This window comes from Saccharopolyspora antiqui (assembly GCF_052246905.1).
Taxonomy (GTDB): domain Bacteria; phylum Actinomycetota; class Actinomycetes; order Mycobacteriales; family Pseudonocardiaceae; genus Saccharopolyspora.
The window spans coordinates 1-115,343 of sequence record NZ_JBQQBO010000011.1 but is presented as its reverse complement, the minus strand read 5'-3'; the positions used below and the strand labels follow the sequence as shown (position 1 = coordinate 115,343).

General features: G+C 69.4%; 104 protein-coding genes, 3 tRNA genes and 2 pseudogenes (1 of these 109 running past the window's edge). 82 read left to right on the top strand and 27 right to left on the bottom strand.

Annotation, left to right across the window (positions count from 1 at the left end; genetic code table 11):
- A protein-coding gene (locus ACTWQN_RS19000) for an FAD-dependent oxidoreductase (protein ID WP_443204838.1) crosses the window boundary here: on the bottom strand, positions 1-881 show its 5' portion. 349 nt of this gene lie to the left of the window's left edge; 881 of the gene's 1,230 nt are visible here — the first part of the coding sequence; it begins with the start codon at positions 879-881; its stop codon lies off the left edge, out of view.
- Between the two features lie 103 nt (positions 882-984).
- Between ACTWQN_RS19000 and gltX the strand changes: the two genes are divergently transcribed.
- The 5 genes from gltX to ACTWQN_RS18975 all read left to right on the top strand — a co-directional run bounded on the left by gltX (position 985) and on the right by ACTWQN_RS18975 (position 4,210).
- The gene (gltX, locus tag ACTWQN_RS18995; RefSeq protein WP_443204837.1) at positions 985-2,475 is read left to right on the top strand and encodes a glutamate--tRNA ligase; all 1,491 of its coding nucleotides are present in this window, start codon (positions 985-987) and stop codon (positions 2,473-2,475) included.
- Positions 2,476-2,597: 122 nt separating this feature from the next.
- On the top strand, positions 2,598-3,374 hold the full coding sequence (locus tag ACTWQN_RS18990; RefSeq protein WP_443204836.1) for an HAD family hydrolase: 777 nt from the start codon (positions 2,598-2,600) through the stop codon (positions 3,372-3,374).
- A gap of 176 nt (positions 3,375-3,550) precedes the next feature.
- A tRNA-Gln gene (locus ACTWQN_RS18985) sits at positions 3,551-3,622 on the top strand.
- 52 nt (positions 3,623-3,674) lie between these two features.
- Positions 3,675-3,747: transfer RNA gene (locus ACTWQN_RS18980), tRNA-Glu, on the top strand.
- 387 nt (positions 3,748-4,134) lie between these two features.
- Positions 4,135-4,210: transfer RNA gene (locus ACTWQN_RS18975), tRNA-Glu, on the top strand.
- Between the two features lie 256 nt (positions 4,211-4,466).
- On the opposite strand, the gene ACTWQN_RS18970 is transcribed toward ACTWQN_RS18975, so the two are convergent.
- Positions 4,467-5,168, bottom strand: coding sequence for an IclR family transcriptional regulator (locus ACTWQN_RS18970; protein WP_443204835.1), 702 nt, complete (start codon positions 5,166-5,168; stop codon positions 4,467-4,469).
- Between the two features lie 89 nt (positions 5,169-5,257).
- On the opposite strand from ACTWQN_RS18970, the gene leuC reads away from it, so the two are divergent.
- The 3 genes from leuC (at position 5,258) to ACTWQN_RS18955 (ending at position 8,217) form a co-directional block, all read left to right on the top strand.
- The gene (gene leuC / locus ACTWQN_RS18965) at positions 5,258-6,661 is read left to right on the top strand and encodes a 3-isopropylmalate dehydratase large subunit (RefSeq protein WP_443204834.1); all 1,404 of its coding nucleotides are present in this window, start codon (positions 5,258-5,260) and stop codon (positions 6,659-6,661) included.
- Positions 6,662-6,761: 100 nt separating this feature from the next.
- Positions 6,762-7,364 (top strand): 3-isopropylmalate dehydratase small subunit, encoded by a 603-nt coding sequence (leuD, locus tag ACTWQN_RS18960; protein WP_443204833.1) that lies wholly within the window; start codon positions 6,762-6,764, stop codon positions 7,362-7,364.
- Between the two features lie 232 nt (positions 7,365-7,596).
- Positions 7,597-8,217: an HU family DNA-binding protein gene (locus ACTWQN_RS18955; protein WP_443204937.1), complete on the top strand. Its 621-nt coding sequence runs from the start codon at positions 7,597-7,599 to the stop codon at positions 8,215-8,217.
- A gap of 617 nt (positions 8,218-8,834) precedes the next feature.
- Here ACTWQN_RS18955 and ACTWQN_RS18950 read toward each other — a convergent pair.
- The 3 genes from ACTWQN_RS18950 to cofC all read right to left on the bottom strand — a co-directional run bounded on the left by ACTWQN_RS18950 (position 8,835) and on the right by cofC (position 12,848).
- Positions 8,835-9,821 carry an NUDIX hydrolase gene (locus tag ACTWQN_RS18950; RefSeq protein ID WP_443204832.1) on the bottom strand — a complete coding sequence of 329 codons (987 nt, stop codon included), beginning with the start codon at positions 9,819-9,821 and terminating at the stop codon, positions 8,835-8,837.
- Positions 9,822-9,826: 5 nt separating this feature from the next.
- Positions 9,827-11,950: an RNA degradosome polyphosphate kinase gene (locus ACTWQN_RS18945; RefSeq protein WP_443204936.1), complete on the bottom strand. Its 2,124-nt coding sequence runs from the start codon at positions 11,948-11,950 to the stop codon at positions 9,827-9,829.
- Positions 11,951-12,179: 229 nt separating this feature from the next.
- Complete coding sequence (gene cofC, locus ACTWQN_RS18940) at positions 12,180-12,848, bottom strand: 2-phospho-L-lactate guanylyltransferase (protein ID WP_443204831.1); 669 nt, start codon at positions 12,846-12,848, stop codon at positions 12,180-12,182.
- Between the two features lie 138 nt (positions 12,849-12,986).
- Between cofC and ACTWQN_RS18935 the strand changes: the two genes are divergently transcribed.
- The 4 genes from ACTWQN_RS18935 to ACTWQN_RS18920 all read left to right on the top strand — a co-directional run bounded on the left by ACTWQN_RS18935 (position 12,987) and on the right by ACTWQN_RS18920 (position 16,625).
- Positions 12,987-13,766 (top strand): lysophospholipid acyltransferase family protein, encoded by a 780-nt coding sequence (locus ACTWQN_RS18935; protein WP_443204830.1) that lies wholly within the window; start codon positions 12,987-12,989, stop codon positions 13,764-13,766.
- Complete coding sequence (locus ACTWQN_RS18930) at positions 13,753-14,760, top strand: NAD(P)H-dependent glycerol-3-phosphate dehydrogenase (RefSeq protein WP_443204829.1); 1,008 nt, start codon at positions 13,753-13,755, stop codon at positions 14,758-14,760. Before ACTWQN_RS18935 ends, ACTWQN_RS18930 begins: the two co-directional genes overlap by 14 nt.
- A gap of 35 nt (positions 14,761-14,795) precedes the next feature.
- Positions 14,796-15,902 carry a cystathionine gamma-lyase gene (locus tag ACTWQN_RS18925; protein WP_443204828.1) on the top strand — a complete coding sequence of 369 codons (1,107 nt, stop codon included), beginning with the start codon at positions 14,796-14,798 and terminating at the stop codon, positions 15,900-15,902.
- A gap of 243 nt (positions 15,903-16,145) precedes the next feature.
- The gene (locus ACTWQN_RS18920; protein ID WP_443204827.1) at positions 16,146-16,625 is read left to right on the top strand and encodes a cysteine dioxygenase; all 480 of its coding nucleotides are present in this window, start codon (positions 16,146-16,148) and stop codon (positions 16,623-16,625) included.
- 30 nt (positions 16,626-16,655) lie between these two features.
- On the opposite strand, the gene ACTWQN_RS18915 is transcribed toward ACTWQN_RS18920, so the two are convergent.
- Both ACTWQN_RS18915 and ACTWQN_RS18910 read right to left on the bottom strand, forming a co-directional pair.
- Positions 16,656-17,291: an FMN-binding negative transcriptional regulator gene (locus tag ACTWQN_RS18915; RefSeq protein ID WP_443204826.1), complete on the bottom strand. Its 636-nt coding sequence runs from the start codon at positions 17,289-17,291 to the stop codon at positions 16,656-16,658.
- Positions 17,292-17,464: 173 nt separating this feature from the next.
- Positions 17,465-18,127, bottom strand: coding sequence for a pyridoxamine 5'-phosphate oxidase family protein (locus tag ACTWQN_RS18910; protein ID WP_443204825.1), 663 nt, complete (start codon positions 18,125-18,127; stop codon positions 17,465-17,467).
- A gap of 60 nt (positions 18,128-18,187) precedes the next feature.
- Here ACTWQN_RS18910 and pdxR point away from each other — a divergent pair, with 60 nt between their 5' ends.
- Positions 18,188-19,600, top strand: coding sequence for a MocR-like pyridoxine biosynthesis transcription factor PdxR (gene pdxR / locus ACTWQN_RS18905; RefSeq protein ID WP_443204824.1), 1,413 nt, complete (start codon positions 18,188-18,190; stop codon positions 19,598-19,600).
- A 223-nt stretch (positions 19,601-19,823) separates the two neighbouring features.
- A complete protein-coding gene (locus tag ACTWQN_RS18900) occupies positions 19,824-20,915 on the top strand; it encodes a D-alanine--D-alanine ligase family protein (protein WP_443204823.1) in 1,092 nt (363 codons plus the stop codon).
- A 27-nt stretch (positions 20,916-20,942) separates the two neighbouring features.
- Here ACTWQN_RS18900 and ACTWQN_RS18895 read toward each other — a convergent pair whose 3' ends face one another.
- Both ACTWQN_RS18895 and ACTWQN_RS18890 read right to left on the bottom strand, forming a co-directional pair.
- Positions 20,943-21,464 (bottom strand): DUF3515 domain-containing protein, encoded by a 522-nt coding sequence (locus ACTWQN_RS18895; RefSeq protein WP_443204822.1) that lies wholly within the window; start codon positions 21,462-21,464, stop codon positions 20,943-20,945.
- Between the two features lie 202 nt (positions 21,465-21,666).
- Positions 21,667-21,900 carry an Lrp/AsnC ligand binding domain-containing protein gene (locus ACTWQN_RS18890; RefSeq protein ID WP_443204821.1) on the bottom strand — a complete coding sequence of 78 codons (234 nt, stop codon included), beginning with the start codon at positions 21,898-21,900 and terminating at the stop codon, positions 21,667-21,669.
- A gap of 98 nt (positions 21,901-21,998) precedes the next feature.
- On the opposite strand from ACTWQN_RS18890, the gene ACTWQN_RS18885 reads away from it, so the two are divergent.
- Positions 21,999-22,964, top strand: a complete 966-nt coding sequence (locus ACTWQN_RS18885) for a thiamine-phosphate kinase (RefSeq protein WP_443204820.1) — start codon at positions 21,999-22,001, stop codon at positions 22,962-22,964.
- A gap of 57 nt (positions 22,965-23,021) precedes the next feature.
- Here the strand turns inward: ACTWQN_RS18885 and ACTWQN_RS18880 are convergent, their stop codons facing one another.
- Positions 23,022-24,362 carry an MFS transporter gene (locus ACTWQN_RS18880; RefSeq protein WP_443204819.1) on the bottom strand — a complete coding sequence of 447 codons (1,341 nt, stop codon included), beginning with the start codon at positions 24,360-24,362 and terminating at the stop codon, positions 23,022-23,024.
- 461 nt (positions 24,363-24,823) lie between these two features.
- Between ACTWQN_RS18880 and ACTWQN_RS18875 the strand changes: the two genes are divergently transcribed.
- Complete coding sequence (locus ACTWQN_RS18875; RefSeq protein ID WP_443204818.1) at positions 24,824-25,498, top strand: uracil-DNA glycosylase; 675 nt, start codon at positions 24,824-24,826, stop codon at positions 25,496-25,498.
- Between the two features lie 98 nt (positions 25,499-25,596).
- Positions 25,597-26,181 (top strand): Rv1733c family protein, encoded by a 585-nt coding sequence (locus tag ACTWQN_RS18870; RefSeq protein ID WP_443204817.1) that lies wholly within the window; start codon positions 25,597-25,599, stop codon positions 26,179-26,181.
- A 99-nt stretch (positions 26,182-26,280) separates the two neighbouring features.
- On the opposite strand, the gene rpmB is transcribed toward ACTWQN_RS18870, so the two are convergent.
- Entirely contained in the window at positions 26,281-26,472 is a 192-nt protein-coding gene (gene rpmB, locus ACTWQN_RS18865) for a 50S ribosomal protein L28 (RefSeq protein WP_443204816.1), read from the bottom strand.
- A 273-nt stretch (positions 26,473-26,745) separates the two neighbouring features.
- On the opposite strand from rpmB, the gene ACTWQN_RS18860 reads away from it, so the two are divergent.
- The 6 genes from ACTWQN_RS18860 to recG all read left to right on the top strand — a co-directional run bounded on the left by ACTWQN_RS18860 (position 26,746) and on the right by recG (position 33,844).
- Complete coding sequence (locus ACTWQN_RS18860) at positions 26,746-28,299, top strand: DAK2 domain-containing protein (protein WP_443204815.1); 1,554 nt, start codon at positions 26,746-26,748, stop codon at positions 28,297-28,299.
- Between the two features lie 389 nt (positions 28,300-28,688).
- Positions 28,689-29,024, top strand: coding sequence for a GntR family transcriptional regulator (locus ACTWQN_RS18855; protein WP_443204814.1), 336 nt, complete (start codon positions 28,689-28,691; stop codon positions 29,022-29,024).
- Positions 29,025-29,136: 112 nt separating this feature from the next.
- The gene (locus tag ACTWQN_RS18850; protein ID WP_443204813.1) at positions 29,137-30,087 is read left to right on the top strand and encodes a DUF1648 domain-containing protein; all 951 of its coding nucleotides are present in this window, start codon (positions 29,137-29,139) and stop codon (positions 30,085-30,087) included.
- Positions 30,088-30,098: 11 nt separating this feature from the next.
- Entirely contained in the window at positions 30,099-30,992 is an 894-nt protein-coding gene (locus ACTWQN_RS18845; protein ID WP_443204812.1) for a CPBP family intramembrane glutamic endopeptidase, read from the top strand.
- A 70-nt stretch (positions 30,993-31,062) separates the two neighbouring features.
- A complete protein-coding gene (locus ACTWQN_RS18840; RefSeq protein WP_443204811.1) occupies positions 31,063-31,530 on the top strand; it encodes a hypothetical protein in 468 nt (155 codons plus the stop codon).
- A 76-nt stretch (positions 31,531-31,606) separates the two neighbouring features.
- Positions 31,607-33,844 carry an ATP-dependent DNA helicase RecG gene (recG, locus tag ACTWQN_RS18835; protein ID WP_443204810.1) on the top strand — a complete coding sequence of 746 codons (2,238 nt, stop codon included), beginning with the start codon at positions 31,607-31,609 and terminating at the stop codon, positions 33,842-33,844.
- A 291-nt stretch (positions 33,845-34,135) separates the two neighbouring features.
- Here recG and ACTWQN_RS18830 read toward each other — a convergent pair whose 3' ends face one another.
- Positions 34,136-34,594 carry a nuclear transport factor 2 family protein gene (locus ACTWQN_RS18830; protein WP_443204809.1) on the bottom strand — a complete coding sequence of 153 codons (459 nt, stop codon included), beginning with the start codon at positions 34,592-34,594 and terminating at the stop codon, positions 34,136-34,138.
- A gap of 395 nt (positions 34,595-34,989) precedes the next feature.
- Between ACTWQN_RS18830 and ACTWQN_RS18825 the strand changes: the two genes are divergently transcribed.
- Entirely contained in the window at positions 34,990-38,367 is a 3,378-nt protein-coding gene (locus ACTWQN_RS18825; protein ID WP_443204808.1) for a pyruvate carboxylase, read from the top strand.
- A gap of 278 nt (positions 38,368-38,645) precedes the next feature.
- On the opposite strand, the gene ACTWQN_RS18820 is transcribed toward ACTWQN_RS18825, so the two are convergent.
- Together ACTWQN_RS18820 and ACTWQN_RS18815 are read right to left on the bottom strand one after the other, a co-directional pair.
- Positions 38,646-38,906 (bottom strand): PIN domain-containing protein, encoded by a 261-nt coding sequence (locus ACTWQN_RS18820; protein ID WP_443204807.1) that lies wholly within the window; start codon positions 38,904-38,906, stop codon positions 38,646-38,648.
- Entirely contained in the window at positions 38,903-39,136 is a 234-nt protein-coding gene (locus ACTWQN_RS18815; RefSeq protein ID WP_443204806.1) for a DUF6364 family protein, read from the bottom strand. The genes ACTWQN_RS18820 and ACTWQN_RS18815 overlap by 4 nt, the downstream gene beginning before the upstream one ends.
- Before the next feature lie 148 nt (positions 39,137-39,284).
- Here ACTWQN_RS18815 and ACTWQN_RS18810 point away from each other — a divergent pair, with 148 nt between their 5' ends.
- Positions 39,285-39,818 carry a hypothetical protein gene (locus ACTWQN_RS18810; RefSeq protein ID WP_443204805.1) on the top strand — a complete coding sequence of 178 codons (534 nt, stop codon included), beginning with the start codon at positions 39,285-39,287 and terminating at the stop codon, positions 39,816-39,818.
- Positions 39,819-39,942: 124 nt separating this feature from the next.
- On the opposite strand, the pseudogene ACTWQN_RS18805 reads toward ACTWQN_RS18810, so the two are convergent.
- Positions 39,943-40,626: pseudogene (locus tag ACTWQN_RS18805) on the bottom strand (integrase core domain-containing protein); the annotation flags it as partial.
- Positions 40,627-40,737: 111 nt separating this feature from the next.
- Between ACTWQN_RS18805 and ACTWQN_RS18800 the strand changes: the two are divergent.
- The gene (locus ACTWQN_RS18800; protein ID WP_443204935.1) at positions 40,738-40,866 is read left to right on the top strand and encodes a CGNR zinc finger domain-containing protein; all 129 of its coding nucleotides are present in this window, start codon (positions 40,738-40,740) and stop codon (positions 40,864-40,866) included.
- A gap of 50 nt (positions 40,867-40,916) precedes the next feature.
- Here the strand turns inward: ACTWQN_RS18800 and ACTWQN_RS18795 are convergent, their stop codons facing one another.
- Positions 40,917-41,822: a dihydrodipicolinate synthase family protein gene (locus tag ACTWQN_RS18795; RefSeq protein ID WP_443204804.1), complete on the bottom strand. Its 906-nt coding sequence runs from the start codon at positions 41,820-41,822 to the stop codon at positions 40,917-40,919.
- A 237-nt stretch (positions 41,823-42,059) separates the two neighbouring features.
- On the bottom strand, positions 42,060-43,790 hold the full coding sequence (araD, locus tag ACTWQN_RS18790; RefSeq protein WP_443204803.1) for an L-arabinonate dehydratase: 1,731 nt from the start codon (positions 43,788-43,790) through the stop codon (positions 42,060-42,062).
- A gap of 133 nt (positions 43,791-43,923) precedes the next feature.
- On the opposite strand from araD, the gene ACTWQN_RS18785 reads away from it, so the two are divergent.
- Together ACTWQN_RS18785 and ACTWQN_RS18780 are read left to right on the top strand one after the other, a co-directional pair.
- Complete coding sequence (locus tag ACTWQN_RS18785) at positions 43,924-44,649, top strand: ribonuclease activity regulator RraA (RefSeq protein ID WP_443204802.1); 726 nt, start codon at positions 43,924-43,926, stop codon at positions 44,647-44,649.
- 103 nt (positions 44,650-44,752) lie between these two features.
- Positions 44,753-45,841, top strand: a complete 1,089-nt coding sequence (locus tag ACTWQN_RS18780; protein ID WP_443204801.1) for an Ldh family oxidoreductase — start codon at positions 44,753-44,755, stop codon at positions 45,839-45,841.
- A gap of 105 nt (positions 45,842-45,946) precedes the next feature.
- Here ACTWQN_RS18780 and ACTWQN_RS18775 read toward each other — a convergent pair whose 3' ends face one another.
- The gene (locus ACTWQN_RS18775; protein WP_443204800.1) at positions 45,947-47,515 is read right to left on the bottom strand and encodes a thiamine pyrophosphate-dependent enzyme; all 1,569 of its coding nucleotides are present in this window, start codon (positions 47,513-47,515) and stop codon (positions 45,947-45,949) included.
- A gap of 114 nt (positions 47,516-47,629) precedes the next feature.
- Between ACTWQN_RS18775 and ACTWQN_RS18770 the strand changes: the two genes are divergently transcribed.
- Positions 47,630-48,328: a GntR family transcriptional regulator gene (locus tag ACTWQN_RS18770; protein ID WP_443204799.1), complete on the top strand. Its 699-nt coding sequence runs from the start codon at positions 47,630-47,632 to the stop codon at positions 48,326-48,328.
- Between the two features lie 149 nt (positions 48,329-48,477).
- On the opposite strand, the gene ACTWQN_RS18765 is transcribed toward ACTWQN_RS18770, so the two are convergent.
- Positions 48,478-49,827: an MFS transporter gene (locus ACTWQN_RS18765; protein ID WP_443204798.1), complete on the bottom strand. Its 1,350-nt coding sequence runs from the start codon at positions 49,825-49,827 to the stop codon at positions 48,478-48,480.
- Between the two features lie 187 nt (positions 49,828-50,014).
- Between ACTWQN_RS18765 and ACTWQN_RS18760 the strand changes: the two genes are divergently transcribed.
- On the top strand, positions 50,015-50,464 hold the full coding sequence (locus tag ACTWQN_RS18760) for a L,D-transpeptidase (protein WP_443204797.1): 450 nt from the start codon (positions 50,015-50,017) through the stop codon (positions 50,462-50,464).
- A 152-nt stretch (positions 50,465-50,616) separates the two neighbouring features.
- On the opposite strand, the gene ACTWQN_RS18755 is transcribed toward ACTWQN_RS18760, so the two are convergent.
- Positions 50,617-52,662: a HelD family protein gene (locus ACTWQN_RS18755; protein WP_443204796.1), complete on the bottom strand. Its 2,046-nt coding sequence runs from the start codon at positions 52,660-52,662 to the stop codon at positions 50,617-50,619.
- A 182-nt stretch (positions 52,663-52,844) separates the two neighbouring features.
- On the opposite strand from ACTWQN_RS18755, the gene rsmD reads away from it, so the two are divergent.
- The 8 genes from rsmD to mutM all read left to right on the top strand — a co-directional run bounded on the left by rsmD (position 52,845) and on the right by mutM (position 58,240).
- Positions 52,845-53,402, top strand: coding sequence for a 16S rRNA (guanine(966)-N(2))-methyltransferase RsmD (gene rsmD / locus ACTWQN_RS18750; protein WP_443204795.1), 558 nt, complete (start codon positions 52,845-52,847; stop codon positions 53,400-53,402).
- 53 nt (positions 53,403-53,455) lie between these two features.
- The gene (gene coaD / locus ACTWQN_RS18745; RefSeq protein WP_443204794.1) at positions 53,456-53,938 is read left to right on the top strand and encodes a pantetheine-phosphate adenylyltransferase; all 483 of its coding nucleotides are present in this window, start codon (positions 53,456-53,458) and stop codon (positions 53,936-53,938) included.
- Positions 53,939-54,047: 109 nt separating this feature from the next.
- Positions 54,048-54,476, top strand: coding sequence for a guanyl-specific ribonuclease (locus tag ACTWQN_RS18740; protein WP_443204793.1), 429 nt, complete (start codon positions 54,048-54,050; stop codon positions 54,474-54,476).
- Between the two features lie 231 nt (positions 54,477-54,707).
- Positions 54,708-55,442, top strand: a complete 735-nt coding sequence (locus ACTWQN_RS18735) for a DivIVA domain-containing protein (protein WP_443204792.1) — start codon at positions 54,708-54,710, stop codon at positions 55,440-55,442.
- A gap of 207 nt (positions 55,443-55,649) precedes the next feature.
- On the top strand, positions 55,650-56,222 hold the full coding sequence (locus tag ACTWQN_RS18730) for a YceD family protein (RefSeq protein ID WP_443204791.1): 573 nt from the start codon (positions 55,650-55,652) through the stop codon (positions 56,220-56,222).
- Positions 56,223-56,224: 2 nt separating this feature from the next.
- Positions 56,225-56,407: a 50S ribosomal protein L32 gene (rpmF, locus tag ACTWQN_RS18725; protein ID WP_443204790.1), complete on the top strand. Its 183-nt coding sequence runs from the start codon at positions 56,225-56,227 to the stop codon at positions 56,405-56,407.
- A 14-nt stretch (positions 56,408-56,421) separates the two neighbouring features.
- A complete protein-coding gene (gene rnc / locus ACTWQN_RS18720; protein ID WP_443204789.1) occupies positions 56,422-57,159 on the top strand; it encodes a ribonuclease III in 738 nt (245 codons plus the stop codon).
- 184 nt (positions 57,160-57,343) lie between these two features.
- Positions 57,344-58,240, top strand: coding sequence for a bifunctional DNA-formamidopyrimidine glycosylase/DNA-(apurinic or apyrimidinic site) lyase (gene mutM / locus ACTWQN_RS18715; RefSeq protein ID WP_443204788.1), 897 nt, complete (start codon positions 57,344-57,346; stop codon positions 58,238-58,240).
- 49 nt (positions 58,241-58,289) lie between these two features.
- Here the strand turns inward: mutM and ACTWQN_RS18710 are convergent, their stop codons facing one another.
- Positions 58,290-60,320: an ArnT family glycosyltransferase gene (locus tag ACTWQN_RS18710; RefSeq protein WP_443204787.1), complete on the bottom strand. Its 2,031-nt coding sequence runs from the start codon at positions 60,318-60,320 to the stop codon at positions 58,290-58,292.
- 244 nt (positions 60,321-60,564) lie between these two features.
- Between ACTWQN_RS18710 and ACTWQN_RS18705 the strand changes: the two genes are divergently transcribed.
- The 4 genes from ACTWQN_RS18705 (at position 60,565) to ACTWQN_RS18690 (ending at position 66,272) form a co-directional block, all read left to right on the top strand.
- Complete coding sequence (locus tag ACTWQN_RS18705; RefSeq protein ID WP_443204786.1) at positions 60,565-61,818, top strand: bifunctional glycosyltransferase family 2/GtrA family protein; 1,254 nt, start codon at positions 60,565-60,567, stop codon at positions 61,816-61,818.
- A complete protein-coding gene (locus ACTWQN_RS18700; RefSeq protein WP_443204785.1) occupies positions 61,818-63,941 on the top strand; it encodes an ArnT family glycosyltransferase in 2,124 nt (707 codons plus the stop codon). The genes ACTWQN_RS18705 and ACTWQN_RS18700 overlap by 1 nt, the downstream gene beginning before the upstream one ends.
- A 163-nt stretch (positions 63,942-64,104) precedes the next feature.
- Positions 64,105-64,821: a response regulator transcription factor gene (locus ACTWQN_RS18695; RefSeq protein WP_443204784.1), complete on the top strand. Its 717-nt coding sequence runs from the start codon at positions 64,105-64,107 to the stop codon at positions 64,819-64,821.
- A complete protein-coding gene (locus ACTWQN_RS18690; RefSeq protein ID WP_443204783.1) occupies positions 64,818-66,272 on the top strand; it encodes a sensor histidine kinase in 1,455 nt (484 codons plus the stop codon). Before ACTWQN_RS18695 ends, ACTWQN_RS18690 begins: the two co-directional genes overlap by 4 nt.
- A 119-nt stretch (positions 66,273-66,391) precedes the next feature.
- Here ACTWQN_RS18690 and asnB read toward each other — a convergent pair whose 3' ends face one another.
- On the bottom strand, positions 66,392-68,230 hold the full coding sequence (asnB, locus tag ACTWQN_RS18685) for an asparagine synthase (glutamine-hydrolyzing) (protein ID WP_443204782.1): 1,839 nt from the start codon (positions 68,228-68,230) through the stop codon (positions 66,392-66,394).
- A gap of 431 nt (positions 68,231-68,661) precedes the next feature.
- Here asnB and kdpF point away from each other — a divergent pair, with 431 nt between their 5' ends.
- The 13 genes and pseudogenes from kdpF to ACTWQN_RS18620 all read left to right on the top strand — a co-directional run bounded on the left by kdpF (position 68,662) and on the right by ACTWQN_RS18620 (position 80,942).
- On the top strand, positions 68,662-68,757 hold the full coding sequence (gene kdpF, locus ACTWQN_RS18680; RefSeq protein WP_010305839.1) for a K(+)-transporting ATPase subunit F: 96 nt from the start codon (positions 68,662-68,664) through the stop codon (positions 68,755-68,757).
- Positions 68,757-70,418 carry a potassium-transporting ATPase subunit KdpA gene (kdpA, locus tag ACTWQN_RS18675; RefSeq protein WP_443204781.1) on the top strand — a complete coding sequence of 554 codons (1,662 nt, stop codon included), beginning with the start codon at positions 68,757-68,759 and terminating at the stop codon, positions 70,416-70,418. Before kdpF ends, kdpA begins: the two co-directional genes overlap by 1 nt.
- Entirely contained in the window at positions 70,415-72,484 is a 2,070-nt protein-coding gene (gene kdpB, locus ACTWQN_RS18670) for a potassium-transporting ATPase subunit KdpB (protein WP_443204780.1), read from the top strand. Before kdpA ends, kdpB begins: the two co-directional genes overlap by 4 nt.
- Before the next feature lie 78 nt (positions 72,485-72,562).
- Positions 72,563-73,168: a potassium-transporting ATPase subunit C gene (locus ACTWQN_RS18665; protein ID WP_443204779.1), complete on the top strand. Its 606-nt coding sequence runs from the start codon at positions 72,563-72,565 to the stop codon at positions 73,166-73,168.
- A gap of 206 nt (positions 73,169-73,374) precedes the next feature.
- Positions 73,375-75,924 (top strand): DUF4118 domain-containing protein, encoded by a 2,550-nt coding sequence (locus ACTWQN_RS18660; protein ID WP_443204778.1) that lies wholly within the window; start codon positions 73,375-73,377, stop codon positions 75,922-75,924.
- Entirely contained in the window at positions 75,921-76,601 is a 681-nt protein-coding gene (locus ACTWQN_RS18655) for a response regulator (protein ID WP_443204777.1), read from the top strand. Before ACTWQN_RS18660 ends, ACTWQN_RS18655 begins: the two co-directional genes overlap by 4 nt.
- A 75-nt stretch (positions 76,602-76,676) precedes the next feature.
- Positions 76,677-76,838 (top strand): annotated as a pseudogene (locus tag ACTWQN_RS18650) (Scr1 family TA system antitoxin-like transcriptional regulator); the annotation flags it as partial.
- Positions 76,813-76,938, top strand: a complete 126-nt coding sequence (locus ACTWQN_RS18645; RefSeq protein WP_443204776.1) for a DUF397 domain-containing protein — start codon at positions 76,813-76,815, stop codon at positions 76,936-76,938. The pseudogene ACTWQN_RS18650 and the gene ACTWQN_RS18645, both read left to right, overlap by 26 nt.
- A gap of 77 nt (positions 76,939-77,015) precedes the next feature.
- A complete protein-coding gene (locus ACTWQN_RS18640) occupies positions 77,016-77,423 on the top strand; it encodes a hypothetical protein (RefSeq protein WP_443204775.1) in 408 nt (135 codons plus the stop codon).
- Positions 77,424-77,434: 11 nt separating this feature from the next.
- A complete protein-coding gene (locus ACTWQN_RS18635; protein WP_443204774.1) occupies positions 77,435-78,025 on the top strand; it encodes a DUF3558 family protein in 591 nt (196 codons plus the stop codon).
- Positions 78,026-78,035: 10 nt separating this feature from the next.
- The gene (locus tag ACTWQN_RS18630) at positions 78,036-79,289 is read left to right on the top strand and encodes a hypothetical protein (RefSeq protein ID WP_443204773.1); all 1,254 of its coding nucleotides are present in this window, start codon (positions 78,036-78,038) and stop codon (positions 79,287-79,289) included.
- A 1-nt stretch (position 79,290) separates the two neighbouring features.
- Positions 79,291-80,094, top strand: a complete 804-nt coding sequence (locus ACTWQN_RS18625) for an ESX secretion-associated protein EspG (protein ID WP_443204772.1) — start codon at positions 79,291-79,293, stop codon at positions 80,092-80,094.
- A gap of 224 nt (positions 80,095-80,318) precedes the next feature.
- Positions 80,319-80,942, top strand: a complete 624-nt coding sequence (locus tag ACTWQN_RS18620; RefSeq protein WP_443204771.1) for a nucleoside/nucleotide kinase family protein — start codon at positions 80,319-80,321, stop codon at positions 80,940-80,942.
- A gap of 104 nt (positions 80,943-81,046) precedes the next feature.
- Here the strand turns inward: ACTWQN_RS18620 and ACTWQN_RS18615 are convergent, their stop codons facing one another.
- Entirely contained in the window at positions 81,047-81,517 is a 471-nt protein-coding gene (locus tag ACTWQN_RS18615; protein ID WP_443204770.1) for a hypothetical protein, read from the bottom strand.
- A gap of 159 nt (positions 81,518-81,676) precedes the next feature.
- Here ACTWQN_RS18615 and ACTWQN_RS18610 point away from each other — a divergent pair, with 159 nt between their 5' ends.
- Together ACTWQN_RS18610 and smc are read left to right on the top strand one after the other, a co-directional pair.
- Complete coding sequence (locus ACTWQN_RS18610) at positions 81,677-81,970, top strand: acylphosphatase (RefSeq protein WP_443204769.1); 294 nt, start codon at positions 81,677-81,679, stop codon at positions 81,968-81,970.
- 322 nt (positions 81,971-82,292) lie between these two features.
- The gene (gene smc / locus ACTWQN_RS18605) at positions 82,293-86,060 is read left to right on the top strand and encodes a chromosome segregation protein SMC (protein WP_443204768.1); all 3,768 of its coding nucleotides are present in this window, start codon (positions 82,293-82,295) and stop codon (positions 86,058-86,060) included.
- A gap of 55 nt (positions 86,061-86,115) precedes the next feature.
- Here the strand turns inward: smc and ACTWQN_RS18600 are convergent, their stop codons facing one another.
- Positions 86,116-86,436, bottom strand: coding sequence for an anti-sigma factor (locus ACTWQN_RS18600; protein ID WP_443204767.1), 321 nt, complete (start codon positions 86,434-86,436; stop codon positions 86,116-86,118).
- Positions 86,437-86,678: 242 nt separating this feature from the next.
- Here ACTWQN_RS18600 and ACTWQN_RS18595 point away from each other — a divergent pair, with 242 nt between their 5' ends.
- Complete coding sequence (locus ACTWQN_RS18595) at positions 86,679-87,326, top strand: DUF2057 domain-containing protein (protein ID WP_443204766.1); 648 nt, start codon at positions 86,679-86,681, stop codon at positions 87,324-87,326.
- Positions 87,327-87,434: 108 nt separating this feature from the next.
- Here the strand turns inward: ACTWQN_RS18595 and ACTWQN_RS18590 are convergent, their stop codons facing one another.
- Complete coding sequence (locus tag ACTWQN_RS18590) at positions 87,435-88,949, bottom strand: sodium:solute symporter (protein WP_443204765.1); 1,515 nt, start codon at positions 88,947-88,949, stop codon at positions 87,435-87,437.
- Positions 88,950-88,957: 8 nt separating this feature from the next.
- Positions 88,958-90,139: an anhydro-N-acetylmuramic acid kinase gene (locus ACTWQN_RS18585; RefSeq protein ID WP_443204764.1), complete on the bottom strand. Its 1,182-nt coding sequence runs from the start codon at positions 90,137-90,139 to the stop codon at positions 88,958-88,960.
- A gap of 135 nt (positions 90,140-90,274) precedes the next feature.
- Here ACTWQN_RS18585 and ftsY point away from each other — a divergent pair, with 135 nt between their 5' ends.
- From ftsY to whiG, 24 genes are all read left to right on the top strand, one after another.
- Positions 90,275-91,654 carry a signal recognition particle-docking protein FtsY gene (gene ftsY / locus ACTWQN_RS18580; protein ID WP_443204763.1) on the top strand — a complete coding sequence of 460 codons (1,380 nt, stop codon included), beginning with the start codon at positions 90,275-90,277 and terminating at the stop codon, positions 91,652-91,654.
- 327 nt (positions 91,655-91,981) lie between these two features.
- Positions 91,982-92,671: a FadR/GntR family transcriptional regulator gene (locus ACTWQN_RS18575; protein WP_443204762.1), complete on the top strand. Its 690-nt coding sequence runs from the start codon at positions 91,982-91,984 to the stop codon at positions 92,669-92,671.
- Positions 92,668-93,888, top strand: a complete 1,221-nt coding sequence (locus tag ACTWQN_RS18570; protein WP_443204761.1) for a CynX/NimT family MFS transporter — start codon at positions 92,668-92,670, stop codon at positions 93,886-93,888. Before ACTWQN_RS18575 ends, ACTWQN_RS18570 begins: the two co-directional genes overlap by 4 nt.
- 122 nt (positions 93,889-94,010) lie before the next feature.
- On the top strand, positions 94,011-95,330 hold the full coding sequence (locus ACTWQN_RS18565) for an ammonium transporter (RefSeq protein ID WP_443204760.1): 1,320 nt from the start codon (positions 94,011-94,013) through the stop codon (positions 95,328-95,330).
- Positions 95,327-95,665: a P-II family nitrogen regulator gene (locus ACTWQN_RS18560; RefSeq protein ID WP_443204759.1), complete on the top strand. Its 339-nt coding sequence runs from the start codon at positions 95,327-95,329 to the stop codon at positions 95,663-95,665. The genes ACTWQN_RS18565 and ACTWQN_RS18560 overlap by 4 nt, the downstream gene beginning before the upstream one ends.
- Positions 95,666-96,149: 484 nt before the next feature.
- Entirely contained in the window at positions 96,150-96,686 is a 537-nt protein-coding gene (locus ACTWQN_RS18555; protein WP_443204758.1) for an AAA family ATPase, read from the top strand.
- A 302-nt stretch (positions 96,687-96,988) separates the two neighbouring features.
- A complete protein-coding gene (locus tag ACTWQN_RS18550) occupies positions 96,989-98,722 on the top strand; it encodes a DEAD/DEAH box helicase (protein ID WP_443204757.1) in 1,734 nt (577 codons plus the stop codon).
- Positions 98,723-98,848: 126 nt separating this feature from the next.
- Entirely contained in the window at positions 98,849-100,405 is a 1,557-nt protein-coding gene (gene ffh, locus ACTWQN_RS18545) for a signal recognition particle protein (protein WP_443204756.1), read from the top strand.
- A complete protein-coding gene (locus ACTWQN_RS18540; protein WP_443204755.1) occupies positions 100,402-101,475 on the top strand; it encodes a metal-dependent hydrolase family protein in 1,074 nt (357 codons plus the stop codon). Before ffh ends, ACTWQN_RS18540 begins: the two co-directional genes overlap by 4 nt.
- Before the next feature lie 135 nt (positions 101,476-101,610).
- The gene (locus ACTWQN_RS18535; protein ID WP_443204754.1) at positions 101,611-102,471 is read left to right on the top strand and encodes a CPBP family intramembrane glutamic endopeptidase; all 861 of its coding nucleotides are present in this window, start codon (positions 101,611-101,613) and stop codon (positions 102,469-102,471) included.
- Positions 102,472-102,595: 124 nt separating this feature from the next.
- Positions 102,596-103,381: a CPBP family intramembrane glutamic endopeptidase gene (locus ACTWQN_RS18530; protein WP_443204753.1), complete on the top strand. Its 786-nt coding sequence runs from the start codon at positions 102,596-102,598 to the stop codon at positions 103,379-103,381.
- Between the two features lie 176 nt (positions 103,382-103,557).
- The gene (gene rpsP / locus ACTWQN_RS18525) at positions 103,558-104,001 is read left to right on the top strand and encodes a 30S ribosomal protein S16 (RefSeq protein ID WP_443204752.1); all 444 of its coding nucleotides are present in this window, start codon (positions 103,558-103,560) and stop codon (positions 103,999-104,001) included.
- Entirely contained in the window at positions 103,998-104,237 is a 240-nt protein-coding gene (locus tag ACTWQN_RS18520) for an RNA-binding protein (RefSeq protein WP_443204751.1), read from the top strand. Before rpsP ends, ACTWQN_RS18520 begins: the two co-directional genes overlap by 4 nt.
- An 8-nt stretch (positions 104,238-104,245) precedes the next feature.
- Positions 104,246-104,779: a ribosome maturation factor RimM gene (rimM, locus tag ACTWQN_RS18515; RefSeq protein ID WP_443204750.1), complete on the top strand. Its 534-nt coding sequence runs from the start codon at positions 104,246-104,248 to the stop codon at positions 104,777-104,779.
- Between the two features lie 114 nt (positions 104,780-104,893).
- A complete protein-coding gene (gene trmD, locus ACTWQN_RS18510; RefSeq protein ID WP_443204749.1) occupies positions 104,894-105,688 on the top strand; it encodes a tRNA (guanosine(37)-N1)-methyltransferase TrmD in 795 nt (264 codons plus the stop codon).
- A 192-nt stretch (positions 105,689-105,880) separates the two neighbouring features.
- Positions 105,881-106,240: a 50S ribosomal protein L19 gene (gene rplS, locus ACTWQN_RS18505; RefSeq protein WP_443204748.1), complete on the top strand. Its 360-nt coding sequence runs from the start codon at positions 105,881-105,883 to the stop codon at positions 106,238-106,240.
- 290 nt (positions 106,241-106,530) lie between these two features.
- A complete protein-coding gene (lepB, locus tag ACTWQN_RS18500; RefSeq protein WP_443204747.1) occupies positions 106,531-107,445 on the top strand; it encodes a signal peptidase I in 915 nt (304 codons plus the stop codon).
- Positions 107,446-107,452: 7 nt separating this feature from the next.
- Entirely contained in the window at positions 107,453-108,205 is a 753-nt protein-coding gene (locus ACTWQN_RS18495; RefSeq protein ID WP_443204746.1) for a ribonuclease HII, read from the top strand.
- A gap of 33 nt (positions 108,206-108,238) precedes the next feature.
- On the top strand, positions 108,239-108,562 hold the full coding sequence (locus ACTWQN_RS18490) for a DUF2469 domain-containing protein (protein WP_010305976.1): 324 nt from the start codon (positions 108,239-108,241) through the stop codon (positions 108,560-108,562).
- A 373-nt stretch (positions 108,563-108,935) separates the two neighbouring features.
- Complete coding sequence (locus ACTWQN_RS18485; RefSeq protein WP_443204745.1) at positions 108,936-109,337, top strand: YraN family protein; 402 nt, start codon at positions 108,936-108,938, stop codon at positions 109,335-109,337.
- Positions 109,338-110,855 (top strand): YifB family Mg chelatase-like AAA ATPase, encoded by a 1,518-nt coding sequence (locus tag ACTWQN_RS18480; RefSeq protein WP_443204744.1) that lies wholly within the window; start codon positions 109,338-109,340, stop codon positions 110,853-110,855.
- A complete protein-coding gene (dprA, locus tag ACTWQN_RS18475; protein WP_443204743.1) occupies positions 110,855-112,012 on the top strand; it encodes a DNA-processing protein DprA in 1,158 nt (385 codons plus the stop codon). The genes ACTWQN_RS18480 and dprA overlap by 1 nt, the downstream gene beginning before the upstream one ends.
- 358 nt (positions 112,013-112,370) lie before the next feature.
- Positions 112,371-113,345, top strand: coding sequence for a tyrosine recombinase XerC (locus ACTWQN_RS18470; RefSeq protein WP_443204742.1), 975 nt, complete (start codon positions 112,371-112,373; stop codon positions 113,343-113,345).
- The gene (gene whiG / locus ACTWQN_RS18465) at positions 113,320-114,273 is read left to right on the top strand and encodes an RNA polymerase sigma factor WhiG (RefSeq protein WP_443204741.1); all 954 of its coding nucleotides are present in this window, start codon (positions 113,320-113,322) and stop codon (positions 114,271-114,273) included. Before ACTWQN_RS18470 ends, whiG begins: the two co-directional genes overlap by 26 nt.
- 124 nt (positions 114,274-114,397) lie before the next feature.
- Here the strand turns inward: whiG and ACTWQN_RS18460 are convergent, their stop codons facing one another.
- Entirely contained in the window at positions 114,398-114,949 is a 552-nt protein-coding gene (locus tag ACTWQN_RS18460) for a M23 family metallopeptidase (protein ID WP_443204740.1), read from the bottom strand.
- Positions 114,950-115,343 lie beyond the last annotated feature (394 nt).

Sequence of the window (115,343 nt, the reverse complement as noted above, 5' to 3'; positions counted from 1 at the left end):
GCGTGCGCCGCGTCGCCGATGCACAGCAGGCCGGGGACGTGCCACTTGCGCAGCCGGTCCAGCACCACGTGCAGCACCTTCACGTCGTCCCAGCTGCGCACCAGCTCACGTCCGGCCATCCAGGGGAAGTAGCGCACCAGAGCCGCGTTGAACTCCTCGATGGGCCGGTTGCGGCCCTGCGGATCGGTGCCCTTGCCGATGATCGACGCCACCTGGAAGTAGTCGCCCCGGTCCAGCATGACGGTGAAGGCGTGTTCGCGGATCAGGCCGATCCCGCCCGCCGGATCGCCCGCCTGGCGCGGGACCCGGAACCACCGCACGTCCATCGGCGTCGGGAAGTCGCGCAGCCCGAGCTCCGGCATGGTGCGCACGAAGGACTTCCGGCCGTCGCAGGCCACCGTGATGGTGGCTCGCAGTTCGCCGGTCTGGCCGTCGGCGGTGCGGTAGCGCACGCCGTTGACCCGACCGCCTTCCCGGATCAGCTCCGTCGCCTCGGTGTTCATCCGCAGCGTGAACGTGGGTTCCTGCTTGCCCGCGTCGGCCAGCATGTCGAGGAAGTCCCACTGCGGGACCATCGCGATGTAGTTGTACTTGACGTTCAGCGACGCGAAGTCGCTGAAGGTGAACAGTTCCCCGGCGGGGCCGATGGGCAGCTGCAACCTGTTCAGGTGCCGCTGCGGCAGTTCGGCGAACTGCTCGGCCAGGCCGAGGTCGTCGAGCAGTCGCAGGGTGGTCGGGTGCACGGTGTCGCCGCGGAAGTCGCGCAGGAAGTCGTTGTGCTTCTCCAGCACGGTCACCTCGACGCCGGACCGGGCCAGCAGCAGCCCCAGCACCATCCCCGCCGGTCCGCCGCCGACGATGCAGCAGGTCGTTCGCTCCATCGCGATCGCCTCCAGTTTTTCAACGACTGTTGAATAACGTTAGGATGCCTTCTCCGGACGCGCTCGTCAACCGCTGACAGCGGGTGGCTAGGCTGAATGTGTTATGAGCACGCCAGAAGCCACCGCCGCCGCCAAGCCCGTTCGAGCCCGGTTCTCCCCCTCGCCGACCGGCATCCCGCACGTCGGCCTGATCCGAACCGCCCTCTACAACTGGGCCTTCGCCCGGCACAACAAGGGCACCCTGGTGTTCCGCATCGAGGACACCGACGCAAGCCGGGACAGCGAAGAGTCCTACCAGGCGCTGCTCGACGCGCTGCGCTGGCTCGGCCTCGACTGGGACGAAGGCCCCGAAGTAGGCGGCCCCTACGGTCCCTACCGGCAGAGCGAACGGCGCGACACCTACGCCGACATCGCCAGTCGACTGCTGGCCGCAGGCGAGCTCTACGAGTCCTACTCCAGCCCGGAAGAAGTCGAAGCCCGGCACAAAGCCGCCGGCCGCGACCCCAAGCTCGGCTACGACAACCACGACCGCGAGCTCACCGACGAGCAGGTGGCCGCCTACCGCGCCGAAGGCCGCAACGCCGTGCTGCGGCTGCGGATGCCCGACCGCGACATCACCTTCACCGACCTGGTGCGCGGCGAGATCACCTTCCCCACCGGCAGCATCCCCGACCCGGTCCTGGTGCGCGGCAACGGCGACCCGCTCTACACCCTGACCAACCCGGTCGACGACGCGCTCATGCGCATCAGCCACGTGCTGCGCGGCGAAGACCTGCTGTCCTCCACACCACGCCAGATCGCCCTCTACGAGGCGCTGCAACGCATCGGCGTCACCGACTTCACCCCCGAATTCGGCCACCTGCCGTTCGTGATGGGGGAGGGCAACAAGAAGCTCTCCAAGCGCGACCCGCAATCCAACCTGTTCCACCATCGCGACCGGGGTTTCCTGCCCGAAGGACTTCTGAACTACCTGGCGCTGCTCGGCTGGTCCATCTCCGAAGACCGCGACGTGTTCAGCCTCGACGAGATGGTCGAAGCCTTCGAAATCAGCCGGGTCAGCTCCAACCCGGCGCGCTTCGACCAGAAGAAAGCCGACGCCATCAACTCCGCGCACCTGCGCGCCCTCGCACCCGACGACTTCGTCGACCGAGTCGTGCCCTACCTCGTCGCGGGCGGCGCGCTCCCGGCCGAACCGACCGAAGCGCAGCTCGCCATCGTGCGCGCCGCCGCACCGCTGGTGCAGGAACGGCTGATCGTGCTCTCCGACGCGGTCGGCATGATGCGCTTCCTGTTCGTCAGCGGCGACTTCGAGCCCGAACCCGACGCCGCGCAGAAAGCCCTCGGGGACGACGCCAAACCAGTCCTCGAAGCCGCCATCAACGCCCTCGACGCACTGCCCGACTGGACCGCGGCGGGCATCGAGCAGGCCCTCAAGGACTCCGTCGTCGACGGCCTCGGCATCAAACCCCGCAAAGCCTTCGCGCCGGTGCGGGTCGCGGTCACCGGCCGCACCGTGTCGCCGCCGCTGTACGAGTCGATGGAACTCCTCGGCCGCGCCGTCTCGCTGCGGCGCCTGCGCAACGCACTCGGCTGAGCCCCGCGTTCGAGAGCGCCGAAGCACCTTGGAGCCCGCTTCCGCGCTCACGACCGATCAGGTCGCCAGGATCACCGTCTTGGCCGAGTCGGACGCGATGGGTGAGCGCCTAGCCTCGCGGAGTGACATCGGCGCCTGAAGCATCAACCACCCACGAACTCGGACAGATCAAGGCCGTCTGCCTCGACATCGACGACACCTTGCTCGACGGCGGCAGAGCGTCGCGACACGCCCTTCGCGAACTCGTCGGCAGCGACCGGGCCTGGCCAGTGTGGCAGCGCACCACAGACCAGCACTACGCGCGGTACGTCACCAACGAGATCGACTTCGACGTCATGTGCGTCGAACGCACCCGCGCGTTCTTCGCCGCCTTCGGCGAAGAAATCGACCACGTCGAAGCCGCCCGCCGCGAAACCCTGCGGATGGCCGCCATGCAACGCGCCTGGGGACTGTACGACGACGCCCGGCCATGCCTGGACTGGCTGCGCGCCAGCGGCCTGCGGCTCGCCGTCATCACCAACGCGCCAAGCGCCTACCAACGCAAGAAGATCGCCGCCGTCGGACTCGCCGACGCCTTCGACGCGATGATCATCTCCGCCGAGATCGGCGTCGCCAAACCAGACCCGCGCATCTTCCACACCGCCTGCCACGCACTCGGCCTGCGACCGGACGAAGTCGTGCACGTCGGCGACAAACTCGACGTCGACGCACACGGCGCCACCCAAGCCGGGCTGCACGGCGTCTGGCTCAACCGCACCGGGACCGAACCCCCAGCCGCAGGCGTGCCCACCATCACAAACCTCTTCGAACTGCCCGAACTGCTCGTCACCGACCTGCCCGCCATACCCGCCCGCGCCCCGGCCACCAGCCAACCCCGCATCGCCGAACTCGTCCGCTGAAAAACCGGCTTCCGGGCCCGCAGCCGCCGCCACCTGCGACGATCCCCCACCAAGGGGGGCGAATTTCCAGCCCCCGACGGATGGTCTAATATTCTCAGCGACGCGGCGGACAGCAGCCCCGAAGCCGGACTTCTCACTGAGGAGATCGGAAAACGGCAGCTGGCCGTCCAACACCATGGGGTATGGTGTAATTGGCAGCACGACTGATTCTGGTTCAGTTAGTCTAGGTTCGAGTCCTGGTACCCCAGCGAGCAGATCACCGAGAAGAAGTCGAACACTCAAGTGATCGCTCAACAACGAGGTCCCGTCGTCTAGTGGCCTAGGACGCCGCCCTCTCAAGGCGGTAGCGCGGGTTCAAATCCCGTCGGGACTACAAGAGTGGGAGAGCCCTATCTACGGAATGCGTAGATAGGGCTCTTTTCGTCATTTCATTGGGGGGCCGAGCCCCCCAAGCCCCCCACGGTGCGGTGGTCGCCCCCGGATTTGCTCCTTGCGTTTCGGGCGTTCCCGGCCTGGTTCTGGACTAGCGCTTCTGCGACGGAACTGGTTTCTCGACCGTTCCCACTGGTTTCTCGACCGTTCCCATGGTGGCGGGTGGTGGCGCACGGTCTTGGTTGGTGTGGGTGGTGGTTGGACCTTTGGCTTTGGGGGTGTGGTTGGTCGGCGCTTCGCGCCGGGTGGGGGTTGGTTTGGTCTTTGGTTGGTGTGGGGTGGTGTGTTTGGTGGTTGTGGGGGTGTTGTAGGGTTGTCGCTGTTGCTCGGTCCCGTCGTCTAGTGGCCTAGGACGCCGCCCTCTCAAGGCGGTAGCGCGGGTTCAAATCCCGTCGGGACTACCAGCAGAGCCCTCCTCGCACTGGTTGCGGGGAGGGCTCTTTTTGTTGTCTTGCCGTCGGCGCTGCGCGCCGTGGGGTTGTGCGGGTGCTGGTGGGTTGTGGCGCTGTGCGCCTGTGGGGGTTTGGTGGCGCTTCGCGCCTGTGGTTGGTGGTTGTGTTGGGGGTGGGTGTTTGGGGTTGGTCGGCGCTTTGCGCCGTGTTTTGGGGTGTTGTTCTGGTTTGGTTGTTGGGTTTGGTTGTTGGTTGGGTTGTTTTGGGGTTATAGGCGGTTTTGTAGGGCTTCTGCTGCTGCTAGTAGGTCTGCTGCCCAGCGGGCTCCTGGGCGGCGGCCCATTCGGTCTATGGGGCCTGAGACTGATATTGCTGCTACTACGTTGCCTTGGGTGTCTTTGACTGGGGCTGAGACGCTGGCTACGCCGGATTCCCTTTCGGCTACGCTTTGGGCCCAGCCTCTTCTTTGGACTTCTATTAGGGTTCTTTCGCCGAAGACTGCTTCGGCTAGGACTGCTCTTTGGGTTGCTGGGTCTGACCAGGCTGCTAGGACTTTGGCGCCGGAGCCTGCTGTCATGGAGAGGGCGGTGCCTACTGGGACTGTGTCGCGCAGGCCGCTTGGGGGTTCTGCGGTTGCTATGCACAGGCGTTGCATTCCGTCCCTTCGGTAGAGTTGGACGCTTTCGCCTGTGATGTCCCGGAGTTTGGGCAGTACCGTTGCTGCTGCTTCCAGGAGGGGGTCTACTGCTCCGCCGGCCAGTTCTGCCAGGGCTGCGCCTGGGCGCCAGCGTCCGTCCGAGCCCCTTCGCAGGAGGCGGTGGACTTCCAGGCCTACTGCCAGGCGGTGCGCCGTTGCTCTTGGCAGGCCTGTTCGGCTGCACAACTCTGCGAGGCCGCAAGGCTCGATGGCGACGGCCTGCAGGACGGCCACCGCCTTGTCCAGTACTCCGATGCCGCTATGCTGTCCCACGTACCGATACTAACTTCCCGGCATCTGGGAAGTCCACTCTGTGGGAGAGGCCCGGTCTCGGGTCTCGGCAGGCTCGACTGGGAGCAGCGATGGGAAAAACACTCGCGGAGAAGGTTTGGGACGCGCACATCGTGCGCCGTGGTGAGGGGCACGAGCCCGACCTGCTCTACATCGATCTCCACCTGGTGCACGAGGTCACCAGTCCGCAGGCCTTCGAAGGGTTGCGGCTGGCCGGTCGACCGGTGCGCCGCCCCGATCTGACGTTGGCCACCGAGGACCACAACGTGCCCACCACCGGGATCGATCTGCCGATCGCCGACCCGGTGTCGCGGACCCAGGTCGACACCTTGCGGAAGAACTGCGAGGAATTCGGCATCCGGTTGCACCCGATGGGCGACACCGAGCAGGGCATCGTGCACGTGGTCGGGCCGCAGCTCGGGCTGACGCAGCCGGGCACCACCGTGGTGTGCGGGGACAGCCATACGTCGACGCACGGTGCGTTCGGCGCGTTGGCCTTCGGCATCGGCACTTCCGAGGTCGAGCACGTGCTGGCCACCCAGACGTTGCCGCTGAAGCCGTTCAAGACCATGGCCATCAACATCGAGGGTCGGCTGCGGCCGGGAGTGACCAGCAAAGACGTGATCTTGGCCGTGATCGCCAAGATCGGTACCGGCGGCGGGCAGGGCTACGTGCTGGAGTACCGCGGCGAAGCGGTCCGCGAACTGTCCGTGGAAGCCCGCATGACGATCTGCAACATGTCGATCGAGGCGGGTGCGCGGGCTGGCATGATCGCCCCGGACGAAACGACTTTCGCCTACCTGAAGGGGCGGCCGCACGCTCCCGAGGGTGCGGACTGGGACGCCGCCGTCGAGTACTGGCAGACGCTGCGCACCGACGACGACGCCACTTTCGACGCAACAGTCACGCTGAACGCCGACGAACTGACCCCGTTCGTCACCTGGGGCACCAACCCCGGGCAGGGCCTGCCGCTGGGCGAGCGGATTCCGGACCCGGAGCGGATCGTCGACGAGGGCGAGCGGATCGCCGCCGAGAAGGCGTTGGCGTACATGGGCTTGACACCCGGCACGCCGCTGCGCGAGGTGCCCGTGGACACCGTGTTCCTCGGCTCCTGCACCAACGGCCGGATCGAGGATCTGCGCGCCGCCGCCGAGGTCCTCAAGGGGCACAAGGTCGCCGCGGACGTGCGGATGCTGGTGGTGCCCGGGTCGATGAAGGTCCGCGCTCAGGCGGAGTCCGAGGGGCTGCACGACGTTTTCACCGCCGCTGGCGCGGAATGGCGTTCGGCCGGTTGTTCGATGTGCCTGGGCATGAACCCGGATCAGCTCGCGCCGGGCGAGCGCAGCGCGTCGACCTCCAACCGCAACTTCGAGGGCAGGCAAGGCAAGGGCGGCCGAACCCACCTGGTTTCGCCGCTGGTGGCCGCCGCCACCGCGGTGCGCGGCACCCTGTCCTCGCCCGACGACCTCGACTGACCCGACGGCTCGGCCCGTCGTGCGCGGCGGTGCGGGCGGGAGCCGCCCGGACGCCGCGAGGCGGGCCACCAGTCCGAACAAGCTACTTGGAGCAGTGACGATGGAACCGTTCAAGACGCACACCGGGGTCGGCGTCCCGCTGCGCCGGTCCAACGTGGACACCGACCAGATCATCCCGGCGGTCTACCTCAAGCGGGTCTCCCGGACCGGTTTCGAGGACGCCCTGTTCGCCGCCTGGCGCGGGGATGAGAACTTCATCCTGAACCACGAGGTCTTCCGCAACGGCAGCGTGCTGGTCGCCGGACCCGATTTCGGCACCGGGTCCTCGCGCGAGCACGCCGTGTGGGCGCTGAAGGACTACGGCTTCCGGGTGGTCATCTCGGCCCGTTTCGCCGACATCTTCCGCGGCAATGCGGGCAAGCAGGGACTGCTGGCCGCCCAGTGCGAGCAGTCCGATGTGGAGCTGCTGTGGAAGCTGCTGGAGAACGAGCCGGGTACCGCCGTAACGGTCGATCTTCAGCGACGGACCGTGCATGCCAAGGACCTCACGGTGCCCTTCAGCATCGACGACTACACCCGCTGGCGGTTGCTGGAAGGGCTCGACGACATCGGTCTGACGCTGCGCCACGCCGAGACGATCGACACTTTTGAGCAAGCCCGGCCGAGCTTCAAACCGGTCACCCTGCCCGCCCGCACACCCTGATTCCGACCCTTCACGGGGGCGAGTTTTTCCCGGCGTACAAGGAAAAACTCCCCCGCTGAGGGACAACTGAACAGTTGCTCCAGGACCCCAGCGGACCCCATGCCTGGACTCGATTCCCCACGCCCCAAACGAAAAAATGAGGCGTGGCGAATGGCATTTGTTTGTCCGGGGCTTTACCGTTGACATTGAGTCGGCCCAACGGGGCCGTTGTTGTGTCCTGGGAGGGACTGAAGTGAACAAGGCCCAACTCATCGAGGCTCTGGCAGAACGCCTCGGAGACAAGAAGACCGCCAGCCAGGCCGTGGAAAGCGTTGTGGACATCATCGTTCGCAACGTCAACAAAGGCGAGAAGGTCAACATCACCGGCTTCGGCGTTTTCGAGAAGCGGGCCCGTGCCGCACGCACCGCCCGCAACCCGCGCACCGGTGAGAGCGTGAAGGTCAAGAAGACCAACGTTCCCGCCTTCCGCGCTGGCACCCAGTTCAAGGAAGTTGTGGGCGGACAGCGGAAACTGCCGCGCGTCTCCGCGGCCAAGGCGGCCACCACCCGTGGTGCGACCACCAAGACCGCGACCGCCACCAAGGCCGCTGCCGGTACTCGCGCCAAGGCCACCGCCACGCGGGCGGCTGCGGCGAAGCCCGCCGGCCGCGCGACGGCGAAGGCCGCGGCCGCCACCAAGGCGGCCCCGAAGCGGACCACCAAGGCGGCGACCACCGCCAAGGCGACCACGACGAAGCGCGCGGCCACCGCCAAGGCCGCGCCGAAGGCCGCTGCGGCCAAGACCGCGGCAGCCAAGACCACCCGTCCGGCAACCAGGAAGGCGACGACCACGCGCAAGTCCACGAAGAAGTGAGTGCTCGCCTCGGCAGCGAGCACTGGTGGACCGAGCGGGCGGCGAACTAGCCCCGAACCCGGGGTAGTAGCCGCCCGCTCACGGCGACAAGATCCTGTTGTCGGGCGCGATTCGCGTAGCCGGGCGCCCGGCGGGATCCCCGATTCAGGTGTCCGGACGCAGTATCGGGGTTCCTAACGCGAGAGAGTGTCTGAAAAGCCACGCATCGTCGATCCCACGCCCGGTCGATCCTCGGGTGGTCGCTCTCCCCGTGTAGTTGCGCCGGGGCGTCGGTCGCGTCGATCCGCGCAAAGCGCCACAGGCTCTGAGAAGGCCGTGGCCGCCGGATGTTCCGCAGGTCATGAAGAGCGCCAGTGGGCGGTGCGCAACGCCCACACGGCGCGATCAGGGCCAGGAATCGGCCGCGCAGCGGCCTGTCATTCGTCGGAGTCGGGGCGTCGGGCGATGGGTTCGCCGACGCATCCGTCCCTTGTGTCCTCGCCGCTGTGTCCTCGCCGCGGTTTTGACGGAACCTTCCGACACCGCCCCAGCTGCGGACCTCCGGTGCGCGTCGCGCCCGTGGATGGCCGGTCCGGGGCGCGGAAAGTCCGGTCGGCGGCGTAGCGGCCCGCGCCTGCTCAGGCGAGCGGGTCCGCCAAGTAGTCGGCCGCGGCGAGCCGCAGTGCCGGACCGCTGCCGTTGCCGGAATACCGGTCCCGGCTGAACGTCAGCGTCCAGACGCTGCTCTTCCGGCTGGCCACCTCGCCCAGCGGCAGCCCCGCCGAATCCGCCAGCCGGGTCACCAGATCCGGGATGACGCCGCCCTGGCTGCACACCAGCGCGGTGCCGGTACCGGCACCGACGCGCAGCATCCGGTCGACGGCCGCGTCCGGGTCGCTCAGGTAGTGCTCTTCGGAGAACAGCGGCTCGATGGCAATCTCGATTCCCAGGTCGGCGGCAATCGGCGCCACCGTTTGTTCGCAGCGCAGCCGTGGCGCGGAATAGATCCGGGTCGGGCCGAACAATGGCAACAGCGAATGCAATGCGTCGCGCTGCCGGCGACCCGCTTCGCTGAGCGGGCGCCAAACGTCATCCCCAGCCCATTCGGACCGTTTGCCCGCTTTCGCGTGCCGCACCAGCAGCACGGTCGCCGAATCGACCGGCAACCGATCGAAAGCGTCGAGCACGTCCACGTCCTGCGAATAGCTGAGCCACCCGCGCGCCTGGTCGATGCCCAGCCAACGCAGTTCGTCCACTTCGCTGTTCGGGGCGAAAGCCCCCTCGCGGACCGAAGCGGTGAAGTAGTCGACCACTTTCGCCGCGCGGTGGCCGTCGGATTCCGGCACCGAGTAGTTCACCTGGGTCAGGAATCGGGACAGCACGCAGGAAAACCCGGTCTCCTCGGCGACCTCGCGGACGGCGGCGTGCGCGGGCAGCTCACCGGCGTCGAGTTTGCCCTTGGGCAGCGACCAGTCGTCGTAGCGGAGCCGGTGCACGAGCGCCACCTCGGTGCCGTCCGGACCCGGGCGCCACAGCACGGCCCCAGCCGCCCGGATCGGTTCGCCAGCCGCGTCGGTCCGTTCGTCGATTTCGCCGGACACCGGCTGGTTCTCGGTCACGCTCATCTTCCTCAACGAACCTTCGCGCCGTGCAGGCGCAGCATTTCCACCTGGTGATCGCGAACCTGCTCCCCGCTGCGCGGGGACGCCTCCCAATCCCCCTTCGCGTTGAGCACCCAGCAGCGCGTCGACGGGTGCAGCGTCGAGTCGAGCATCGCGTCGAGCTGCGCGGTGAGCTTGGCGTCGGTGACCCGCACCTGCGTTTCGATGCGGCGGTCGAGGTTGCGGTGCATCATGTCGGCGCTGCCGATCCAGTGCTCGTCGATGCCGACGAAGTGGAACACCCGGGAATGTTCGAGGAACCGGCCCAGGATCGAGCGGACCTCGATGTTCTCGCTGAGCCCGTCCACCCCCGCCTTGAGCGCGCAGATCCCGCGCACCACCACCTGCACCGGTACGCCGCCCTCCGAGGCCCGGTAGAGGGCGTCGATGATCTGCTCGTCGACCAGCGAGTTCACCTTCATCCTGATGCCGCACGGCAGACCCTGCCTGGCCCGTTCGGTCTCGGCCTCCACGCGCTGCACGATGCCGTTGCGGATGCCCTGCGGGGACACCAGGATCCGGCGGTACTGGCCGTGCCGGGCATATCCGGTCAGCACGTTGAACAGGTCGGTGAGGTCGGCGCCGATCTCCGGCGAAGCGGTCAGCAGGCCCAGATCCTCGTAAATCCGGGCGGTCTTCGGGTTGTAGTTGCCGGTGCCCAGGTGGCAGTAGCGGCGGATCGTCGAGCCTTCCTGGCGCACCACCAGCGCGGTCTTGCAGTGCGTCTTCAACCCGACCAGGCCGTAGACGACGTGCACCCCGGAACGCTCCAGGGTCCGCGCCCACTGGATGTTGGCCTGCTCGTCGAACCGCGCCTTCAACTCCACCAGCGCCACCACCTGCTTGCCCGCCTCGGCCGCGTCGATGAGGGCGTTGACGATCGGTGAGTCACCGGAAGTGCGGTACAGGGTTTGCTTGATGGCCAGCACGTGTGGATCGGCCGCGGCCTGCTCGATGAACCGCTGCACCGAGGTGGAGAACGAGTCGTAGGGGTGGTGCACCAGCACGTCGCCCTCGCGAAGCGTGGAGAAGATGCTCTTCGGCGTCTGCCCCTCGGCGAACGCGGGATGCGTCGCGGGCACGAACGGCGCTTCCTTGAGATCCGTGCGGTGCAACCGGTCGAGCTGGAACAGGCAGGACAGGTCCAGCAGGCCCTTGACCTCCACCACGTCGTGCTGGTCCACCTCCAGTTCGCGCAGCAGCAGTTCGAGCATGTTCTCGCTCATCGTGTCGGTCACTTCCAGCCGCACCGGCGGCCCGAAGCGGCGTCGCGCGAGTTCCCGCTCCATGGCCTGCAGCAGGTCTTCGTCGCGGTCCTCCTCGACTTCCAGGTCGGCGTTGCGGGTGACCCGGAAGATGTGGTGCTCGGCGACCCGCATGCCGGGGAACAGCTTTCCCAGGTGTGCGGCGATGAGCTCTTCCAGCGGCAGGAACGTGGCGTGCTCGTTCTCCCGGTCGGCTTCCACGCGGATCAACCGCGGCACGTTGTCCGGCACCTTCACCCGCGCGAAGCGCCGCAGCCCGGCGTCCGGATCGGCGACGGTCACCGCGAGGTTCAGCGACAGCCCGGAGATGTAGGGGAACGGGTGCGCCGGGTCGACCGCCAGCGGGGTGAGCACCGGGAAGATGTGGTCCTCGAAGTAGCGGCTCAGCTTGACCTGGTCGGCGGTCTCCAACTCGGCCCAGTTGAGGATCCGGATGCCGTGCGCCTCCAGTTCGGGCAGCAGTTCGTCGAGGAAGACCCGGCTCAGCTTCTCCATCAGGTCCTGGTTGCGGGCGGAGATCCGGGCCAGCTGCTCGTGCGGGGTCAGCCCGTCGGCGCTGCGCACCGAAAGGCCGGTTTCCTCGCGGCGCTTCAACCCGGCGACCCGCACCATGTAGAACTCGTCCAGGTTGGACGCGAAGATCGCGAGGAACTTGGTGCGCTCCAGCACCGGCTGCGACTTGTCCTCGGCGATCGCCAGCACCCGCGCGTTGAAATCCAGCCAGGACAGTTCGCGGTTGAGGTAGCGGTCCTCGGGCAGGTCGGTGGTGGCTGCCGCGCGGGTCACCGCGGGCGGTGCCGATGGCACCCGGGCGCCGTCGGGGTTCACGGCTGCTGTCGGTGCGTCGACAGCGACCGGATTTCCGGCGCGGCGCGATGGGCGAGGCGTACGGCCGGTGGTCCGTCCGCTGGAGGTTCGCTTGGCGGGCTGCTTCGGCGCCCGATCGCTGCTGTCGGTGCTCACAGCCCCCATTGTCACCCATCAGACGGGTGTAGCTCGATGACTTGGCGGGTGTGCGACGTCATGGTTGCCAGTGCGTGAGCGGGTTGGAAACCGCTCACGCACTCCCGACCCGACTGGTGGTGCGTGGGCCGACACCGAGCGTGATCGCGGCGGCGAGATCGGCTTCGGTGTCCACGTCGCACCGCAGCGAGTCCCACGGGCCGAGCAGGGTTTTCGCTCCGGTCTCGGCGTGCGCCTCGGCCGAGTCGGGACCGAACCGGGGATCCAGCGGCCGACCGGGCTCGGCTAGCAGCAGCGTGGTGCCGGTGCCGTGCCGGTCCGGGCAGCACGATCGATCGTCCCCGGCGGCGCTGATCGCGGCCCCGAGCTCCGCGGGCCGCAGCGCGGGAAGATCGGCTTGCAGCGCCCCGATCCGCGACACCGATCCGCGCTGCCGCAACTGGGCGCCGCCGTGCCGCAACGCGGCGTTGAGCCCACCGGTCGGCAGGTCCGCGAGCACCTCGACGCCTTCGGCGGCGAAGGCCGCGGTGAGCATCGGGTCGGAGGTCACCACGACGACGTCGGCGACGCCGGGCGCCCGGCGCGCGGCGCCGACGGTGTCCAATGCCATGGCGGCGACGAGGTCGGCGTGCTTGGCCGGCGGCCGCGTGCCGACCAGCCGCGATTTCGCCAGGTGCAGCGGCTTGATCGGCACGATGAGGTGCACCGCGGTGCAGACCGGCTTCGGGAACCGGTCCAAGGACTGATCGTTATCGGCGGTCACAGGTCCATCTTCCCCGTACTGGCACAATGCGCCCTCGCCCCACCGCTCGGGGACTTCGGTGGTGCGGCTGGTTGACGGTGTGGTGGGGTGCGGCAGGTAACTTGGCTGGCGCTTGCGACTGGAAAGGGATGTTGCATCGTGGCGGAACCGAAGAGCCTCCGGCGCCTGCGGAGGCAGACCAACGAAGCGGCGCGGGGCATGGGCAAGTTCTGGCTCGGCCTGGCCCGCGCGGTCTGCTACCCGCTGACCGCGGCGCTGGCCCGCGTCCGGGTGACCGGCCTGCACCACGTCCCGGCCGAAGGTCCGGCGCTGCTGGTGTTCAACCACGTCTCGCACCTGGACCCGATCTTCGACGCGGTCACGGTGCACCGCGCGGGGCGGGTGCCGAGGTTCCTGGCGAAGAACACGTTGTGGAAAGTGCCGGTGCTCAAGAGCGTGCTGGTCGGGGTCGAGCAGATCCCGGTCTACCGCGGCACCTCGGACGCGCAGAAGAGCCTGCAGGACGCGCACGCCGCGCTGGAGCGCGGCAAGGCCATCGTGATCTATCCGGACGGCACCATCACCAAGGACCCGGACGGCTGGCCGATGACGCCGAAGGTCGGGGTGGCGCGGTTGGCGCTGGCCCACGACATCCCGGTGATCCCGGCCGCCAGGTGGGGCACCCGGCAGATCTACGACCACTACCAGAAGCGGTTCCGGCCCTTCCCGCGCAAGACGGTCACCATCGCCTTCGGCGAGCCGCTGGACCTGTCGGCCTATCGCGGCATGGAGCACGACACGCACGCCCTGCGGGAGGTATCGCACCTGGCGATGGCCCGCGTGCGGGAACTGCTCGGCGAGGCCCGCGGCGAACAACCGCCGACCGAGTTCTACAGCTCCGCCCGCAAACCCGGTCGGGACACCGATGGCGCGGCCTGAGCGGATCGCGGTCCTGGGCGCTGGTTCCTGGGGCACCACGTTCGCGAAGGTGCTCGCCGACGCGGGCAACGACGTGGTCCTGTGGGCGCGGCGCGCCGAGATCGCCGCGGCGATCAACGAAACCCGCCGCAACGTCGGATATCTGCCGAACGTCCAACTGCCGTCGGCGTTATGCGCCACCGATGACGCGGTCGAGGCGGTGCACGGCGCCGGGGCCGTCGTGCTCGCGGTGCCCAGCCAAACACTGCGTGAGAACCTGACCGGGTGGCAGCCGCTGCTGCCGCCCGAGGCGACGTTGGTGAGCCTGGCCAAGGGCGTGGAGCTGAGCACCTTGAAGCGGATGAGCGAGGTGATCGGTGAGGTCGCCGACGTGCCGATGGAGCACGTCGCGGTCGTCTCCGGTCCCAACCTCGCCAAGGAGATCGCCGTCGAGCAGCCGACCGCGACCGTGGTGGCGTGCCGGGACCACGAGCGCGCCGTCGCGCTGCAGCACGCTTGCTCGACGCCGTACTTCCGGCCCTACACCAACACCGACCTGGTCGGCATCGAGATCGCCGGTGCGTGCAAGAACGTGATCGCGTTGGCGTGCGGAATGGCCGCCGGTCTGGGCTTCGGGCACAACACGATGTCCTCGTTGATCACCCGGGGGCTGGCCGAGACGACGCGGCTGGGCGTCGCGCTGGGCGCCGATCCGATGACCTTCGCCGGGCTGGCCGGGCTGGGCGATCTGGTCGCCACGGCGATGTCGCCGCTGTCGCGCAACCGGACTTTCGGCGAACGGCTGGGCCGCGGCGAAACCCTGGCGCAGGCGCAAGCCGCCGCGCACGGGCAGGTTTCCGAGGGCGTCAAGTCGTGCTCGTCGATCCGGCAGCTGGCCGCGCGGCACGGCGTGGAGATGCCGATCACGGATGTGGTGCACCGGGTCTGCCACGAAGGACTCGCACCCGCACCGGCGGCCGCCGAACTGCTGGGGCGCGAACGCAAGCCGGAATGAGCTCGGGTGAGCGCATCCGATCGAGTAGGAGAGTCGTGACCACATCGGATCTTGGCGACGGCACGCGGTGCGTGCGCGGCGGACACCCGGAACCGGCCAGCGGGACACCGCTGTTGCCCGGCCCGGTGTTCGCGGCGCCGTTCCACCTGGGCGAGGACTTCCAGGGCGGCGACTTCTACGGGCGGGCGGGCAATCCCACCTGGCGCGCGCTGGAGTCGGCGATCGGCGACCTCGACGGCGGGCACTGCGTCCTGCTGCCGTCGGGCATGGCCGCGATCAGCACCCTGCTGCGCGCGGTGCTGCGCACCGGTGACGCCCTGATCCTGCCCAGCGACGGCTACTACGCGACGCGCCAACTGGTGCACGACGAGCTGACCGAGCTGAAGCTGGACGTCCGGGAGATCGCCACGCCCGGTCCGTGGCACGACGACGTTTTCGCCGGGGTTCGCCTGGTGCTGCTGGAAACCCCGTCGAACCCCGGTCTCGACGTGTGCGACATCGCCGAGCTCGCCGAACGCGCGCACGCGGCGGGTGCGCTGCTCGCGGTGGACAACACCACGGCGACACCGCTCGGGCAGCGCCCGCTGGAACTGGGCGCGGACATCGTGGTCGCCAGCGACACCAAGGCGTTGTCCGGGCACAGCGATCTGCTGCTCGGGCACGTGTCGGTCCGCGACGCGGAGTTGGCGCAGCGGTTGGTGCGGGCCCGGACCCTGTCCGGCTCGATCCCCGGCCCGTTCGAGACCTGGCTGGTGCACCGCAGCATGGGCACGCTCGACCTGCGCCTGGCGCGGCAGGCCGAGAACGCCGCCGCGCTCGTCGAAGCGCTGCGCGATCACCCGGCGGTTTCCGGGCTGCGTTGGCCCGGCGCCCCGGGCGATCCGTCGCACGATCTCGCACGGCGCCAGATGCGCCGCTGGGGTGGGGTGTTCCGGTTCGAGCTGGCCGATGCCGCGGCCGTCGAGGAATTCGTCCGGCGCAGCCGCTTGGTCGTCGCGGCCACCAGCTTCGGCGGTCTGCACAGCACCGTCGACCGCCGGGCCCAGTGGGGGGACCCGGTCCCGGACGGTTTCGTCCGCTTCTCCGCGGGCTGCGAGGACTCGGCCGACCTCGTCGCCGACGTCCTCCAGGCCCTGGGATGACCAGGCGAAATCGCACTGTGGTGTGAGATGTCGCGGCTCGGGTTGACGTGGGCCGGGTTGGCTGGTTCAGTCTCCGTCGTGTTGTTGCGCGCTATGACTGATCGACGGGGTCACATCGACCTGCGCCGCGTCGCAAGCGCGCTCTGTCTGTGTTCTTCGTGTTGATCGATTCCCGCAAGTTCCGGTTAGCCGCGGTGTGTTTCCGCGTGCCCCGGCTCGTCACGATCACGAAGGACATCTCCCGTGTTCGCCGTTCCACCGAATACCGTTGCCGCATCTGCCGATCTCAGCATCGCGCACCCGGTCCGCATCGCCCGTGAACTCGCCGCCGACCGCGGCTCGTGGACGCACCTGCTGCGCTACGACCCGGATGAGCGCTGGGTGGGTCTGCTCGCGCGCACCGAGAGCTACGAGGCGTGGTTGCTGAGCTGGCTGCCGGGCCAGCACACCGACCTGCACGACCACGGCGGCGCCACCGGCGCCTTCACCGTGATCGCCGGGACCTTGACCGAGCGCGTCATCCACCGCGCGTCCACCGAGGTGCTGCATCCCCTGGTCGCCGGGCAGTCCAGGGTCTTCGGCCCCAACTACGTCCACCAGGTCCACAACAACGCCTCCGACCCGGCGGTCAGCATCCACGTCTACCGCCCAACCCGACCCCCGATGACCCGCTACACCCACGACCCAATCACCGGATCGGTTAGGAGTGAAGGGCACCTTTGACCTAGTAAGCCGGTCAAAGGTGCCCTTCACTCAGCTTGTTCTGCGGTGCAGGCGGCGGAGTTGTTGGGTTGCGGTGGCTTGGTCGCGGGGACCGTCCCTTTTGATCAGTTCGTTGGCGACGGACTCCTGCAGGGCGGGGGGCTTGTTGTCGCCGTACTTGAACTTCGCCGTCGCCGATTCGACGTGCACGATCACGCCGCGAATGCCCGCCAGCAGCCGGTGGAACGGGCCGTCGTGCGCGGTGACCTCGGCCGTCCCGCCTGCGGGTTGGAAGTGCTCGATCTGGCGTTGCAGCAAAGCGGCCTTGGCATCCGGGTCGTCCACCAGCTCCGCGGTGCCCGAGAGCTGCACGCTCGCGTAGTGGCTCGTCGGCACGCCAGAGGTGGGCGGGGCATCGGCCTCGGTCCGCCACGGGCCGGGGATGAAGGCGTAGTCGTCCACAATCGACAGCAGGCAGCGCGGATCGTGCTCCAGCGCGCGCCAGATCGGGTTGGGCCGCGCCAGGTGCAGCAGGACGCGGTCGTCGTCGAACACGAAGTGCACCGGCTGCACGATCGGGCGGCGGTCCGGATCCACGGCGACGAGCTGGCCGAAGTCGTGCCCATCGGTCAGCCACTGCTGCCATTCCTGATCGTCGAGCGCCGAATCCCAGGGGTGGACCAGCATTCATGCCTCCGGAGTGCGTTTCGCGAAGTGCGGCGCCGAGATCACGCATCCGGCAACAACGGCAACATTGCCATTTCCGACGCGATCATTCCCGCCTCCGATGCGCGGAAATCGGTCGGTGCGGGCCGCTGTTCGCCACACCGGATGAGCGAGCTCTGCCGACTCGATGACGGTCAAGCCGGGTACTTCCGCTCGCTGACGTGCGGCGGAACTTCGAACTCCGCCGACAGGTCCGCCGCGGGTTCCGGCGCACCCCACCGCGTTCGCAGCGGGAGCACGCCCGCCCAAGCCGTGCCCGCCGCGACGTCCTCGACGTCGTCCTGCGGGCCGCCTGTGCGGATCTTCACCGCGGCCTCGGCGAGGTCCACGGCGATGACCGCGGTGGCGGCCAGCTCCCGCTTGTTCGGCTGCCGCGAGTGCTGCCACGAGCCGGGGGCGAGTTGATCGGTGATCACCCGCAACGCCAGCCACTTCTCGTCGGCGTCGACGACGTCCCGCGCCCGCCCGTGGATCATGGCGGAGCGGAAGTTCGCCGAGTGGTGGAACAGCGAGCGCGCGTAGACGATGCCGTCGAGGTGGGTCACCGTGACGCAGACCTCGACGCTTTCGGCGGCCTCGCGCAGACTCCGCGCACCGGTCGAACCGTGGACGTAGAGCGTGTCGCCGCTTCGGCCGTAGCCGGTGGGCAGCACCCTGGGCGAGCCGTCGACGAGCAGCCCGAGGTGGCAGATCAGCCCCGCGTCCAGGGTCGCGTACAGGTCGCTGCGCTCGGTGCGCGCCTTCGCGCTGCCGCGGCGGATGGTGGTCCGGTCGGTGGTGGAGAGCTGTCGGGTCACGTCGAACAGGATCTTCCAACAAGTGGCATTATCGAAGTGCCAATCGGGGAGAATTTCGAAATGCCACATTCCGTGCCCGCGGCCAGCTCACCACTGCTGGAGCTCGCCATCGAGCTGCACCGCGACGATCCGCGTCCGCTGGCCGTGCAACTCGCCGACGCCTTGCGCCACGCGGCGACGATCGGCCAGTTGCGCGGCGGTGACCGGCTGCCGTCCACGCGTGCGCTCGCCCGCCACCTGGTGGTGAGCCGCACGGTCACCGCTGCGGCCTACGAACAGCTGCACGCCGAGGGCTGGATCGCGGGTCGGCACGGCTCGGGAACCTACGTCACCACCAGCCCACCGGGCTCGCGGTCCAGCACGACCGTCGGTGCCAAGCGCGGCGAGCGGGCGCCGGACGAACCGATGGTGGTGTTGACACCCGGTGTGCCGTGGGCGGAAGGCGTCGACCGGGCGGCGTGGCGCCGCGCCTGGCGCGCGGCCGCCGACACGGAGCCGGACTGGCAGCCGCACCGCGCGGGTCTGATCGAGTACCGCGAAGCCGTCGTCGAGCACTTGCTGCGGCACCGCGGCCTGGTCGTCGGCGGCCTGACCGTCGACAACGTGCTGGCGACCGGCGGCACCACCTCGGCCGTCGTGGAGCTGTCGTCGGCGGTGCTGGCGCGCGGTGCGCGCGTCGCGGTGGAGGAACCCGGCTACCAGCGCGCGGTCGGTGCGCTGCGCTCGACAGGCGTGCGCGTGGTACCGGCACCGGTCGATCACGCGGGCATCGTGGTCGACGCCATCCCGCGCGGGGTGCAGGCCGTCTACTGCTCGCCCGCCCACCAGTACCCGATCGGCGGGCGGCTGCCCGCGGAACGCCGGATCGCCCTGGTGGAGCGGGCGCGCGCCGAGAACTGGCTGATCGTCGAGGACGACTACGACGGGGAGCTGCGCTACGACGTGGCGCCGCTGCCGGTGCTCGCGTCGATGGCCCCGGACGTCGTCGTGCACCTCGGCACGACCAGCAAGATCCTCACCCCGACCCTGGGGGTGGGCTGGATGCTGGCTCCCGATGCGGTCGCCGCCGCCGTGCTGGAGCAGCGGGATCGCACCGGCACCGGCCCGGCGCCCGCCGGTCAACGGGTGCTGGTGGAGCTCGCCCGGCACGGCGACCTTGGGCGGCACCTGCGGCGGTTGCGGCGCGAACTCTCCCAGCGGCGCGCCGTCGTGGTGGACGGGCTCGCCGCCGAGGGCGTCGAGGTGTTCGGCGACCGCGCCGGGGCGCACGTGGTGCTGCCGCTGCCGGACGCCGAAACCGAGCAGCGGGTGGTGGCGCTGGCCGAGCAGCACGGACTGGTGCTGGACGGACTGCGGCGACACCACTGCGGTCCGCAGCAGTGGTTCGGGCTCGCGCTCGGCTACGCCGCGTGCACGCGCGGCGAACTGGAGCGGGCGCTGCCGGTCTTGGCCAGGTTGTGCGGCGGGAGGTGAACCATCTCTCGCTTCGAAGTGGCGCCAGCGCCCAACCGGCGCCGCCGCGGGACTCGGCTCCTGCGGGCGATTTCGCGCGAAATCGCCAAATCCGCGACCTCCGGCGGCGCGCGGAACGGGATCGCGGAACGAGGTCGAGGATGGGCTTTGAGTTCCGTCGACCCGCGCCGTCGAGGCGGCCTTTGTGACACGGTCGGTTGGCACGCCGGGTATGGTCCGGCGCATGACACAGCGCAAGATCCGGGTGGCGGTCGTCTTCGGCGGGCGCAGCACCGAACACGGCATTTCCTGCGTGTCCGCCGGTAGCGTGCTATCGCACCTGGACCGGGACCGCTTCGAGATCGTGCCGGTCGGCATCACCCGCGAAGGCGCGTGGGTGCTCGGCACCGACGACCCGAAGCAGCTGGAGATCCGGGACCGCAAGGCGCCCGAGGTGGTGGCCGGCACCGCCATCGCGCTGCCCGGCGACCCCACCCGCCGCGAACTGGTGCTGCTGGAGCCGGGGCGGGGTGGCGAGGTGCTGTCGTCGGTTGACGTGGTGTTCCCGGTGCTGCACGGGGCCTTCGGCGAGGACGGCACCATCCAGGGGTTGCTGGAGATGGCCGACGTGCCCTACGTCGGGCCGGGCGTGCTGTCCAGCGCCGTGTCGATGGACAAGGAGTACACCAAGAAGCTGCTCGCCGCGGCGGGCCTGGCGGTTGGTCGCTACGAGGTGCTGCGCCGCAATCAGTCCACACTGGACGATCTCCAGCGCGACCGGCTCGGGCTGCCGGTGTTCGTCAAGCCCGCGCGGGCCGGGTCGTCGCTTGGCATCACGAAGGTCACCGACTGGGCCCAGCTGGACGGCGCGATCGCCGAGGCGCGGCGCACCGACCCGAAGGTGATCATCGAGTCGGCGGTGGTCGGCCGCGAGATCGAGTGCGGTGTGCTGGAGTTCCCGGACGGCCGGGTCGAGGCATCGCAGCCCGCCGAGCTGCGGGTGACCGGTGAGTCCGACTGGTACGACTACGAGTCCAAGTACCTCGACGACGTCACCGAGTTCGACATCCCGGCGAAGATCGGTGACGACGCGATCGAGCAGCTGCGCGCCACCGCGGTGCGCGCCTTCGAGGCGCTGGAGTGCCAGGGATTGGCGCGGGTCGACTTCTTCCTCGCCGAGGACGGCGAGCTGATCGTCAACGAGGTCAACACGATGCCGGGCTTCACCGCGATCTCGCTGTACCCGCGGATGTGGGCGCACACCGGCATCGACTACCCGACCCTGCTGAGCACTCTGGTCGACACGGCCATCACCAGGGGCACCGGCCTGCGCTGACCCGCCGGGCCCGAAACGCCGAGCCGGTCAGGGGAAGACCGGTTGCTTCGGCAGGGTGTTGCGGAGGATCGCGGAGAGGTCTTGGAGCGGGCCGGTGCCGGTGTCCTGGGCAGCGCTCAGGGCGACGTAGACCGGGCGGTCGACGGCCAGCCACGAGGTGTCGCCGCCCTGGTTGATCTCCAGCCAGCTGACCCCGGAGACGTCCACCAGCGGCGCCGTCGGCGTCAGTTCCGCTGGCGCGTCGATACCGCAGCGCACCGTCACCGGGTCGTGCTCCGCATCTCCCCACGCGACGGACGACGCCGGTGCGGGCTGCGCCAGTGCTCGGCGCGGAACGTGCTCGCCGTCCACGACCAGCTCGTTGGGCAGTGCCGCGAGCAGCGTCGCGCACTCCGGCGCGGTCGCCTTCGGCGCCGGGACCGGCGCGAGCGCCAGCGGTCCGGTCCGCCGGGCGTCCTCGGCCCGCTGCGCCTGGTGTTCGCCATACCAGCTGTAGGCGCCGATCCCGGCGACCGCCAGGGCGAGCAGTGCACCGAGTGCGATCGCCACGATCAACACCGGTCGGGGCACTCCGGGCGCTGATTGGTGAGCCACGTCGTCCACTACAGCACGGCTGCCGCTGGCTGTTGGAAGCGGGCCGCGCACGTCGGGGTGAAGGGCATCAGCGGCCGTGCGCGTTTCGACGCCGACAGCGTCGACACCCTTGCGAACAACCACAGCCCATCAGGTCCCGCACCCCGGAAACTTCGAATCAGAGGTGCACCACGGGGCAGGTGAGGGTCCGGGTGATGCCTTCTACGTTCTGGATCCTCGCGACGACCATCTTGCCGAGCTGGTCGACATTCTCGGCCTCCGCGCGCACGATCACGTCATACGGACCGGTGACGTCCTCCGCGCTGAGGACGCCCGGCGAACCGGCGATCTCGGCGGCTACCGCCGCCGCCTTGCCGACTTCGGTCTGGATGAGGATGTATGCCTGAACCACGGCGTGCCCCTATCGTCTTGCCGATGTGCTCGGGGTAGGAAACTGGCAGAAAGCTACCCCATCTGACCGAGCGGATGCTCAAGGAAGGAAGGTCCCAGTTGGGTCCTGATTCGTCGCAGGACGCACAGACCGTTTCCCAGTTGGGTGAGTTCGGTCTCATCGATCGAGTAACGGCCGGGCGCGCACAGTCACCAGGCACGTTATTGGGGCCCGGCGACGACGCCGCGGTCCTGGCGGCGCCGGACGGCCGGGTCGTGGCCACCACCGATGTGCTGGTGGAACAGGTGCACTTCCGTTTCGACTGGTCGACGCCGCATCAGGTGGGCCGCAAAGCGGTGGCGGTGAACCTCTCCGACATCGCCGCGATGGGCGCGGTCCCCACCGGTCTGCTGGTCGGGTTGGGGTGCTCGCCGGAACTGCCCACGAATGTGGTCGACGAGCTCGTCGCGGGCATGTGGGAAGAAGCACAGCTGGTCGGCATCGGCATCATCGGTGGCGACATGGTGTCAGCCACCACACTGACGATCTCCATCACAGCGCTTGGCGACCTGCAGGGCCGGGCCCCGGTGACCCGCGCCGGCGCGCGCCCCGGTGACGTCGTCGCGGTGGCCGGTCGGCTCGGTTGGTCGGCGGCCGGGTTGGCCGTGCTGGGGCGGGGTTTCCGCTCCCCGGTCGCGGTGGTCGGCGCGCATCGCGTCCCGGAGCCGCCGTACGCGGCCGGGCCGCAGGCGGCGGTCGCCGGGGCGACGTCCATGGTGGACACCTCGGACGGGCTGCTGGCCGATCTCGGGCACATCGCCACCGCTTCGCAGGTGGCCATCGACATCAACACCGAGCAGGTGGCGGTGCCGCAGCGGCTGACCGAGGTGGCCTCCGCGCTGGGCGCCGACGCCCGGCACTGGGTGCTCACCGGCGGTGAGGACCAGGCGCTCGCCGCGACGTTCCCGCCCGGCCGCCCGCTCCCGGAGGGCTGGCACGCCATCGGCGTGGTCGCCGAAGGCTCCGGTGTCACGGTCGACGGCGGCGAGTACGAGGGATCCTCGGGCTGGCAGCACTGGCGCTGACGTGAAGAACCCCGATGCGCCGCAGCACATCGGGGCTCTTCGCGTTTCGGCCGGTACTCAAGTCGCCGGAGTTGTCGCTGTGGTGGACGGGGCGTCCTGCATCAGCGGTTTCTTCGCCGTCTCCTTCATCAGCAGGATCGGCCCGAGGGCCACCAGAGCGGCTGCCATCAGGTAGAACGCCGGGAAGAAGTCGTTCCCGGTCGACTTGACCACCGCGTCGTTGACCAGCGGAGCGGTTCCGCCGAAGGCCGCCGTCGAGATGTTGTAGCCGATGCAGAAGGCCGCGTAGCGGACCTTGGTCGGGAACATCGCCGGTAGCGTCGCCGCCAGCGGTCCGATCAGCTGCACGTGCCCGATCGACAGCAGCGCCAGGCCGAACACCGTGGTCAACACGGTGCCCTGCGAGATCAGCAGGAACGCCGGGATCGGCAGCACGATGAAGCAGATCGCCGCGGACAGGAACAGCGGCTTGCGGCCGACCCGGTCCGACAACGCACCCACCGGGGTGATGATCACCAGCATGAACACCACGGTGAGCAGCAGCGGGATCAGCACCTGGTACTCCTGGCCGTCCGGCACGTGGAGCGTGTCCTTCAGGTACGTCTCCATGTAGGTCAGGATGGTGTAGTTGGCGACGTTGATCAGCACCACGATGCCCATCAGGATCAGCAGCTGCCGCCACCATTGGCTGATCAGGTCCCTCAGCGGCGACTTGGCCACCTGGTGGGTCGCTTCCAGGTTCTTGAACGCCGGGGTGTCTTCCAGCTTGCTCCGCAGGTAAAGCCCGACTGCGCCGAGCGGACCGGCGATCAGGAACGGAATGCGCCAGCCCCAGGTTTCCATCGAGGCGCTGTCCAGATTGAGGATCAGGATGGTCGGCACCAGCGCGCCGAATCCGAATCCGACCAGGGTGCCGAATTCCAACCAGCTGCCCCAGAAGCCGCGTCGGCGGTCGGGCGCGAACTCGGCGATGTAGGTGGCCGCGCCGCCGTATTCGCCGCCGGTGGAGAAGCCCTGCAGCAGTCGGCACAGCAGCAACAGCATCGGCGCGAAGAGGCCGATTGCGCTGTAGGTGGGCAGCAGCCCGATGACGAACGTCGACCCCGACATCAGCAGGATCGTCACCGCCAGCACCTTCTGCCTGCCGATTCGGTCGCCCAGCGGACCGAAGAAGAGGCTGCCCAGTGGGCGGAACAGGAAGGAGATGGCGAAGACGCCGAAGGCCGAGACCGTCTCCCATGGACCGGGGAAGAACTGGTGGCCGACATATGCGGCCACATAGGCATATACGCCGAAGTCGTACCACTCCGTGCAGTTACCGATTGCCGCCGCGCCGACCGCGCGGCGCAGCAGAGCTCGCTGCTCAGCGGGTGTTTCGGCTGTTTCCTGCGAAGTCATGAGTTTGTGGCCCACCTCCGGGTCATGCCATCCACGGCCGTGGTGATTCGGAACCCCGCAGAACCTAGCCGAGCGACCAGTGGGAGGCCACCAAAAGGCCTGGATTGTGCATTCCGATGTTATTTCCTTTATGCAAAAGGTCACTGGTCGAGCGGTCTGTCCGTTGCCTCCTGGGGTCACTCATTTGACAGTCGAATTAGCTGGATGACGGGCGGAAATGAGGCTTTCGTGCGGTGCCCGGATACGGGCTGCGCCATATCGCCCGCGATGTTACCTCGAACGAGTGTGAGTTGCGACACGTTGACGCACTGCTGGTTGGATGTCGGGGCGGTCGGAGGTTGATCTCGACGGCCTGCCGGGGGAGATGCATGATGCCGGGGCCCCGGCGCGAGAGGCTGTCCGAGGTTCCGCTACCCGCACCGCCACGCCAGCCCAATCCGCGCACCCCTTAAGGTGCTGCCATGGCCGCACGTCCGTTGCACGAGCTCGTGGAGGCCGGGTGGGCGCAGGCCCTGGAACCGGTCGCCGATCAGATCAGGACGATGGGCGAGTTCCTGCGTGCCGAGGTTGCCGCGGGCCGCACCTACCTGCCGGATCCGAAGTACGTCCTGCGCGCCTTCGAGCAGCCGTTCCACGACGTGCGGGTGCTGATCGTCGGCCAGGACCCGTACCCGACGCCCGGACATCCGGTCGGGCTGAGCTTCTCCGTGGCGCCCGGCGTCGCGCCACCGCGCAGCCTGGTCAACATCTTCCAGGAGTACGCCGAGGACCTCGGCCACCCGAAGCCGACCAGCGGTGACCTCACGCCGTGGACCGAGCGCGGCGTGCTGCTGCTCAACCGGTCGTTGACGGTCCGGCCCGGCAAGCCCGGCTCGCACCGCGGCAAGGGTTGGGAGGAAGTCACCGCGCAGGCCATCCGCGCGCTGGCCGCCCGCGACGAGCCGCTGGTGGCGATCTTGTGGGGGCGCGACGCCCGTGACCTGCGCCCGCTGATGCCCGGTGTGGAATGCGTCGAATCGCCGCATCCCAGCCCGATGTCGGCGGACCGCGGCTTCTTCGGTTCCCGCCCGTTCAGCCGGGTCAACGACATCCTGGCGCGCAAGGGCGTCGAGTCCATCGACTGGAAGCTGCCCTGATCGGCGTTTTGCCTGGTCGCGGTGTATGGATTTCGGTCCCGCCCGGTCGTACATTGGCCCTTGCCGGAAGATGCGCTCGGGGCGGAAGAAGGCTCGTCATGCCAGCCCGCCGGAACAGCAGCGACCTGCGGCGACTGGCCCGCAGGATATTTCCGGGCGCGAATCCGCTGCGGCGGCGCACCGACTATTTCGAACTGATCGCGCTGCTGGCCGTCGTGCTGATCGCCGTGATCGCCGTGGCGCTGGCCATTTCGACGGCACAGGCGGAACTGCGCGGTCGGCTCATCGAGGTGGACCGGGAGCAGGCCGGTAAGCACCAGGTCGTGGCGACCGTCCTCGCCGAGGTCGACAGCGCGAGCACGACGCACCGGACGGTCGCGGTGCGCTGGGGCCAGCCGCCGGACGAGCACTTCGCGGTCGTCAACCTGCCGCCGCGCGCCCCGGCCACCAACACCGTCCCGGTGTGGCTGGACCAGCAGGGCCAGCTGACCGCTCCGCCGCTGACCCGCGGCGAGGCCACGCAGGCCGCCGGACTCGCCGGTGCGGGCGTGCTGATCGGGGCCGTGCTGGTCACGGTCGTGGGCCTGACCGGCGCCCGGCTGTGGGTCGCCCGACGCCGACTCGCCGCCTGGGCCGCCGAATGGGAGCGGGTCGGTCCGCAGTGGCGCAACCACGCGTCCTAGCGGGGCAACTCACGAGCGGGACGAGTTCGACGGCAGGGCTGCTGGGCACGCAAAAACCCCGAGGTGGTTGGCCTCGGGGTTTCGTTGCGCGCAGTCGCGTCAGCCGCGGGTGACCTTCCCCGCCTTCAAGCACGAGGTGCACACGTTCATGCGCTTGCGCTGCGAAAGACCGATCTTGGCGTGCACGGTCTGAATGTTCGGGTTCCACCGGCGCCTGGTCTTCCGGTGGGAGTGCGAGACCGAGTTGCCGAAGCCTGGTCCCTTACCGCAGACGTCGCAGACGGCAGCCACGTCAGACACCCCTTACTTTGCTTGACGGTTACAGCGATGAGAGTCACGCAAGCGCGCGACCCGAGTGAGGGCACTCGCGTGAGAGCTTGCTGTCCACCGCCGAAGACGGCGGCCTGAGCCGGATAACCCGGTTGCCCGGGGTCATCGCCACCCTGGGACCGGATCAGTGTAGCCCACCGCCGACGGCGCCTTCGGTGGTGGGGCCGAGCCCCGAGGTGCCCAGCGACTAGTCTCGGACAATCCGATCGTAGGTGACTGCGTGGGAGGTCCCGGGTGTTGCGGACGCTGAACGCGGCGGCTGCCCGCCGGTGGGCGGACCTGGCCTTGGCCGCGCTGGTCGCCGAGCGAGATGCCATCGACCGGATCAACGTCTACCCGGTCGCCGACGGCGATACCGGCACCAACCTGCTGCACACGATGCGCGCGGCGGTCGAAACGCTCGATGCGACCGAGCCGGACACCCTCGGCGGGGTGCTCGCCGCGCTGTCCAAGGGCGCGCTCGGCGGGGCGTGCGGGAACTCCGGGGTGCTGTTGTCGCAGGCCTTGCGCGGCGTCGCCGAGCAGTTGCGCGACATTCCGGAGGCGGATGGTCGCGCACTTCGCGCGGCGCTGGTCCGTGCTGATGAGCTGGCCAGGCAGGCCGTTGCCGAACCCGTTGAGGGCACGGTTCTCTCGGTGCTGCACGCCGCTTCTTGTGCGGCGGCGGGTTCGGATCAGCTCGATGTGGTCGTGCACAGCGCGACGCGAGCCGCCGTCCGGGCGCTCGCCGCGACGCCGACCCAGCTTCCGGTGCTCGCCGACGCCGGAGTCGTCGACGCTGGTGGGCGCGGCCTGGTGGTCGTGCTCGATGCCCTGCACGCCGTGGTGCGCGACGGCGAGCGGCTCGCACCGAAGGCGCCGGTGCTGGGCGAGGCGGCGGTGTTGGAGCACGAGTCGCAGTACGAGTACGAGGTCATGTACCTGCTCGCCGACACGGATCAAGATCGCGCGTCGGCGTTGCGGGACGTGCTGTGCGGACTCGGCGACTGCGTGTCCGTGGTCGGCGACGGCGTCGCCTCGTGGGCGGTGCACGTGCACTGCGACGACATCGGGGCGGCGATCGAGTCGGGCATCGAGACCGGGCGGGTGCACAAGATCAAGGTCACCAGGTTCGCCGACCAGCAGGCCGCTTTCGCGCGGGATGTCGCGGTGCTCGCCTGCGTTCCCGACGATGCGCTGGGGGAGCTGTTCGCCGCCGAGGGAGCCGATGTGCTGGTCGTCGGCGCGGAGTTGACGGCGGACGAGCTGCGTGCGGCCTTCGAATCGACCGGCGCCGCACATGTGGTGGTGCTGCCCAACGATGCCGCCACGGCGGCGGTCGTGGAAGAGGTCGGGTTGCTCGGCGAAGGGCAGGACGTGGTCGTGGTGCGGACCGCGTCTCCGGTGCAGGGGCTGGCCGCGCTGGCGGTGCACGACCCGAGCCGGCGGCGGGCCGACGATCATGTGGCGATGGCCGAGGCGGCCGCCGCGACCCGTCGCGGTGAGCTGCGCATCGCCGATGCCGAGGCGCTGACCTGGGTCGGCCGGTGCCGACCCGGCGATGTGCTCGGGCTGATCGACGGCGAGGTGGTGCTCATCGGCGCCGACGTGCTGGCCGCCGCCCGAGACCTCGCCACCCGACTGCTCACCACCGGGGGCGAGCTGGTGACCGCGCTGGTCCACGCCGACGCCCCGGCGGACCTGTCGGACGCGCTGGCCGAACACCTGCGCCGCGCACACCCCGAGGTCGAGTTCGCCTGCTACCCCGGCGGCGACCTCGCCGCACTGGTGCTGATCGGCGTCGAGTAGCGGCCGGTCAGGTGGTTTTGAAGCGGGTGCGGGGTCACTCCTCGATCGCCTGGACGGCGTGCCGATCGGGCTCGGCAGCACGTGTTGGTGAGTGGAAATTCAGATCAATCGCTCACGGCGTCATGGGGCTTGGGTGACAGGAAGGTTCCCTTCCTCACGTCAGACACTCTGCCGTCGGTCGGGTGGTGACAGGAAGGTTCCCTTCCTCGCGGATCGGGCATGCGGGTGCGCGCCCCGGTGAAGCGCCAGCCGGTTCGCACACCCCGAGCTTGGCCGCGGGTGCCCATCCGCCATCTCGGCTGGCAGGCGAGTTCGACAGCCTTCGGAACGCATTCGCTGGAACTTGAGAAGTGAATGGTGCTAGCGTCATTAGCACTATGTTGCTTTCGTTGGATCTGCAAGATGAGCGGCCGTTGCACGAGCAGGCCGCCGATGCCATTCGGCGGGCCATCGCCGCGGGCGAAGTGGAACCCGGCGATCGGTTGCCGCCTGCGCGGGACCTCGCGGTTGCGCTGGAGATCAACGCGAACACCGTGCTCCGGGCGCTGCGGGAGCTGCGGGCGGAGGGCTTGTTGGAGTTCCGCCGGGGACGCGGAGTCACCGTCCTGCGCCGTCCGGATCCGAAAGCCGGGCTGCAGCAGAGGCTCCGGGAGTTGCTCGCTGAGGCGGAACGCCACGGTTATCGGCCGGACGAAGTCATCGAGTGGATCAAGGAGGCGGAATGAGCGAGCTCGCAGTTCCGCTCGTCCCCGACCCCCGGGTGCGGGCGGCTCGCAAAACCGGGATGCGACGCCGCGCGGGCTGCGCGCGGATGTCTCACAGAGCGCAGGAGGCGCGATGAGTTATCGGACTCGATTCCTCGGTATCGCCGGTCTGTGGGTGGTGGCCGGTGCGGCGGCCTTGCTGGTGGAGGTGCTCGCCTTCCGCGACCGGCTGCCCGATCCGATCGCCTCGCACTGGGGATTCTCCGGCGCCCCCAACGACTCGCTGTCGGTTGGCGCCTTCCTGATCGTCTTGCTCCTGGTCTGGTTGGTGATCTCCACCGGAGCCCTGTTGCCCGTTGCGCGCGACGGGCAGCGGCGGCGCGTCCGGGCCGCTGCGGGTGCCGCACTGGCCGCGGGTGGGGTGTTCGTCTGCGGGCTGGCGGCGCTGACCGTGTCGGCGAATCTCGATGCCGTCGCTTGGCGGCAGGCCGGATCGTTGAACTGGCAGGTGATTCCGGCGCTCGTTCTCGCCGGGCTCGCGGGCTGGGTTGGCTGGTTCGCGGGCAACCGGGGGCCGGACCAACCCGCGCAGTACCTCGAATCGGGCGCCGAGCTGACCTTGAAACCGGACGAACGCGCGGTCTGGGTGTCGTCGGTGTCCAGCCCGCTGCTGCGGACCCTCGGCGGACTCGCGGTGCTCGGCGGCGCGGCGACCCTCGTCCTGAACTCGTGGCAGCTCGCGCTGGCCCCGCTGCTCGCCGGTCTGGCGTGCCTGGCCTTGTCATCAGCGCGGGTGCAGGCCGACGAACGCGGCGTGCGCGCGGCGTTCGGGCCGCAACGCTGGCCGGTGCGACGAATCGGACTGGCACGCATCGAAAGCGCGCGCGTGGATACCCGCCACGCGCTGGAGGTCGGCGGGTGGGGCTACCGGTCGCGTCCCCACACCACCGCGATCATGCTGCGCGGCGGCGAATGCCTTGTCCTGCGGCTGACATCCGGCCGCGACTTCATCATCAGCGTCGATCAACCGGACCGCGGCGCGGAACTGGTCAACGCGCTCATCACCGAACGCTCAGTGCTGTGAAAGGGGACGGCATGCGTGGGGATTTGTGGGTCTACCTGCTGGTCGCGCTGGGGGGTGCTTGGCTGGTGGCGCTGCCGATGTGGATCGCTGGGGGTTTGAGCAGCGGTTTCTTGTGGCTTGCCAGCATCATGATGTTCACCCCGACGCTCGGGGTGCTCGCGGTGCGACTGCTGGACCACCGCGCACCGGCCAGCGAGTGGGCCCGTGCCACCGGCCTGGGGTTGGGGCCGCGCAAGGGGCGCACCGTCGTGCTGATGTTGGCCGCCTGGTTCGGCATCGTGCTGTTCAGCGCCGTGGCCGTGGCCGTGAGCGCGGCGCTCGGCCTGCTCGCAGTGGATCTCGACGGGTTCAGCCTGGTTCGGCAGGGGCTGGCCGGTCAGAGCCTGCCGATCAGCGCGGAGATCCTGGTGCTCCTCCAGGTGATCGTGGTGGTCTTCGTGGCACCGCTGATCAATTCGGTGCTGGCCTTCGGCGAGGAGTGGGGCTGGCGCGGCTGGCTGGTGCCCCGGCTGACCGAGTTCGGGACCTGGCGTGCGCTGTGGCTGTCCGGGCTGATCTGGGGCGTCTGGCACGCACCGCTGACCCTGCTCGGCTACAACTACCCGCAGCTGGGCCCCTGGGCGGCGCCGATGTTCACCGGTTTCTGCGTGATCTTCGGGGTCGTGATGGGTTGGCTTCGACTGCATTCGGGCAGCGTGTGGCCGCCGGTGCTCGCCCACGGGGCGTTCAACGCCGTCGGGGGGCTGCCGCTGCTGCTGGGTTCGGCGGCCGAACCGCCGAACCCGGTCATCGCCGGAAGTTTCGGCCTGGTGGGATGGGTGCTGATGGCCCTGGTCGCGGCGCTCCTGCTGCGGCGGTGGCCGGTCGGTCCGCAGCCTCGGCCGGAGTCCGTCGCGACCGCTTGACCAGCCGACCGGCTCCGGTGCCGTGGCGCTACTGTCGTTGTTGGTCGTCGAGTGACCGGGGGAGCGCCCAGTGAGTTTCCGAAACCGATATCTGTGGTTCGTCGCTGGCTGGACCGTGCTCGTCGCGCTGCTGATGATCGCCATCCCGCTGGCGCTGCGCCCTCGGTTGCCCGAGCCGATCGCGGTCGAGTGGGCGTCGTCCGGGTCACCCGAGAGTTCCAGTTCGCTGCGCGATTTCCTGTTCGGCAAGATCGTCTGGTGGCTGGTGGTCGCCGCGGTCTGGAGCGTGTTCGGGTTCCGCGGGGTGCTGCGGCGACGCGGGCTGGCGTGGGCCGGTGCGGCGTTGGGCGTCTTCGGTTCGCTGATGCTCGGCACCGTCGTGCTGACCACGGTCGCCAACCTGGACGCCCCGGACTTCCGGGACGCCGCCGAGCTCACCGGCCAGGGCTGGCTGCTGCTGGCCGGGCCGCTCGCGGGTTGGCTGGGTTGGCGGTTGGGCAGCCAGGGCGTGCGGGAGCGGGTGGCGGCCACCGACTGATCGACGGCGTCGGTGCTGTCCGATAATTTGCGGTGTGCCTGTCCGGCTGGACGACCGGTGACGCGGAGGACAAGCGGTGACCACATTGGACGCGAAGCTAGACCGGGTGCTCGGTGCCAAGACCGGCAAAGCGCTCGATTCGGCACTCGGCCTGGCCACCGTGGGCGATTTGCTGCGGCACTACCCGCGCCGCTATGCCGAACGCGGCGAGCTGACCGCGATCGCAGGACTGGAGATCGGTGAGCACGCCACCGTGCTCGCGCAGGTGGAGCGGGTCAGCAAGCGCACCATGAAGTCCCGCCGCGGCACGATCGTGGAAGCCCGCATCACCGACGGGCACCGCTCGCTGAGCTGCACGTTCTTCAACCAGGCGTGGCGGGAGCGCGAGCTGCTGCCCGGTCGGCGCGGGATGTTCGCGGGCAAGGTCACCGCCTACCGCAACCAGCTGCAACTGGCGCACCCGGAGTACCAGCTGTTCGACTCCGAAAGCACGGATCTCGGTTCGGCCGCCGAGGAGTTCGCCGCCGCGCTGATCCCGGTCTACCCGGCGGCGCAGGGCTTGCCGTCGTGGTCGATCGGGCAGTGCGTGCGCCAGGTGCTGGACGTCTGGGGCGGCACCGACGACCCGCTGCCGGTGGAGCTGCGCGACCGGATGGGACTTGCCGACCTGGAGTCGGCGCTGCGCAAGATCCACCACCCGCAGAGCTTCGCCGAAGTGGCGGCCGCGCAGGACCGGTTGAAGTGGGACGAGGCGCTGGCGGTGCAGCTGGTGCTGGCCCAGCTGCGCGGCGCGGCGAAGTCGCACCCGGCGCCGGTGTGCCAGCGGCGCGACGACGGGGTGCTGGCCGAGTTCGACCAGCGGATGCCGTTCGAGCTGACCAACGGCCAGCGGGAGATCGGCGAGCAGATCGCCGTCGACCTGACCACCGAGCATCCGATGAACCGCCTGGTGCAGGGCGAGGTCGGCAGCGGCAAGACCGTGGTGGCGCTGCGCGCGATGCTGCAGGTGGTGGATGCCGGTCGGCAGGCGGCGATGCTCGCGCCGACCGAGGTGCTCGCCGCGCAGCACGCCCGCTCGCTGCGCGAACTGCTCGGCGAGCTGGCGATGGCCGGTGAGCTCGGCGGCGCCGACAACGCCACCCGCGTCACGCTGCTGACCGGCTCGCTGACCGCGGCGCAGCGCAAGAAGGCCCTGCTGGAGGCGGCTTCCGGGGAAGCCGGGATCGTCGTCGGCACCCATGCGCTGATCCAGGACCGGGTTTCGTTCGCGGATCTCGGCCTGGTGGTGGTCGACGAACAGCACCGGTTCGGCGTTGAGCAGCGCGACGCGCTGCGGGCGCGCGGCGGGGACGACGTTTCGCCGCACGTGCTGGTGATGACCGCGACGCCGATCCCGCGCACCGTGGCGATGACGGTCTACGGCGACCTGGAAACCTCGGCGCTGCGGGAACTTCCGCGCGGCCGCTCACCGATCAGCACGAGCGTCGTTCCGGTGGCGGAGAAACCCGGCTGGCTGGATCGGGCCTGGGCGCGCATCCACGAGGAGGTCGCGGCCGGGCACCAGGTGTACGTGGTGTGCCCGCGGATCGGCGACGACGAGGAGAACTCGGGCAAGGGCAAGAAGAAACCCGCGAAGTCCGCTGTGGACGACAGCGACGGGGGCGGCGAGGAGCCGCCGCCGGAGGACGGCGAGCAGCGGCGGCCACCGCTGGCGGTGCTCGACGTCGCCGAGCAGTTGGGCGCCGGGCCGTTGGCGGGACTGCGGTTGGGCATCCTGCACGGTCGGCTGCCCGCCGACGACAAGGACGCGGCGATGCGCGCCTTCGCCGCCGGGGAGCTCGACGTGCTGGTCGCCACCACCGTCATCGAGGTCGGCGTCAACGTCCCGAACGCCACCGTCATGGTGATCATGGATGCCGACCGGTTCGGCGTCAGCCAACTGCACCAGCTGCGCGGCCGGGTCGGCCGGGGCAGCGCGCCGGGCCTGTGCCTGCTGGTCACCGAGGCGATGGGGGGCACCACCACGCGGGAGCGGCTGGACGCGGTCGCGTCCACCACCGACGGCTTCGAGCTCGCTCGCCTCGACCTGGAGCTGCGCCGCGAAGGCGACATCCTCGGCGCGGCGCAGTCGGGCCGGAAGTCGGGCCTGAAGATGCTGTCGCTGCTGCGCGACGAGGACGTGATCGCCCGGGCCCGCGAGGAGGCCGATCGGTTCGTCGGCGAAGACCCCCAGCTCCGCGACCAGCCCGGCCTGGCCCGGATGGTCGCCGAGGTCGTCGACGCCGACCGCGCCGAGTACCTGGAGAAGAGCTGATCGGCGCCTGGTCCGCAGTGCAGCGGTGCTGCCACTGAGCAGGTTCAGGAGTGCCTTTCGCCCGGCAGGGGCAGCTGCGACAGCACGAACTACGGCCCGGTTCGGGTTGCTGGGGACTGACCCCAGCTGACGCCGCAGCCTGCGGGCCAACGGCGCCCCGAAAGCCCGTAATCCCCACCAGCAAGAGCAGAGCCTCCGTAGCCAGTGTCTACCGCGTGCCCGCTGAACCTGCGGCTGAGGTCGGGGACGTGCCGCTCCGTGGTCCGGGCATGCCCGGGCCACGGAGGCCAGTCAGGACCGGTTGAACGCCTCGGCGACCGCGAGGCTGTCCTCGTACATGTGGTGCCGCGTTATCAGGCCGTTGTCGATGGTGAGGTGCGGCGCGAACGTCATGACGAAACGCTTGTCGGTCGGCTTGACGAGCTGCGAGCTTGTGCCGAACTGGTAGTCCTGCAGGATGCGCCCATCCTCGCCCAGCCGGACGAAGACGAACCCGGTCCAGGCGATCTCATCGCCAGCGGCGGGGACCAGGTAGGTTTTGAAACCGATCGCGTCATGATTCCCCGCGGCGTCCCCGGCCCGGAACACGAACCCGCCCTTCTCGACCAGTTGCTCGTGGGCCTGGGTGATACGCGCCTGCAGGGCCCGGTGCCCGCGGCACTCGACGGAGTCGGTGAACTTCACACCATCCTCGGCCCACAGGGCGGCAATCGCCGAGCGGCGCCGCCCGGGGTCCGGCTCGTTCCACACGGACGCGTAGCGTCCGGCGAATTCCTCAACATCAACACTCATGATCGGGGACGCTAGCGACGGTCCACAGACAGGGAGTGTCAGTGATCGCTGGGCGGATTCCGGCGTGCGCGCGAGCTGTCTGGTGTCAATCCTGTTGGTGGTGCCCGAGCTAGGACCGCTTTGGTCAGGTCGCGCGGTTTGCCGGGTGTCGCGCGGCGAGGAATAGCTGGGACGAAATTCGCAAGAACGAAATATTTTATTATTTTTCCACTGCTACTTGTTGTGTCGGTTTCGCATTTAAGCAGGTCATCTGCTTTGTGGAGGTGACCATCACTCGGGAAGTTCTCCCGGAAGGAGGAATTTTCGCGGTACTGTGCTCACACCGACCGACACCTGTCCTCCGAGGAGGCGGAATGTTCCGCAAGGTCCTCGTCGCGAATCGCGGCGAGATCGCGATCCGCGCGTTCCGCGCCGCGTACGAGCTGGGCGCGGGCACGGTCGCGGTGTTCCCGCACGAAGACCGCAACTCGCTGCACCGCCTGAAAGCCGACGAGTCGTACGAGATCGGCGAACCTGGTCACCCGGTCCGCGCGTACCTGTCCGTCGACGAGATCATCAAGGCCGCGCGGCAGGCCGGCGCGGACGCCGTCTACCCCGGCTACGGGTTCCTCTCCGAGAACCCCGAACTGGCCCGGGCCTGCCAGGAAGCCGGGATCACCTTCGTCGGCCCCAGCCACGACATCCTGCAGATGACCGGGAACAAGGCGACCGCGGTCGCCGCCGCCCGCCAGGCCGGGGTGCCGGTGCTGGATTCCTCGGCGCCGTCCCGCGACATCGATGAGCTGCTGGCCGCCGCCGAGAACATGACGTTCCCGGTGTTCGTCAAGGCCGTCGCCGGTGGCGGCGGGCGCGGCATGCGCCGAGTGGACGCGCCGCCCGCCCTGCGCGAGTCGCTGGAAGCGGCGATGCGCGAGGCCGAATCGGCCTTCGGCGACCCGACCGTCTTCCTGGAACGGGCAGTGGTCAACCCGCGGCACATCGAGGTGCAGATCCTCGCCGACGCCGCGGGCAACGTGATCCACCTCTACGAGCGGGACTGCTCGGTGCAGCGCCGCCACCAGAAGGTCATCGAGATCGCCCCGGCACCCAACCTGGACCCGCGGCTGCGCGACCGGATCTGCGCCGATGCGGTCGCCTTCGCCCGCAAGATCGGCTACGTCAACGCGGGCACCGTGGAGTTCCTGGTGGACGAGCAGGGCCGCCACGTGTTCATCGAGATGAACCCGCGCATCCAGGTCGAGCACACGGTCACCGAGGAGGTCACCGACGCCGACCTGGTCCAGTCGCAGCTGCGCATCGCCGCCGGTGAGACGCTGGAAGACCTCGGCATGACGCAGGACGCGATCCGGCTGCGCGGCGCGGCCCTGCAATGCCGGATCACCACCGAGGACCCGGCCAACGGATTCCGCCCGGACACCGGCATGATCAGCGCCTACCGCTCGCCGGGCGGCGCGGGCATCCGACTGGACGGCGGCACCGCATTCGCCGGTACCAGCGTCAGCGCGCACTTCGACTCGATGCTGGTGAAGCTGTCCTGCCGAGGCCGCGACTTCAACACCGCGGTCGCGCGGGCCCGCCGGGCGGTCGCCGAGTTCCGGATCCGCGGGGTGTCCACGAACATCCCGTTCCTGCAGGCAGTGCTGGACGACGCGGACTTCGCCGCGGGCAAGGTGACCACCTCGTTCATCGACGAGCGACCGCACCTGCTCACCGCCCGGCACTCCGCCGACCGCGGCACCCGCCTGCTGAACTACCTCGCCGACGTGACCGTCAACCGGCCCAACGGGGAACGCCCGACCACCCCGGACCCGGTGCACAAGCTGCCCGAACTCGATCTGTCCGCGCCGCCCGCCGAGGGCTCCAAGCAGCGGCTCACCGAGCTCGGCCCGGAAGGTTTCGCCCGCTGGCTGCGGGAATCCAACACCATCGGCGTCACCGACACCACGTTCCGCGACGCGCACCAGTCGTTGCTGGCCACCCGAGTACGCACCCGGGACCTGCTCGCGGTCGCACCGTACGTGGCGCGGATGACGCCGCAGCTGCTGTCCCTGGAGTGCTGGGGCGGTGCGACCTACGACGTGGCGCTGCGATTCCTGGCCGAGGACCCCTGGGAGCGGTTGGCGAGGCTGCGCGAGGCGGTGCCCAACATCTGCCTGCAGATGCTGCTGCGCGGTCGAAACACCGTCGGCTACACGCCTTATCCGACCGAGGTGACCGAGCACTTCGTGCGGGAAGCCACCGACACCGGCATCGACATCTTCCGCATCTTCGACGCGCTCAACGACGTCGAGCAGATGCGCCCGGCCATCGAAGCGGTGCGCGGCACCGGCAGGTCGATCGCCGAGGTGTCGCTGTGCTACACGGCCGACCTGTCCAACCCGGCCGAGCAGGTGTACACACTGGACTACTACCTGCGACTGGCCGAGCAGATCGTCGAGGCCGGTGCGCACGTGCTGGCCGTCAAGGACATGGCCGGGCTGCTGCGCCCACCGGCCGCGGCGAAGCTGGTTTCCGCGCTGCGCAAGGAATTCGACCTGCCGGTGCACCTGCACACCCATGACACGCCGGGCGGCCAGCTGGCCACTTACCTGGCGGCCATCCAGTCCGGTGTGGACGCGGTGGACGCCGCGACCGCGTCGATGGCCGGAACCACCTCGCAGCCCGCGCTGTCGTCAGTGGTGGCCGCCACCGACTACACCGAGCGGACCACCGGGCTGGACCTGCCTGCGGTGTGCGACCTGGAGCCGTACTGGGAGTCGGTGCGCAAGATCTACCAGCCGTTCGAAGCGGGGCTGGCCGCGCCGACCGGGCGGGTGTACAAGCACGAGATCCCCGGCGGTCAGTTGTCGAACCTGCGCACCCAGGCGGTCGCGCTCGGGTTGGGCGACAAGTTCGAGGAGATCGAGGCGATGTACGCCGCGGCCGACCGGATCCTGGGTCGGCTGGTGAAGGTGACCCCGTCGTCGAAGGTGGTCGGTGACCTGGCGTTGCACCTGGTGGGTGCCGGGGTGGACCCGGCGGAATTCGAGGCCGACCCGCGCCGGTTCGACATCCCGGACTCGGTCATCGGGTTCCTCCAGGGCGAACTCGGCGAACCGCCAGCGGGCTGGCCGGAGCCGTTCCGCACCCGCGCGCTGGAAGGCCGCACCACGGTGCGCACGTTGGCGGATCTGTCCGAAGAGGACCGGGCCGGGCTGGCGGCGGATCGCCGGGGCACCCTGAACCGGCTGATGTTCGCCAAACCGACCAAGGAGTTCACCGAGCACCGCGAGGCGTTCGGCGACACGTCGCTGTTGCGCAGCAAGGACTTCTTCTACGGGCTGCGGCCGGGCGAGGAGTACTCGGTCGACTTGGAGCCGGGCGTGCGGCTGCTCATCGGGCTGGAAGCGATCAGCGAACCCGACGAGCGCGGCATCCGCACCGTGATGGCGGTGCTGAACGGGCAGCTGCGGCCGATCCAGGTGCGCGACCGGTCGGTGGCCACCAACCTGCCGGTCGCGGAGAAGGCCGACCGGTCCAATCCGGGTCACGTACCCGCACCGTTCGCCGGTGTGGTGACGCTGTCGGTCAGCGAGGGCGACGTGGTGGAGATCGGGCAGACCATCGCCACCATCGAGGCGATGAAGATGGAGGCCGCGATCACCGCGCCGCAGAACGGCCAGGTCAAGCGGGTGGCCATTGGCGGAGTCCAACAGGTCGAAGGCGGCGACCTCCTCCTAGAATTCGCCTGATCTCGTGTTGGAGCGGGCCGTCCTCAACCGGGACGGTTCGCTCCAGCGCTTCAGGAGCGGCGACTACGTCGGACTATCGCGAGTTGCCTGTCCGCACGATCCGCACCTCGGCTGGCTTAGTTCCGGAACGGATTCTTGATCAGGAGGTTTCCGAAACGTCGGCCGTGCTGTAAGTCTTCGGCGAGCAAGGTCGTGGCCCCGGCTCGCGATGCGGCCTCGACGATGAGTGCGTCGTAGAACGCCAGCGTGGTCTTCCGCCAGCTTGCTGGCGGAAATGATCAGCAGGGCATCCGTCTCGACGGTGCGCCATTCGCTGTAGTTCGCCACCCGTTCACGTGCTTCCCAACGGGCCAGCGGCTTTTTCTTTTTCGGGTCGCGGCGTTGTGGAACTCTTGAAGGACTTGCGTGCTCAACACGCCGCTGTCGGGCTCCCAGAGATCGCGCACGATCGAGGCTGCTGTGCGGTGCTTGTTCAGATCGCGGGTGTCATGCGCGTAGATCAGGATGTTCGTGTCGACGAACGTCAGCGCTTGGTTCACCTGTCGTAGAGCTCCTCGCGTGGCCACGTGATGCCGCCGCGATCCGCCGCTTGGCTCAGCGCTTCCAGTGCCGCTTGCTTGGCTTCCCGATAGCGGAGCTTCGCAGCGGTGAGCTCCTTGAGCTTGACAGTGATCAGGCCGCTGACGGAGGTGCCTTCTTCTGCCGCCAGCGCCTTTGCTTGATGGATTATTTCCTCGTCTAACTGGATGGTTATGTTGCGTTTGGCCATGGCCGCAGTTGACTCCGTGGAGCACGTGATTGCCACAGCCTGGTCGCGCTTCCACACCATCAGGTGGTTTGGGCAACCGGCGGTGCGGGTTTGGCGTATTCGGTGTGCTGGCGGGAGTTGCCCGTCGCTTGAGGTACCGGGGGTTGGCATGCGGAAGTCGTGGGTGGCGGCGTTGGCCGTCGTGTTCGCCGCGGGATTGGTGGCTGGCGGCGGTTCGGCGGCGGCGCAGTCCGCGTCGGGCGTGCGGGATGTGGACTGGCGCAACGCGCAGTTCACCGTGCCGCTGGTCGGGGCTTGTCCGGAGCAGGCCGTGTCGTTCACCGGCGGGGCCGCGCAGGCCGGGAACTCGGTGTACCGGTTCACGCCCGGTCGGGAGATCGGCTACGCGGACGTCACCGGCGAGGGTGTCGAGGACGCGTTGATCCTGATGGAGTGCGGGCCGCGCGACTCGGAGTACTCCCGGGCGCTGATCGCCATGACCACCAGCCAGGACGGCATCGGGATCCGGCCGCTGGGCACGGTGGTCAGCCCGCCGGTGTGGACGCAGGTGCCGACCGAGTTCACCGTGTGGCACGGCGACATCTCGGTGCTGGTCGAAGACTTCGACACCGGCCAGACCTGGACCGAGCACTACCGCTGGGCCCAGTCCGCCCAAGCCTTCGTCCGCATCGACGGCCAGTAACCGAACAGTCGTGAGTGCGAAAACCGGCTCCAACCGGTTTTCGCACTCACGACCTCAGTCGGGTGACTCCGTCCCCGGCACCCGGTGGTGCAGCAGCGTGCGGTTCGGGTTGCGCACTTGCGAGCTAGTTGTACGAGGCCAGAACGTTGGTGACGCCGCCCCGTAGTCGTGCGGCGGGTGGCCGGTTCCCGATGGCGGTATGAGGACGGTGGTAGTTGTAGTGGATGTTCCAGACGCGGAGCGCGTCGGAACGTTGATCCTCTGACAGCCAGGTCCGGGCGTAGAGGAACTCTTCTGCGAGGATCCGGTTGTAGCGCTCAACCTTCCCGTTGTGGCGGGGCGTATACGGCGTGATTCGCTGATGCCTGGCCTCGTGCAGGGCACGTGCGAAGGCGTCGGCGCGGTAGCAGGCTCCGTTGTCGGTGACGATCCGCTCGATCCGGGTGATGCCATGGGCAGTGAACCAAGCGCGGGCACGGTGAAGGAAGGCGATGGCGGTCACCGCCTTCTCATCAGGCAGGGCTTCGGTGTAGGCGAGTCGACTGAATCCGTCAACGGCTGAGTGGAGGTAGACGTAGCCGCCGCGTTCGGTCTTCTTCTTGCTCCGAGCGATTGCTCGGGCGTGGTCGATGTCGCGTCCGTGGGCCCGCCAGCCTCCGCCGCCGGGAATGCGGCCGGCCTTTTTCACATCGACGTGGACCATGTGGCCCGGTCGGCGGGCGACGATCTGTTGGGGTTCCCGGTTCGAGTCTCCGTTGGGGTCGATGAAGCGACGCCGATTCAGCCCGAGCTCGGCAAGATGCCGGCTGGAACACGAACGCGCAGGATGGCACCTGACGGAGACGACCCCTGTCAGTGACGCCCTCGGGGTCCTGGCCACGGATGCCATCCGCATCCTTGGGGCCCCGACCGCGGCCGCATCAAGAACTGCGAAGGCCCTGGATGCGCGGGGCTGTTTCTCGACACCAGCCGCGCCGGCAACCGCCGCTGGTGCTCCATGAACACCTGCGGCAACAAGGTCAAGAAGTCACGAATCAACGCGAGCTGACCTAGCGGAGCCGCGATCGGGCCCGTCAACAACGTCATGTCCCGCAACAGCTAGTAGCCGGTTTGGGTCCAGTTGGTGAGGATTTTTGTGATCTCTTGGCGTTGTTGGGGGGACAGTGTTCCTGCTGGTGGGCGGACGGTTGGGTGGCAGATGCCCTGTTGGGCGAGGGCTTCCTTGACGACTGCGACGTTGTAGGCCGAGGCGTTGTCGGCGCGGAGCTTTTCGAACGGTGCGATCAGCGCCCACAGTTCCCGCACCTTGGCCGCGTCGCCCGCGCGCAGTGCCGCGAGGTAGTCCAGCGACAGCTTCGGCGCGACGTTGACCACGCCGGAGGTGAAACCGGTCGCGCCGACCGCCCAGAACGACGGTGCCCAGCGTTCGGCCAGGCCGCAGGCCCAGACGACGCGATCCGCGCCCACGGTCAGGCAGATCTCGGCGAAGCGAACCGGGTCCGGCACCGCGTACTTGATGCCCACCACGTTGGGGCAGGAGTCGAACAGCTCGGCCAGCGCAGCCGCGTCCACTCGGGAATCCTTGACGTACAGGACGAATCCCAGCGACGGCGCGGCCTGCGCGATCTCCCGGTTGTACGCCACCCAGCCCGGCACGGACTGGTGCGGGTGCACCGGCTGGTGCAGCATCGCCAGCGCGGCGCCGAGCCGCCGCACGGCGGCGGCCATGTCCTTGGCGGTCGCGACGTCGTAGCCGATGCCGGGCATCACCACCGAGCTCCCGGCCGCCTTCGCGGTGACCTCGTTGGCCCGCTCCCACTCGGCGCGGGACAGCGCGTAGAACTCGCTGGTGTTGCCGTTCGGCGTGATCACCGGGACGCCGGCCTCGGCCATCCGGCCGACCAGCGCTTCGTACCCGGCCCAGTCTGGCGCGCCCGCTTCGTCGAACGGCGTCACGGTGATCGCGGTGACGCCGCGCAGCGCCTGCACAACCTCGTCGTTCATCGCAGCACTTCCATTCGGTCGATGACGCGGAAATACGTGTTGTCGAGGACGGCGACAGCGATTCCCGCACGGGGCCGCCCGTCTCGCGCCGCCACGGACAACGCGTATCGGGAAAGGCTTCTTGCGAGGCGCGCCGATCGGAGCTGGGCAGAACGTGCTCGTGGGTGAGATTCCCGGCTCTTACCAGAACATCCACTCACGAGCCGCAACCCTGCGCACGCCAATCCGCACAACCTCCTAGTGGATGGCGGGTTCGGGGGCACCGCCCGCCCCGGACAGGAAGTCGAAGTCGCAGCCCTTGTCGGCCTGCGTGATGTGCTTGCCGAACAACTTGCCGTAACCGCGGGTGAACACCGGCTCCGGTGGCTGCCACTGCGCGCGTCGGCGTTCCAGCTCGTCATCCGAGACGTGCACGTCCAGGCGTCGGCCAGGCACGTCGAGTTCGATCAGATCGCCGTCGCGCACCAGCGCCAGCGGACCACCGGCGAACGACTCGGGGGCGACGTGCAGCACGCAGGTGCCGTAGCTGGTCCCGCTCATCCGGGCGTCGGAGATCCGCACCATGTCCGTGACGCCCTTCTCCAGCAGGCGCTTGGGGATCGGCAGCATGCCCCACTCCGGCATGCCCGGGCCGCCGAGCGGACCCGCACCGCGCAGCACCAGCACGGTGTTCTCGTCGACGTCGAGGTCTTCGGCGTCGATCCGGGCGTCCATGTCGTCGTAGCTGTCGAAGACCAGCGCGCGGCCCTTGTGCTGCAACAGGTGCGGGCTCGCCGCGGTCGTCTTGATCACGCAGCCGTCGGGGGCGAGGCTGCCGCGCAGCACCGCCAGCCCACCCTGCTCGGACAGCGGGTTGTCCCGGCGGCGGATCACGTCGGGATCGTGGATCTCCGCGCCCTCGATGTTCTCCCCGAGCGACTGGCCGTTGACCGTCAGCGCCTCGCGGTGCAGCAGTTCGCCGAGCTCGGCCATCAGCCCGCGCAGCCCACCGGCGTCGAAGAAGTCCTCCATCAGGTACTCGCCGGACGGTCGGATGTTGGCCAGCACCGGCACCTTCCGGGAGGCGTCGTCGAAGAGCTCCAGCGGCAGTTCCACCTCGGCCCGACCGGCCATCGCGACCAGGTGGATCACCGAGTTCGTGGAACCGCCCATCGCCATCACCACCGCGATCGCGTTCTCGAACGCCTCGCGGGTCAGCACCTCGCGTGGTCGCAGGTCGTCCCAGACCATGTCGACGACGCGCCGCCCGGTGGCCACCGCCAGCTGCGGGTGGTTGGAGAAGGCCGCCGGGATCGACGACCCGCCGGAGAGGGTGAGCCCCAGCGCCTCGGCCGCGGCGGTCATGGTGGAGGCGGTGCCCATCGTCATGCAGTGGCCGGGGGAGCGGGCGATGCCGTCCTCGATCTCGCCCCACTCCTTGTCACCGATGATCCCGGCGCGCTTCTGGGCCCAGTACTTCCAGGTGTCCGAGCCGCTGCCCAGCGTGGTGCCCTTCCAGCGGCCCTTGAGCATCGGCCCGGCGGGCAGGAAGATCGATGGCACGTCAACGCTGGTCGCGCCCATGATCAGACCGGGCGTGGTCTTGTCGCAGCCGCCCATCAGCACGCAGCCGTCGATCGGGTACGAGCGCAGCAGCTCCTCGGTTTCCATCGCGAGCAGGTTCCGGTAGAGCATCGTGGTCGGCTTCTGGAACGGCTCGGACAGCGACATGGCGGGCAGCTCCAGCGGGAAACCCCCGGCCTGCCACACACCGCGCTTGACGTCCTCCGCGCGCTGCCGGAAGTGGGTGTGGCACGGGTTTATGTCGCTCCACGTGTTGACGATGCCGATGACCGGCTTGCCCGCGTAGTCCTGGGCGTCGAAACCCATCTGCTTGGCGCGGGACTTGTGCCCGAAGGAACGCAGGTTGTCCACGCCGAACCAGCGATGACTGCGCAGCTGCTCGGCGGTGAGCCGGGTGCGGGACATGGTCGGAGAGCTCCTTTCGGAGGACTGGAGCGATCGACGGAATGGTATATGATATCTCACGCTCCACGCCAGGGATATTCCGGACACCAGGGATACCCGGCACGTCACGGCGCCACCACACGAAAGGCGACTCATGGCCGAAAGTTCCCCGCTGTCCGAAGAAACCCGGCAGGCGCTGCGCCGGGCCAGCACCGCGACCCTGACCACGCAGCTGCTGGCGCGCGGTCTGCGCAACACCTTCCTGCAAGGTTTGCTGCCGCTGAACCCGTTGCGGGAAAACATGGTCGGGGAGGCGTTCACGCTGCGCTACATCCCCGCCCGCGAAGATCTCGACGTGCTGTCGGTGTACCAGGACTACGACCACCCGCAGCGGCGTGCGGTGGAATCCGTGCAGCCGGGGCAGGTCCTGGTCATCGACGCGCGCGGCAAGCAGCGCGCCGCGTCGCTGGGCCACATCCTGGGCACCCGGCTGCTGCACCGCGGCTGCACCGGCGTGGTCACCGACGGTTCGGTTCGCGACTCGGCCGGGTTCAGCACGCTCGACCTGCCCACCTTCGCGGCGAGCCCGTCGGCGAACACCAACCTGATCCAGCACCACGCGGTCGACATGCAGCTGCCGATCGCGTGCGGCGAGGTCGCGGTGTACCCGGGCGACGTGATGGTCGGTGACCGGGACGGGGTGGTCTGCATCCCGCGCCACCTGGTCGACGAGGTCGCCGCGGCCGCCGCCGAGCAGGAGCGCCTGGAGGCGTTCGTGCTGTCCAAGGTGGACTCCGGTGCGCCGTTGCGGGGCACCTACCCGCCCGATGAGGCGACGCGCGCGGAGTACCAGCGCTGGGTCGCATCCCGCGAATCGTGAGTTCGGCGCCGGGTGAGCGGAATTCCGGCCCGGTCGGGTCGGATGAGAACCGCCGCTCACCCGGTTCGCCGGTGGTGATCCGAGATCGTGAAGGAGGCATGTTGTGGGAGTTCCCGCTGAGCGTGTGCGGCTGCTGATCGTCGACGTTCTCACCGCGTGGGGCATGGACGCCGATCTGGCCGAGACCACCGCCGAGGTCATGGTGGACACCGACCTGGCCGGCATCGATTCGCACGGTGTGTCGATGCTGATGGCCTACGAGAATTTCCGCGCCCAGGGTCGTATCGACCTGCGGGCGCGGCCCGTCGTGGTGCGTGAGAACGCGGCATCCGCGCTGGTCGACGCCAAGGCCGGGATCGGCCACCCGGCCAGCGATTTCGCCATGCGACTGGCGATCGAGAAGGCGCGGGCGAGTTCGGTCGGCGTGGTGTCGGTGGTCAACTCGCACCACTTCGGCGCGGCCGGGTACTACGCGGAAATGGCCGCCAAGCAGGGCATGATCGGGCTGGTCACCAGCTCGGCGAACCTGACCTGCGCGGCGCCTACCGGCTCGGTGGTGCCCCGGCTGGCCACCAACCCGATCGCGTTCGCCGCGCCCGCCCGGCGCAATCCGCACTTCCTGCTGGACATGGCCACCACGACCGTCGCGGTCAACAAGGTCAAGGTCTACGACTACTACCGCAAACCGCTGCCCACCGGGTGGGTCGTCGACGACGCCGGACGTCCGGTGGAGGACGCGGCGAAGGCGCTGCACCTGATCAGGGACAGCGATGTCGGTGGGCTGACCCCGCTGGGCGGTACGCCGGAGATGTCCAACCACAAGGGCTACGGGCTGGGCATGATGGCGCACATCCTGGCGGCGACGCTGTGCGGCGGCGCGTTCCCGGCGATCCAGGAGCGCGACCACCCGGATGGCCCGCACAACCTCGGGCACTTCTTCCTGGCCCTGGATCCGGCGGCGTTCCGGGCGGCGGGTTCGTTCGAGGACGATCTGGACGACGCCATCGACATGTTGCACGAGACCCCGCCGCTCGACCCGGAACAACCGGTGCAGGTCGCCGGGGATCCGCAGGCGACGGCGCGAGAGGAGCGCGGTCGCGACGGCATTCCGATGCCGGAGGCGCTGCTGGAGCAGCTGCGCGGAGTCGCCGAACGGGCCGGAGTCGAGTTCGCGCTCCTCGCGCCGTCGTGAGTGCGGCAGCGGGCTGCGGCCCGCGCTCGTGTTCACGACGCTCGGAGCTCGTCTTCGTTCTTCCGCTACCCGCACCGCTATCCAAAACGAGTTCAAGGACAGCACTCAGTTTTCGAGGAAGTCGGCGAGACGGGTGTCCGCGGTTAGCACGTCCGGGTCGGTGTGCACGTCGATGACGCTCGGGCGGTCCTCCCGCAGCGCGGCGCGGATCGCCGGTTCGAGCTCGGCGCGGGCGGCAACGGTGAAACCGGCCGCGCCGAGTCCTCGTGCCCAGCCCGCGAAGTCCACCGCACCGATCGACACCGCGGCCAGCTGCCGCTGGCTCTTCGCCTGGTGCAGGGCGATGGTGCCGTACAGGCCGTTCTGGAAGACCACCACGAGCACCGGGGCCCGATGCCGGATGGCGGTCTCGATCTCCTGGCCGGTCATCAGCGCGCCGCCGTCGCCGACCATCGCGATCACGGTCCGCTCGGGCGCGGAGAGCTTGGCCGCGACGGCGGACGGCACCCCGTATCCCATCGCGCCGTTGCACGGTCCGAGCTGCGTGCGCGGCTGCGTGAAGCACCAGTAGCGGTGCACGAATCCCGAGAAGTTCCCGGCATCGTTGGTGACCACGGCGTCGGCGGGCGCGAGCCGGCGCAGCGCCCGCACCACGTCGGTCGGGTGCACGCCCTGCCCGGTACCGGTGTCCGGTGGGGTCATGAACTCGCGCACCGCCGCATTGGCCACCGACCAGTCGCGCTGCCGCGCCGGGGATTGCGCGCGCAGTTCGCGCAGCACTCGTGGCACCTGGCTGCGGACCTGCACGATCTCCTGCCCCGGCAACGGGAACCGGAATCCCTGGCTGGTGACCTCGTCGAGCCGCATCCCGAGCACCAGCACCAGGTCGGCGCGCTCCAGCGCTTTGAGCTGGTCGCCGGGCACGCCCAGGCCGAGGTGCCCGGCGTACTGCGGGTGGTCTTCGGGGAAGCAGTCCTGTCGGCGGAACCCGTTGTAGACGGCCAGTCCCAGCTCCTCCGCGGCGGCGATCAGCTCACGGCGCGAGGCGACGTCGCGGGCTCCGGCGATCACCACCGGCGCATCGGCGGCACCGACGCGTTCCGCGAGCTCGGCGATGTCCGGGAGGTCGTCGTCGGATTCGTGGTGGGGCACCGGGATCGGGTCGGTGAAGGGCTCGTCCCAGAAGTCGCTGGGCACCGAGACGATGGCCGGGCCGGGGCGCCGCCCGGCCGCCCGCGCGAGGGCCTCCGCGACCAGCGCGGGCACTTCGGCCGCCGTGCTCGCCTGGGCCGAGGAGGTGGCCAGCGGGGCGAACAGCGCCGCGAGGTCGACTTCCTGGAAGCTCTCCCTGCCCAGCTTGGTGGAGGGCACTTGGCCGAGCAGCACCACCATCGGCGTCCCGTCCTGGTACGCCGTGTGCACGCCGATCGACAGGTTCGTCGCGCCGGGGCCGCGGCTGCCCATCGCCACCGCTGGCACGCCGTGCAGCTTGCCGTCGGCTTCGGCCATGAACGAGGCGCCGCCCTCGTGCCGCGTCGACACCAGGGTCAGTCCTGGTTCGGCGGTGAAGGCGTCGAGCAGCCCGAGGAATGACTCGCCGGGCACGGTGTAGCCGCGTCGAACTCCGGCTTCGGCGAGCACGCGGGTCACGGCCTGGGCGACGGTGCGCTGCATGTTCCTCACTACTCCCTCACAGCGGTTTGGTATATGATACACCGGAGTCTGGATTTCGCCTCGTTGTCCCAGGCGGCCGGTCGAGTCCGACGGCGTTGATATATCATCGTCGGCGTGTCCCAACTGACCGGTGGTTCAACCCGACTGCGTCCCCTGAGCGGGCCCGCCAGTCGTACCGATCTGGTGGCTGACTCGATCCGCGACGCGATCCTGGCCGGTGAGCTGAAACCCGGCGAGACGCTGGTCGAGCGCCGCCTCTCGGAGCTGCTCGGGGTGTCGAAGACCCCGGTGCGCGAGGCGCTGATCAGCATGGCGCACACCGGATTGGTGACGGTGGTGCCGAACAAGGGGATCACCGTCCGCCGACTGACCCTCGAAGACGTGCGCAAGGTGTACGAGGTGCGGTTGCTGTTGGAGCCGTGGGCGGCGATGGCGACCACCGGCACTGGCGCGCCGGAACTGCTCAGAGAAGCCCAGGATGCGCTCAACGATGCGGCCGGGCTGCTCAGTTCCGGCCACAACAACGAGCTGAGCATCGCCAACCGCCGGTTCCACCGGGCGCTGTACTCGGGCTGCGGCAACGACCTGGTGATCGCGCAGCTCGACGGGCTGCAAGACCTCACCGCGCTCGGCGTGGTCAACCTGCTGTGGAACCGGTGGCCGACCTGGCGCGAGGAGTTCGTCGAGCACGCCGAGATCCTCGCGGCCGTCAACGACGGCAACACCGAGGAAGCCGAACGCCTGGTTCGCGCGCACATCCAGCAATCCCTGACCAACCTGGCCACCGCGGAGCAGGCCAAAGCCCAGGCCTGACGCGGCGGAAACCGCCGTGACGGCGGCTGGGAGCTTTGCCAACTCCGCCACCCGCACCGTCGCCCAGCGCGAGTACCAGCGCACGTGTTTGGGCACGTGTTTGGGCAGCCTGACCGCGGCTGCGCCCGAAACCGCGGTCAGGCAGCACATCAGTTCTTGGCGAACATGGGTTGTTGTTCGTCCAGCGGCTTGACCTTCACCGCGAAGGCGTAGATCAGGGCGCCGAGCACGCACATCGCCCCGGCGAACGCCAACGGCCACACGTAGGCGAACTGGCCGGTGCCGAGCAGGAATCCGATCACGATCGGGCCGATGATGCCGCCCAGCTGGGAACCGAAGTTCTGCACCCCGGTCAGCGAAGCGACGTTGCGCGGGGTCGGCGCGACGTCGGCGGGCAGCGACAGCAGCGCCCCGGTCGAAACCGCCGCGCTGCAGTAGGACACGGTGAGGAACACCAGCGCCGCCACCGGGTTCGGCGCGATCGCGGCCAACGCGATCGTGGACGCCCCGAGCATCCCGATCACCAGCGGGATCTTGCGGGCCATCGCCAGTGGCGTGCCGCGCCGCACCAGCCAGTCGGAGAACAACCCGCCGAGCCAGTTGGCCACCATCGCCGCCAGGCCGGGGATCGCACCGTAGAGGCCGAGCTCCAGCAGCGAGAAACCCTGCTGGTTCACCAGGAAGTCCGGGTACCAGGTGATGAAGAAGTAGATGATCACGCCCCGGCAGGTGTACCCGGCGACCAGCGCCCACGTGGTGGAGTAGCGGAACAGGTGCCGCCACTTCATCGGCTGCTTCCCGCCATCTTCGAGCTCCTTCTCCTCGGTGCGCCCGCCGCCTTGCTCGATGTAGTCCACTTCGGCCTGGTTGGTCCACTTGTTCTTGCGTGGCGAGCGGTAGATCCACAGCCAAGCCGCCACCCAGACCAGGCCGATGGCACCGGTGATCACGAACGAGCCGCGCCAACCGGCCAGCGCGATCAGCAGGGTCACCAGCGGCACCGACAGCGCGCTGCCGAACTCCGATCCGGTGTCGAAAATGGACGATGCGAAAGCGCGTTCGCGGCGCGGGAACCACTCCGAGACCACGCGCGCGTTGGCCGACTGCACCGGCGCCTCGCCGATGCCCAGCACCAGACGGCAGCCGATGACCGCGCCGAAGCCGCGCGCCAGCGCGGTTGCGGCGGTGCCGATCGACCACCAAACGACCGCGATCGCGTAGAGCGCCCGCGGGCCGAACCGGTCCACCAGCCAGCCGCCCGGCAGCTGGCAGATCGCGTAGGTCCAGAAGAACGACGACAGCATGACGCCCTTGAGCTCGTTGGAGAACTGGAGCTCGTCCTGCATGAAGTCGCTGGCGACGCTGAGGTTCGCGCGGTCGATGTAGGCGATGGCGGTGGCCAGCGCCACCAGGATGACCATCAGCCAGCGAATTTGAGTCCGCCGCTGTCGCTTGTCCGATGTGGACGAGGATTGCGCGACGGCCGAGGGTTCTTGCATGCAACCACCTCGTTGTGCCACATGATATCTGATACACCAACGTAGGTGAGCCGGGTTGCGAGGGTCAAGGGCTGTTGATCACCGGCGCGGATCGGGCATTGCGGCGGGTTCGGGGACCCCGCGACACAGATCACTCGAACGTGTGACACCGTGCGGCGCCGGGGGCGTGACCACACGAGGAGAACCAATGCGCACCAGGACGATATCCGCGCTGACCGCGGCGGCCCTGACCGTCGGTGGCGCGCTGGCCGGGACGGCGACCGCGCAGGCCACCGGCGGCAGCCCCAGCCCGTGCGAGGCCGTGGCCAAGGCGTGCGTCAGCCTGTCCACCAAGCAGGCGTGGTTGCAGGATGGCGGCAGCACCAGCTACGGGCCGGTGCCGATCACCAGCGGCAAGCCGGGGTGGGAGACGCCGACCGGGGTGTTCCACGTGCAGTGGAAGGACGCCGACCACCACAGCAAGGAGTTCAACAACGCCCCGATGCCGAACTCGGTGTTCTTCACCAACACCGGCGTGGCGTTCCACGAAGGCAGCCTGCAGGAGCAGTCCCACGGCTGCGTCCACCTGTCCACGACCGCCGCGAAGCGCTTCTTCGACTCGCTGCAACCCGGCGACGAAGTCCAGGTGCTCCCCTAGCCGAGGCCCCGAAACCCGCCCCGCCTCCCGGCGCGAACACCCCCGTTCCCAGTTCGGGTGAAAGGTGAAGGGCACCTTCTACCAACTAACTTGGTGAAAGGTGCCCTTCACCTCGCCCGCATCGGGTGAACTCGGGGTGGTGGGACGGGTTTTCAGGCGGTCTTGAGGACGGTGAGCTGTTGGGTGGCTCGGCTCAGGGCGACGTAGAGGGCCCGGCGGCCGGTGCTGGACTCGGTGGCCAGGCCCTTGGGATCGACCACCGCCACCGCGTCGTACTCCATGCCCTTGGCCTCCAGGCTGCCGACCACGCGCAGCCGGTCGGCGTCCACAGCAGACAGCCACTCCTGGACCTCTTCGCGCCGGGCCATCGTGGTGATCACCCCGACCGTGCCCTCGGCGGCCGCCACGAGTTCGACCGCCGCCGAGCGGGTCGCCTGCGGTAGTTCGGCGGCGGACACCTGGCGCACCGACGGCTGGATGCCGGTGGTGCGCACCGCGATCGGCAGATCGTCCGCCGGGACCAAGTCGCGGACCGCGTCGGCGGCGAGGGTGAAGATCTCCGCCGAGTTGCGGTAGTTGGTGCGCAGCGTGAACCGGCGGTGCTTGCGCTGCGTGCTCAACGCCTCCCGACGCGCCTCGGCGGCCTCCGCCGGGTCGGGCCACGACGACTGCACCGGATCGCCCACGATCGTCCAGCTCGCGTGCGCCCCGCGCCGCCCCACCATGCGCCACTGCATCGGCGAAAGGTCCTGCGCCTCGTCGACCACCACGTGCGCGTACTCGTCGTAGTTGGCCGATCGGCGCGACTGCCCGGCATCCACTTCGGCCCGGCGGTGCTTCGGCGGGGCACCGGCCAGCACCCGCAACTCGTCGATCAGCGCGATGTCGGCGACCGTCCACTCGGTCACCTCCGTCCAGGACTTGGCCAGCCGATCGACCTCCTCGGCCGACAGCACCCGGCGCGCGGCGCGGGACAGCCGCGTCGGGTCGGACAGCCAGCGCAACACCTGCATCGGGTACAGCGGCGGCCACCAGGCGACCAGGAACCGGTGGAACTCGATGCGCTCGCCGATCTCGGTGATCAACCGTGCGCGATCCGGCTGGAAGTCGGCGTCGGCGGCCTGCTTCGCCTTCTGCCACAGGGCTTCCAGCAGCGCGTCGGCGGCCCGCATCCGGGACCGGTTCGGCTGGCCGCCCTTGCCGTGCAGCTGGCGGCGGATCCGCTTCAGGTCGTCGGCCTGCAGCTTCAGCACCGTGCCGCGGTAGAACATCCGCAGCTGCTCGGGGGCATCCGGCGGCGGCAACCGCAAGGCCCGCCGCAGCACCTTGACCATCCGCGACGAGCCCTTGATCTCCGCGGTGCGCGGATCGTCGATCCGGGCCGTGCTGATGCCGTCCAGCACCTCGCCGAGCGCCCGCAACTCGACGTTGTGCTCGCCCATCGACGGCAGCACCCGGGAGATGTAGGACATGAACACCGGCGACGGCCCGACCACCAGCACCCCGGGGCCGCCGAGCCGTCGCTGCTCGCGGTACAGCAGGTAGGCGGCGCGGTGCAGTGCCACCGCGGTCTTGCCGGTACCGGGGCCGCCGGTGATCTCGGTGACGCCGCTCTCCGGCGCCCGGATCGCGTCGTCCTGCTCCTTCTGGATGGTGGCGACGATGTTGCGCATCGAGTCGCCGCGCGAGCGGGTCAGCGCGGCCATCAGCGCGCCGTCACCGATCACCCGCATGTCCTGCGGCGCCCGGTCCGGGTCCAGCAGGTCGTCGGAGACGTCGATGACCTGCTCGCGGAAGGAGCGGATCACCCGGCGCCGCACCACCTCCAGCGGCTGTTCGGGAGTGGCCTGGTAGAACGCCGCCGCCAGCGGGGCTCGCCAGTCCACCAGCAGGTTGTCGAACTGCGGGTCGCGGATGCCCAACCGGCCGATGTGCACGGCCTCGCCGCTGGCGAAGTCCAGGCGACCGAACACCAGCCCTTCGGACTCCGCGTTCAGCGCCTGCAGCGTCCGGTTCGCGTGGTAGAGCATCACGTCGCGCTCGTTGAGCGCCTCGGGGGTGGCCTCCCGGCCGTACTCGTAGCTCTTGTCGCGCATCGCCTCGGCATCGGCGCGCAACTCTTCGAGCCGGGCGTACACCCGATCGACGTGCTGCTGTTCGACCGCGATCTCGGCGTGCTTGATGGACGCTTCGGACACCTGTGTCTTTCTCCCGGTCTGGCGCAGTGGGCGGACCAGTCAGCCTACGACCCGTCTTGCCGCGGCGTTGCCGCTCCCACGAGCTAAGAAGCCGCGTGGCCAGGGGTAAACTGCGCGGCAGATCAGCAGCCGCACCCAACCCGCGAACCACCGGCCGACACCCGGTGCGCGACGATGGTCGGGTGACGCGGATCGTGGCCGGAAGCGTGGGCGGGCGGCGCATCGAGGTGCCCCCGCGAGGCACCAGACCCACCTCGGAACGGGTGCGGGAAGCCCTGTTCAGCGCGCTGGAATCGGCCATCGAGCTCTCCGGCGCGCGGGTGCTGGACCTCTACGGCGGTTCGGGGGCGCTGGGTCTTGAGGCGCTGTCCCGGGGCGCCGCGCACGCCACGTTCGTCGAAGCCGACCGGCGCGCCGCGGGGCTGCTGCGCCGCAACGCCGCCTCGCTCGGGTTCCGCGAGGTCCTGGTGCAGCAGGCGAAGGCCGAGACGCTGATCAGCACCCCGGCGGCGGAGCCCTTCGACGTGGTGCTGGCCGACCCGCCCTACGACCTCGCGGCCGAGGCGCTGCGGCGCGTGCTGGCCGGGCTGGCCCCGAACGGTTGGACCGCGCCGGGCAGCCTGGTGATCGTCGAGCGCGCGGTGCGCAGCGGCGAGCCGGACTGGCCGCCACCGCTGCGGGCGCTGCGCACCAAGCGGTACGGCGATACCGCTGTGCACTGGGCCTTGCACGATCGGTGACCCACGCCACGTCGTCGTGGGCTTCGCCCTGGCTGCTGCTAACGTGCCTGCTCATGAGGCGTGCCGTTTGTCCAGGCTCCTACGACCCCGTGACGAATGGTCATCTGGACATCATCGTGCGAGCGTCGAAGCTGTTCGATGAAGTCGTCGTCGCGGTGCTCATCAACAAGAACAAGAAGACCCTGTTCAGCGTCGAGGAACGGCTGGAAATGCTGCGCGAGGTCACCGCGCCGTGGCCGAACGTGCGAATCGATTCCTGGCACGGTCTGCTCGTGGACTACTGCAAGGAACACGGCATCGGCGCGATCGTGAAGGGGCTGCGCGCGGTCAGCGATTTCGACTACGAGTTGCAGATGGCGCAGATGAACCAGCAGCTGTCCGGGGTGGAGACGATGTTCATGTCCACCAATCCGCTGTACAGCTTCCTGGCCAGCTCGTTGGTGAAGGAAGTCGCCACCTACGGCGGCGACGTGTCGAAGCTGCTGCCGCCGAAGATCGAGCAGCGCCTGCGCGAGCGGTTGGCCGAGCAGAACTGATCCGCTGACCCATCCGGCGTAGCGCGCCTCCCACGATCGAGCGGCGCGACATTTCGGGTTCACGCCAGCTTCAGTGCGTGATCACGTCGTCACATTAGCGTGCTCGATCATGAAGCGGATCACGTCGAAGACAGTGCAGATCCTGTTGGCCAGCCTGCTCGCTGTGGTGGGCTTGGTCGGCTTCCAGGCCAACGCCTTCTCCGCCGCGCCGGTGGCCGCGGCCGTGCAGCAGGCACCGTGCGGGGACACCTCGGAGTTCGAGCAGGTGGACCTGTCGGCGCTGCCGCCGGAGGCCACCGACACGGTGGAACTGATCGAGCAGGGCGGCCCCTACCCGTACCCGCAGGACGGTCAGGTCTTCCAGAACCGGGAAGGCATCCTGCCGGACTGCGAGCAGGGCTACTACCACGAGTACACCGTGGAGACCCCCGGCAGCGACGACCGCGGCGCCCGCCGCTTCGTCGTCGGTGACGCGGGCGAGTTCTTCTACACCGACGACCACTACGAGAGCTTCCGGCTGACCGACATCAACGCGTGAGAGCGGTCCGCCAGTCGGTTGGGCTGCTCGCCGGAGCAAGCACCGACGGCGTTCCAGATCGGCACCTGCGGCATCGCGGGTGCCGATCGGCGTCTTGACACGCGGGTGCCGGATTTCCCGCGTCGCGCTGCCCGGCGCGGGCAGACTGGTGGCGGAACAACTCACGATCGCCGGTTGCGGGTGTTCTGACATGCTTGCCGCCGCGGCGGCTACTACGGCAGGGAGATCAAGGTGTACCGGGTGTTCGAGGCGCTCGACGAGCTGGTCACGATCGTCGAGGAAGCGCGTGGTGTACCCATGACGTCGGGGTGCGTGGTGCCCCGCGGCGATGTGCTGGAGCTGCTCGACGACGTGCGGGACGCGATCCCGCAGGAGCTCGACGACGCCCAGGACGTGCTCGACCACCGCGACGATGTGGTGTCCACCGCCGAGGCGCACGCCGACAAGTCGGTCACCGACGCCCGCAACGAGGCCGACCGCACGGTCGCCGCGGCTCGCGCAGAGGCGGAGCAGCTGCTCGCCGAGGCCCGCGAGCAGGCCGACGCGCTGCTGGCCGAATCGCGGGCGCAGGCCGAGCAGACCGTGACCAGCGGCCGCCGCGAGTACGAGGACTACGTCGGTCGCGCCCAGTCCGAGGCCGACCGCATGGTGCAGGCCGGTCGGGCCGCCTACGAGCAGTCGGTGCACGAGGGCAAGTCCGAGCAGGCCCGGCTGGTCGCCGACACCGAGGTCGCGCAGGCCGCGAAGATCGAGGCCAAGCGCATCGTCGACGAGGCCAACGACGACGCCGAACGGCTGCGCAGCGAATGCGACGCCTACGTCGACTCCCGGCTCGCCGACTTCGAAGACCTGCTCAGCCGCACGCTGCGCACCGTAGGCAAGGGCCGCCAACAGCTGCGCAGCCCGATGGGCGCTCCCTTCGACTACGAGGAGTGGCACGCGGGTAACGGCACTGGCGGCAATTGATCTTTCGGTTCGATCTGGAAGGCGTGGTTCTCGGTTCGTGGACCGCGCCTTCGTCGGGCTGCTGGCTCGGCGTCGAGGGCCTGGTGTCGTAGCCGGACGGTTGTCACGTACGCTGGGAAAGCTGGCTTCGGACGATGCGCCCGCCGTTGATGTGTCGTCCGCCGATGCCGCAACACTGCCGGAATTGAATTGACCATCGAAACTGTGATGTCTCAGAATCGTGAAGCGCGCACCGCGCACGTCGGCCCTTGGGTGATCGATACCCGGGAGATCGGCCACCGAGCCGGCAGCAGCCGTGCCTACGCACGTCGTGCACCGGCGCCCACCGGGTTCGGGCTGGAGATGATCAAGGTGCCGGACGGCGAGCCGGTGGAGCTCGACCTGCTGGCCGAATCGGTGGTGGAGGGCGTGCTGGTATCGGGCACCGCCGTTGCCACGTTGGTCGGCGAGTGCGTCCGGTGCCTGGACCCGATCTCCGAGGAGGTCGAGGTGGAGGTGCGGGAGCTGTTCGCCTACCCGGACAGCGCCACGGACGTCAGCACCGATGAGGACGAGGTCGAGCGGGTCGTGCACGACCTGATCGATCTCGAACCGGTGGTGCGGGACGCGATGCTGCTGTCGCTGCCCTCGGCACCGTTGTGCTCGCCGGACTGCCAGGGGCTGTGCTCCAGGTGCGGCGTGAAGTGGGCCGAACTCGCCCTGGATCACACCCATGAGACCATTGATCCTCGCTGGGCCGCGTTGCAAGAGCGGTTCCGCGGGACCGAGGAGGAGAAGTAGACGTGGCCGTCCCGAAGCGCAAGATGTCCCGGGCCAACACCCGTCACCGCAGGTCGCAGTGGAAGGCCTCGGCGCCGACGCTGGTGCAGTGCCCCAACCGCGCCTGCCGCGAGCAGAAGTTGCCGCACGTGGTCTGCCCGGCCTGTGGCCAGTACGACGGCCGCCAGGTCGTCGAGCCCGCCTGAGCGGCGGTCGCGTAGTGGGGGGAAAGCAGTCGCGGGCCAGGAACATCGACCGGGCTCCGCTGTTGGTAGCGCTCGGCGTCGAGCTCGACGCCGAGCTGCTCACCCTTGCTCTCACCCACCGCTCGTACGCCTACGAGAACGGCGGCCTGCCGCCGAACGAGCGGCTGGAGTTCCTGGGGGACGCGGTGCTCGGGCTGGTGATCACCGATCGCCTCTACACCGAGCATCCCGACCTGCCCGAGGGACAGCTCGCGAAGCTGCGCGCCAGCGTGGTCAACATGCACGCGCTGGCCAGTGTCGCTCGCGGGCTCGGTGAGGGCGGGTTGGGTGAATACCTGCTGTTGGGCAGGGGCGAGGAGCTCACGGGGGGCCGGGACAAGGCGAGCATCCTCGCGGACGGGCTGGAAGCCGTGCTCGGGGCGGTGTACCTGGAGAAGGGCATCGATGTCGCCCGGGACGTGGTCCACCGGCTGTTCCAGCCGCTGCTGGCCGAGGCGCCGCAGCGCGGTGCCGGGCTGGACTGGAAGACGAGCCTGCAGGAGCTGACCGCGTCGACCGGGCTCGGGGTGCCCGAGTACCGGGTCGAGGAGCAGGGGCCGGACCACCGCAAGGAGTTCAGCGCCTTCGTGGTGGTGGGCGGGCAGACCTTCGGTCGCGGCGATGGCCGCACCAAGAAGGAAGCCGAGCAGAAGGCCGCCGAGGCGGCCTGGCGGCAGCTGTCCGAGCAGTCCGGGAACGGTTCGGACGACTGAAGTTCTCGTAGCGCGCCTGCGCACGCACGGCCGGTCCAGTACGAGCGGATGATGTTGGGTGAGCGCCGCTTGCCCAGATACCGACGGGTGAAAGCAATGGGCTTCCGCTCCGGCCCGCGCAGGCGGCCGTGACGAATCCGGGCCCGCGCGCGGTGGTCGGGCCAGCGTGGTCGAAGATGTTTTCGTGCCCGAGTTGCCAGAGGTCGAGATCGTCCGGCGCGGGGTCGCCGAGCATGCGGTCGGCCGGACGTTGTCCAGTGTTGAGGTGCTGCATCCGCGCGCGGTCCGTCGGCACGTGCCCGGCCCGGACGACTTGGCCGGTCGGCTCGCGGGGCGGTGCCTGAGCGCGGCGCGGCGGCGCGGCAAGTACCTGTGGTTCGAGCTCGGCGACGAACCGGGCGCACCCGCCTCGCTCTCCGGTGGTGAAGCCCTGGTGGTGCACCTGGGAATGAGCGGTCAGCTGCTCGTGCAGCCCACCGACGCGCCGGATGAGAAGCACCTGCGGGTGCGGTTGCGGTTCGCCGACGGCGGGCCGGAACTGCGCTTCGTCGACCAGCGCACCTTCGGTGGCCTGCACCTGGCCGAACTGGTCGAGGTGGACGGCATCGCGCTGCCGAAGCCGGTCGCGCACATCGCGCCCGATCCGCTGGAGGCGGTGTTCGACGTGGCCGCGGTGGCGGACCGGTTGCGGGCGCGGCGCAGCGGCATCAAGCGCGCCTTGCTGGATCAGAGCCTGGTGTCGGGAGTCGGCAACATCTACGCCGACGAAGCGCTGTGGCGCGCGAAGCTGCACTGGGCGAGGCCCACGGAAACCTTGACGCGCCCCAAGATCCGCGAACTCTTCGACGCGGTCACCGCGGTGATGCAGGAGGCGCTGCACGCCGGTGGCACCTCGTTCGACGCCCTGTACGTCAACGTCAACGGCGAGTCCGGGTACTTCGACCGGTCGTTGGCGGTTTACGGGCAGGCCGGGCACCCGTGCCCGCGCTGCGGCGCGTCGATCCGGCGGGATGCGTTCATGAACCGCTCCTCCTACACCTGCCCGGTGTGCCAACCCAAACCGCGCAACGCCCACCTGTGACCCCGACCGACCGGCCACAGTGGACAGTCGATCGGGGCGCTGGGTGAGGTCAGGTCGGGTTGCGGCAGTCGTAGAGGTGGGTGGTGGTGTCGGCGTCGCCGCCGTATTCCTCGGGCGCCACGAGGTGGCAGTGACCGGCCACCCACGCCATGGACTCGTCGACGACTTTCGTGTCCACCTGGCCGCCCATGCTCTGCACGCCGGAACTGCCGCTGGTCCACACGTAGCGCAGCTCACCGGCTCGGATGTGCTGTTCCAGCTGGTCGACCGTCGGGGTGGGGTCGTTGCCGTTGTAGCCGCCGATGGCCATCACCGGTTGGCCGGTGTCCAGGATGATCGGCGCCGCCACCATCGAGCCGACCACGCCGACCAGCCAGGTTTCGTCCTGGTGGTGCTCGGTGAGGTAGCGGATGAGCCGATCGCTGACCTGCTCGTCGCGTCCGGGACCGCCGCGCGGCTCCGGCTGCGCGAGCTGACCGGCGAATCCGGGCGGCGCCTGGTGGTTCGGGCTGCCTGCCCGGCTCGGCATCCGCATCGGCGCACCTCCTGGGCCGCCGCGTGAGCTACCGCCGGGACCTGCCGCGGGGAACGTCGCGGCCACCGGGGTGGACAGCGGCGTCAGCGCGTACGCGGTCGGGCCCGCCAAGGTGGCGACCAAGCCCGCCAGCGCCGCCGCGACGATCAGCCGGTGGTGTCGGCGTCGCCGGATGCGCGGCAGCAGCAGCGGGACCGCCATCGCGGTCGCCGCGAGCGTGGTCACCACGACGATGGTCGGCGCCAGCCACGGGACGAAATCGGGGCTGCCGCCCAGCAGGTGGCCCGCCCAGAACCCGGTGACCGCGATGGCCGCCGGTAGCAGCAGACCCCACCACTCGGTGCCCTTGGCCAGCCGCACCATGCTCGCCACCCCCATGCCGACCACCACCGCCAGCGGCGCTGCCAGCACGACGGTGTAGTAGGGGTGCCAGATCCCGGCGGCGAAGGTGAACACCGCGGCCGTGACGGCGAGAGTTCCCGCCCAGAGCAGGAATTCCGCGCGCCCGGCATCGCGGCGCGGGCGGCGCCACAGGTGGACGACCACGGCCACGGCCCCGAACAGCGCCAGCGGGTACAGCCAGCCGATCTGCGGCGCGACCTCGCCGCTGAACAGCCGTGTCCAGCTGGAGTCGTCCATGCCGCCGCCGAACACGCGCACGCCACCGGGCATTGCGCCGAGACCGCGCAGCCCGCCTCCGCCGCCGGTCATGCCGGGCGACATGATCCGGGCCTGGCCGCCGACGCGGCCCAACCCGTTGTAGCCCAGCAGCAGATCCCGAACCGTGTTGTCGGTGCTGCCGCCCACGTACGGCCGCGACGATGCCGGGGTCAGGTCCACAATGGTCAGCCAGGACAGGCTCACCACGCCGAGCACCACCGCGGCCACCCCGAGGTTGAGCAGTTTGCGCGGCCAGCGCGGCGGCGCCGCCAGCAGGTACACCACCGCGATCATCGGCAGCACGAAGAAGGCCTGCAGCATCTTGGTGTTGAAGGCCAGCCCGACGGCCACCGCGCCGCACAGCAGCGGCAACAGCCTGCCGGATCGGATCGCGTTCGACGCCGCCCACAGCGCCACGGCGAGCAGGAACGCCAGCAGCGCGTCCGGGTTGTTGTGCCGGGCCAGCACCACCGCGATCGGCGTCAGGGCCAGCGCGAACGCGGCGACCGCGGCCGCGAGGTGCCCGAAGTCGCGGCGCACCACGTGGTGCACGATCCAGACCGTCAACACCCCGGCCAGCGCCTGCGGCAGCAGCAGGCTCCAGGTGTTGAAGCCGAACGCGCGCGCCGAAAGCGCCTGGATCCACAGCGCCAGCGGCGGCTTGTCGACGGTGATGAACGAGCCCGCGTCCAGCGCGCCGAAGAAGAACGCCCGCCAGCTCTGCGTCATCCCCAACACCGCGGCCGAGTAGTAGGTGTTGGCCCACTGGTTGATCGACAACGACCAGGTGTTCAGGAATGCCGCCAGGACCAGTACCAGCCCCAGCGCGGGCCGGGCCCACCTCGGATCATCCGGTGGTCCGAGCAACAGGCGTTCGGCGGTCATCTCGATTCCCTTCGTGCCTCCGGCAACGCGGCCGATCTTGTCCTGCGCAGCTGGGAAGTCCGTGTGAGCCCGCCACGAGATCACGCGGTCGCGGGCGGAAACCGGCAGGTCGATTCCGCCGGGGATCTCCCGGTGCGGGAACGGGAATCGCGGCTCCCAGCCAATTCCCAGCTGACGCCCACGACCCTCGAACGTCGATCCGGCTTGATGGATGCCGAAGACGCCGCAAGAGAGGTGGTGGGAGATGAGTGCCGTGCCGCAGTTCGGTGTCGACACCGCGCGTCGAGCGCCGCGCCGGACCGCGACGGTCGATGTGGTGATCCCGGTGCACAACGAAGAACGTTCGCTACCCGGCTGCCTGGAGGTGCTGCGCGGATACCTCGCCGACGGTTTCCCGTTCTCCTGGACCATCACGGTGGTCGACAACGCCAGCACGGACGGCACGCTGGGCGTCGCCAGCGAACTGGCCAGGTCGATGGACAACGTGCGGGTGCTGCACCTGGACCGCAAGGGCCGCGGGCTGGCGCTGCGCACCGCTTGGGGCTACAGCGACGCCGATGTCGTGGTGTACATGGACGTCGACCTGTCGACCGGGCTGGACGCACTGCTGCCGCTGGTGGCTCCGCTGGTCAACGGGCATTCCGATCTGGCCATCGGGTCCCGGCTGGCGACCGGTGCCCGCACGGTGCGCGGTGGCAAGCGGGAGGTGATCTCCCGCTGCTACAACAAGATGATCCGCTGGACGCACGGTGCGCGGTTCACCGACGCGCAGTGCGGTTTCAAGGCGGCGCGCACGGATGTGGTGAAGCCGCTGTTGGCGCAGGTGCGCGACGATTCCTGGTTCTTCGACACCGAACTCCTGCTGTTGGCCGAGCACAACGGCCTTCGGGTGCACGAGGTTCCAGTGGACTGGGTCGAGGACGTCGACACCCGGGTGAACGTGGTCAGAACCGCCGTCGACGACATCGCGGGCCTAGTCCGGGTGGCCCGAGCGAAGATCACCGGCGCGGCGAAGGTCGCCGGTCTGCCGCAGCGGCCCGCGCCGCGTGCGGCGCATCCCCAGGCGGTGTTGGCGAAGCGGGAGAACGGCTTGCTGTGGCAGCTGGTCTCGTTCGGCGTCATCGGCCTGGTGTCCACGTTGATCACCTCGCTGCTCTACGCGATCTTGCGTTCGTGGTGGCCGCCGCTGCTCGCCAACCTGGTGGCGCTGACCGTCACCACGCTGTGGAACACCGAGGCCAACCGCAGGTTCACCTTCCTCAACCAGTCGAGCCGGTCCGGTCGGGTTCACCTGCAGGGGTTCGTCGTGTTCGCGCTGTACTACGTGGTGACCTCCGGTGCGCTGCTCTGGTTGCACGCCTGGCGGCCGGAACCCTCGCGCTGGCTTGAGGTCCTGGTGCTCGTGGTGTCCTCAGCGGTCGGTACCGCGCTGCGGTTCGTGCTGCTCCGGTCGTGGGTGTTCCGACCCGCGGCCCCGTCTACCGAAAAGGAATCGTGATGACGACGGTTGAGGTCCAACCGGCCGCCACCAATGTGCCGAACCGTTCCGGCGTGCGCTGGGCACCGTGGGCGTTGGCCGCGATCTGCGTGCTGGCCGGGGTGCTGTACTGCTGGGGAATCGGTGGCTCGTGGGCGAACTCCTACTACTCCGCTGCTGTGAAGTCGATGTCGCAGAGCTTCGAGAACTTCTTCTTCGGCTCCTTCGACGCCGCGGGAGTGGTCACTGTGGACAAACCGCCGATGGCCCTGTGGTTGCAGGTGCTGTCGGTGGAGGTGTTCGGGTTCAACCAGTTCGCAGTGCTGTTCCCGCAGGTGTTGGCCGGGGTCGCGGCGGTCTTCCTGCTGCACCGGAGCGTTCGGCGTTGGGCGGGGGAGCACGCCGCGCTGCTGGCTGCGCTGGTGCTGGCACTGACCCCGATCACGGTGGTGATCAACCGGGACAACAACCCGGACACGCTGCTCGTGCTGCTCGTCGTCGCGGCCGCGTACGCGATGACGCGGACGTTCGGTTCGCGCAGCACCACGAGTTGGCTGGCGTTGGCGGCGTTCTTGGTCGGCTGCGGCTTCCTGACGAAGATGTTGCAGGCGTGGATGGTGCTGCCCGCCTTCATCGCGGCTTACCTGATCGGCAGTCGCGCCGGGTGGGGGCGGCGGCTGCTGGACCTCGGTGTGGCTGCCGCGGTACTGCTGATCGGCTCGTTCTGGTGGGTCGTGGCGACCGCCCTGTGGCCATCGCCGAAGCCCTACATCGGCGGCAGCGAGGACGGTTCCGCTTGGGATCTGGTGTTCGGCTACAACGGTTTCGGCCGGATCCTCGGTGGTGACGGCAACATGGGCGGCGGCGGTGGCGGTCCAGGTGGCGGCGGCGGTTTCTCCGGCCAGTCCGGGATTCTGCGGCTGTTCAACGAGCAGCTCGCCGGGCAGATCAGCTGGTTGCTGCCGCTGAGCGCGCTGGCATTGATCGCGATGCTGGTCGTCGGGATCCGGCACTTGCGCGGCGGTCGGCCGTTGGAGCGGGAGCGGACTGCCGGTTGGGTGCTCTGGGGCGGCTGGCTGGTCGTCGTCGGCCTGATGTTCAGCTTCGCGCAGGGCACGATGCACCCGTACTACACGACGATGCTCGCGCCCGCGGTCGGCGCGGTGGTCGGGGCCGGTGTGGTCCGGTTCTGGCGCTGGTACCGCGAACCGCAGGGCAAGGCGTGGCTGCTGCTGCCGATCGGCGTCGCGATCACGGTGGCGTGGGCGATGGGCATCGTCGCGCGCGATTTGAGCTGGCACGCGTGGGCCGGGTACGCGGCGGTGGGTGTCGGTGTGCTGGCGCTGGTGGTGCTGCTGGTCGGTCGGCGCGGCCGGGCGGGGCTGGCGAGAACCGGTCTGGTGCTCGGCTTGGTCGCGGCGCTCATGGTGCCGACCGCGTGGTCGGCGATCGGTGCCGTCAGCGGGCAGAGCGGCATGGGCGGGGCCAACCCGATGGCCGGACCTGCGACGGGCATGGGTGGTCCCGGCGGCCGGGGGCCGGGCGGCGATATGCGCCCACCGGGCATGGGTGGCGACGTTATGCGGTCGCCCGGCATGAGCGGCGATGGCCCGAACGAGCCGGGAGCCGGGCAAGCCGTGATCTTCGGCGGCATGGGTGACGAGTCGCTCAGCGACGAGCAGCGCGAGCTGATCGACTACGTCCAGGCCGATGCCGGTGACCTCCAGGTGCCGTTGGCGGTGGAGGGCGGCGCGCACGGTGCGGCGGCCTACATCATCAACTCGGACCTGACGGTGGTCGGCATGGGCGGTTTCTCGGGTGGCGACGACGCCCCGTCGGTGGCCCAGCTGACCGAATGGAAGCAGACCGGGCAGCTCGGCTTCGTTCTGCTCGGCGGTGGCATGGGCGGCGGCATGGGAGGCGGGCTGCCCGAGCGGGACGGCATGCGCGTGCTCAACGGCATGCCGCTGCCCGACGGGGCGGAGCTGCCGGAGGGCATGTCGGGTCCGGGGGGTCGAGGTGGTCCGGGCGGGCAGCTCGGCAGCGAGCGCGAGGAGTGGGTGAAGCAGAACTGCACCCCGGTCGAACCCGCGGCCTGGGGCGGCTCCGCCGAAAGCGCCCTGGCGCTCTACACGTGCAGGTGATGGGTACGTGCTCGTGGGCGGAAATCCCGGTTCGCACCGGAACAACCGCTCACGAGCCCCAGGCGCCACACACGCCAACCCGCGGCTATCTCGGCCAGGCAGCCCCGTGCGGTCAGGGGGTGGTTCACAGGTTCCGTCCAGCGTTTTCCCAGGGAGGTCAACGATGCTTGGCGGCGTGGCGGAGACCAATGGTGCACGGGTGCTGGTCGTCGACGACGAGCCCAATATCCTGGAGTTGCTGACCGCGGCGCTGCGGTTGAGCGGGTTCGAGGTGCACGGCGCCGGAACCGGGGCCGAGGCGCTGCGGGCCGCCGAGGAGTTCCGGCCGGACATCGTGGTGCTGGACGTGATGCTGCCGGACGAGGACGGGTTCTCGGTGGCCACCAAGCTGCGCGCCGGTGGCAACCTCGTTCCGGTGCTGTTCCTCACCGCGCGGGACGCGGTCGAGGACCGCATCGCCGGGCTCACCGCCGGTGGCGACGACTACGTCACCAAACCGTTCAGCCTCGATGAGGTGGTGCTGCGGCTGCGGGCGATCCTGCGCCGGGTGCGGCCCGCGCAGACCGGCGATCCGCGGCTGCGCTACCACGACCTGGAACTCGACGAGGAGACCTACGAGGTCCGCCGGTCCGGCCGGTTGGTGAACCTCTCGCCGACCGAGTTCAAGCTGCTGCGCTACCTGCTGATCAACGCCGAGAAGGTGGTCAGCAAGGTGCAGATCCTGGACCGGGTGTGGAACTACGAGTTCGGCGGGGACAGCCGCATCGTCGAGTCCTACATCAGCTACTTGCGGCGCAAGATCGACTCGGTGTCACCGCCGCTGATCCACACCATCCGAGGTGTCGGCTACGTGCTGCGCCTGCCGCCGGAGCAGCGATGAGGATCCTCCCGACGCTGCGCGGCCAACTGGTGCTGGTGCTGGTCGGCGCACTGGTGGTCGGCCTGCTGCTGGTGGGGTTCACCAGCGTCGTCCTGCTGAGCCGTTCGTTGATCGAGCGCACCGATGACCGGTTGGTCGAGATGTCCCGGCCGTGGGAGGAGGGACGGCATCCGCCGCCGGATCCGCTGCGCACCGGGGTGGATCCCGGGGACGGGCCTGGTCGCGGCGAGCTGCCCACCGATTTCCGGGTGGTGATCTTCGACCCGGGCGGGGATCAGCTCGGTGGGATGATCGGTGAGACCGAAGGCGATCAGGGCGGGCCGCTGCTGCGCAACGCCGCGCACCGGCCGGAGATCGCGACCGTGCCCGACCGGGCGGGTGGCTCGGACTGGCGGGTTCGGACGGTCACGCTGCCCAACGGGCGGTTCGTGGTGCTCGCGTTGTCGTTGGCGAACGGCGAAGCCACCGTGCGCCAACTGGTCATGATCGAGCTGGCGGTCGGCGGCGTCGTGCTCCTCGTGCTGGCCGGGGTGGCCGCGGTGACGGTGCGGCTGAGCCTGCGACCGCTGAACCGGATCGAGCACACCGCGGACGCCATCGCGGCCGGACAGCTGGATCGGCGGGTGCCGGACCAGGATCCGCGCACCGAGACCGGGCGGCTCGGCAAGGCCCTGAACACGATGCTGGAGCGACTGGTGGACGCGTTGCAGCAGCGCGAGCAGTCCGAGTACCGGCTGCGGCGGTTCATCGCCGACGCCTCGCACGAGCTGCGCACGCCGCTGACCTCGATCCGGGGCTTCGCGGAGCTCTACCGGCGCAGCGACCAGCACCGCCAGGAGGACGTGCGGCTGATGATGCAGCGCATCGAGTCCGAGGCGGTGCGCATGGGGGGTCTGGTCGACGACCTGCTGCTGCTGGCCAGGCTGGATCGGGAACGAACCATCGATCTGGTCGATCTCGATGTGGTGCCGTTGGTGCAGGACGTCGTGCACGATGGTCGGGCGCGCGATCCCGAGCGGGAGATCGCGTTGCGCAGCCCGCCTCGACCGTTGCGGGTGCTCGGTGACGGTGCTCGGCTTCGCCAGGTGTTGACGAACCTGGTGAACAACGCGCTGGTGCACACGCCGCCGGGATCGCCGATCACCGTCGAGGTCTCGCCCGGCCCGGTCGGCGGTCACGCCCTCGCCGCAGCGGGCGCGCAGTTGCCGCCGGGCACCGCGGTGGCGGTGGTCTCGGTCGCCGACAGCGGGCCGGGAATCTCGCCGGAGCACGCCAGCCGGATCTTCGACCGCTTCTACCGCGTCGACGACGGGCGGCACCGGGCCGCTGGCGGTACCGGCCTGGGTCTGGCCATCACAGCGGCGATCGCGGAAGCCCACAACGGCCGGGTGGAACTGCACGCCAACCCCGGCGGCGGCAGCACCTTCCGGCTCCTCATCCCCTTGACCTGACACCGCCCCGCACACCGGGCGCACGGCAGCGGCGTGGATCAGCGCGCGCCGATTTCGCGCGAAATCGCCGCCCTCTCCTCAGGGGGAGCGGCGGTTTCGCGCAAAAGGTCAGGCGTCGATCAGAGCTTGATCGTGGGGTTGTGCAGGGCGAACCAGGTCGAGAGGTCCAGGGCCCGTTCGAAGGTGAAGCGGGCCAGGGAGTCGATCTCGGCCGGGTCTTCCGCCAGGGCTTCGGCCAGCCACTTCTCGTTGAGCAGCGATAGCGCCGGGTCACCGGCGCTGACCATGTCCGCCACCTGCCGCTGGAGCGCCGCCGCGTACTTCGGGTCCTGTGTGGACGGATACGGGCTCTTCACCCGCTCCACCACCGACTGCGGCAGCAGGTCGGCGGTGGCGTGCCGCAGCAGGCTCTTCTCCCGACCGTCGAAGGTCTTCAGCTCCCACGGGGTGTTGAAGACGTACTCCACCAAGCGGTGGTCGCAGAACGGTACCCGCACCTCAAGCCCGACGGCCATGCTCATCCGGTCCTTGCGGTCCAGCAGGATCCGCACGAACCGGGTCAGGTGCAGGTAGCAGATCTCCCGCATCCGGCGGTTGAAGTCGCTCTCCCCGTCGAGCACCGGGACCGCGCTGATGGCCTCCCGGTAGCGGTCGTCGATGTAGGACTCCAGGTCCAGGGTGGCCGCCACGTCCGGGTTGAGGGTGTCCATCCGCCCGCCCGCTGGCACGCGCAGCGCGGTCGCCAGCCACGGGAACGTGTTGGCCTGCTGCACGTACGGGTCGTGGAACCACTGGTACCCGCCGAAGACCTCGTCCGCGGACTCGCCGGAGAGCGCCACGGTGGAGTGGCCGCGGATCGCCTTGAACAGCAGGTAGAGCGACTGGTCCATGTCGCCGAGCCCCATCGGGAAGTCCCGCGCCTGCACGGTCGCGCGCCGCACCTCGGGGTCGGCCAGCGTGTCCGGGTCCAGCACGATGTCCTGGTGCTGCGACCCGACGTGCTCGGCGACGTCGTGCACGTACGGTGTGTCGGGCGTGCCGCGCATCTGGTCGGGCACGAAGTTCTCGGTCTGGCCGAGGAAATCGACCGCGAAGCTGCGCACCTTCTCGCCGTGGCGGCCGAGCTGGCGTCCGGCGAGCGCGGTGATGGCGCTGGAGTCCAGGCCGCCGGAGAGCAGCACGCAACGCGGCACGTCGGAGATCAGCTGGCGCGCGACGATGTCTTCGAGCAACTCGCGGATGTGCTTGATGGAGGTCTGCTGGTCATCGGTGTGCGCGACGGCCTGCAGCTGCCAGTAGGTGTGCTCGCGCAGGCCCTGGCGGTCGAAGGTGACGACGGTGCCGGGCTCGACTTCGCGCATGCCCGCCCAGATCGCTTGCCGCGGCGTCTTGACCATCGCGAACAGCTCCCGCAGCCCGTCGGTGTCGACGACCTCCTCGGCCAGCGGATTGGCCAGGATCGCCTTGGGCTCGGAGCCGAAGAGCACGCCGTGTTCGGTCGGGTAGTAGTACAGCGGCTTGATGCCCATCCGGTCGCGGATCAGCAGCAGCTGGTCGGTGCGGGTGTCCCAGACCGCGAAGGCGAACATGCCGTTGAGGTGCTCGGCGACCTGCGCGCCCCATTCCAGGTAGCCGTGCAGCACGACCTCGGTGTCGCTGTCGGTGTCGAAGCGGTGGCCGCGGCGGCGCAGCTCGTCGCGCAGCTCGGTGAAGTTGTAGGCCTCGCCGCTGTAAACGATCGTGACTTCGCCGTCGGGTGTGGCCGCGACCATCGGCTGCGCTCCGCCGGGCAGGTCGATGATGGCCAGTCGGCGGTGGCCGAGCGCGGCGTGCGTGCGCACCCAGGTGCCACCCGCGTCCGGACCACGGCACGTCATGGTCGCGCACATCCCGTCGATGACGTGCTGTTCGCGGGTCAGGTCGCGCTGGAAATCGATCCAGCCGGAGATGCCGCACATGTCGGTGTTCTCCTTCGCTGCTCGTCGGATTGATGCCGATGGGGCGCTACGTCTGGTTGATCCCGGTTCGCGCCGCGCACACCATTCATTAGCAATGTTAACTAGATCGTTTCATCCGCGAAACTCGTCACGGAGTGAAGTCGCACACGTACAAACCGTGCGGACCTGCGAAACCGTCCGAAAACCGGCGCGTTCGGCCGCTCGATCAGGGGCATCAAGAACGCGTCAAAGCGCTGCTTACGGCCGTCAAGGAGCCGTCATGGGACTCGACTGGACCTACGCCGGGGATTTCGCTGGACGTAGGCGGTCACCGAAGTCCGGTGACCCGGTTCTAGTGAGGAGTGCGCAGCGGTGGCTGATCTCGCCTACGCCGTGTTGCTGATCGGCGGGTTCCTCGTACTCGCGTTGACCCTCCGCGGTTTGGAGCGCTTGTGAGCACTGTGCTTGCCAACGTCGCCGGTGGCGTGTTGGCGCTGCTGTTGATCGGTTACCTGTTCGTCGCGCTAATCCGGCCGGAGAAGTTCTGATGAGTTCCCTCGTGGTCGGCCTGGTCCAGGTCGGCCTCCTAATCCTGGCCATTGGAGTGGTCTACCGGCCGCTCGGTGACTACATGGCCCACGTGTACACCAGCGAGAAGCACTGGCGCGTCGAGAAGGCGATCTACCGCTTGGTGCGCATCGACGGCGACGCCCAGCAGCGCTGGACCGCCTACGCCGCCGGGGTGCTCGGCTTCTCGTTCGTCTCGATCGTGCTGCTGTACCTGATGCAGCGGTTGCAGCCGTGGCTGCCGTTGAACTTCGGGCGCGGCTCCGTCGAGCCCGCGATGGCGTTCAACACCGCGGTCAGCTTCGTGACCAACACGAACTGGCAGTCCTACGTGCCGGAGCAAGTCCTCGGGCACACCGTGCAGATGGCCGGGCTGACCGTGCAGAACTTCGTGTCCGCCGCGGTCGGCATGGCGGTGGCGATCGCGCTGGTGCGCGGATTCTCCGCTGCGGGCACCGGCCGCATCGGCAACATCTGGGTGGACATCACCCGCGGCTGCACCCGCATCCTGCTGCCCATCGCGGCCATCGGGGCAGTGCTGCTGGTCGCGCTCGGCGCGGCGATGAGCCTGGCCCCCGGCATCGACGTCCTCGGCCTGGACGGGCACGCGCACACCATCGCCACCGCGCCGATCGCCAGCCAGGAGGTCATCAAGGAGCTCGGCACCAACGGCGGCGGGGTGCTCAACGCCAACTCCGCGCACCCGTTCTCCAACCCCGGTGGCATCAGCAACCTGCTGGAGATCTTCCTGATCCTGGTGATCCCGCTGGCGCTCACCCGCACCTTCGGCACCATGGTCGGCGACCGCCGCCAGGGCCGGGTGCTGCTGTCGGTGATGGTCTCCATCATGGCGGTGCTGACCGTCGTGATCTGGTGGGCCGAAAGCCACCCCAACGGTCCCGCGACGCTGGCCGCCGGTGGTGCTCTCGAAGGCAAGGAGGCCCGCTTCGGGCTGTACCTGTCCGGTCTGTTCGCGGTGGCCACCACCGGGACGTCCACCGGTGCGGTCAACTCGATGCACGACAGCTTCACCGGGCTAGGCGGCGGGGTTCCGCTGCTGAACATGCTCTTCGGCGAGGTCGCGCCAGGCGGTGTCGGCGCTGGCCTGTACGGCATCCTGATGCTCGCGGTCATCGCGGTGTTCCTGGCCGGTCTGATGGTCGGGCGCACGCCGGAATACCTGGGCAAGAAGCTGGGGCGGCGGGAAGTCACCGCGGCGGCCGTGTCGATCCTCGCGATGCCCACCATGGTTCTGCTGGGCGCCGGTCTCGCCATCGCCCTGCCGTCCACAGGGGACGCGCTGAACAACACCGGTGCGCACGGGCTCTCGGAAGTGCTCTACGCCTTCGCCTCGGCGGGCAACAACAACGGCAGCGCCTTCGCGGGGATCACCGTGACCAGCAACTTCTTCCAGACAGCGCTGAGCATCGCGATGCTCTTCGGCCGGTTCATACCGATCCTCGCGGTGCTGATGCTGGCCGGTGCCGTGGCCCAGCAGCAACGAGTTCCGGCCACCGCAGGGACGCTGCCCACCACTGGACCGCTGTTCGCCGGGCTGCTCAGCGGCACCGTCATCCTCGTCGCGGCGCTGACCTTCCTGCCAGCGCTCGCCCTCGGCCCGATCGCGGAGGCCCTCGCATGACCACGACCCTGGAGAAACCCCAGCAGAAGCGGGAGGAAACCGGCCCGCGGAAGATGTCCGCGGGTGCGTTCAGCCCGCGCCAGCTGTGGACCTCGTTACCGGAGGCCCTGCGCAAGCTGAACCCGAAGCACCAGTTGGCCAACCCGGTCATGTTCGTGGTGTGGGTCGGTTCGGTGCTGACCACCGTGCTCGCCGTGACGGACCCGAACGTCTTCAGCATCTCGGTGGCCGCCTGGCTGTGGTTCACCGTGCTGTTCGCCAACCTCGCCGAAGCCGTCGCCGAAGGACGCGGCCGGGCGCAGGCGGAATCGTTGCGGCGCACCAAGACCGAGGCGGTCGCGCGGCGGCTGGTCGACGGCGCCGAGGAACGGGTGCCGGGCACCGCGCTGCGCATCGGCGACCAGGTGGTGGTCGAGGCCGGCGAGGTCATCCCCGGCGACGGCGACGTGGTGGAAGGCATCGCCACCGTCGACGAGTCGGCGATCACCGGTGAATCCGCGCCGGTGATCCGGGAATCCGGCGGCGACCGCTCCGCGGTCACGGCAGGCACCACGGTGCTGTCCGACCGGATCGTCGTGGAGATCACCACCAAACCCGGTGAAACCTTCGTCGACCGGATGATCGCGCTGGTGGAAGGCGCGCAGCGGCAGAAGACGCCGAACGAGATCGCGCTGACCATCCTGCTGTCCACGCTGACGATCATCTTCCTGCTCGCGGTGGTCGCCCTGCAGCCGATGGCCGGTTACTCCGGTTCGCTGCTGTCGGTGATCACGCTGACGGCGCTGCTGGTGTGCCTCATCCCGACCACGATCGGCGCACTGCTGTCGGCGATCGGCATCGCCGGTATGGACCGGCTGGTGCAGCGCAACGTGCTCGCCAAATCCGGTCGCGCCGTGGAGGCCGCCGGAGACGTCGACACGCTGCTGCTGGACAAGACCGGCACGATCACCTTCGGCAACCGGCGGGCCACCGAGCTGCTGCCGGTCGGCGGTGCGACGCTGGGCGAGCTGGCCCAGGTCGCGCGGCTGTCCAGCCTCGCCGACAAGACCCCCGAGGGCACCAGCATCGTGGCGTTCTGCGCCGAGCAGTTCGGGCTGGCGACGCAGCCGCAGGCGGCCGAGCGCAGCGCCGAGGAGGTGCCCTTCACCGCGCAGACCCGGATGAGCGGCATCAACATCGACGGCCGCGAGATCCGCAAGGGCGCCACCAGCGCGGTGCGCACCTGGGCCGGTGGCATCTCACCCGAGGTCGTGGAGATCACCGAGAACATCGCCGCGCAGGGCGGCACGCCGCTGGTGGTCGCCGAGCACAGCGGCGGCGTGACCCGCGTGGTCGGCGTGATCCGGCTGTCCGATGTGGTCAAGCCCGGCATGAAGGAGCGGTTCGCCGAGCTGCGCGCGATGGGCATCCGCACCGTGATGGTCACCGGTGACAACGAACTCACCGCCAAGGCCATCGCCGCGGAGGCAGGCGTCGACGACTACCTCGCCGAGGCCAAGCCCGAGGACAAGATGGCGCTGATCAAGGCCGAGCAGGAAGGTGGTCGGCTGGTCGCGATGACCGGCGACGGCACCAACGACGCGCCCGCGCTCGCGCAGGCCGACGTCGGTGTCGCGATGAACACCGGCACCGCGGCGGCCAAAGAGGCCGGGAACATGGTCGACCTCGACTCCGACCCGACCAAGCTGATCGAGATCGTCGAGATCGGCAAGCAGCTGCTGATCACCCGCGGTGCGTTGACGACCTTCAGCATCGCCAACGACCTGGCCAAGTACTTCGCGATCCTGCCCGCGATGTTCGTGGCGATCTACCCGCAGCTGGACGCGCTGAACGTCATGCGGCTGGCCACGCCGACCTCGGCCATCCTGTCCGCGGTGATCTTCAACGCGCTGATCATCATCGCGCTGATCCCGCTGGCCCTGCGCGGGGTCCGCTACCGGCCGAGCACGGCCAGCGCGCTGCTGCGGCGCAACCTGCTGGTCTACGGCCTCGGCGGCATCGTCACGCCGTTCGTCGGCATCTGGCTGATCGACCTGTTGATCCGCTTCATCCCGGGAGTCGGCTGAGGTGGTCGTGAGTGGTGAAGCCGGTAAGGACGCGCTTCACCACTCACGACCCGACCAGACCACACAAGAGAGGCACTGATGAAGAACACACTGCTGCGCCAGACCCTGGCGGGTTTGCGGCTGTTGCTGGTGGCGACGGTCGTGCTCGGCGTGGCCTATCCGTTGGCGATCTGGGGCGTCAGCCGGATTCCCGGTCTGCAGGCCAACGCCGAGGGATCGCAGATCGTGGTGGACGGGCGGGTGGTCGGCTCGTCGCTGATCGGCATCGACCCGGTGCCCACCGACCCCGCCCACGACCCGTACTTCCACACCCGCCCATCGGCCTCCGCCGAAGGCGCCCTCGGCCCCGGTGACCCGGCCACCAGTGGCGGTTCCAACTACGCCGGTGACAACGCGGACTTGCTCGCGGCGGTGCAGGAGCGCCGCGCCGCGATCGCGGCCCGCGAGGGCGTGGCACCGGAGCAGGTGCCGACCGACGCGGTCACCGCCTCCGCCAGCGGCGTCGACCCGGACATCAGCCCGGCCTACGCGGCGCTGCAGGCACCGCGGGTGGCGCGGGTCACCGGTCTGCCGGTGGACGAGGTCAACCGCCTGATCGCCGACAACACCTCCGGCGGGGTGGTCGCCGAGCGAGTGGTGAACGTGACGACCCTCAACGTCGCCATCAACCAGGCCACCCGCTGATCCGGCCGGGGCGCGAAATCGCCGCCCGCACCCCGTGGGAGGCGGCGATTTCGCGCGGAACCGCGCGGTTCGCGGCAGGGGAGGTTTTCGAGGCGGTCGCGGTTGCGGTGGGTGACAGCCACGGCCTGCTCGCCACGAGCCGGGCAGGAAATGTGCAGTTGATGGCATTGGCCGCTGATAACAGCGGCTCGTAGGAGACTGGAAGCGTGGCGGAGAAAGGACGACGGCGCGGCGAGCTGCGGATCTACCTCGGTGCGGCTCCTGGGGTCGGCAAAACCTACGCGATGCTCAACGAGGCGCACCGCCGCGTTGAGCGCGGTACGGACGTGGTGGTCGGCTTCGTGGAGGACCACGGCCGCACCAAGACCGCGGCGCTGCTCGACGGCTTGGAGGTCCTGCCGCGCGCGAGCATCAGGCACCGCGGTGTCGAGCTGACGGAACTGGACCTCGACGCGCTGCTGGCCCGCAAACCGGAGATCGCCGTCGTCGACGAGCTGGCGCACACCAACGTGCCCGGCTCCCGCAACGAGAAGCGCTGGCAGGACATCGACGAACTGCTCGATGCCGGGATCAACGTGCTGTCCACGGTGAACGTGCAACACCTGGAGAGCCTCAACGACGTGGTGGAGACGATCACCGGCATCCGCCAGCAGGAAACGGTGCCGGACGAGGTGGTGCGCCGCGCCGGGCAGATCGAACTCGCCGACATCACGCCGGAGGCGCTGCGCCGCCGCATGGCGCACGGCAACGTCTACGGAGCTGACCGCGTGGACGCCGCGCTCGGCAACTACTTCCGCACCGGGAACCTGACGGCGCTGCGCGAGCTGGCCCTGCTGTGGCTGGCCGACCAGGTCGACGTGGCGCTGCGCCGCTACCGCGCGGAGAAGAAGATCACCGCCACCTGGGAGGCGCGCGAACGCGTCGTCGCGGCGGTCACCGGCGGCCGGGAGAGCGAGACGCTGATCCGCCGAGCCCGCCGCATCGCCGCCCGCGCGGGCGCGGAGCTGCAGGTGGTGCACGTGTTGCGCGGCGACGGGCTCGCCGGGGCATCGCCGCGCGCGCTCGCCCGCGCGCGGAAGCTGGCCGATGCGGTCGGCGCCAGCTTCCACACCGTCGTCGGTGACGACGTGCCCGAAGCGCTGCTGGAGTTCGCCCGCGCCGCGGACGCCACCCAGCTGGTGGTCGGCACCTCGCGGCGCTCCCGCTGGGCACGGCTGTTCGACGAGGGCATCGGCGCCGCCACGGTGCAGAAGTCCGGGCCGATCGACGTGCACATAGTCACCCACGACGAGGCCGGAGGGCGCCCGCTGTTCAAGAAGTTCGCCCGCAACCCGCTGTCCTCGGCCCGCCAGACCTGGGGTTGGTTGCTCGCCGCGCTGCTGCCCGCCGCGGTCACCGCCGCGGCGTTCTCCCTCGGTGACGTCGCGCTGTCCACGGACGTCGTCGGTTATTTCCTGGCCACCACCATCGTCGCGCTGGTCGGCGGGATGGCACCGGCGATCGTCGCGGCGCTGATCTCCGGCGGCCTGCTGAACTTCTTCCTGACCCCGCCCCGCTACTCGCTGGCGGTGGCCGATCCGCAGAACGTGGTGGCGCTGGGTGCGATGGTGATCGTCGGCATGCTGGTCGCCTTCATGGTCGACCGCGCCGCACGGCTGGCCGAACAAGCCAACAACGCCCGCACCGAAGCTGCGCTGCTGACCTCCTACGCCCGAACCGTGCTGACGCACCCCGATCCGCTGCCCCGGTTGCTGGAGAAGGTGGTGGAGAACTTCGGGCTGACCTCGGCGGCTCTGCTGGAGCGCACCGACGACCGGTGGCAGGTGGCGGCGGCCAACGGCGCGCAACCGTGCACCAAACCGGATCAGTCCGATGTGGACATCGAGGTCAACCCGGACGTGCACCTGGTGCTCAAACGGCCCGGCAACCGGCCGCTGCCAGCCGCCCACCGCACGGTGCTGGAAGGCGCGGCGGGTCAGGCGCTGGTCGCGCTGCGCCAGCAGCGGATGGCCGCGGACGCACTGGAAGCCCAGCGGCGCGCGGATGCGACGCAGCTGCGCACCGCACTGCTGTCGGCCGTCGGCCACGACCTGCGCACCCCGCTGGCGTCGATAAAGGCCTCGGTGAGCAGCCTGCGCGCACCCGATTTGCGGCTCTCGGACGAGGACACCGCCGACCTGCTTGCCGGAGTGGAGGAATCCGCGGACCGGCTGACCGAGCTCGTCGACAACCTGCTGGACTCCTCTCGGTTGGCGACCGGCGCGATCGTCCCGCAACACCGTCCGGTCAGCTATGACGAGGCCGTGGCGGGTGCGCTGGCCGGATTGGACGGGCGGGCGCACATCGAGGTCGACATCGACGAAAGCCTGCCGCCGGTGCTCGCCGACGTCGGGCTGCTGGAACGGGTGGTGGCCAACGTGGTGCAGAACGCGCTGAAGTACGGCCGCCCCAACGGTCGCCCGATCGGGGTGCGCGCCAGTGAGCACGCCGCATGGGTCGAGTTGCGCGTGGTCGACCACGGGCCGGGGCTGCCGGAGGGCGACGCGGACACCGCGTTCGCGCCGTTCGAGCGGCTCGGTGAACACGGCGAGCGCGGCGACACCGGGGTGGCCGGGGTCGGGCTCGGATTGAGCGTGGCGCAGGGCTTCATGACGGCGATGCAAGGCACGATCCGCGCCGAGGACACCCCCGGCGGCGGGTTGACGATCGTGATCTCACTACCGGCGGTCACCACTGACGGACAGGGGAGACAATGACGAGGGTTCTGGTTGTCGACGACGAACCGCAGCTGTTGCGCGCGTTGCGGATCAATCTGGCCGCGCGCAGCTACCAGGTGCTCACCGCCGTCGACGGCGCGTCCGCACTTCGGGCGGCCAGCGACGGAAAACCCGATGTGGTCGTGCTCGACCTCGGGTTGCCGGACATGGACGGCAGCGAGGTCATCGCGGGCCTGCGCGGCTGGACCACGGTGCCGATCATCGTGCTGTCGGCGCGCACCGACTCCACCGACAAGGTGCACGCCCTCGACGCCGGGGCCGACGACTACGTCACGAAACCGTTCGGCATGGACGAATTGCTCGCCCGCCTGCGCGCGGCCGTGCGGCGCGCGAACACCAGCGGATCCGCTGATCAACCGCTGGTGGAGACTTCCACGTTCACCGTGGACCTGTCGGCGAAGAAGGTGTCTCGCGATGGCGTGGAGATCCACCTGACGCCGACCGAGTGGGGCATGCTCGAAGTCCTCGCCCGCAACAAAGGCCGCTTGGTGGGCCAGAAGCAGCTGCTGAAAGAGGTCTGGGGCCCCCAATACGCCAACGAAACCCACTACCTGCGGGTCTACCTGGCCCAACTACGCCGAAAACTCGAACTCGACCCCAGCCACCCCCGCCACCTGATCACCGAAGCAGGCATGGGCTACCGCTTCGAACCCTGACACCCCCGCTCCGTCGCCACAGAGTGACGGGGACGGAGTGAAGGGCACCTTCGACCGGCTTACTCGGTCAAAGGTGCCCTTCAGACATCGGAGTACACGAGGGCGATCATTGAGGCAACTGGGCAGTTGAGTGCGCGCGAGGTTGACTCCTTGGTATCTGCCCGAATGGCCAGACAAGGGCTTCTCAACAAGGAACAGTCGCTAGCATTGCATGCGATCGTTGAAGAATCGGCGCTTACGCGTCCGATACTCGAAGGATCGAGATGGTGGTGTGCTGGTGTTTTCCGCGCTGTGGTGGGCCGAATTCGTCGGGAGTCTCATGCGGGTCAGAGCATAGGTCCGTAGGGTTGGTGTGAAGTTTCCGCGAGTTGGTGCGTGGCGGGAACCGTCGCTGCTAGGGTCGGCGTCGACCCGGTGATCACACGCCGCGACCTGGGGGTTTCCGCGATGACGACACCAGCACCACCGCCACCTCCACCGGTCCCGGGTGGCCCCGGTCAGACCATCTCCGTCAACAAGGACAACATCCTTGAAGTGCGCAAGATCATCCTGATGGCGGCGGAGGACGCCCGGGAGAAGCTGGCGAGCTTGGCGCCGAGCCTGATGGTCACCGCTCCTGCTGGTGACAACATCAGCACGACTTCGGCGGCGGTGTGGACCGCGAATCTCGTGGGGAATCCGGATTCGCACTACGCGAGGCTGATGCAGTACGTGAACAACGTCTTCGAACTCGGGCTCCAGATCGAACAAGCCGCCAAGGACTACGGCTACACAGACGACGAGATCGCTGCGTCTTTCCAGCCGCAGCAAAGGCAGATGTGAGGGGAGTCCCGGTGCGGGTGCGTCTCGGGTACGGGTTGATCGCATTGGCCGCCGCCGCAGTCGCGCTGACCGGCTGCACGGTGAACGGACCGGACCCGGAGCCCACCACCTCGGCGCCAACTACCGAGGCCGGGTCATCGCTGAACCTCCCGCAGCGGCCGAGCGAATTGCCGATCGCGGGCAAACAGGATTCGGATGCGTGCACCTGGCTGACCTCCGACCAGAAAGCCGAACTGGAGGCGGGCGGCGGGCGACCGGTGGTCAAGAACGGGAACAACTACAACGGTTGCACCTTCCTCGGTCAAAGCGGAAACGCGCAGTTCGGTATTACGCTGCGCATCGTGCCCGAGGGCCTGGCGGAATTCTCGCAGAAGATCGCCGGTTCGCCGGAGACCATCGACGTCAACGGTTTCGGTGCGCTGCGGGGACAGGTTCCGGGGGCCGAAAGCCTCGGTTGCGCGGTGTTCGTCGATGCCGCCGAAGGCCAGACGCTCTACGTCGACTTCGGCCTCACCAGCCCCGGCGCGCTGAACAACCAGCAGATGTGCGAGCGGGCCGAGCAGGCTGCCGAGGCGGCTGTGACGACCTTGCAGAGTAGCTAGGGGGAAAGTCGTGACCAGCATCGATCCGATTCGCGATATCCGGTTCGAGGGGATGGACATCCCCCAGCTCCAGGAGTGGATCACCCAGATCAAGCAGGGGCGCGGCTCGGAGTCGATGCAAGGCGCGGTCCGCGCGCTGGAGCAGTGCGTGCAGGTCGTCGTCGATCTCGACGACACGCTGCGCCGCGAACTCGGCAAGCTGCAGATCGCTTGGGACGGCAACGCCGGGAGCCTCGCGGCCGCCGCCACCCAGCAAACCTCCCTGGTCATGGCTGACGCGCCGGATCCGTTGAAGGCCTCCGCGGACAGCGTCGACGCGCAGGGCCGGGGTTACGAGTCGGCCCGCAACAACCTGCCGAACAACGACGAACTGCGCCAAAAGCAGTCGGAGAACGTGCTTGAGTGGGCCGGTGGTGGCTTCGGCTACGAGAGCGACTACGACAAGGAAGCCAAGGCGATCGAGGCGCAGAAGCAGGCCGCGCAGGCCGCGCTCGCCTCCTACCGCGACACATCCGTCAACCAGGCCGACAGGTACCAGCCGCTGCCGACGATGCCCGCTGCCGCGGTCGCGGCCGCACCGTCGCCGAGCTCCATGCCGAACGCTGGCATCGGCTCGGTCGGCTCCGTCACCGGAACGCTACCGCCCAGCGATGTGCCCGGGGCAGTCGTCGGCGGCCCCGGAAACGTCGGACGCGGCGGTGGTGACAACCGCACGGTCCCGGTGCCCGGTGACCGCAGCGACACCGAACGGCCTCCGTCCGAAAAGGACATCGCAGGCTCGGCGGACCCCACGCCGGAAGCCAGCGGGGATGGCGGCATCAGCACCGGCACCGTGCTCGGCCTCGCCGCCGGGGGCGTCGCGGCGGTCGGGATCGGTGCGTACGCCGCGAGCCGGGTGCTCGGCGGTCGCGGCGGCCCCGCTGCCGCCGGGGCCGGTGCTGGCGGCGGTGTGCGCGGTGTCGAAGGCAAGCCCGAGGCGGCCCGCGGCGGATCGTCCGGCATCGGCGGCGGCCCCGGCGACACCACGGCCGGGCGGGCCGCGGGCAACACGCCGGGCAGCCGCCCGAGCGCCGGGTCGCTGATGGGGCCTGCGGCGACCCGCGGTGAGAAGCGCAGCGAAGACCAGGAGCACGACAACAAGTACGTCGCCGAGGAGACCCCGTTCGACGACGAACGGCTGGTCGCCCCGCCGGTGCTGGGGCACGTCGATGCCGAGGCCGATTCCGACGAGGACATCGACGACGAGCCGAAGAAGCAGGACTGACGTGCGCCCTGGAGCAGAAGCCGAGCCGATCGTGCTCTCCGCACTGGAATTCGACGTGGTGTGCGAGGCGGAGAAACTCACCGATCGTCGGCACATCATCCTCAACGTGCCGAGCCCGGGAGCGACGTTCACCGAGCGCGCTGAGCTCGTCGCGGACGTGTGGGCGGGGCTGCGCAGGCGCCGCCTCGCCGAGGCCAAGCGCGACCGCGTCGACGTCGACTTGGCCGATCTGCTCGGACTGCTCAACCGGCCGCAGCGCAGCATCGACGTGCGGATCTGGGCCGACCGGCCGATCCGGGCCCTGGCCTCGGCCAACGGCAGCGACGGTCTTCTGGCCATTGTGGACGGTGACATCGTCGAGCTCACCCCGGTCCGGGGGAGTTCGCTGGCCGAGGCGGCGGTGTCGGTGGCGGGTGAGATGCCGCCCGGTCCGGGCCGCGCGGTGAGCCTGCCCAACGACATCCTCCGCGAAGCCAGCGACTACGCGGGTCCGAACAACCCGCTGGTGTTCACCGACGAGCTCCGCGCGCTGGGCATCGCCCCGGACGACGCCGCCGACATCGCCAACATGGCCGACGGCATGGGAATCCGCGGCCAGTTCGGCGTGGAGGCCTGCCCGGGTCGGGACGCCAAACCCGAGCGAGCCAACCGGGTGGTCGCCTTCCACGACACCGCGAAGGGCCGCTACAGCCACGTGGTCCGCGCCAGCGGAGACGGTCGCCGCTGGAGCACGATCGCCCCGGCGGACAACGCGCGAATCGCCGAGTACACCAGAGAACTCCTCGCCGAACTCTGGCAGGACTGAGACACCGCCGACGAACCAGTGCCCCGAAACCGCGATGAATGCGCATCGCCATCGGTAGCGCACGAGGGTCGGCGTTGAGGCGACCGGGCGATTTCGCGCGAAATCGCCACTCGCCTAGCCCGCACCGGGACCCGGAACTAGATCAAGGACCGGAATCCACGCCTCGGCCGGAGGTCGGTTCCACTCGGCCGTAGCCTGGGACTCCGGTGATTCGGAGGTGTGGCGTGGTCGGGTACGCGGAGCTGGTCAAGCGGGCTCGGGCGCTGGTTGTTGCTGGGCAGCGGCGGGTGCTGGGGATTGCCGGGGCTCCCGGGGCTGGGAAGGGGACCGTGGCTGAGCGGGTTCTGCGGGAGCTCGGCGACTCGGCCGTGCTGGTGCCGATGGATGGGTTCCACCTGGCCAACGCGCAGTTGCGGCGGCTGGGGCGGCAGGACCGCAAGGGGGCGCCGGACACCTTCGACGCCGCCGGGTACGTCGCGCTGCTCCGGCGGATTCGGGAAGGCGGGCCGGACACGGTTTACGCGCCCGAGTTCCACCGGGAGATCGACGAGTCCTACGCTGCGGCCATTGCCGTCGAGCCCGATGTTCCGCTGGTGATCACCGAAGGCAACTACCTGCTGCTGGACACGCCGCCTTGGTCGGCGGTTCGGGGGCTGCTGGACGAAGCGTGGTTCCTCGCCCCCGACGACGATGTTCGGGTGCGGCGGCTCATCGCGCGGCACATCAGCTACGGCCGGAGCGCTGCTGAGGCGGCGCAATGGGTGCACCGCAGCGACGAACGCAACGCCGCGATCGTCTCACCCAGCAGGGACCGCGCGGATCTCGTCGTACTCGGTGATCCGCAGTGATCGAGTATTCGAGGAGGACCGCCGATTTCGCGCGAAATCGGCACTCCTCGTGAGGCAGGGGCGGCGGTTTCGCGCGAAATCGGCACCACCGCGCGCCGCGAGCTTTACCAGGAACCGCCCGACGTCTCCGCGCCTGAGGTCGGCGTCGGGGTCGGCGGCCGGGTGGACGACGTGGGGGGTTTGGTCGATGTCGGCGGCCTGGTGATCGTCGGCGAGGGCCGCGTCGGCGTCGGAGTCGGCACCGTCGGCGTCGGTGGCGGGATCTCCGTCGGAATGACGCTGCCCGACGAGGTGGGCGCCGTCGACTTGCTGGTGGAGGTGCCGTGTTGCGACGTTTCGATGCTGCTGATCGGCACCGGCGGTGGCAGCAGCGGCGGTTGGAAGGAGGTCTGCGCTGGCCGCGACGTGGCGGTGGGCTTCAGCGTGAAGTCCGGAGTCGCCTCGTCGCGTTGCTGCGTGCCCGCGACCATCGCGGCGGTGGTCGCGAAGACGGTCGCGGCGGCGATGCCCGACGCGGCCAGCATCACCAGGCGTTTCGGCCGCGCGTCCGGGTCTTCCAGCAGCATCGGGTCCATGGGTGCCCCTCGGCTCATCGGGCGTTGTCTCCCGGATGCCCCGAAAACATCCGGCTGCCGCCTGCAATCGGGCGGTCACACCCGTGTTTCGGGTAACCGTAGCGATCGCCGCAAGTCGCCCGTACCGCAGGGCCGCGGTTGGCGCGGGCATGCGGCATCATGCCGGGCGTGACGGATTCGCAACAGGCACGACTGACCGCATGGGTGCACGGGCGGGTGCAGGGAGTGGGTTTCCGCTGGTGGACCCGGTCGCGGGCGCTGGAGCTCGGTTTGGTCGGCAGTGCCTCGAACCTGTCGGCGGGCCGGGTCGAGGTGGTCGCCGAAGGTCCTCGGGACGCCTGCGAGAAGCTGCTCGCCGCGCTGCGTTCCGGCGAAACGCCGGGCCACGTCGAGCACGTCGCCGAGCAGTGGTCGCAACCCAAGGGCGGCCTGACCGGTTTCGTGGAGCGTTAGCCCGGTGCGGCGGAGGTGTCGGCTTTGCCTGGAACCGCGCGGCGGTTTGCCGGGTTCAGGTGCGCCAGCCGTCGGCGGAACGCTGCTGTCGGTCGGTAGGGGTGTTCACCTGCGAAGATCGTGATGCGGAAAGTTCCGGACAGCCCGAGGTTCGGTCGCCGTCGCAGTCGCGTGGGGTGTCGTTGTTGATCTCGACAGGATGGCTGGAGCGGGCAAAATCGTCGCAACCAGCGGTTCTGCGCTGTTGCGGCCGGACGCAGCGGTAGGCTCGTTCGGATGTGACCCACCGGTCAGCCGAACTACGGGAAGGTCGATCGCAGCCGTGCACCTGAAGAGCCTGACGCTGAAGGGGTTCAAGTCCTTCGCCTCGGCCACCACGCTGCGCTTCGAACCCGGCATCACCTGCGTTGTCGGCCCGAACGGCTCGGGCAAATCCAACGTGCTCGACGCGCTGACCTGGGTGATGGGCGAGCAGGGTGCGAAGGCGTTGCGCGGCGGCAAGATGGAGGACGTGATCTTCGCGGGTACCTCGGGCCGCGCCCCGCTGGGCCGCGCCGAGGTCACGCTGACCATCGACAACAGCGACGGCGCGCTCCCGATCGAGTACACCGAGGTCTCCATCACCCGCCGGATGTTCCGCGACGGGGCCAGCGAGTACGAGATCAACGGCAACACGTGCCGGTTGATGGACGTGCAGGAGTTGCTGTCGGACTCCGGCATCGGCCGCGAGATGCACGTCATCGTCGGCCAGGGGCAGCTGGCGACCATCCTGCAGGCCAAGCCGGACGAGCACCGCAGACTCGTCGAAGAGGCCGCGGGCGTGCTCAAACACCGCAAGCGCAAGGAAAAGGCGCTGCGCAAGCTCGACGCGATGCAGGCCAACCTGACCCGGTTGACCGACCTCACCAGCGAGCTGCGCCGCCAGCTCAAACCGCTGGGCAAGCAGGCCGAGATCGCTCGCAAAGCGCAGACCGTGCAGGCCGATCTGCGGGACGCGCGACTGCGGCTCATCGCCGACGACCTGGTTTCCGCGCGCGCCGACCTGGCCCGCGACGAAGCCGACCAGGAAGCCGCGCGGGCCCGGCGCACCGAGGTCGAGCGCGCGCTGCAGTTCGCCCAGTCCCAGGAGAAAAACCTCGAAGAGCAGGTCGCCACCGATGCGCCGCGACTGGCTCGGGCGCAGGAGACCTGGTATCGGCTGTCCGCCCTCGAAGAGCGGCTGCACGGCACGTTGCGGCTGGCCGCGGAGCGGCACCGGCACCTGACCGCGCAGACCGAGGAACACCGGCCCGGCCGCGACCCCGATGAGCTCGACGCCGAGGCGGAAGAGGCCGCCGAGCAGGAGATCGAGCTGCGCGAGCAGGTGGAAGAGGCCCGCGAGGCGCTCGGCGAGGTGGTGCAACACCGTTCGCAGCTGGAGGCCGCGCTCAAGCAGGCCGAGCAGGCCCACTTGGCGGCGGTGCGGGCGATCGCCGACCGGCGCGAAGGTGCCGCTCGGCTCGCCGGGCAGGTCGAGTCGTTGCGCAGCAAGGTCAGCGACACCGCCGACGAGATCGAGCGGCTGTCGGACGCGCTGGACGAGGCAGGCGGGCGCGCCGAGGAAGCGGAGCGCGCACAGGCCGACGCCGAGGACGAAAGCGGCGGCTACGACTCCGATGACGCCGGGCTGCAGGAACGTCGCGAGGCCGCGGCCGAAGCGCGCGATGCGGCTCGGGCCCGCGTCGAGGAGCTGGTGAAGGCGGAGCGAGCCGCGGAGCGGGAGATCGCGTCCTGGAAGGCGCGGGTCGAAGCGCTGTCGATGGGCTTGCAGCGCAAGGACGGCGCGGGCGCGCTCATGTCGGCCGGAGACCGGGTGCCTGGTCTGCTCGGGTCGGTGGCCGCGCTGCTCAGCGTCGAGCCCGGTGCGGAGGCGGCGCTGGCCGCCGCGCTGGGTGCCGTCGCCGACGCGGTCGCCGTCCGAGGTGTCACCGACGCGGTCACCGCGCTGGAGCTGCTGAAGGCCGACGAAGCGGGTCGAGCGGGCCTGCTCATCGGCTCCACTGTGGACGTTGATCGGTCCGGCTGGCCGCAGCTGAGCGCTCCGGCGCGCTGGGCGGTCGACCTGATCAGCGCACCGGACGGGATGCGGGCCGCGCTCGCCAGGGTGCTCGACCGGGTCGCGGTCGTCGACACGTTGGCCCACGCCAGGGACCTCGTGCAGCGCCACCCCGAGATCCGGGCCGTCACCACCAGCGGTGATGTCCTTGGCGCGCACTGGGCCATCGGCGGTTCCGACGACCGGCAGAGCACCATCGAGGTGCAGGCCGCCGTCGACGAAGCCGAACGCGAACTCGCCGCCGCGCAGCGGCGTCTGGAGCAGCACTCGGCGGCGTTGGAAGGCGCGCGGGCCGAAGAGGAGGCGCGGCGCGCCGAGGTCCGCGCCGTGCAGGAGCAGATCAACGACGCCAAGGTTCGGCGGGCGCGCAGCACCGAGCGGTTGTCCAGCCTGCAACGCGCGGCCCGCGCCGCCGTCGGCGAGGTCGACCGAATCCGCCAGCAGCGCGTGAAGGTCGAGCAGTCCCGCGAACAAGCCCTGGTCAAGCTCGCCGAACTCGAAGAGCGGCTGACCGTGGTCAAGTCCGAACAGGACGAGGCCGCGGAGCCCGACACCAACGAGCGGGACCGGCTCAGCACCGAGCTGAGCGCCGTGCGGCAGCAGGAAATGGACGCCCGGCTCGGGCAGCGCACCGCCGAGGAGCGGGCGCGGGCCGTGCAGGGGCGCGCCGACCAGCTGCGCCGAGCCGCCCGTCACGAGCGCGAAGCGCGCGCCCGCGCCGAGGCGGCGCGCAAAGGCCGGGAACGCGCGGCGCACGTGACCCAGGCCGTTGTCGCCGGGTGCGAGACCGCGTTGGAGCGCATCGCGCAGTCGCTGCGCGCCGCGACGGAGGAGCGGGACGTCGCGCAGGCTAAGCAGAGCGAGCACGAGCAGGCGCTCGGCGCCGTGCGGGCCCGGGTGCGGGAGCTCGGCGGGGAGCTGGAGAAGCTGACCGATGCGGTGCACCGCGACGAAGTGGTGCGCGCCGAGCAGCGGTTGCGCATCGAGCAGCTGGAAACCAAGATCATCGAGGACTTCGGGATCGGGCTGGACGACCTGGTCGACGAATACGGGCCCACCGTGCCGATTCCGCCGAGTCCCGCTGAGATCGCCGAGTACGAGGCGGCCAAGGAACGCGGCGAAGAGGTCAGCTCCCCGCCGCCGGTGCCGTTCGACCGCGCCACCCAGGAGCGCCGCGCCAAGCGCGCGGAGAAGGACCTCGCCTTGCTGGGCAAGGTGAATCCGCTGGCACTGGAGGAGTTCGCCGCGCTGGAGGAACGCTACAAGTTCCTGTCCACGCAGCTGGAAGACCTCAAGGACAGCCGACGCGATCTGCTCAGCGTGGTCAAGGAAGTCGACGAGAAGATCCTGGAGGTGTTCACCGCCGCCTTCCACGACGTGGCCAAGGAATTCGAGACCGTCTTCAAGGTCCTGTTCCCCGGCGGCGAGGGACGGCTGATGCTCACCGACCCCGACGACCCGCTGACCACCGGTATCGAGGTCGAGGCCCGGCCGCCGGGCAAGAAGGTCAAGCGGCTTTCGCTGCTCTCCGGCGGTGAGAAGTCGCTGACCGCGGTGGCCATGCTGGTGTCGATCTTCCGCGCGCGGCCTTCGCCGTTCTACGTGATGGACGAGGTCGAGGCGGCGTTGGACGACACCAACCTGCGACGCCTGATCACGCTGCTGGACCAGCTGCGCGCGACATCGCAGCTGATCATCATCACGCACCAGAAGCCGACCATGGAGATCGCCGACGCGCTGTACGGCGTGACGATGCGCGGCGACGGCATCACGCAGGTCATTTCCCAGCGCCTGCGCGGTGATTCCGGCAGCCGCCGCAAGGCCGACGGACCATCGGCGCCCGATGCGCCACCGGAAGGCGACGTCGCATCGGTGCTGGCGGACCAGGCCAGCGCGGTCGCGGCGGCGTCGACCGACACCTCGGAAGACGTTGCTGGAGAACCGGTTCCGGTGCCCGAAAGCGGTACGGCGAGCGAGGAGCGCGACGGCAATTAGGTCCGCGGTTGATTCCAACGGACGTCGATCGGTTTCGCCGGTGCGGCATCGCGGGTCAGGCGCCGCCGCCGAGGGCGTATCCCACGCTGAAGGCGACCAGGGCGGCGACCAGCGCGCAGCCGAACACCACGGGCCAGCCCGGCCGGGTCGGTGTCCAGTCGGCGGGCACGGTGCGCCACGGCGTCGATTCCGGCGGGGGCGGCGAAATCCACTGCGGCGCCGCGCGATTCCACAGCTCCGGCCGTCTCAGTTCTGATCGGCAGGAATCGCACCGCGACAGGTGCGTGTGCATCGTCAACCATTCGACGTCGCTGAGCGAGCCCGTCGAATAGGCGTCCAGCAACGACCGGAATTCCGCGTGATTGATGTCTTGCACTGCTACCCCGTCCGCAACTTCGGCGAACACCGCCTGCGTATTTCATCGACTCGACGGGACTCCCGCTGAAGGGCCGACCGAAGGCATTAGTCTCTGGGCAGCCACGTCGGTTTCGGCGTTCGGACCCGCGTGCGAGACGATGTCCGGCATCCACATCCGGGGGCGGGTGTTGGCGAAAACTGGGTGCGGGTGTTCCCGCTCCACCCCGAGTGCGGGGTCCCACCAGGTACAGGAGGCTTTCCATGACCAACCCGTACGGCCCCCCGCCGGGGCAGCAGCCGTATCCCGCGCAGGGGCAGCCGATGGCGCCGCCCGGCGCGTACGGCCCACCGTCCGGTCCGATGCCGCAGCAGATGCAGCCGGGGATGCCGCAGCCCATGCCGCCGCAGCAGGGTGGTTACCCGCCACCGCAAGCCGGTTATCCCCAGCAGGGCGGCTACCCGCAGCAGGGCATGCCCGGCCCGATCGCGCCGCCGGGGCAGCCGATGGCGCCGCCCGCACCGGGCATGGCGCGCGTGCTGATCGACTGCTCGTACTTCTGGCTGGCCTGGATGCTGATGTTCTTCAAGCCGCAGGTCACCATCAACGGCCAGCCCGGCCCGATCCTGAACTGGGGCAAGACGCCGATCGATCTGCCGCCCGGCCAGCACCAGATCCAGATCCACGTCAACTACCTGTGGCGGATCGGCAACGCGACCGCGGTGGTCCCGCTGGCCGTGGGTCAGCAGGTCGACGTCTACTACGCGGCACCGGTGATCGTCTTCGTCGACGGTGCGATTGGCCCGGGGCCGCAGAAGGCACCCGGCGTTGGTCTCGCCCTCGGTCTCATGGGGGGCGTCTTCGGCCTGTGCCTGCTGATGATCCTGGTCTCCCTGATCGCAACCCTCTGAAGGCTTCGCACTCCGGTGCGGACGACGCTGGCGCTCCCCGAACGGGTCAAGAGTGAAGGGCACCTTTTACCAAGTTAGTTGGCGAAAGGTGCCCTTCACCCCGTTCCGTCACGCTTTGTCTACCGGTTCCGCGGGAGCGGGAGCGGGGGTGGGGGTGCGGGTGTGGCGTAGGGAGAGTAGGCCGCCGACGAGCAGGGTCACTATGACGCCGAGGGGGGTGTACCAGGGGAATGCCAGGGCGCTTTCGCCGCCCTTGCCGTCCGGGAAGGTCACCCCGAAGACGAAGTAGAGCACCACCACGATCGTTGCCGCGAAAGCGATCACCGCATCCGTTTGGCGGGCGCGTTTCACCAGCAGGCCCAGCAGGAAGGCGCCCAGCAGCGCGCCGTAGGTGTAGCTGGCGATGCTCAGCCCGACCTCGACCACCGGGTTCTCGGTGCTGCTGAACATCGACGCGAACACCACGAACACCACGGCCCAGACCAGCGTCCACAGCTTGCCCATCCGCAGGATGGCCGCGTCGGTGAGGCGCCGCTTGGAGATCCGCTGGTACAGGTCGCTGACCGTCGAGGTGGACAGCGAGTTCAGCGAGGAAGCCAGGGTGCTCATCGCGGCGGCCAGGATCCCGGCGATGAGCAGGCCGGACAGTCCCGGTGGCAGATCGTTGACGATGAACGACGGGAACAGCTCGTCCTTGCTGGCCATCCCGAGTGCCGCCGGTTGGGCACCGTTGAAGAACGACCACAGCATCGTGCCGATGAACAGGAACAGCGCGAACTGCAGGGCCACCACGACACCGCTGGCGATCAGCGCGCGCTGGGCATCCCGCAGGTTCCGGCAGGCCAGCAGCCGCTGCACCATCAGCTGGTCGGCGCCGTGCGAGGCCATCGCGAACACCGCTCCACCGATGACCGCGGTGAAGAACGCGTACTGGTTGGTGACGATCGACGAGCCGAAGTCGAACAGCTCGAACTTGTTCTCCGCGAGGGCCGTCGACATCCAATCCGCGGGCAGTCGACCGGCGAGCACGACCGCGGCGAGGATCGCGCCGCCGATGTAGACCCCCATCTGGATCGCGTCGACCCACACCACCGCCTTGATGCCGCCGAGGTAGGTGTAGATCACCGTGAGCACCGCCAGGATCAGCACGATCTGCCAGTACGACATGGACACGCCGAAGGCGTCCAGCATCACCTTCACCGGGATGGCGGTGGCGAACAGCCGCAACCCGTCGGCCAACAGCCGGGTCACCAGGAACGTCACCGAAGCGGTGCCCTGCAACCCGGCGCCGAACCGCTGGCCGAGGAAGGCGTACGCGCTGACCAGGTTCCCGGTGAAGTACTTGGGCAGCAGCACGAACGCCACCACGACCCGGCCGATCAGATACCCGATCGCCAGCTGCATGTAGGTGAAGCTGCCGAGGTAGGCCACCGTCGGCACGCTGATCACCGTCAGCGTCGAGGTCTCGGTGGCGACCACCGAGAAGCACACCGCCCACCACGGCAGCTGGCGGTTGCCGACGAAGTAGTCCTGCGAGCTGCGCTGCCGACCGCTGAGCAGCACCCCGAGTACCGGCATCGCGACCAGGTACAACCCGATCACGACGAGGTCGAGCGATCGCATGGAGCCTCCTAGGCGGTGGGTTCGGGCCGCACTCGCAGCCGCTTCGGCTGCTGGGTGGCGGGTTCGGGCAATCGCAGTGGTCCGGCTCCCGGTGTGATGCTGCCCAACAGCCGGGGGCCGGTGGCGCCGGTGGTGCCCGGCGTGTTTCCGGTTATGCCGTGCCAGGTGAGAAAGCCGAGCAGCGCGGTCAGGTGTGCTTCCTTGCTGTCGGCGGGCACCCCGAGTTCGTCGCTGATGACCAGCGGCACATCCAGTCGGCGGCGCAGCGCCGCCAGCAGGACCGGGTTGCGCACGCCGCCGCCGGAGGCGACGACCCGCGCCGCGCGTTCGGCGTGGCAGGCGTCGGCGACCGTGCAAGCGGTGAGCTCGGTCAGTGTCGCCAGCAGGTCCGCGCCGTGCACTTCGGTGTCCAGTTTGTCCAGCGCCCGGCCCAGGTAGTCGGCGTTGAAGTGCTCCTTGCCGGTGGACTTCGGCGCTGGTCGCCGATAGTAGGCATCCGATAGCAGGACTGCTAGCAGGTCGGTGCGGACGGTGCCGGTCGCGGCGAGCGTCCCGTCGGTGTCCTGCGGGGTGCCGGTCAGCTGTCCGGCGGCGAGGTCGATCAGCGCGTTGCCCGGGCCGGTGTCGTAAGCCAGCGGGCGCATGCCGCCGACCACGCTGATGTTGGCGATGCCGCCGATGTTGAGCGCCACGTTCGTGCCGGGTTCGTCGGCCAGCCACAGCGCGTCGAACAAACCGGCCAGCGGGGCGCCTTGGCCACCGGCCGCGACGTCGCGGACGCGCAGGTCGGACACCACGGGCAGTCCGGTGGCCTCCGCGATCCACGCGGGCTGTCCGATCTGCAGCGTGCCGCGCACCCGGCCACTGCCCTGCACCCAGTGGTAGAGCGTTTGGCCGAGCGATCCGATGAGGTCCGCACGACCGCCCGCCAGCTCGACCCCGAGCCGGGCGGCCGCCGCGAAGTGCTGGCCCACGTAGGTGTCGAGGCGGCACAGGTCTTCGGCGCCGCAGCCCGCCGGTGGCAGCGTGGCCAGCAGCTTGTCGCGCAGCACCGCCGGGTAGGGGAGCACGGTGCTGCCGAGCGGGCGGAGCTCGATGGTGTCGTGGTCCAACCGCAGCTCGGCGGCGGCTACGTCGACCCCGTCCATCGACGTGCCGGAGAGCAGTCCGAGCACCCGCCACCAAGCCACATATGTGGTGTATTGCACAGTCCCCGGCAAATGCAAGCATTTCGAGCCCATTGTTGGTGAATTGCTCACTTGGTGTTCCTGGGACTGCTCGGGGCGCGTTCCGAGACCGGTATGACCAGGTGGGAGGATGGGCACGTGACCACCTCAACCCTGATTCTGATCATCGTTGCCGTCGTGGTGGTGCTGGCGATCGCAGTGGTCGTCGGTGTCGTGCTGAGCCGCAGGCGCCGGATCACCCTGAGCGAACGGGACTCCGGCGCGGGCCCGGCCGAGGCTGTCAAGGGCGGTGGATACCGCGCCGACGGCGGAATCAGCCTGTCCAGCGGCGGCACCACCACGGCCGCCCCACCGGAGCACCCGGCGGGCGAGCGCACCGAGGTGGAGGGGCAGCCGGGCGTCGGCGACGACGCGGCGGTGCCGCGCGACAGCGAGCGGCGCGGCATCGTCGACGTGCCGCTGCCGGACGGCCCGACGGTGACCGAAGCGGCGCCGGTCGAGGTTCCGGAGCAGGAGCGGGTCGAGCCGGTGCCCGAACCGGCCCCCGCCGTGCCGGAAGAACCCGAAGAGATCGAGGAGATCGAACCGACCTCGGGTCGGCTGGAGCGGTTGCGCGGGCGCCTGTCCCGGTCCCGGTCGACCTTCGGCCAGGGCCTGCTCGGCCTGCTCGGCGCGGGTGACCTCGACGAGGACTCCTGGGAGGAGATCGAGGACACCCTGCTGATGGCCGATCTGGGCTCGGCCACCACGACCGAGATCACCGAACGGCTGCGCACCGAGATCGCCACCCGCGGCGTCCGCACACCGGAGGAGGCGCGGGCGCTGCTGCGCGAGGTGCTGGTGGATGCCCTCGGCCCGGACATGCAGCGCGCGGTGCGCGCACTGCCGCACGGCGACCCGACCAACGGCGGCAAACCGGCCGTGGTGCTGGTCGTCGGCGTCAACGGCACCGGCAAGACGACCACCACCGGCAAGCTGGCGCGGGTGCTGGTCGCCGACGGGCGGACCGTGCTGCTCGGCGCGGCCGACACCTTCCGCGCCGCCGCCGTCGAACAGCTCGCCACCTGGGGGCATCGGGTGGGTGCCGAGGTGGTGCGGGGCAAGGAAGGCGCCGACCCGGCGAGCGTGGCGTTCGAGGCGGTCAGCCGAGGCAGCGACACCGCCGTGGACGCGGTGTTGGTCGACACCGCCGGACGGCTGCACACCAAGACCGGGCTGATGGACGAACTGGGCAAGGTCAAGCGCGTGGTGGAGAAGAAGGCCCAGGTCGACGAGGTCCTGCTGGTGCTGGACGCGACGACCGGGCAGAACGGGCTGACCCAGGCACGGGTGTTCTCCGACGTCGTCGACGTGACCGGCATCGTGCTGACCAAGCTGGACGGCACCGCCAAGGGCGGCATCGTCTTCCAGGTCCAACGCGAACTGGGCGTTCCGGTGAAGCTGGTCGGACTCGGCGAGGGTCCGGACGACCTGGCCCCCTTCGAACCAGGAGCCTTCGTCGACGCCCTCCTGGGCTGACGACCGAACCGGGCAGCTCCCGAGCGAGGGCTGCCCGGTTCGCACGCTTCGACGAAGCCGATCGATCGCCTGACCGTTATCCCCCGGGATTGCTGGAGCGGCCCAGCAGCGGGGTTTTGATGGATCGGCACGACGCGATCGGTGCGGCGTGGGCCAGCGTCAGAGGTGCTGACCTCGCCGGTCCCGGTGTTCACGCCGATGTTGCCGAGCCCGTCGCGTCCTCGGGAGGTTCACAGTTCACCCGTCCGGGGATCGCATGTGATCGGGAAGTAAATTTGTCTGACGACTGATGTCTGGCCTACTGTCCTGGCCGGAGGAGGGGGTCGCATGCGGGTCGTCGGGCGCCGGTCGTCGGTGGACGAGGTCATCGCCGCGATCAACGAACAGCTGGTCAGCGGGGCTTGGGTGCCCGGTCAGCGGATCCCGACCGAGCAGGAGTTGGTCACCGGACTCGGGGTGAGCCGGGCTGTCGTCCGGGAAGCCGTGCGAGCCCTGGTGCACCTCGGTCGCCTGGAATCGCGGCAGGGCGCCGGGACCTTCGTGGTGTCCACGGCGGATCCGACGCCGATGCTGCGGCAGCTCCGGCTGGCCGAGGTGCACGACGTCTTCGAAGTGCAACTCGCCTACGACGTGCAGGCCGCCCGGCTGGCCGCGCTGCGCCGCGACGACGCCGACATCCGCCGACTCCGCGCGCTGCTCGCCCGCCGCGACCGGGCGGGATCGCCCGGGGAGTTCGCCGCCGCCGATGTCGAGTTCCACTCCGCGATCGTGCTGGCAGCGCGCAATCCGCTGCTCCTGGAGATGTACCGCTACCTGCTGGAACGCTTGCGGGAGAGCCTGGAAACGCTGCGCGCGGACGCCGAGCTGACCGAGTGCGATCCACTCGCCCACCAGGTGCTGCTGAAGGCGATCGTCGACGGTGATGCCGACGCCGCCGCGATGGCGGTGCACGCGGTCATCGAGCCGAGCCTGAAGTCCCTGCGGGGCGTTCTCGACGAGAAGGGGAATGCGCAGTGAGCACCCGAACCCAGCGGACCCCGGCGCACCCCGCTGGCACCGCCGCCGCGGCCACCCTGGTCCTGGTCGTCCTGGTGGCACTGGCCCTGCGGCCACCGTTCACCGCGGTGGCGCCGCTGTTGGAGCGGATCCAGCAGGACCTGGCGGTGTCGAACACCTTCGGCGGGGTGCTGACCACCTTGCCGGTGGTGTGCCTGGGGGCGTTCGCGTTCGTCGCGCCGAAGCTCCGGCAGCGCTTCGGCGACGAGAAGGTGGTGCTCGGATGCCTGGTGGTGCTGGTGGTCGGCAACTCGCTGCGCGCGCTGGGATCGGCTTGGACGCTGCTGGCCGGCACGGTCGTGGTCGGTGCCGGGATCGCGGTGGCGAACGTGGCCCTGCCGGGCCTGATCAAGCGGGACTTCCCGCACAACGTGCCGGTGATCACGGCCGTCTACACGATGTGCCTGACGCTGGGCGGCGCGATCGCGGCCAGCGTTGTGGTGCCGATCGGCAACGCGTTGGCCTCGGCCTGGCAGGCGCCGCTCGGGCTGCTCGCGATTCCGGTGCTGTTGGCCCTGGTGGTCAGCGTTTTCGCGCTGCGGCGCAGCTTCGGCGCGCCCCCGCTGCCGTCCCGTCCGGGCCAGTTGTGGCGCAACGCGCTGGCCTGGCAGGTGACCGTGTTCATGGGCTTGCAGTCGGCCATGGCCTACGTCGTGTTCGGCTGGCTGCCGACCATGCTGCAGAGCCGCGGCATGAGTCCCGAACTGGCCGGGCTGGCGCTGGGTGTGCAGGCGGCGGTGCAGGCCGTCGGATCGATGACCGTGCCGCTGCTGTGCCGCCGGTTCCGCGACCAGCGTCCGATCGCGGTGGTGCTGGCGGTGCTGATCGTGCTCGGGTTCAGCGGCATCCTGGCTGGCCCGCCCGTCTGGCTGTGGCCCGCGACCGTGGCGCTCGGGCTGGCGCAGGGCGCGGCCTTCGGCCTGGCGTTGACGTTGTTCGGGCTGCGTTCGCCGGACAGCGACACCACCACTGCGCTGTCCGGGATGGCGCAGGGTGGCGGATATCTCATCGCCGCGGCGGGTCCGCTGCTGATCGGCTTGCTGCATGATCTGTCCGGGAGCTGGACCGTGCCGCTGGTGCTGCTGCTGGCCTGCTCAGCCGTCTGGCTCGCGGTCGGACTGCTGGTCGGGCGGCCGGTGCAGGTGCCGTCGGTGCGCGGCGATGTAACACGGCAGTGACATCACAACACGTTCGTAACCGGCGGTGAGCTGAAGTTCACGCCTGCGTTACATCGCAACGGGCCACCTGAAACAGACATTTCCCAAGATGCGGGCCAACTCGGTCCGCACGGGGAGGCAATGTGAATTCAGGCGACACCGCATGGGTGCTCGTGAGCGCCGCGATGGTGCTGCTCATGACCCCTGGTCTGGCGTTCTTCTACGGTGGCATGGTGCGCTCCCGGGGCGTGCTCAACATGCTGATGATGAGCCTCGGCAGCATCGGCGTGGTGGGCGTGCTTTGGGTGCTGCTGGGCTACTCGATGGCGTTCGGCAACGATCTGGGCCTCGGCTTGTTGGGCAACCCGGTGGAGTTCTTCGGGCTCAGCCAGGTCCTCGGTGAGGATGCGATCTCGGGAACCATCCCGACTACGGCGTTCGTGGCCTTCCAGGCGATGTTCGCGATCATCACGGTCGCGCTGATCTCCGGTGCGATCGCCGACCGGGCCCGCTTCGGGCCGTGGCTGCTGTTCGCCGGGTTGTGGGCGATCTTGGTGTACTTCCCGGTCGCGCACTGGGTGTTCGCCTTCGACTCCGACTCGGGCACGGTCGGTGGCTGGATCGCCAACCGGCTCGCCGCGATCGACTTCGCCGGTGGTACCGCGGTGCACATCAACGCCGGTGCCGCGGCGCTGGCGCTGGCATTGGTGCTGGGCAAGCGCACTGGTTGGCCGAAGGATCCGGGCAAGCCGCACAACCTGCCGTTCGTCGTCCTCGGCGCCGGTGTGCTGTGGTTCGGCTGGTTCGGGTTCAACGCCGGTTCGGCGCTGGCCGCCAACACCAGCGCGGCCGTGGTCCTGGTGAACACCCTGGTCGCCACCTGTGCCGCGATGCTGGCCTGGCTGCTGGTCGAGCGGATCCGGGATGGGCACGCGACCACGCTGGGTGCCGCCTCCGGCATCGTGGCGGGTCTGGTCGCGATCACCCCGGCCTGCTCGTCGGTGACCCCGTTGGGCGCGATCGCGGTCGGCGCGATCACCGGTGCGGTCTGCGCGCTGGCGGTCAGCCTCAAGTACAAGTTCGGCTACGACGACTCGCTGGACGTCGTCGGCGTGCACCTGGTCGGCGGTCTGATGGGCACCCTGCTGATCGGTCTGTTCGCTTCGTCGGTGGCCCCGGCCGGGGTGTCCGGGCTGTTCTACGGCGGCGGTTTGGACCAGTTGTGGCGGCAGGCTGTCGGCGCGGGTGCGGTGCTGGTTTACTCGTTCGTGCTCAGCCTGGTGCTGGCACTGCTGGTCAAGGCGGTCGTCGGTTTTCGGGCGAGCGCCGAGGACGAGGCCGTGGGCATCGACGAGACCGAGCACGCCGAGACCGCGTACCACTTCGGTGACGACCGCTCTGCGCGCCGCTCTTCGGTGTCGGCCGACGAGGTCGAACGCAAGCTGGAGGGCAGCCGCGCATGAAACTGGTGACCGCGATCGTTCAACCATCCAAGTTGGACGATCTCAAGGAGGCGCTCGGACGTCTCGGCGTGCTGGGCATGACCGTCAGCCAGGCCCAGGGCTACGGCCGCCAGAAGGGCCACACGGAGGTCTACCGGGGCGCCGAGTACTCCGTGGACTTCATCGAGAAGCTGCGCGTCGAGGTCCTCGTTGATGAGTCCAATGTGGACAAGGTCGTCGAGGGGATCGTGTCCGCCGTGCGCACCGGCAAGGTCGGCGACGGCAAGGTCTGGGTCACCCCGGTGGACACCGTCGTGCGAGTCCGCACCGGGGAGACCGGAGTGGAGGCGATCTAGCGGTTCGTGAGCGCCAACAGCGCTCACCACCGGCGAAGGGGCGCGAGCTGAGGCTCGCGTCCCTTTCTCGTGCGCGCCTTGCGGGGTTCCCCGGTGCGGCTGCGTAGCACTACGCAGCCACAGTCAGGGAGCTTCACGGTCTCGCGGCGACCCGTCGGACGGCAGACTTCTAAGTGCGACGCGGTGATCAGAGGGAATCGGAGCAGCCCGCCCGTACTGGGGGTCGGGCGGGCACGCTTGGCCCCGCGATCGCGATTGGGGAACCGCGTGGGGGGTGACCGCCCACGCGGACCGGGTGCGGTATCCCGTACCGCACCCGGGGTGGTGCGGGAGGCGGCTTGTTGGGGGAGCGAGCCGCCTCCCGTTTTCGCGCTCGGCGGTGTTGCGCACGCACCACGTCGGGCAAGATCGATCAACGCGTAACCTTGAAACCGTCGTGGACATATCGGACGTATTCCCCTTGGCTGCCAGTTCACCACCGACAGTGCCCATCGGCAGGCGCTCGTTGGTCGTGCTGGCCGGATTGCCCGGCGCGGGCAAGAGCACGGTGTTGGGCAAGCTGCACGGCAGCGCGGGCGTTTCGACGCTGGACTCCGAGCAGGTCCGCGCCCGGTTGCGCAAGGTCCTGCCGGCCCGGCTGCCGTACCGCTACTACCGCCCGGTGGTGCACCTGGTGCACCGGACGCGCATCGCCTGGTTCTGCCTGCGAGCATCCGGCCCGGTCGTCGCGCACGAACCAGCCACCCGGGCCACCACCCGCGCGATGCTGCTGCTGTTCGGCTGGCTCACCGGGCGGCAACGGGTGCTGGTGTGGCTGCACGCCGAGCCGCGCGAGGCGCTGGCCGGGCAGCAGGCGCGCGGTCGGCTGATCCGCCCGAGGTCGTTCCTGCGGCACGTGCGGCGGGCCGAGGAGATGCATTGGAAGTTGCGCGACGGCCAGCCGCCGTACGGCTGGCACCGGGTGCACCTGTTCACCCGAGATCAGGTCGAGGACGGGCTCCAGCTGGACGTCGTAGCGTGACGTGCGTCCCGTTGTGCAGGGGGCCTGCGCCACCCGCTGTTGTCGATCGCTACCCTGGATATCTGGTGCTGCGGCTGGATGCCGCGGTGCCAGGCTGAAGAATCATCGAGCTGCGGGTGACTGGCAACAGGGTGTGCGTCCAGCTGAGCGCGCGGTTCGAAATGCGCAAGCGGCACCCCGCGGTCGTCACAACTTCCAAGTCGACAGCCGCCGATGACCCCGGACCTCCGGGCGGTAGTGCCGGGCCGTTTCCGCAATCCATCAGCCCCCTGCCGAATCCACCGAGGAGACCCGCGTTCAGCATGCCGACCTTCGACGAACTTGATCTCGACCCGCGCGTTCGCCAGACGCTCAGCGAGATCGGCTACGAGACCCCGTCGCCGATCCAGGAGAAGACCATCCCGCTGCTGCTGGAGGGCCGCGACGTGCTGGGCCTGGCCCAGACCGGCACCGGCAAGACCGCCGCGTTCGCACTGCCGATCCTGTCCCGGCTGGACCTGACGGCCACCGGTCCGCAGGCCCTGGTGCTCGCGCCCACCCGCGAGCTGGCGATCCAGGTCTCCGAGGCCTTCCAGCGCTACGCCGCGCACCTCCCCGACTTCCACGTGCTGCCCATCTACGGCGGCACCAGCTACGGCCCGCAACTGGGCGGCCTGCGCCGCGGCGCGCACGTCGTCGTCGGCACCCCCGGCCGGTTGATCGACCACCTGGACAAGGGCTCGCTCGACCTGGCCGGGCTCAAGCACCTGGTGCTCGACGAGGCCGACGAGATGCTGCGGATGGGCTTCATCGAGGACGTGGAGCGGATCCTGCAGTCCGTCCCGGCCAATCGGCAGGTGGCGCTGTTCTCGGCGACCATGCCCACCGCGATCCGCAAGATCAGCCAGTCCTACCTCAACGAGCCGGTCGAGATCTCGGTCAAGACCAAGACCAGCACCGCCACCAACATCAACCACCGGCACGTGCCGGTGCGCGGCGCCAACAAGCTGGACGCGCTGACCCGGATCCTCGAAGTCGAGACGTTCGACTCGATGATCGTGTTCGTCCGAACCAAGCAGCTCACCGAGGAACTCGCCGAGAAACTGCAGGCCCGCGGCTTCAGCGCGGCGGCGATCAACGGCGACATCGCGCAGGCGCAGCGGGAACGCACCATCGGCTACCTCCGGGACGGCCGGATCGACATCCTGGTGGCCACCGACGTCGCCGCCCGCGGCCTGGACGTCGAGCGCATCTCGCACGTGCTGAACTACGACATCCCGCACGACACCGAGTCCTACGTGCACCGCGTCGGCCGCACCGGTCGGGCCGGGCGCAGCGGGGAGGCGATCCTGTTCGTCTCGCCGCGCGAGCGGCACCTGCTGCGCTCCATCGAGAAGGCCACCCGGCAGCAGATCCCGCAGATGGAGCTGCCCAGCATCGACGCGGTCAACGACCGGCGACTGGCGAAGTTCGCGCAGGGCATCACCGACATCCTCGCCAAGGGCGGGCTGGAGGTGTTCCAGGACCTGGTGGCGGAGTACGAGCGCACCCACGACGTGCCGGCCGTGGAGATCGCGGCGGCGCTGGCCAGCATGGCGCAGGGCGACCGGCCGCTGCTGCTGGACCCCGAGCCGGTCGAGGCACCGACCCGCCACGAGGGCCCGCACTTCGAACCGGGCACCTCGGAAACCGAGACCTACCGGGTCGAGGTCGGCCGCCGCAACCGGGTCACCCCGCGGGCGCTGGTCGGGGCGCTGGCCAACGAGGGCGGCGTGCCCAGCAAGTACATCGGGCACATCGACATCCGCAACGAGCACACCCTGATCGAACTGCCCGCCGACCTGCCGGACGAGCTGCTGAGCAAGCTGCGCACCACCCAGGTCGCCGGGCGGGGCCTGCGGATCAGCCGGGCCGACGGCGAGTTCATCAGCCGCCGCCCGCGCCGCCCCGGCCGCGATCGGGATCGGGACAAGCCGCGCCCGCACCGCAAGGGCCAGCGCTCCCCGCAGCCGCGTTCGGTGGCGGGCAAGCGCCGCGAGGACTACTCGCGCAGCTGAGTCACCCGGAGTGGGGGCAATTTCTCGCGAAATTGCGCCCACCAGCCCACACCAGGCGGTATCCCCGGCCGGTTACCCTCGCATAGGTACCCAGATACATCCATCGACTCTGGAGCCCGTGAACCCGTGTTCGACACTCTCTCCGACCGGCTCACTTCGGTCCTGACGAACCTGCGCGGCAAGGGGCGGCTGTCCGAGGCCGACATCGACGCCACCGCGCGCGAGATCCGCATCGCCCTGCTCGAAGCCGACGTGGCGCTTCCCGTGGTGCGCAGCTTCATCAAGGGTGTCAAGGAGCGTGCCAAGGGCGCCGAGGTCTCGCAGGCGCTGAACCCGGCCCAGCAGGTCATCAAGATCGTCAACGAGGAACTGGTCACCATCCTCGGCGGCGAGACCCGCCGGTTGGAATACGCCAAGACGCCGCCGACCGTGCTCATGCTGGCCGGTCTGCAGGGTTCCGGTAAGACCACGCTGGCCGGCAAGCTCGCCAAGTGGCTCGCCGGACAGGGCCACACCCCGCTGCTGGTGGCCGCCGACCTGCAGCGCCCGAACGCGGTGAACCAGCTGCAGGTGGTCGGGGAGCGCGCCGGGGTGCCGGTTTTCGCGCCGGAGCCCGGCAACGGCGTCGGCGACCCGGTCGAGGTGTCCCGCAGCAGCATCGACGAGGCCCGCCGCGCGCAGCACGACATCGTCATCGTCGACACCGCCGGTCGGCTGGGCATCGACGAAGAGATGATGAAGCAGGCCGCCGACATCCGGGACGCGATCACCCCGGACGAGATCCTGTTCGTGCTGGACGCGATGATCGGTCAGGACGCGGTGAACACCGCCGAGGCCTTCCGCGACGGCGTCGGTTTCTCCGGCGTGGTGCTGACCAAGCTCGACGGCGACGCCCGCGGTGGTGCCGCCCTGTCGGTCCGCGAGGTCACCGGCCAGCCGATCATGTTCGCCTCCAGCGGCGAGAAGCTGGAGGACTTCGACGTCTTCCACCCGGACCGGATGGCCAACCGGATCTTGGGCATGGGTGACATGCTCACCCTCATCGAGCAGGCCGAACAGGTCTTCGACCAGGAGCAGGCCGAGCAGGCCGCGCAGAAGATCGGCACCGGCCAGCTCACCCTGGAGGACTTCCTGGAGCAGATGCAGGCGGTCCGCCGGATGGGCCCGCTGCAGAACCTGCTGGGCATGCTGCCCGGCGCCGGTCAGATGAAGGACCAGCTGGCCAACTTCGACGAGAAGAACCTGGACCGCATCCAGGCGATCATCCACGGCATGACGCCCGCCGAACGCAACGATCCCAAGATCATCAACGCCTCCCGCAGGCAGCGCATCGCCCGCGGCTCCGGGGTGGCCGTCAGCGACATCAACGACCTGGTCAACCGGTTCTTCGAAGCCCGCAAGATGATGCAGCAGATGGCCGGTCAGTTCGGCGGCTTCGGCGGCGGTCGCGTCAGCAAGACCCGCAACAAGGGCAAGAAGGGGAAGAAGGGCAGCAAGAAGGGGCGCGGCCCGACGCAGCCCAAGGGCATGCGCGGCGGCCTGCCCGGCGGCTTCCCCGGCCTGCCCCCGGGCGGCATGGGCACGCCCAGCGCGGGCCCGGACCTGTCCAAGCTGTCCGGCGGTATGAACGACCTGCCGCCCGGATTCGATCCGTCGAAGCTGAACTTCGGCAAGGACAAGTGACCGCGCTGCACCTGCGCGCCGTCGTGCTGCCCGACGGCGCGCAGCGCGAGCTGTGGATCCACGACGGGCGGATCAGCCTGGAGCCGGTGCCCGGTGCTTCGACGGTGTTCGACGGCGGTTACGTGCTGCCCGGCCTGGTCGACGCGCACTGCCACATCGGCATCGGCTCCGAAGGACCGGTCGAGCTCGACGAAGCCGCGGCCCAGGCGGAGATCGACCGCGACGCCGGAACGCTGCTGATCCGGGACTGCGGTGCACCGATCGACACCCGGCCGCTGCAGGAGCGCGCGGACCTGCCGAGGATCATCCGCGCGGGCAAGCACCTCGCCCGACCCAAGCGCTACATCCCGTACCTGGCCGACCAGCTGGAGCACGAGGAACAACTGCCCGCGGCGATCGCCGAGCAGGTCGAGTACGGCGACGGCTGGATCAAGCTCGTCGGCGACTGGATCGACCGGTCGGTGGGCGACCTCGCGCCGCTGTGGAGCGACGAGGTGCTGGTCGAGGCGATCTCGACGGCGCACCGGTTGGGCGCCCGGGTCACCGCGCACGTCTTCGGCGAGGCCGCGCTGCCCGGCCTGATCTCGGCTGGCATCGACTGCGTCGAACACGGCACCGGCCTGACCGACGACACGATCGAGCTGATGGCCCAGCACGGCACGGCGCTGGTCCCGACCCTGGTCAACGTCGAGAACTTCCCGTCGTTCGCGGCCGCCGCCACCAAGTACCCGGCCTACGCCGCGCACATCACCGACCTCTACGAACGGGCCGATCGAACGGTCGCCAAGGCGATCGAGGCGGGCATCCCGGTGTACGCGGGCACCGACGCGGGCGGTGGCGTCGAACACGGCGAGCTGGCCGATGAGGTGATCGCGTTGCACCGGGTCGGGATGTCCGCCGAGCAGGCGCTCGGTGTCGCGTCCTGGGCCGCCCGCGAGTGGCTGGGCTGGTCCGGGCTGGAGCACGGCGCCCCAGCCGACCTGGTCTGCTACGACGCGGACCCGCGCAAGGACCTGACGGTCCTGCGCCACCCCGAGCGCATCGTCCTGCGCGGCAACCTCATGTCCTGAACGACCGCCGACCCCAGGCCGCCGCGGGGCTGATTCTTCGGTTCCGCGTGAAATCGCCATCCCTACCACCTGCGCCGACTTGCCGAACACGATCAAGAACAGGCTCTAAGGTGGATCCTGTCGAGGGGAGCGAGCGTGGGGGAGCAGCCCGAGCGGGATCGCCCGGAGTTCCCGGCGGGGAAGCAGCCGGGAGAACCGGCTCCGGAACCGGTGGTGCCATTCGCCCAACCCATGCGACCGGCGGACGACACCACCGACCAGGATCTGCACCCGCGGTTCTGGGAAGCACAGCTGGAAGCGGCCCGCCGCGGGTCGCTCGCCTGGGGCTTGGCCGCGTTCTTCATCGGCTACGGCGGCTACTACCTGGCGGTGCTGATCCTCAACGCGGTCCGACCGGAGCGCGCCAACGGATTCGACCCGACCGCGCCGCCGCAAACCGGCCCGCTGCTGCTGTTGGCCTTCACCCCGAACATCCTGCTCGGCCTGGTGCCCGCGGTGTTCTCCTGGTGGCGGGGCAGGGGGTTGCGCTCGGATTTCGGCATCCTGCCGAAGCTGCGCGACCTCAAGGTGGGCCTGGCCTGCGGCGGTATCGCGCTGCTCGGCTCCTGGATGCTGACGCTGGTGATCATCGCCATCTACGGGCCGCCACCGGAGACCGATCTGGCCCGGCTGATGCAGGGTGAACGAACCGTTTGGCTGTTCCTGTTCGCGCTGTTCGCCTTCCTGGGCGCCCCGCTGACCGAGGAACTGCTCATGCGCGGCGCGCTGTGGGGAGCCCTGGAGCACTACCGCATTCCGCGATACGCGATCTTGGTCCTGACCGCGCTGATCTTCGCACTGATTCACCAGGAAGTGTGGCGCACGCCGGTGTTGTTCGTCGGCGGTCTGGCGATCGGCATGGCGCGGATGATCACTGGTCGGGTCGCGGCGAGCATGATCGCCCACGCGACGAACAACTTCCTGCCCGCGCTGCTGCTGTTCGCCGTCGCCGGGTGAAATACGGTGCCGCGCGCTGCACCGACGGGGGTAACCTGACGACTCCGCCGGTGTCCGCACGCCGACATCGCCAGGCAGACCCGGGCAACCGGCCCGGTCGCCGATCGGCACCACGGAGGCGCCCGTGACCACACCGCAGCAGCCAGACCCCGCCGGGAACGTGTCACCACTATCCGGATCACCAGCACCCGGGCCACCATTACCCGGGCCACCGGGGGCTGCGGCGGTCCGGACCCACCGGTGGGGGCTCGGTGCGTTCTTCTTCGCCCAAGCGGTCTTCGTGCTGGTGTCGGTGACGCTGGCGGCCGCGCTGGGCAGTCCGGACGCGTTGGCGCTGGTCCTGATGCTGGTGCTGCCGACGGTGTTGGCCGCAGCGGTGGCCGTGGTGATCACCGTGGTGCGCGGCAACGGTCCGCGGCTGGACTTCGGCCTGCAGTGGCACTGGTCGGACGTGACCACCGGGCTGGCCATCGGCGGCATCGGCGTGGTCACCACCACCATCGCGACGATGCTGTGGATGCAGTGGGTGGGACAGGACAACGCGCAGTCCACGGTCAGCAGCCTGCTCGACGGCGTCAAGCTGCCACCGGTGCTGGCGGTGGTGATCTTCCTGCACATCTGGCTGGTCGCCCCGCTGTGCGAGGAGTTGCTCTACCGCGGGCTGCTCTGGGGTGCGATGGAACGGCTGCGCTGGAGCCAGCTGAACGTGTTCGTGCTCAGCACGGCGGTCTTCGCGATCGGCCACCTGGAACCGGAACGCACCGCCCTGCTGCTGGTGATCGCGATTCCGATCGGTGTCGCCCGAATGGTCACCGGCCGACTGACCGCGAGCGTGGTCGCGCACCAGGTGAACAACTTCCTGCCCGCACTGGGCCTGCTGCTCCTCTCCTTCGGCCTCCTACCGGCCTGAGTGGAGGTGCGCGGTAGCGGGGCGGACGCATCTGGCACAATAGGTTGCTGTTCGCCGCGAGGGGTCCCTCTCACCGCTCGTGGCCGATTGACGTACGAGCATTCCAATCCGCTGCCCCACGCGGGTTCGGTGTGCTCACCGGAGCACTAACGAGAGTCTGAGGAGCACCAGCACCCGTGGCTGTGAAGATCAAGCTCGCGCGGATCGGCAAGATCCGGGAGCCGCACTACCGCATCGTCGTCGCCGACGCCCGGACCCGCCGCAACGGCCGGGCCATCGAGACGATCGGGCAGTACCACCCGAAGCAGAACCCGAGCGGCATCATCGTCAACTCGGAGCGGGTGCAGTACTGGCTGGGTGTCGGGGCACAGCCGACCGACCCGGTGCGCAACCTGCTGGAGATCACCGGCGACTGGCAGAAGTTCAAGGGTCTGCCGGGCGCGGAGGGTCGTCTGAAGGTCGCCGAGCCGAAGCCGAGCAAGCAGGAGCTGTTCGAGGCCGCGCTGGCGGCCGCTGGCTCGGAGCCCACCACCGAGGCCACCACCCCGAAGAAGCGGGGCGGCGGTAAGAAGGCCGAGGACAAGGCCGAGGAGCAGAAGTCCGAAGAGGGTCAGGCGTGACAGTCCTCGCGGACGCGCTTGAGCACCTGGTGCGCGGCATCGTCGACCATCCCGACGATGTCCGCGTGCAGCTGCTCACGACCCGACGCGGTCGCACCCTGGAGGTGCACGTGAACCCGGACGACCTGGGCAAGGTCATCGGTCGCGGTGGGCGCACCGCGACCGCGCTGCGGACCGTGATGTCCGGCATCGGTGGCCGCGGTATCCGGGTCGATGTGGTCGACACCGACCGCTGACCAAGAGCATGAGCGAACCCGAGGTGCAGACCCTCGCCGTCGGCCGCATCGTCCGGCCGCACGGCGTGCGGGGGGAGCTTGTCGTCGAGGTGCTCACCGACAGCCCTGAGTTGCGGTTCGCTCCCGGCTCGGTGCTCGGTGTCCAACGGCGCGGCGTGGTCAGCGCGCAGAACCTGACGGTGGTAGCCGCTCGGCAGCATGCCGGGCGGCTACTCGTGCAAGCGGCGGGTGTCGACGGCCGGGAGGCGGCCGAGGACCTGCGCGGTGCGGTGCTCACGATCAGCTCCGAGGACCTCGAACCCACCGGCGACCCGGACGAGTTCCACGACCACGAGCTGACCGGGCTGCGGGTCGTGCGGGTGTCCGGCACCGAGGTGGGCACGGTGCAGGAGGTGGTGCACACCTCCGCTGGCGAGCTGCTGGCCGTGCGCACCGCCGAAGACCAGGAGGTCCTGGTGCCGTTCGTGGCCGAGATCGTCCCCTCGGTCGATCTCGCGGCCGGTCGCGTCATCGTGGATCCGCCCGAAGGCCTGCTCGACTGACGTGGCCCTGGACCACCGCGACGCGGACCAGGTTCGTGCTCGTGAGTGAAATGCTGGTTCTCACCGGAACGGCCGCTCACGAGCAGAAGACCAGAGACAGGCACTGAAGACCCCATGCGCATCGACGTCATCACCATCTTCCCCGACTACCTGAACCCGCTGCGGGAAGCGCTGCTGGGCAAGGCCATCGAGCGCGAGCGGATCTCGGTCGAAGTGCACGATCTGCGGAACTGGACGCACGACGTGCACCGGGCGGTGGACGACAGCCCCTACGGCGGCGGTCCCGGCATGGTGATGAAACCGCAGGTCTGGGGCGAGGCGCTGGACAGCATCTGCGGCACCGATGCCGCTTCGATGCCGCGGCTGGTGGTGCCGACCCCGGCCGGGCGGCCGTTCGACCAGCGCACCGCGATCCGCTGGGCGGCCGAACCGTGGCTGGTGTTCGCCTGCGGCCGCTACGAGGGCATCGACCAGCGGGTGATCGACGACGCCGCGACGCGGATGCCGGTGGAAGAGGTCTCCATCGGCGACTACGTGCTGGTGGGTGGCGAGGTCGCCGCGCTGGTGATGATCGAGGCGGTGGCGCGGCTGCTGCCCGGTGTGCTGGGCAACCCGCTGTCGGCCGAGCAGGACTCGTTCTCCGACGGACTGCTCGAAGGCCCCTGCTACACCCGCCCCGAGGTGTGGCGCGGGCATGCCGTCCCGGACGTGCTGCGCTCCGGCAACCATGCCGCGATCGCGCGCTGGCGCCGCGATCAGGCGCTGGCCAGGACCTATCGGCGACGCCCCGATCTGCTCGCCGCGTTGCCCGCGGGGACCCTGGACGCGGCCGACCGGGCCCAACTCGATAGGCTGCGCGAGTCGGAGCATTCCGACGAGTCCCGGGATGCCGGAGACGCGCCGCGCTGACCCAGTGTCGGCGGGGTCGGTTCAGACACCGAAAAGCGGATCTGGCACACTGGAACGGTTGATGCAGCCGGACATCACGTTCGGCGGGCTCACGAGCAAGTTCACCCCGTGTCAGGCGGTGCCCACCAATCGGTCGGGTCATCGACATGCGAGAACACGGGTGCCTTCGACACGGATGAGGACGGACCACCGATGAACACCCTGGACGCGCTGGACGCCCAGTCGTTGCGTTCCGACATTCCGGCCTTCCGGCCTGGCGACACGCTGAAGGTTCACGTCCGCGTCATCGAGGGTTCGCGCGAGCGGATCCAGGTCTTCCAGGGCGTGGTCATCCGTCGACACGGCGATGGTCTCCGGGAGACCTTCACCGTGCGCAAGGTTTCCTTCGGTGTCGGTGTGGAGCGGACGTTCCCGGTGCACACCCCGAACATCGCGCAGATCGAGGTCGTGGCGCGCGGTGATGTTCGGCGGGCCAAGCTGTACTACCTGCGCGACCGGCGCGGCAAGGCCGCGAAGATCAAGGAGAAGCGCGAAACCGCGTCGGCTTCCTGATCAACGCTTGACGTAGAACGTGACTGGTCCAGGTGCGTGCACCTGGACCAGTCGCATTCCCGCCCCGGAGTGCCCTGCCCCGGAGTGCCCCGCCCTGAAGTGCGGAGCGCAGCGGCGTGCACTGTCCACCTTCGAGTGATCACCAGCGGGTTTGATCGGCCTCGGGTGGCCAGCTCGAATCGGGTTTACCGGAAAAGAGCACGTCAAAGCGGCTCCACGGGGTGGTCGAATCCGTTGCCCGAGCCGGGGGAGCGCGTCGACCCCCAACAGGGTTCCAGTAGCCTGGCCGGGTGGCCGACGTCATGCGCAGCGGATCAGCGGAAGACCCACACGACGCAGAGCACCGAAGCGGTGCTCCGAGCGAGTCTGGGGACGGTTCTCACCGCCGCAAGCCCAAGGGCAAGAAGAAGGGCTCGTTCTGGCGCGAGCTGCCCATCCTGATCGTCACGGCGCTGGTGTTGACGGTGCTCATCCAGGCGTTCCTGGCCAGGGTGTACGTGATCCCGTCGCAGTCGATGGAGCAGACCCTGCACGGGTGCACCGGCTGCAACAACGACCGGGTGCTGGTGGACAAGGTCTCCTACCGGTTCACCGATCCGGAGCCGGGCGATGTGGTGGTGTTCCGCGGCCCGCAGCCCTGGGTGCAGAACGAGTTCGAGACCGAGGAGACCACCAACCCGGTCGCCAAGGCGCTCCAGGGCGCGGCGTCGCTGCTGGGATTCGGCGCCCCGGACGAGAAGGACTTCGTCAAGCGGGTGATCGCCGTCGGCGGTCAGACCGTGGAGTGCTGCGATGCGCAGAACCGGGTGCTGGTCGACGGCAAGCCGCTCAACGAGCCCTACCTGTTCTGGGAGCCCGGGCGCGGCGTCGGGCAGGACGAGTTCAAGCCGGTGACGGTCCCGCCCGGATATCTGTGGGTGATGGGAGACAACCGCAATGACTCGGCCGACTCGCGGGTGCAGGGCGGCGGTGGCGTCGACGGTGCCGTGCCGGTGGAGAACGTGATCGGCAAGGCCCAGGTGATCGTGCTGCCGCCGACCCGCTGGCAGAGCATCCCGGAGCCGAACCCGCAGTCCACCGCGCTGGGTGCCCCCGGCTGGCAGGCCGGGGTGCCGGTGGGCGCCGGTTTCGCCGCGGCGTTCCCCACGGTCTGGGCGGGTCGTAGGCTCGTCGGTGTGGTGCGCAAGCGACGGTCACCGGAGTGACATCGACGTGGCGGTGACGGAGTTCCGGCCGCCGAGGTCGGTGATCCGGCGCAGCACTGGTAGCTGGGCTCTTCAGAGCGCGTTGGACCGCCGGGGACTCGGGCCGGTGGCAGGTGTGGACGAGGCCGGGCGCGGCGCGTGCGCGGGCCCGCTCGTGGTGGCCGCGTGCGTGCTCAAGCCGGGTGACGCGCGGCGCTTCGACGGGCTGACGGATTCGAAGGTGCTCTCGGAGGCCGAACGGGAGCGGTTGTACGACCGCATAACCGCGTGGGCGCTGGGCTGGTCAACCATCGTGATCCCCGCCGAGGAGGTCGACGCGCTCGGCATCCACGTGGCGAACCTGGAGGGCATGCGGCGCTCGGTCGCGCAGCTGAACCTGCATCCCGGCTACGTGCTGACCGACGGCTTCCGGGTGCAGGGGCTGCCTTCGCCCAGTGTGGCTGTGGTGAAGGGCGATCTGGTAGCGGCCTGTGTGTCTGCGGCGTCGGTGCTGGCGAAAGTGACCCGGGACCGGTTGATGGCCGAGCAACTGCACACCGGCTTCCCGGACTACGGGTTCGACGAGCACAAGGGCTACACCACCCCGGTGCACTCGGCGCGGCTGAAGCGGTTCGGGCCTTGCGCGGAGCACCGGTGGTCTTACGCGAACGTGGTGGCCGCAGCGCAGCGGCACGGGATGCGCTCGCCGCGAACAGTAACCAGCAAGCCTGGCTTGTTCGATGCTTCTGACGGGGATGTGGTGGACAATGAGGCGTCGTAGTCCGAACGGCAACGCAGAAGGGCTCGCACAGCGATGAGCGCCGAGGATCTCGAAAAGTACGAGACCGAGATGGAGCTGCAGCTCTACAAGGAGTATCGCGACATCGTCGGGCAGTTCACCTATGTGGTGGAGACCGAGCGGCGCTTCTACCTGGCCAACGTGGTGGACGTGCAGGTGCGCAACTCCGATTCGGAGGTCTACTTCGAGGTGGCGATGTCGGACGCGTGGGTTTGGGACATGTACCGGCCGGCGCGTTTCGTCAAGAACGTGCGAGTGATCACGTTCAAGGACGTCAATGTGGAAGAACTGGACAAACCGGATCTCCGGCTGCCGGAGAGCGGTCCATTCGGTTCCTGAGCCAGGCGAGCACGCTCGGGCGGTCTTCGGCCGCCCGAGCGTTTTCTTTTTGAAGATTTCTCGGGGAGGTTTCTCGGCTGGCAGTTCGCGGCTTAACCACCCGTGTAGTGGGGTTGCGCGTGGCGGATCTGCCGAATCGCATTGATTTTCTCCGGTGCGCCGAGCTGTCCCCATTCTTCCGGGTGAGCCGAGTTGTCCACAGGGGACCGGTTTATCCACAGATTTCGGATTGGTACTGGTGATCGGCGCCGAATCAAGGCACGTTGGATGCATCGACCGTGCTCGGATCCGTTGGCGTGCTGGGTGAAAACCGCTCATGAATCCCTCGGAGACCGGCGCGGAATTCCGAAATGCCGAACCGAGGAGGAAAGTCGTGCGCCGGAAAAAGATCGTAGGCCCGCTGTCGGACTACGCCAGCGAGGGCCGCAGACATGCGTTGGGCGTCGAAGGGGAGCGGCTGGCGGCCGCGCACCTGGAACATCGCGGGCTGACCGTGCTGGACCGGAATTGGCAGTGCCCGCAAGGAGAACTCGACATCGTCGCCACCGATGGCGACACCGTGGTCTGCTGCGAGGTGAAAGCCCGCTCCGGCGTCGACTACGGCGGGCCGCTCTACGCGATCGCGCCGGAGAAGATCAACCGGATCCGCAGCGTGGCGCGGTCCTGGCTCGCCGCCCGCGAGCTGGTCGGGTGCCGGGTGCGCTTCGACGTCGTGTCGGTGCTGTGGCCACCGGGAAAGCAGGCCCGCATCAAGCACCTTGAGGGGGTGTTCTAGATGGCACTGCGGCGAACCTGGGCCGTCGCGCTGTTCGGTGTGGACGGTGTGCTGGTCGAGATCGAGGCGGACGTGCGCAAGGGCGGCCTCCCATCGGTGCAGCTGCTCGGACTGCCCGACACCGCCCTGCAGGAATCGAAGAACCGGGTGCGCGCGGCGATCCAGAACTGCCGGGAGGACTGGCCGGCGAGCTGCGTGACGCTGGCGCTGTCCCCGGCCGCGCTGCCCAAGACCGGGACCTCGTACGACTTGGCGCTGGCCTGCGCGGTGCTGGCCGGTGCCGAGCTGGTGCCGCCCCACCGGCTGGCGGGCACGGTGTTGTTCGGCGAATTGGCTCTGGACGGGCGTATTCGGCCGATCCGAGGGCTGCTCCCAGCGCTGCTGACGGCGCGCAAGGCGGGCATGCGTCGTGCCGTGGTGCCTGCGGACGGGCTGGCCGAGGCGCACCTGGTGGAGGGCATCGAGGTGCTGGGCGCCGGGCACCTGCGCGATGTGGTGGCCTGGCTGCGCGAACTCGGCGAGCTCGACCGCTATCCGCCGCCAGCCGACGCGCCACCGGTCGAGGACCTGCCGGATCTCGCTGATGTGCTGGGCCAGCCGGAGGCGCGCTGGGCGCTGGAGGTCGCGGCGGCGGGCGGTCATCACCTGCTGATGGTCGGTCCGCCGGGCACCGGCAAGACGATGCTGGCCAAGCGGCTGTGCGGGCTGCTGCCGAACCTGACCGGGCAGGAAGCGCTGGAGGTCACCGCGATCCGTTCGGTGGCCGGTGACCTCGCCGAGTCGGCGGCGCTGATCCGGACCCCGCCGTTCGTGGCGCCGCACCCGTCGCTGTCGATTCCGGCGCTGATCGGCGGCGGCACCGGCTGGGCCAGACCTGGCGCGGTCAGCCGGGCGCATCGAGGCGTGCTGCTGTTGGACGAGGCCTGCGAACTGGGACCGAAACGATTGGAGGCGTTGCGAACCGCATTGGAGGAAGGCGAGGTCCGGCTGGCTCGCCGCGATGGAACGCTGCGCTACCCGGCGCGGTTCCAGCTGGTCCTGGCGACGAATCCGTGTCCGTGCGCACCAGCGCGGGACCTGGACTGCCAATGCCCACCGCAGGTCCGGCGGCGCTACCTCGGCAAGCTGTCCGGGCCGCTGCTGGACCGGGTGGACCTGCGGGTTCGGATGCGGCCGATCACCGCGATGACGGTCCACAGTGGTGCCGAACCGGAAGGCACCGCAGTGGTGCGCGAACGGGTGGAGGCCGCACGGGACGCGGCGCGGCAGCGGTGGTCCGAACACGGCTGGCAGACCAACACCGAGGTGCCCGGACCGGTGCTGCGACGTGAATTCGCGCTGCCCATCGAGGCCACGGCCCTGCTGGATCGTGGTCTGGAGGTCGGTGCGATCACGGCTCGCGGCGCCGACCGGTGTCTGCGGGTCGCCTGGACGCTGGCCGATCTCGACGGGCGGGACAAACCGGACGCCGAGCACGTGGCGGCGGCTTTGGAGTTCCGGGATCGGAGGGCGGCGTGATGACCAGGTGGGAAACAACGGGAGCGAAGGCGAGGCGTGAGTTGCTTCTCGCGCGGGCTTTTTTGGTCGCCGTTGCCGAGCCACCCGCTCCGGCGTTGGCCGGGTTCGTCGCCGAGCACGGCCCGTGCCGGGCGGTCGGCATCATCCAGAAGGACAAGGCCCCTCCGGAGGTCACCGCGGAGGTCGAGGCTCGTCGAGAACACATCTCGGGCGAAAAACTCCTGGTGGAGGCGGAGTCCGCCAGTGTGCGGCTCATCGTGCCGGAAGACCCCGAGTGGCCGTGCGAGGCGTTCGCCAGTTTGTCCGGGGCCAGATCGGTCGACCTGCCGGGGATGGCCGAGCCGATCGCGCTGTGGGTCCGGGGCAAGGCGGCATTGGCGGAGGCGATGCGGCAGACGGTGGCGGTCGTCGGCGCCAGGGCCGCGTCCGGCTACGGCGAGCACGTGGCGGCGGAGTTCGGCCACGGGTTGGCCGGGGCGGGCTTCACCGTCGCATCCGGGGCGGCGTACGGCATCGACGGGGCCGCGCACCGGGGCGCGCTCGCCGCCGGTGGCCTGACGGTGGCGTTCCTGGCCTGCGGCGTCGACATCGACTACCCGGCCGGGCACAGCAGGCTGCTGCGCGCCATTGCCGAGCAAGGGGCTGTCGTGAGCGAATACCCGCTGGGCACACCGCCGCGCAAGCACCGTTTCCTGGTGCGCAACAGGCTGATCGCGGCGGCCGGTCGTGCCACCGTGGTGGTCGAGGCGGGAGCGCGCAGCGGCGCCGCCAACACCGCGAACACCGCCGATGCGTTGGGGCGACCGGTGTTGGCCGTGCCTGGGCCGGTGACCTCGAAGAACTCGGTGGGATGCCACGGCATGGTGCGCTCCGGCCAGGCCGTGCTGGTCACGCGCACCGAGGAGATCCTCGAAGCGCTGAGCCCGCTCGGTGCCCAACCGTCCGTCGAAATCCCAAGCCAGGCCCGCCGAACCGACGGTCTGCATCCTCATGCGAGGCGCCTGCACGATGCGCTGACCGGCATGGACTGCGCCAGTGCGGAGGAACTCGCACGGGATTCGGGGCTGCCGCTGGGCAAAGTCCGGGCATTGCTGCCGGAACTGGAGTTGGCGGGATTCGTGGCGCGATCCGAACGGGGGTGGTCGACAACGCCATGACGACGGCAGCCGGGTGACGCTCGACGTCGCGGTCGTGACGGTCGCCGGGTTCCGCCACGTAAGAGCTCGCGCGGATTGGGCGTAGCGGGGGTGGTCGTCAGGCAAGCGGTGTGAGCCGCTTCCCGCCGCTCTCGCAGCTTGCACCGCTGCGGGTTCTCAGGGGTTTTCTCGCGAGGGCAGCCCCGACGTGGCGGACATACGTGGTGTCGGGGATCCCGGAGTCGAGAAGGCCTCTGAGGCTCCGCTAGCCGCACCGCCACCCAAACCAACCCGCACACTTTCCAAGACGAGCCAGTCGCGATCATGAAACGGGCGTGGCGAGCTTGACCGACGCCGGTGCAACGGCGAGCGTCGGAGCATGGCCAGAAAAGGTTCCGCCGAATCGAGACGACCGGATCTCCGGGCGGCTCGCGCGAAACTGCCCGAATCGCTCGGTGCCGCGGTCGATGCGTTCGAACGGCACCTCGCGGCCGAACGCGGGCTGTCCCGGCACACCGTTCGCGGATACATCGGCGACGTCGTCGCGCTGCTGAGCCACCTGGCGGGCTCGGCGGACGACGCAGTCCTTGCTGCGCTGGACATTTCCGTCTTGCGGGAATGGTTATCGGCGCAACACGCGCAGGGTACGAGCCGGGCGACGCTCGCTCGGCGGACCGCTTCGGCCCGCACGTTCACCGGCTGGGCGGTGGGCGCCGGGCTGCTGTCCACCGACCCCGGCCCGCGGCTTGCCGTGCCGTCGAAACAGCGGAAACTGCCTGCGGTGCTGCGCGCCGACCAGGCCGGTGCGGCGATGCGGGCTTCGGCGATGGGTGCGGAACAAGGAGATCCGGTGGCCTTGCGGGATCACGCGGTGGTCGAGCTCCTGTACGCCACCGGGGTCCGGGTCGCTGAGCTCTGCGGGCTGGACGTGGACGACATCGACCGCGAACACCGGCTGATCCGCGTAATCGGTAAAGGTGACCGGGAACGCGCTGTGCCGTTCGGCGTACCAGCGGATCAGTCGATCAGCCGATGGCTTTCGGCCGGTCGGCCGAAGTTGGTTCGAGAAACGTCTGGCGCCGCATTGTTCCTGGGTGTCCGAGGTGGACGGCTCGACCCCCGTACGGTGCGGCGCACCGTGCACGATGCGGTCGAAGCGGTCTCCGGCGCCCCGGATGTCGGACCGCACGGGCTGCGGCATTCGGCTGCGACCCATTTGCTGGAGGGCGGTGCGGACCTCCGTAGCGTTCAGGAGTTGCTTGGTCACGCTACGCTCGCAACGACCCAGCTTTATACCCACGTGACCGTTGAACGGTTGAAGGCGATCCATGACCGAACCCACCCCCGTTCCTGACCACGCCGGGGGCGGCGCCGACAGGGCGGCCGCGAGATCGACCTCGGTACCGGTGACCGCCCGTGATCGAAGCGGCGCGGCCAACGGCCATGTCCACGGCGGCGCGCCGCGGCGGGGACTGTCCCTGGCGACCGCCGAGCCCGCCGTGGGCACGGACCAGCGCACCGCCGACGAGATCGAAGCCGGCATCGTCGCGCTGTGGCAGGCGTTCGGGCAGCGACGCGACCAGGAACTGCGGGATCGCTTGGTGCTGCACTACGCGCCGCTGGTCAAGTACGTGGCTGGTCGGGTGGGCACCGGACTGCCATCGCACGTCGAGGTCTCGGATCTGATCCAGTCCGGGATCTTCGGCCTGGTCGACGCGATCGAGAAGTTCGAACCGGAACGCGGGCTGAAGTTCGAGACCTATGCGATGCAGCGCATCCGCGGCGCGATCCTCGACGACCTGCGCGCCCAGGACTGGGTGCCGAGGTCGGTGCGCAGCCGGGCGCGCGATGTGGAGCGCGCGTTGGAACGGCTCGAAGCGAAGTTGCAGCGCACCGCGACCGACGCCGAACTGGCCACCGAACTGGAACTGTCCCTCGACGAGCTGCGCGAACTGTTCGCGCAGTTGCAGATGACCAGCGTGATCGCGCTGGACGACCTGATCGGCGCCGGACCGGCGCAGGCGTCGCTGGCCGAGACGCTGCCCGACGACCGGGCCGAAGATCCGGTGGCGGCCCTGGTGGACCGGGACAGCCGACGCCAGTTGGCGGAGGCGGTGGAGCGGCTCAGCGAGCGGGACCGGGTGGTCGTCACGCTCTACTACTTCGAGAACCTGACGCTGGCCGAGATCGGCAAGGTGCTCGGCGTGACCGAATCCCGGGTCTGCCAACTGCACACCCGGGCGGTCCTTCGCCTGCGAACCAAACTCACCGAACAGAACTGAACGCACCCCACGATCGGGGCGAGGTGAAGGTCACCTTCAACCAAGTAAGTTGGCGATAGGTGCCCTTCACCTCGCGCTCGAACGGAGAACGCCAGGGTCGCCGGGCGGCGCTGGCCAGCCGGGGTCAGGTCCATGGGAGCAGGCGGACGTGGCCGTAGCCGAGGAGGCGCAGCGGGTCGAGGTAGTCCAGCCGTCGTCGGGCACCCCAGTGCAGGCAGGTTCCGGACGGCTCGGCGGCGCACTCCAGATGACCGGATTCCAGGTGGCCGATCGGCTGCCCGCGCGTGACCTGGTCGCCGACCGCGACCACCGGGGCGACCGGTTCGTAGGTGGTGCGCAGGCCATCGACGTGCTCGATCGACACCAGGTTGCGATCCACCATCCAGCCCGCGTACACCACCAGGCCGTCTCCGGCGGCCAGCACCGGCTGGCCGACCTCGCCGATGAGATCGACGCCCCGGTGTCCGGGACCGTACTGGTGCTCCGGGGCCTCGAACGGCCGCGCCACCGCGGGCGGCGGGGCCAGCGGCCAGCCGAACCGCGAGTCCGGCACCGACACGGCCGCGGCGCGAGGAGCGGCCGGTGACCGGCCGGGCGGCTCGGCGGGTGCCGCGGGCAGCCCCATCGAACCGGCGGTGAACCCGCAGCACAGCAAAGTGGAGATCAACAGGCGCATGACTCCACGGTGGCCGCGGACGACCCCCGGTGAACAGGGGGAAATCGAAATCTGTGGACAAACCAGCCGGCTGTGGACAACTCGTACGCCACGATCGGGTCAGCCGGGCCGTCCAGTACACTGTCAACGCGGTTTCGTGTCCGCACGGACCGACTTCGCGTGCCCGCACGCCACGCCTGCGCAGGTAGCCCGACCGTCACGGTCGGCCACCAGGTGGCACAGTACCGAGTCCAACACCTCGGCAGCTGCTGCTCCCAGCAGGGTGCCGGTGCTCTCGCGGTCCCGAGTTCCTCACCGAACCCGGGCGGGGGCAGCCGGGCGGGCACCAGGGCGACGGGCCACCCGGCTCGTCGCGGCAACCGAATCGCGCGCCCCCCCGGCGCGGCCCCCAAAA

What these genes read in the sequence shown, in the direction of transcription:
- gltX (WP_443204837.1), top strand. Translation starts at nt 985, where the DNA reads ATGAGCACGCCAGAAGCCACCGCCGCCGCCAAGCCCGTTCGAGCCCGG.
- leuC (WP_443204834.1), top strand. Translation starts at nt 5,258, where the DNA reads ATGGGAAAAACACTCGCGGAGAAGGTTTGGGACGCGCACATCGTGCGC.
- leuD (WP_443204833.1), top strand. Translation starts at nt 6,762, where the DNA reads ATGGAACCGTTCAAGACGCACACCGGGGTCGGCGTCCCGCTGCGCCGG.
- ACTWQN_RS18950 (WP_443204832.1), bottom strand. Translation starts at nt 9,821, where the DNA reads ATGAGCGTGACCGAGAACCAGCCGGTGTCCGGCGAAATCGACGAACGG.
- ACTWQN_RS18930 (WP_443204829.1), top strand. Translation starts at nt 13,753, where the DNA reads ATGGCGCGGCCTGAGCGGATCGCGGTCCTGGGCGCTGGTTCCTGGGGC.
- ACTWQN_RS18915 (WP_443204826.1), bottom strand. Translation starts at nt 17,291, where the DNA reads ATGCTGGTCCACCCCTGGGATTCGGCGCTCGACGATCAGGAATGGCAG.
- pdxR (WP_443204824.1), top strand. Translation starts at nt 18,188, where the DNA reads ATGCCACATTCCGTGCCCGCGGCCAGCTCACCACTGCTGGAGCTCGCC.
- ACTWQN_RS18900 (WP_443204823.1), top strand. Translation starts at nt 19,824, where the DNA reads ATGACACAGCGCAAGATCCGGGTGGCGGTCGTCTTCGGCGGGCGCAGC.
- ACTWQN_RS18880 (WP_443204819.1), bottom strand. Translation starts at nt 24,362, where the DNA reads ATGACTTCGCAGGAAACAGCCGAAACACCCGCTGAGCAGCGAGCTCTG.
- ACTWQN_RS18875 (WP_443204818.1), top strand. Translation starts at nt 24,824, where the DNA reads ATGGCCGCACGTCCGTTGCACGAGCTCGTGGAGGCCGGGTGGGCGCAG.
- ACTWQN_RS18870 (WP_443204817.1), top strand. Translation starts at nt 25,597, where the DNA reads ATGCCAGCCCGCCGGAACAGCAGCGACCTGCGGCGACTGGCCCGCAGG.
- ACTWQN_RS18850 (WP_443204813.1), top strand. Translation starts at nt 29,137, where the DNA reads ATGAGTTATCGGACTCGATTCCTCGGTATCGCCGGTCTGTGGGTGGTG.
- ACTWQN_RS18845 (WP_443204812.1), top strand. Translation starts at nt 30,099, where the DNA reads ATGCGTGGGGATTTGTGGGTCTACCTGCTGGTCGCGCTGGGGGGTGCT.
- ACTWQN_RS18825 (WP_443204808.1), top strand. Translation starts at nt 34,990, where the DNA reads ATGTTCCGCAAGGTCCTCGTCGCGAATCGCGGCGAGATCGCGATCCGC.
- ACTWQN_RS18815 (WP_443204806.1), bottom strand. Translation starts at nt 39,136, where the DNA reads ATGGCCAAACGCAACATAACCATCCAGTTAGACGAGGAAATAATCCAT.
- ACTWQN_RS18810 (WP_443204805.1), top strand. Translation starts at nt 39,285, where the DNA reads ATGCGGAAGTCGTGGGTGGCGGCGTTGGCCGTCGTGTTCGCCGCGGGA.
- ACTWQN_RS18795 (WP_443204804.1), bottom strand. Translation starts at nt 41,822, where the DNA reads ATGAACGACGAGGTTGTGCAGGCGCTGCGCGGCGTCACCGCGATCACC.
- araD (WP_443204803.1), bottom strand. Translation starts at nt 43,790, where the DNA reads ATGTCCCGCACCCGGCTCACCGCCGAGCAGCTGCGCAGTCATCGCTGG.
- ACTWQN_RS18785 (WP_443204802.1), top strand. Translation starts at nt 43,924, where the DNA reads ATGGCCGAAAGTTCCCCGCTGTCCGAAGAAACCCGGCAGGCGCTGCGC.
- ACTWQN_RS18775 (WP_443204800.1), bottom strand. Translation starts at nt 47,515, where the DNA reads ATGCAGCGCACCGTCGCCCAGGCCGTGACCCGCGTGCTCGCCGAAGCC.
- ACTWQN_RS18765 (WP_443204798.1), bottom strand. Translation starts at nt 49,827, where the DNA reads ATGCAAGAACCCTCGGCCGTCGCGCAATCCTCGTCCACATCGGACAAG.
- ACTWQN_RS18760 (WP_443204797.1), top strand. Translation starts at nt 50,015, where the DNA reads ATGCGCACCAGGACGATATCCGCGCTGACCGCGGCGGCCCTGACCGTC.
- coaD (WP_443204794.1), top strand. Translation starts at nt 53,456, where the DNA reads ATGAGGCGTGCCGTTTGTCCAGGCTCCTACGACCCCGTGACGAATGGT.
- ACTWQN_RS18740 (WP_443204793.1), top strand. Translation starts at nt 54,048, where the DNA reads ATGAAGCGGATCACGTCGAAGACAGTGCAGATCCTGTTGGCCAGCCTG.
- ACTWQN_RS18730 (WP_443204791.1), top strand. Translation starts at nt 55,650, where the DNA reads ATGTCTCAGAATCGTGAAGCGCGCACCGCGCACGTCGGCCCTTGGGTG.
- ACTWQN_RS18710 (WP_443204787.1), bottom strand. Translation starts at nt 60,320, where the DNA reads ATGACCGCCGAACGCCTGTTGCTCGGACCACCGGATGATCCGAGGTGG.
- ACTWQN_RS18705 (WP_443204786.1), top strand. Translation starts at nt 60,565, where the DNA reads ATGAGTGCCGTGCCGCAGTTCGGTGTCGACACCGCGCGTCGAGCGCCG.
- ACTWQN_RS18700 (WP_443204785.1), top strand. Translation starts at nt 61,818, where the DNA reads ATGACGACGGTTGAGGTCCAACCGGCCGCCACCAATGTGCCGAACCGT.
- ACTWQN_RS18695 (WP_443204784.1), top strand. Translation starts at nt 64,105, where the DNA reads ATGCTTGGCGGCGTGGCGGAGACCAATGGTGCACGGGTGCTGGTCGTC.
- ACTWQN_RS18690 (WP_443204783.1), top strand. Translation starts at nt 64,818, where the DNA reads ATGAGGATCCTCCCGACGCTGCGCGGCCAACTGGTGCTGGTGCTGGTC.
- asnB (WP_443204782.1), bottom strand. Translation starts at nt 68,230, where the DNA reads ATGTGCGGCATCTCCGGCTGGATCGATTTCCAGCGCGACCTGACCCGC.
- kdpA (WP_443204781.1), top strand. Translation starts at nt 68,757, where the DNA reads ATGAGTTCCCTCGTGGTCGGCCTGGTCCAGGTCGGCCTCCTAATCCTG.
- kdpB (WP_443204780.1), top strand. Translation starts at nt 70,415, where the DNA reads ATGACCACGACCCTGGAGAAACCCCAGCAGAAGCGGGAGGAAACCGGC.
- ACTWQN_RS18665 (WP_443204779.1), top strand. Translation starts at nt 72,563, where the DNA reads ATGAAGAACACACTGCTGCGCCAGACCCTGGCGGGTTTGCGGCTGTTG.
- ACTWQN_RS18655 (WP_443204777.1), top strand. Translation starts at nt 75,921, where the DNA reads ATGACGAGGGTTCTGGTTGTCGACGACGAACCGCAGCTGTTGCGCGCG.
- ACTWQN_RS18645 (WP_443204776.1), top strand. Translation starts at nt 76,813, where the DNA reads ATGCGATCGTTGAAGAATCGGCGCTTACGCGTCCGATACTCGAAGGAT.
- ACTWQN_RS18615 (WP_443204770.1), bottom strand. Translation starts at nt 81,517, where the DNA reads ATGGACCCGATGCTGCTGGAAGACCCGGACGCGCGGCCGAAACGCCTG.
- ACTWQN_RS18610 (WP_443204769.1), top strand. Translation starts at nt 81,677, where the DNA reads ATGCCGGGCGTGACGGATTCGCAACAGGCACGACTGACCGCATGGGTG.
- ACTWQN_RS18595 (WP_443204766.1), top strand. Translation starts at nt 86,679, where the DNA reads ATGACCAACCCGTACGGCCCCCCGCCGGGGCAGCAGCCGTATCCCGCG.
- ACTWQN_RS18590 (WP_443204765.1), bottom strand. Translation starts at nt 88,949, where the DNA reads ATGCGATCGCTCGACCTCGTCGTGATCGGGTTGTACCTGGTCGCGATG.
- ACTWQN_RS18575 (WP_443204762.1), top strand. Translation starts at nt 91,982, where the DNA reads ATGCGGGTCGTCGGGCGCCGGTCGTCGGTGGACGAGGTCATCGCCGCG.
- ACTWQN_RS18560 (WP_443204759.1), top strand. Translation starts at nt 95,327, where the DNA reads ATGAAACTGGTGACCGCGATCGTTCAACCATCCAAGTTGGACGATCTC.
- ACTWQN_RS18550 (WP_443204757.1), top strand. Translation starts at nt 96,989, where the DNA reads ATGCCGACCTTCGACGAACTTGATCTCGACCCGCGCGTTCGCCAGACG.
- rimM (WP_443204750.1), top strand. Translation starts at nt 104,246, where the DNA reads ATGAGCGAACCCGAGGTGCAGACCCTCGCCGTCGGCCGCATCGTCCGG.
- trmD (WP_443204749.1), top strand. Translation starts at nt 104,894, where the DNA reads ATGCGCATCGACGTCATCACCATCTTCCCCGACTACCTGAACCCGCTG.
- rplS (WP_443204748.1), top strand. Translation starts at nt 105,881, where the DNA reads ATGAACACCCTGGACGCGCTGGACGCCCAGTCGTTGCGTTCCGACATT.
- ACTWQN_RS18490 (WP_010305976.1), top strand. Translation starts at nt 108,239, where the DNA reads ATGAGCGCCGAGGATCTCGAAAAGTACGAGACCGAGATGGAGCTGCAG.
- ACTWQN_RS18480 (WP_443204744.1), top strand. Translation starts at nt 109,338, where the DNA reads ATGGCACTGCGGCGAACCTGGGCCGTCGCGCTGTTCGGTGTGGACGGT.
- dprA (WP_443204743.1), top strand. Translation starts at nt 110,855, where the DNA reads ATGACCAGGTGGGAAACAACGGGAGCGAAGGCGAGGCGTGAGTTGCTT.
- ACTWQN_RS18470 (WP_443204742.1), top strand. Translation starts at nt 112,371, where the DNA reads ATGGCCAGAAAAGGTTCCGCCGAATCGAGACGACCGGATCTCCGGGCG.
- whiG (WP_443204741.1), top strand. Translation starts at nt 113,320, where the DNA reads ATGACCGAACCCACCCCCGTTCCTGACCACGCCGGGGGCGGCGCCGAC.
- ACTWQN_RS18460 (WP_443204740.1), bottom strand. Translation starts at nt 114,949, where the DNA reads ATGCGCCTGTTGATCTCCACTTTGCTGTGCTGCGGGTTCACCGCCGGT.